We start from the raw sequence: 115343 nt of genomic DNA, 5'->3' as shown, positions 1-115343 counted from the left end.
AAATCGCCAACAAGGGCGATGTGCATACCATCAATGTTTTGATCAAAGCGGTGAAGTTCACGTTCAATAGTCAGTAAATCAAGTAGTGCTTGTGTCGGGTGCTCGTTTGGGCCATCGCCGCCGTTTATGACAGGCACTGAGCAACCTGTTGCAAATTCAGCAACTGAGCCTGAATCAGGGTGGCGCATGGCGACTGCATCGGCATAAGCTGAAATAACACGAGCGGTGTCATAGAGCGACTCGCCTTTGGCAAGAGCTGAACTTTGCATACCGGTTGTTTCGCGAACCAAACCGCCTAATAAATTAAAAGCAGTACCAAAACTTACGCGAGTACGCGTACTTGGCTCAAAGAATAAGTTTGCTAATATTGCCCCTTCAAGCACGTTTGTGCGTTTTTGCTTTTTAGCATATGGCTCCATTTTCTTTGCAACTGCAAAGATACGTTCAATACAGTCACGATCAAGCTGATTGACCGAAAGAATATTTTCACCTTGGAAACTTAACATGGGGTTATTCCTATCACATTGAAAAGGGGCGCGATCTAACCATCAAAGATGGGCACGCAATCGCGCGGTACTATAGCAAATTTTTTATAAACTTGGTTTAGTTATGGCTAAAAATACGATGACTAATAGCGCTAACACGGGCAACTCATTAAAAATACGATAAAAGCGATCACTGCGTGTATTACGGTCATGTTTAAAATCAGCGAGTAATTTAAAGCAATACGCATGGTATATATACAGTGCGATGACGAGTACTAATTTGTAATGCAACCACATGCTGTATTTAAACCATTCCCGGCCATATTCAACAATGAGTAGTACACCAAATACGGCTGTTAATATGGCAAAAGGGGTTACAAAATAGAGCAAGCGACGCTCCATCACTTTAAGCATAGAATTACAGGCTCGTTCTTCACTCATGGCGTGATAAACAAAAAGGCGTGGTAAGTAAAATATGCCGGCAAACCAGGCAATCATAAAAAATACATGTAAGGCTTTATAAACCAGTAGCGCGCTCATAGTGTTCTCTTATTTTTTGTTACAGTAAGCTATTACGTATAGTAAGGATATGGCGGATCTGATCCCAGCGCATAATTCCCATAATTTGTTGGTTATCGAGTAAGTTATAAATATACACAGCACCGCTGCGCTTATCTTTTAGTAAGTCAAATACATCAGCAAGTGTTGATTGGCTACTAACGCCTTGTAAGTTAATGTAATTTATTGATATATTTTGTTCTGACATTAAACTTAAATCGTATTCAGCTAAACGGTAGCCATTTTCAGTATCGTAAACAATCAAGGGAGTTTGACTACTCACAGCATCAAGGCTGGTTTTAATTTGTTCTTTATCCGCGGAGTAGAGCAATTTAAAGTTTTCATCCATTTCATCCATCACCCCCACTTTTTGTAATGCCTCAGTGGCAGGGGATACATGATACGACAAACCTTGAAAATCTAATTGCTGCAAGAAAATAGAACGATTACCAAAAATTTGTAATGCAGTGACGTAGGCTGTCGAAATAACCAGCATAGCAGGGACAATAATCTCAGGGCTTGAGGTCAGTTCCATAACGGTTGTTAAAGCGGCAAGCGGGGCATGCAGTGTGGCAGCGAGTAAGCCTGCCATGCCTAATACGCTATAAGTGCCGGCTATATCAGCACCGGGGCTAATAAATTGTGCAAAAAATGCCATGAGAGTGCCCATTAATACACCCAGTCCAATAACTGGGCCTATAATTCCACCGGGGATACCCAATCCAATCGCAAATAAGGTGGCAAGCAACTTAGCAATTAAAATGGTTGTTAACAGTTGTACATCATCAGGAGATTCAATTGCAATAGTAATAGCGCTCATACCAGAGCCCATCGCTTGTGGGACCATATAAGCTATACCGCCTGCAATTACGCCGGCCAATAGTAAACGCGGGAACATACTTAGGGGTTTAAACGTGCGAATTATCATCATCAGGTTTTGGTTAAACGCAAAAGCAACCGCGCCTAAAGCCATCCCAAAAATGATTAAGAATGGGTAATGCCAACCGCTTAAGGGGTTAACAACAATAAGAGCAAGCTCAGAGACATCACCAAATACAAATTGAGTGGCAAGGGCCCCCGTTACGGCGGCAAGCATAATGGGGACGAATATGTGGATTTTATACTCTCTGAGCACCACTTCCATCACAAAAATGACGGCTGCTAGTGGTGTATTAAACGAAGCGGCAATACCCGCAGCCACACCACAACCGCTTAGCGTGCGCATAGCATTGTGAGGTAAGTGCAGTTTATCAGCAAGCAAGCTTGCGCCCGTTGCACCCATATGTACTGAAGGCCCTTCACGCCCAACAGAAAAACCACTAATTAACGCCAGAGCACCACCGACAAATTGATTAACTGTGTTATATAACGGCATTTGTCCGTAGTGACGCTTTATGCGGTGAATAACAAAGGGAATGCCTAAGCGATAATGTTTAAAACCTGTTAGGGCTGCAAATAAGGCAATCAAAAAGGCCGCGCCAATGGGCATTAATACCCGTTCAAGGGTTGGAAGTGTTGTAAAGTCATCAGGTGTTTCAAGAAATAAACCTTGAAAGAATAAAATTGTTAAACGAAATAAGATGATAAAAAACGCAGCAATTAAACCAGCACATACACCTAGTAAGCACAGTTGCACCGATGTTTTTGGCTTAGCCAAGCGACGCCTAAGCGTTTCAAGCCACATGCATTTTTCCTCGCCACCCATTTAGGCGGGCAGTTTATCAAATGTACGGCAGTAAGTCCTTTTGATTTTTGAATTATCTACGGATAACCTCTGATTTTATCAGGCTCATTTCAAGGGCATAAGTACGGGGGGATGGGGTGATTTATTAGTGGCAAATAGACGGCTTAGTGCGCCGTATTATTAATACAGTTTCAATATGCAGAAGGTGAGCTTGCAGGTATATTTATGCCCAAACCACCTCAAAATGCAGAATTCAGCGTTTCACAGGTGTTTAATATCAAGGCGTTATTTGCAGTAATGGCAGTCCCTTTTAAGAAGTTACAACGATGAAAGTAAGCGTCTGTGAAATGCCCAAAGGGTTGGTTTAAAAGCGATTTATACTGCGCTATTGATTTTAACAAGGGGGCAACCATTATTTACAATCAATGCCTTGTCTAAATCGCTTTTAATTCCAACTGACACTTACATCTTGAGGTGACTTGGGCATATACCAGCAAGTTTAATTACACAATAAATTTTTTCAGTAAATCTTGCTGAGCATTTACGTTTTCAGCTAGATTTGTATTGGTTTCAAATTGCTCTTTAGCAAATTCATCCACTTGCACACTAATATCTTTAATATTAATTGTATTTTTATTAATTTCTTCAATAACCGTGCTTTGCTCTTCAATCGCGGCAGCTATTTGAAAGTTCCTATCCATAATGTCTTTAACTGACATAGAAATAGTGTTTAAAGATTGATTGGCAACCTCAGTTTGCTCAACACACTGCGATGCCTTTTGCTTACTTTGCTCCATAGCTTGCTGTACTTTTGATGAAAACAGTTGAATCTGCTCAATCATTGCTTTTATTTCTGTTGTTGAGCTTTGCGTTCTTGAGGCTAAGGTTCTTACTTCATCGGCCACAACCGCAAACCCGCGCCCTTGCTCCCCAGCTCTTGCTGCTTCAATTGCTGCATTTAGTGCAAGCAAATTGGTTTGCTCTGCTACGTTATTTATTACAGAAAGTATTTGCTCAATACTATTACTGTGTTCCGCTAATTGATTACTCAGTTCTTGGGAGTTAGAAATTGAATCCGATAGATTAGTAATATCTGATGTGGTTTTTTCAAACAAGGTTTTACTTGAACTCGTTGAATCATTTACCAAGGTTACTGATGTTGCAGCTTCTTGTGCGCTGGAGGCAATTTCAGATGAGGTGGTACTCATTTCATGCATCGCAGTGGCTAGACTATCAATTAATTGGTATTGTTCGTTCAGGGAGCGGCTTGATTCGGTTGATAATGATTTTGCTGCTGCACTTTGCGCTTCAACACTATTCGCTTTATCAATAACGCCCGTCACTAATATCTGTAATGACGATAAAAAGCGATTAAAACTTTTAGCTACCACGCCACACTCATCTTCTGTAGTTACTGTTAATCGTTGAGTTAGATCTCCGCCACCAGAGGCAATTTCACTGATTGCATGCTCTAGTTCATCTAGCGGTCTTAATAGTATTGTTGCCAATGTTCTGATGACCAACACACAAAAAGCAATACTTAAAATAGCAATGAAAAAGGTACGTGTTGTAAAGACAGTTAGGGATTCATACACTTTATCTTTATCAAGTAGCATGGCTAAAGACCAATCAACGCCAGCGTTATCACTTAAGGGATAAAAGTAGAGTAACTTTGTTTGCCCTTCGTGCTCAATCTCTAAAATTTGCTTACTTTCAGTTGGGGATTTTTGGTAAATATTTTGAGTTTGTTTATTGCTGAGGCTGGTGGTCGGGTGAGTAATAATCTTACCTGTGCCATCGACAACAAATGCTAAACCATTGCCGTTAAAGTTAATGGTATTTACGCTATCAGCAATGGCATTTAAGCTCAAGTCACCACCAATAACACCTTGAAAACCACTAGAAGTGTTAATTGCAGTGACAACTGATAATAATAGTTCGTTTGTAGCAGCATCAACATAAGGTGCGGTAAATGAGATCGCATCGTTGTTTTGCACTAACTTGTACCATGGTCTTTCTTTAAAATCGATACCAGGTGGATTAACCCTCTGTTTATCATTAGAGCGAAGCCCTTTTTCATCGCTTAGCGTACCAAACATTAATGAAAAATCATCTGAAAAGGCTGGGTTTTCTAACCCAGCTTGAAAATTATCTTTAGAGAAGTCTGATTCAATCTGCTTTTTTAAAACATTAACTTGTGCTGATTTACTAACCAGCCAATTGCTAATGCTTTGTGATAACAGTGATGCATTATCCTGCACATACGCGTCGGTGGACTTTTTTAGCGTTTGTTGTACAAGTAAGTATGTTGTTGTTGCAAGTAGTGAAATAACGATAAATACCACTATGCCTGAAGCGATGGAGAATTTAGTTCTGATTTTCATAATATTTCACTTTTTGACTGAATAAGAACGAGTGTTTTTTGTTATGTATATATAAACATAGTCTACACTTAGGAAAAGTTTAAATGGTAAGGCGCATTCATGCAAATAAAGCTCATCTGCTTTTTGTTAACTACATCTTGCTCGTTTTCAGTATACGCTCAAGATGAACAACAAGAACTAAAAAATTTAAAATTACAGCTAAATAAAATCAGCGCGCAATTAGCCGCTTTAGAGTCATTAACACTACAGTTTGAGAGTATCAGTAAAAGAATTGAGGTGCTTGAAAATAAAAAACAGGGTTCTTCTGTTGCGTCAAATGTCGCAATAATCCCCCCAATTACTGATTTGCAATTACCTGTATCATCACCTGAGGCTATTAAAAAAGATGTTAAAATTTACGCAACAATAAGACCAACACTCGGATATATTGATGAAGACAACGAATCTCAATGGGATGTAAGAGACGCACTTTCTCATGTTGGTATTAAATCAACGGTAGAATTTAACGACCAATGGCAAGGGATTCTCCATGGTGAGTGGGGCGTTGATTTATCAAATAATGGTGATTTTGGTAAAGCTAGGCAAGTCTATGTTGCTTTGGATAGCCCTTATGGGAAGGTCGGTATAGGCAAACAGCGCCCAGCTCAGTACCTGTTTATTGCTGAGTACGTCGATATTTTTAACCACGGTAATAGCCCTTTTGCATATGATCCTGAAAGTCTCTTTTTTGTAAATAACCTGCTTACTTATCAGATAACGCAAGGTGATTTTACGTGGATGCTGGTTAGCCAATTTAATGGCGCACAAGGCGATAATAAAAGTGACCTTATCAATGGTGGGGTAAGTTATGATAAAAATAATTTACATGTTGCTTTGACGTATACAAATAAAGGTATCTATGAAAATGAACAAGCGTTGGGAGATAATAATATTGTTGCTGGATCAGTAGCTTACTCTTTTGATAGTGGTTTGTATTTTGCGCTGGGATATCAAGCAAAAGAATACAATAGAGACTTAAGCCTGGATAGAGACGGGCATACACTTGATGTATCAATGGCTTATCCGCTTAGCAAAAATTATAAAGTAAAAATGGGTTATTTTGATTTTGATGATGGACACCAAGCCGATCAAACGCAAAACTATAATGGCGCAAATTTAACGCTTGAATGGTTGCCTGCAGAAAACTTACGTTTACATGTTGAATACCTTTACCGAGACTTTGATTATTTAGCTGACTTTAGTTCATTATCAGTAGGGTTTCGCTATGATTACTCACAAAAGTGGAGTTACTAATAGTAAAAACATGCATATTTTAAAAAAGCGTTTAATACTGATTACGGGCTTACTCATGCTGATGTGTGCATTTACAAGTCATAGCAACGTAGATGTTACTATTTTAGCTGACGATGATTATCCGCCGTATAGCTATTTAGAAAATGGTGAAGTAAAAGGGATTTATATTGATTTATTGAGACGTGCTAGTACTCAATTAAAGCTAGATTATCACGTTAAAATAATTCCAACACCATGGAAAAGAGCATTACTTACCGTTAAAAAAGGCGATGTTATTGGCGTGGTTCCTCCGTATTTACATTATGATTCAAGGCCTTTTATTTCGTCATATTCGGTGGCGTTAGGGACCGAATTTGTGGTGACTTATTGTCGTGAAAATGTTGATTTAAAAGCTGCATTAAATTTAGATTTACCGGTTAATAAACCTGTTCATTTAGGAATGAATGCTGGTTATTTACTGCTGGATGAACGTTATAAACAAGCAATTGCACGAGGGCGAATCCAGTTATGGGAAAATAAAAGCACCGCAGCGAATGTAATCAAATTACTTACCAATAAAATAGATTGTTACGTCAACGATAGAAAAGCCACACAATATGAACTAAACAGCATAAATAAAACTTACCCGCAATATAATACGGTTACAGTTATAGAAAAAGATGAGCTTAGTCATAGAACCGCGCACATAGGATTTAGCCGTGAGTTTAGCTATCCATATAAAGACGATTTTATAAAAAGAATGAATAGAGCGTTGCTTGATGTGATGAATGAAACAGGGAAAGTTAAAGAGTGAGTGTTTTGATAGTTATGCGGTTTTTGTACATTGATTAGATTAAATGCATCGTTTATTATTTCGGGACTAGTTTTATAAAAAATAACAAAGCCTACATTTTGTTACAAACGCAGCATCTTGATACGTTTTTTTGATTATCAAAGAATATAATGAATGGGTGATTAATCAATAAGGAAGTCGGCGCGTAATGTGTTTATCTGTCAAACATCTCCTATCTGCAGTTGTTTTATCTTTTTTGTGTTCATCTTTTAGTTATGCCGCAGATTTAACCAGAGAAATAAGTCTAAATATTGATCAAGGTAGTGCCCCTGAGAACTTCTTTGAAGTTGGTTTAAGCTTGAGCACGTTTAATCGTTCAACGATTAATCCTCATGACGACGATCTCGACCTCGGTACCACACTCATTGGCAGTTATAATTGGCACAACTTCTTTATCGACTTTGCTAACCAAGCACCTGACTCACTTGTCTTTGGCTACACAGCTTACGCTGAAAATAATTGGTCATTTGATATTGTTTTTACCGGGCCGGGAACAGGTTTAAGAAAAAAAGAGAATCAAGTTAATTTTGAAGGTATTGACGATCGAGATGTCAACACCATGCTCGGTGGTAGAGTAACGGGTTATATTGGTGAGAATGTTGTGCAATTCACTCTTAAGCAGGGTTTAACGAGTGAAAATAGCGGTACTATTGCCTCGGCTCTTATTGGGCGTAATTGGCAAGTGAGGAACTTGAATTTTCATGGCTTATTTGGATTGTCGTTTAGAGACGCTAAGCTCAATGATTATTATTATGGTGTGTCAGAAGATGAAGCCGCCCGAACTAACTTCAAACCATTTACAGGTAAATCAACACTTAATTTTGATTCGTCACTAGGAGTAACCTATCCACTTTCAGAAAGTTGGTTATTCCGCTCTGAAATATTTGTAGGGTCAGAGTTTGGGTACAACGAAAGCCCATTATTTAATAAGCAAAAAGACATTTATACTGGCATCAGTTCAAGCATTAGTTATGTATTTTAAGTGAGTAAATCATGATACTAACTAATCAAAAAAATCCACAGAGTAAAGTGTTTATATACTTAAGCTTATTGTTACTATGTCAACTGATTACGAATAACGCGTATGCTGCTAACCATACGTTACCTAATGAAAACAAATTGCTTGTGACGCCTAAGCGTTGTGTTGCACTGCGAAAAGGGCAGACGTGTTACCAGCAGGTCACGTTTAAATGGCATCAAGTAGAACTTGGGGATTATTGCTTAGTAGAGTTATCGACATTGCATAAATTAAAGTGCTGGACGAAAATAAATAATGGTGAATTTAGTTTTGATTTTCAATCAGATAAAACACGTCATTACGCCCTGCGAAAAAGCAAGCAAGACAGCAATCTCGCTACCGCGATTATCACTGTGTCATGGGTATTCGAATCCTCTAAACGGCCCAAATCAAGTTGGAAGTTATTTTGATTGAAGAAATACCCCGCCAGCACATCATGCTAGTTGAAGATGATATGTCATTGGCTGAATGGTTTAGTGATTATTTAACAGAGCATGGTTACTTAGTAACTTTGGTTAATCGAGGGGATGTAGCGGTTGAATTGATTAAGGCCGATATGCCAGAGCTTGTTGTGCTAGATATTATGTTGCCTGTAAAAGATGGTTTTGATGTGTGCAAAGAGGCTCGTAACTTTTATCAAGGACCCATTTTAATGATGACAGCCCGTGATGATGAAATGGACGAAATATTAGGGCTCGAATTAGGCGCTGATGATTATGTAACCAAACCGGTGAAACCGCGGGTATTATTATCTCGAATTAAAGCTTTACTACGGCGCGTAAAAACCAATGCTAACACAGCAAATGTAAGCGAAAACCAAATACAGCTTGGCCAGCTTAGTATTAATGCTAACTCTCGGGCAACTAAACTACACGGACAGTCTGTCGCTATTTCATCTAACGAATTTGATTTACTTTGGTATTTAGCGCAATCAGCGGGGCAAGTGGTTAATCGCACGGAATTGTTTCACCAGTTAAATGGTATTGACTATGATGGATTTGACCGCCGTGTTGATATTGTTATATCTAGATTACGTAAAAAGCTTGGTGATGACGCCAATAATCCATACAGGATCAAAACCGTGTGGGGTAAAGGTTATTTGCTTGTAGCCGACGCTTGGTCTTAATGTGAAGAAATTAACATTCTCATTGGTTATCGCAATATTTACCGCCATCATCTTTTTAGGTTGGGGCTTAGATAGTTTTTTTAATGAATACCAAGATAAAAAGCACACGGATGAATTTAGCACTTATAAGCAAATAATTACCTCATTGGCGAATACACTTGAAAAAACCGACAACGTTGTACAATTTGTAGCAATGTGGCAACAGCAAAACCAACTGCAACTGACGTTAACGCCTTTAACTGAGTTTCCTTTACCAATTAGCTTAAGAGAAAGTTTTAATCAGGGGGATCCACTGGTTCTTGAATCAGCTGAGTTGATCACCGTGAATAAGCTATTACAGTCTCAGCAGCAAGTATTGACACTGGGTATCCCACAACAAGCCAAACAACAAGATAATCTTGCTCTACAAATAATTTTAACAACCGTATTTTATGCAGGGATTCTACTGTGTGCCTTCATTTGGCTCTACCCTTTAGTTAAGCGGTTACAGTTACTTAGAAGCACGGCAAAACGCTTTGGTGAAGGGGATTTCTCTGCTCGTATTAGGGTTTCAAACTCATCTTACATAGTTGATATTGAAAATGAGTTTAACTTTATGGCTGAACAGATAAACACGTTGATTAAAGATAATAAATTATTAAGTAATGCGGTGTCACATGATTTACGAACCCCGCTAGCGCGATTGCGTTTTGGTATTGAAGCCTTGGGTGAAACAAACAATCCAAAAAATAAAGAAAAGTATGTCCGTCATTTGAGTCGAGATATTCAAGAGATGGAAAACCTCGTTGCCGTTTTACTTAATTACGCCAGCTTAGAGCAAAAAATGATTAAAGTTAAACGTTTACCGCTTAATTTAAATACCTTGATAAAATCAGTTGTGTGCAGTCTCACTTCAAGCGATGTTTGCTCGGTTGCAATGGATATAACCGAATTAGCCAAGGAAAAAATAGTCATCGATGGTGATGAAAATTACTTATCTATGCTAATTAATAATCTACTGTCAAATGCACAGCAATATGCTACTAAGCAAGTAAAGATAACAACGCAGCAAACACGCAATAATGTGGTTATGTGTATTGCAGATGATGGCCCTGGTATTTCAAAAGAAATGCGCGAACAAGTATTTAAGCCCTTTACTCGAGGAGAAAGTAACGCTATACAGCAAGGTTATGGTATGGGGTTGGCAATCGTTGTGAGAGTTGCTGCGTGGCATGGTGGTAAAGTATCTATTAGCCAGTCAGAGCTATTAGGGGGAGCTAAGTTTACGGTGGTATTTAACCGAACACCAGCCTAATTAGACGAAAAACTCATCGTTATAAAGTACTTAACCTAAGTTTAGGGTGCTTACTCAGATACTGTATATCCAATACTCCCTTTAACAAGTTTAGCGGTTTAAATAGCTTTTTAGAGCATTGAATATAAACAAGTTGTTATCAAGTTAAATCCCTCAATAAAAGAGCTGAACACAACAAATTCCTACATAAAGCTACATTTTATAAATTTTTAATGTGTACCTGTACACATTACAACATCTTCATACAGCACTCATTTTTTCATCACGCTAAGCTATTTTCCTACAATGGAATTGGCTATAAAAATCATGCAAAAAAAAACATTTACTTATTTATTATCAAAATTTTACTTATTAAATGAACGGCTCGAAGAGGTTAAAAAACGACTTGTTATTTCCCCTTTTATTTTATTGCTTGTCAGCTGTGTATTTATCGTTTTAATGGCGAATACGGTGTTCTTTGACAAGCTTGATGCTTTATATCCTTGGCAAGGAAATCTAAGTTTTATTATCTCGTTAAGCTTGCTGCTTTTTAGTCTGATTATTTTCGTTATGTTTGTTCTTAATATTTTGCTACCAGTCAAAATAGTGGTGTTGGTGATGCTATTGATTGCTGCAATGGTTGATTATTATGGCGTTGTGTTAGGGGTGCTGATAGATAAAACGATGATCCAAAATATTGTTGAAACGAATTTCGCTGAAGCACAAGAAATAGTTAATTTAGGGTTGTTCAGTAGAATCATTTTTATGGCGATTTTACCCGCAGCTCTATTGTTGTTAATTCAAGTGAAAAGAACTACTTGGCAACAGCGGTTACGTCAGCAAGTTTTGAGTATTACGGCGATTATGATGTTGATCCCCATACTTATCGCGCCTTTTAGTGCTCAATATACTAGCTTTTTTCGCCTACATAAGGAGCTGCGTTATTATACTAATCCTTTATATCCAATTTATTCAGCACTAGATTATTTAGCCGAACAAATCGTATCGGTAAACACCAAAGAGTTTAGAACTCTCACGACGAAAATAAGCAAAAGTAGCAGTACATTAAAGCCTAAATTAATGATTTTAGTGGTCGGTGAGGCGGTCCGAGCTGATCACCTTACTTTAAATGGCTATCCTCGTGACACAACGCCAAATATGTCAAAGCAAGTGGGGCTAATTAATTTTAGCCAAGTGAGCTCTTGCGGTACATCAACCGCTGTGTCTGTGCCTTGTATGTTTTCATTCTTCGGTCGCGATGATTTTACTGTGAGTGAGGCTAAGAGCACTCAAAATATCCTTGATGTACTCGCTGCAAGCTCAGTACGAGTAAGTTGGCGCGACAATAATTCTAGCTCAAAGGGGGTTGCTGATAGGTTGGCGTATCAAAGCTATCGTCGTTCAGAGGTTAATACACTATGTGATGTGGAATGCCGCGATGTTGGCATGTTGGTCAATTTACAGCAATATATTGACCAACAAACCCAAGACACACTGATTGTTTTACATCAAATGGGTAATCACGGACCTGCTTATTTTAAGCGTTATCCAGCTGATTTTGAATTTTTCACACCTGCTTGCGAATCTGCAGAGCTATCAGAGTGTAGCAAACACGAAATAGTTAATGCATATGACAATGCCATTCGTTATACGGACCATTTTTTGGCAGAAGTAATCAAACTTTTGCAAGCCAATGCTGCGCAATATAATACCGTGATGTTGTATGTCAGTGATCATGGCGAGTCTCTTGGTGAAAATGGGCTTTATTTGCATGGTATGCCTTATGCATTTGCACCTGATGCACAAACCCATGTGCCAATAATTTCTTGGTCTTCTGCGCCTTATATTGATATTGAAAAAACAAAAGTGCACCAAGATCACGCTCATTCACATGATGCAATTGCCAATACACTCCTCTCGCTGTTTGAAGTAAAGGTCAATATAGCTGACGAGTTTAAAGTTACCCCGCCTCTTTTTTATCTAAAGCCAGAAGGGGGCAATAAATGAAAACTATAAGCTTGTTTTTGCGGCTACAGGTCTGTGTATTTTATTTAGGGGGCGAGCTGAATAATTGTTTAAAAAAACTAACTAAGAAAAGCATTAAACTAAGCTTTATTGTGTTGTTTATTAATAGTATTACGGTAAGTAGTCAGGAGGTTGAGTGTACTGCACTTGCCGCTAGTGAAGAGCCATTTACGCTTGATAAGCTTACTTTTGTTAGTCACCCTTTGTTTGATGAAACACAATCCAATAGCTTTTATATACATAGCTTAGCGAATTGGTTACATATTAATACCCAGCAGCACGTTGTGAAAAAACTACTTCCTTTTGTACAAGCTGAAGTCATTTCTCGCGCGCAGTTTGTTGAGGCTGAACGTATTCTAAACCAATATTCATTCTTACGTAAAAGCCGAGTCAGCTTAGTCGCAGGTTGTGAGGACTCGCTAGAAAATGAACTTAAAGTTGAAACATGGGATACCTGGTCACTCGTACCGTATATCAGTTTTGGCCGACGAGCAGGCAATAATAAATATGCCTTTGGTTTTAAAGAAGATAACTTTCTCGGTCTAGGTATTCATGCTGGCGTACAATATAAAAAAGACCATTTGCGTTCAGGCTATCAAGTTACTTTCAGCATGCCGCTTAACTTTCCTAAGCAATCAACTCTAGAATTTGAGTTTGCTGATAACGATGATGGACAAAAGACCTATTTAGCTTATTCAAAGCCTTTTTATCAGCAATCATCAAAGCAGCAACATTCTGCATCGATATTCAAGGAGAATCGCCGCGACAGCATTTATCAAAACGGGACTTTAGCATGGCAATTTTCTCATGATGTTGACCAGTTTGCTCTGGCATATGGGCATTTAATTACCCAGCATAAATTAAGCGCCGTACGTATGCATTTTGGAATGAATAAAGAGCGACATCATTTTGAAAATTTAAACAGCACAATACTCACTGAGCTACCATCAGATAGAGGCTTTACCTTTCCTTGGATAGGCATGGAGTATAGCCAAGCAGACTATCAGACATTTTCTAATATTCGTTTTATTGATCATCGCGAAGATATTAATTTGGGCTGGCAATTGATGAGCAAAATAGGAGTGGATATTAGCTCATTAAATTCAGACGACAGCAAAGGTATTCACGTTGAAAATATTCTGTCAAAAGGTGTGCAATGGCAAAATACGCTCATCCTGCTCTCTACTAGTAATAAAGTTTATTGGCGCAAAGATCAACCCAATCATCAGGCGTTAGCTACTGAATTAGAGGTGTATCAATATCTAACCCCTCGTTGGGCTGGTTATTTTAAAGCGCAGTGGCGAGCAGAAAAAAATCAATATTACGATGAACCGCTTACTTTAGGTGGAGACACTGGAGTTCGTGGATATGCACAGCAATATCAACATGGTGACAATCTATGGTCAGCAACCGCAGAGCTACGTTACAACCCTCATTGGGAGTTGTATCAATTAGTCAATGTTGCTTGGGCGGCATTTGCTGATAGCGGTAAAGCATGGGGTGAATCATTTGCGACTAACAGTACGGATGAAACACTGCAGAGCATTGGCATTGGTGCAAGATTATTTTCATCACATTCAAGTGAAGGCAACGTGATCCATATGGATATTATAAAACCACTTACAACAGGTCGTAATGTGGATAGTTGGCAATGGCGCGTGCAAGTAAAGCAGAGCCTTTAAATTTATTTCAGTTAACAGAAGGAAAAGTGATGAAAAACGTCAATACGATACATAGTGTGAACAAACCAAACGGCAAAGGGTTTATTCGAATCATCAAAGCGACACATTGCTCATATAAAGGCGTGATAGCCGCATGGCAGCACGAATCAGCATTTAGACAGGAGCTTATTATGAGTATAATATTGCTGCCTTTTGCTGTTGTGTTGTCATCATCTATTAGCCATTTATTTTTATTGATCAGTAGTTTGGTATTTATTTTATTTGCCGAAATAATTAACTCAGCTCTTGAGGCGCTGGCTGATGCAGTAACATTAGATCACAATATATTGATTGGTCGAGCCAAAGACATGGGATCAGCTGCTGTTTTTATCGCGTTAGGTTTATTCTCAGCGGTGTGGGGATATGCCATTTACAGTTATTCATTTTAATAATGAGCAGTGTTTAAAGAGTAAACCACAAGCAGTGCTATTTTTGACTTAAAACGATGGGCGGTTACTTTAGGGCGTGTTAACCTTTCGTGATTTATTTTACAGCAGTGTGTTTGGAAATTTCAATCCACAAAGGTTAACACGCCCTAATCATTTATAGGTATTCGCGCTTAGTAAATAAACGCTATACTTGATTAAAACACTCGGGTATTAGATAATCCGATCAATGTAGGAATTGAGGGTCTTGGTATGTCAGAAGAATTACCGATTAAGTTTAGCGATGCAGCTGCGGTTCGTGTTAAACAGTTAATTGATGAAGAAGAAAACCCTGAACTAAAACTGCGTGTTTATGTAACCGGCGGTGGTTGTTCTGGTTTCCAGTATGGTTTTACTTTTGATGAAAAAGCAAACCCAGGCGATTTAGAGATCGTAAAAAATGGCGTCACCTTAGTGGTTGATCCAATGAGTATACAGTATTTGGTTGATGGTGTAGTTGATTACACTGAAGGACTTGAAGGCGCACGCTTTTTTGTTTCTAACCCAAATGCAACAACCACCTGCGGGTGTGGCGCTAGTTTCAGCGTTTAAATCGTTATTTGTATACGAAAGCCGCTTAATAGCGGCTTTTTTATTGCTTAAAATCTATAAAAAGTGGTAAACGCAAAGGTTATTATCGTAAAGCCTTAGATTTTTTATTACACCTAAAAGGAAGCGCTGGGCTGAAAATATTTACTCAGTAGCAAGACTCACAGGCAAAAGTAAATAGTCTGCGTAGGCTGATAAAGTTGTAAATTATAAAGCTTAGTGGCTCAAAATATAAAAACACTGTTATTTTACGGCAAATCAGAACTCGATAAATTGTGCAGCAGCATTTTGAATGATTGAGGTGATTACACTAGCGAAGATTGTTGTGAATAACAATATGATACTAATAGTCACTTATAATGTCTTACGCAGGCGAGGTTTAGACATTAAATAGGCTACTTTACGAATAGAGGTGCAGGGTCTATGCCCTATATTTCTAACGGGAATTACAACTATTTTAGGTTTAATGCTAGGACGTGTTGACCTTTCGTGATTGATTTTGAAGCAGTATAAATGCCAAACATGCGCTGCCCAAAGGATTCTTCCTAAGGGCGATTGACTCTTTGTTACCTACATGAATGTAGGTAAGCGGCGTGAGCAGGCGCGGAAGCTTTGCTCGATTTTTACTTATTCTCACATGGATGTGAGCCAGTAGAATAACGCAGGAGCAGTTATCGAGCCCGCTAGGTTATAAACCTCGCGCCGCGATTAAATCGCCCCTAGATTGAGTGAATTTCAATCTACAAAGGTCAGCACGCTCTAAAGGTATTACAGATCAATATTGATTTATTTAATAGAACAATCGATTTTGGCACTCCTTCAACATAATAGTCAATACAACGAGCCACTGCAGTGGCTGTGCAGGATTTAACCTTTGCCACCGTTTTAACCCTTATTTTACTCATTGCTTTTTAATGTTACGCGAGTGTAGTTAAGTGGAAATTGACTAAGTCACTCACTATTTATGGTGAGTGATTTGTATCATTAAAATAAAGAAACTTAATACAAGGGTCGAAAATACTAATATGTATATAAACCCTTTTTTTCCCTGCTTGATTGGGACACCATTTTTGTTAAGAAAAAAGTACCAAATAACGCATAGGATAATAGGTAATAAAAACAGTAAACGAAACATTTCTTGTTCTCCGAGTTAAATATGTATTTTTGTTTGATTTTAAGTTGTTGATTTTTATTGTTTAAATTTATTATCCTAAAAATAGTTTCATTATATAAATAATTTGTTACATTAAAGAGGAACGAATCATTAAATAGGTCTATTGTTGCTCATTTTGCAACTCATGTATTTCTTGTAATAACTCGTTCCTGTAAAAGGTTCTTTTTTGAAATTAGTTATTTCACATGAGTCTGAATAGTATATAATGTATCCAAGAGTGAGACGGGCAAAATTTCACTTTTAGACTAAATTAATTTTAAATCATCTAGTAGGAGATGTTTTTTATGATGGGTAAAACAGTTTCTTCAGAAGAAAACTCAAGATTGACTAAGTGGCTAAAAAGCAAACGCCATGAGAAAGGTCACACTATGCGTAGCCTGGCACAAGTACTAGGTACTCCGCATTCATTTATTGGTAAAATCGAAAATCAAGAGCGTCGCTTAGATGTAATTGAATTCTTGCGCTATTGTGATGCGTTAGAAGTTGACCCATATGAAGGGTTAGGTTTACTAAAAGAAGATCAGTTATAAAAGCTTAGCGCGTTGTTAAGCTGTTTATAATAGAAGTGCAAGGATGCACAGTATTTGTTTAATCCTTGCCCCATGTTATTTTAATTATCACCAGATCTAAATTTTCGTTCCGCTTTTACTATGATAACTGTTTTCTAATTGATAGAGCTTATGTCTTATTAGGTATAAGAATATTAATGATGGTAGTACCATCAACGCCGTTAGAATAAAGAATAACGACCAATTTCCACCTAACCAATCATCAATCACTACACCACTGTAACTTGAAAGTAAGGTGCGCCCTAAATTCCCCAATGATGCTAATAATGCATAGTGAGTGGCACTAAATGCACGATCGCATAGCATAGATATAAACGCCACCATAGCGACTAGCGACCATGCTTGAGTGAAGCCATCAACAATAATAGCCATCGCATATAAGTGCTCTTGTGGGCCTGCTAGTGCGATCCATGAGAACATGAGGTTAGACGCTGCCATTGCAACACCACTAATAAATAAGCCTTTTACGATCCCGTATTTATGGTTAAAAATACTGCCTAAAAACGCAAAAACAATTGTAATTAAGCCTGTTCCTAATTTTGAGTAGTTTGCTATTTGTGTATTAGAAAAACCAACTTCTTTATAAAACACGATCGACATACGCGCTAAAAATGCTTCACCAATTTTAAATAAGAAGATAAAAGCAAGTAAGGCGAGCGCTGTTTTTACGCCATTGCGTGCAAAGAAGGTTTTAAATGGGTCGATCACAGTGACAGCCAACCATGCAAATATTTTTGACATATGGTTGTCGTGAGTGGATGCCAGTTTTGCTTGATAAATGCGTTCAAGCTCAGCGTGTACTGCTTCGCGGTTCGATTTCGGCTCTTTAGCCCAAAAAACACAACTCATAAGTAGCAACATTAACCCTGCTAAAAAGTAATAGACTTGTGGCCAGCCAATATTTGGCATATCAGCCATATAAAATGGAATTGCACCGAGTAGTGCATAACCACTCCACCATCCTGAGGTTGCCATAGCCGCAGCCGCAGTTGCTTTATGGCTTTCGTTTTCATCGAGGGTATCTATACGAAAAGCATCAATAGCGATATCTTGAGTGGCAGAAGCAATGGCAATGAGTAAACATAAAGCTGCAGCGATACCTAAATGCGCCGTAATATCGAGTCCCGCGAGCAAGATGACGCCAAGTAAAATAAAACACTGGCAAAATAAGATCCAACTGCGTCGTTGACCGAGCCAGTTATAAAGTAGAGGAAGTTTGACTCTATCGACCAAAGGGGACCATAAAAAGTTAATACTGTATGCGCCAAACACTATACCAAATAGACCGATCATACTTCTGCTAAGGCCCTCATCTTTGAGCCATGCTGACATAACAGAGCCGATGAGAACCCATGGAAAGCCGCTACTCATACCAAAAATGAATACGTTGATCAGACGTTTGTCTTTAAAGTAAGAAAAATATTCAGAAATAGATAAGTTGCTTTTCATAACGCCTTCATTGGCAAAGTTGTAGGGGCTGTGAGCCCCATGATTAAGTATTACAGAGGAGTGGGCTCTAATACGGCAATATTTAAAATAATAATGGGTTCTTTAGGCACAAAATCATAACCAATTTTTTCATTAAAACCGGTTTCAACTTGCATAATTTTATCGAGTGTTTCGTATCCATCCATCACCATGCCAAATACTGAAAAACCCCATTCTCTACCAGGATTTAAATGATCATTATCATCCATATTGAAAAAGAACTGACGAGTCCCTGAGTGTGGCTGACGATCTTGATAAGCCATAGCAATGCTGTACATATCGTTTTTTGAACCGTTACCGCTTTCGTTAAAAATTGGCTCACCTTCATAAACGCCATCGTACTCTTTATCGTAGCCACCGCCTTGTATTACAAAGTCACGTTCGTTTTCAACGTCACGTTCTACTCGGTGGAATACAGTGCCTTTATAGCTGCCGTCCATTACATAGGTGAGAAAGTTATTAACTGTAATTGGCGCTTTTGAGCGATCCATTTCAATAATTACTTTTCCCATTGTGGTCGTGATTTCCACGCGTGGAAACATATTATCTTTTTGCACAAAACGTCCCTCAGTCGCAGCAATGGGGTTTTGACTAAACACTAATAATGCACATAATAAAAATAGACGTTTCATACTTAACCTTCTAAAAATGCGAGTAATTCAGGATCTGATACCATGCGAGTTATTAACTGCACAGTCAACTTATTGAGCTGACCTTCAACTTTAGCTCTGTCGTGACTTAGTGGGCCATCAAAATTGGCTGTACCGCGGTAAACTTTACTAAAATTACTATCGCTACGAATAACTCGCACGCCTAATTCAACTTTTGCATTGCTAGTGTGAGAAACCATTTTTTCGCTCACAACGGCTTGCAGGGTATGAATATCCACTTCAAAACGCGTGGTTGCAAGGTTCGAAATGCTGGCACCATTACGACTTAATGCGCTATCCAAGGCACTTTTTAATGATGCAGTCAGCCCTGGGCTGGCAATAGTTTGAGTTTTGTCTGATTTGATTAACTTTAAGGTGGCTGGATCGCCACGTAAATCAATCACACTGGTGCTCACGCTATTATTTATTGAGCTTAATTTCCCCCCTTGATAGACCGGGTTTAAGATCATCTGGTTAGGTTGACTACTACAGGCCGACAGTGCTAATAAAGCACAGCAAGGCAAAATGTATTTCATCACTTTTATAACATTCCATCATTTTTGGTTGCACTTAATACGACAAACTTTTTATTTGAACCGAGCAACTGACAATTACCAAACATGCGATTTAGTTTATCGTGATAGTCTAAATGGCGATTACCAATAATGCGTAATTCACCGCCATTTTTTAACGTATCCTTGGCTTGTTTAAACATTTGCCATGCGATGTGATCGGTAACCGCTTGCGCTTGATGAAAAGGCGGATTACATAGCACGATATCAACACTTTCACGTTCAAAACCAGTTAAGCAATCGTTTTCGATGAATGCACATTGTTCAAACTTATTTTCCATATTTAGCTCAACGGTTAAACGTGCTGATTCAACAGCCATATATGACTCATCAACAAACGTGACTTCTGCATTAGGGCAGCGTGATAAAGTCATTAAACCAACAACACCGTTACCACAGCCCAAATCAATAATACGTTTAGCTTTATTGGTTTGCGGTAAGTAATCAAAAAAGAATCTTGCACCAATATCCAGCGAGTCACGAGAGAACACATTCGCATGATTACTAATGGTAAAATCAGTTCCCTCAAGAGGCCAGCTCACAGGGAAGTCTGCAGGCTTATAACCGCCTTGTGCTTGGCTAATTACCAAACGTGATTTTTTCACAGCTAAACTGGTTTTTGTTTCACCAATAAATTGTTCAAATGCTTTAATGGTCGAGTTATGTACGTCTTTCGTTTTAGCTGCACCAATAACCGGTGTTCCTGGTGCAAGCACTTCACTGAGTTCTGATAGCTGGTATTGTAAAAAAGCTAATGTGCGCGGCACTTTTAAAATAACTAAGTCAACTTGTTCAGGCAAAGCAGATAAACTATCTAGTTGGCTAAATGTTGTGCTTGGAATTTTATTTTCTGCTAAATTATATGCCGCTGCTTGGTGACTAATATAAGAGTCGTTTACTGAACAAACTGTTAACTGTTGTTTGCTAAAATAACAAGATAACGCGCCAAAGCTATCATTTAGGATCAGCAAAGATCGACAATCAGGATAATGCTCCGTAACATAGTCAATTAGGTACTCGTCAGCAGAATCCCAAGCTTGTAAGCTGCGATTTTTTTGATCGAGAGGAAAACGTTCAAGAGTAAATTTTTTATCGCCGAACTGTGCTTGCGTGGTCATAATAGTTAGTGATCAGTAATCAAATGATAGGTAAATTCTAACATGCAACGGCCAAACGCCAACCCCCAACAGTTACCAAATGGCTTTTCTTATCAAAGAATGACGCTGAGTGCGCAAAAAAGTCTCAATTTATTCTATCATTTACAGCAAAATTTACCTTGGCAACAACCTAGTACAACAGTATATGGACGAACAGGCCCAATACCGCGCTTACAATGCTTTATCAGTGATAATGAGATTGAATATGGGTACTCACACAGTAAATTAATTATCGAGCCTTGGCCTGTTATTTTATTAGCTATGCGAGAACGTTTAGAGTGTCATTTAAAGCAGCCTTTAAATTCATTACTTGTTAATTATTACCGCGATGGTTGCGATACGATGGGCTGGCACAGTGATGACGAAATTGAACTAGGCCCAAAGCCAACAATCGTTTGTGTTTCACTTGGCGCCGAGCGGGTGCTAAAGCTTAAGCATAAAGCGACAAATAAAGTAACTGACTTAAAGTTACACAGCGGCAGTACTTTAATAATGCATGGCGATAGTCAGCGTGATTACCAACACGCCATACCAAAACAAACAACCTTAGCTCACCCCCGTATAAGTTTGACTTTTAGATACATTTTACCAACGCCTAGCTAGCCAATTTATAGGCTTACTTGTTATAGTGAACCTATAAACATGTTTTTAAGTGACTAATTATGTCAATGCAACAGCAAATTGAAACCAAACTAGCAGATGCGATTGCTTGCAAGCATCTAAATGTAGTGAACGAAAGCCACATGCATAGTCGTGGTACTGACTCTCATTTTAAAGTTATAGTAGTCAGTGAAGAGTTTAGCGGTAAGCGTTTGCTGCAACGTCATCGTCAAATTAATGAGATTTTAAAAGATGAGTTGGCTAATCATATTCACGCATTGGCAATTCATACATTTACACCGACAGAATTTAGTGAACATAACGGCCAAGTTGCTGACTCGCCAAATTGTTTAGGTGGATCAAAATTAGATTAACGGCCAGGTCTGAGAGTAACTATTACTGATCAGACCTGTATTTTTACAATTAGCCTTTAAACTAGCGCTAATTTTTATTGAGATAGATATAGGATGATCAATGGTCATTAAGCCTAAAATTCGCGGTTTCATCTGTACTAACGCCCACCCAGTAGGTTGTGCAGAGCACGTACAAGAACAAATTAACTATGTAAAACAGCAAGGCGCATTAAAAAATGCACCTAAAAATGTGTTAGTTATCGGTGCGTCAACAGGCTATGGCCTTGCATCTCGTATTACTGCTGCATTTGGTGGCGGTGCTAAAACATTAGGTATCTTCTTCGAAAAAGAAGGCACAGAGCGTAAAACAGGTTCAGCTGGTTGGTATAACACCGCTGCATTTCAAGCCGCAGCTGACGCTGAAGGCTTATGGTCTAAAAATATTAATGGCGATGCGTTTTCAAACGAAATCAAACAAAAAGCGATTGATACAATTAAAGCTGATTTAGGTAAAGTTGATCTAATCATCTATAGTCTTGCATCTCCTCGTCGCACAGATCCAAATACAGGTGAAGTATATTCTTCAACACTTAAGCCAATTGGGAATGCAGTTACGACCAAAAACTTAAATACATCAAAACGTGAAATTGACGACATTACAGTCGAGGCCGCAAATCAAGATGATATCGACAACACGATTAAAGTGATGGGTGGTGAAGATTGGGAAATGTGGATAGAAGCACTTAAAGAAGCTGACGTTTTAGCTGATAACTTTAAAACCAGTGCTTATACATACATCGGTAAAGAATTAACGTGGCCAATATATGGTCATGCGACAATTGGTAAAGCGAAAGAAGATCTAGATCGCGCAACAGTTGCTATTAAAGAGTCAACCAAAGCATTAAATGGCGAAGCATACGTATCATCATTAAATGCGGTAGTAACGCAAGCAAGTTCTGCTATTCCTATTATGCCGCTTTATATCTCTGCTTTATTTAAAGTAATGAAAGCGGATGGAACATATGAAGGCACGATTGAACAAATTCACGCATTGTTCACTGAAAATTTATATGGCGAGTCACCACGTTTTGATGACGGTGGTCATTTATTCCAAAACTACAAAGAGTTGGAAGATGATGTTCAAGCCCGAATTCAAACAGTATGGGATTGCGTAACAACAGAAACAATTGACGAATTAACTGATTACGTGGGGTACCACAATGAATTTTTACGTTTATTCGGTTTTGGTATCGACACAGTTGATTACGAACAAGATGTAGATTCAGTAGCACCAATCGCAAACATGATAGATTGATCAATAATCATGAATAGAAAAGTCGCTTAGGCGACTTTTTTTGTCTTTAAGTTTTAATTTTTGATTAATTGCTGTTTAATTTTCATCCTACCTCGCAAGCAATAGCACTTTGGTCTATATTGAATTTTATTCAAATGCATCTATTGAGCTAAATAAGCGCTCCTGTCGTATAAATTTCATATTTAGACTCGCATAGTGACCCTGATTGATGTTAAAATTCGGGCAATATATGTGAGAAGTTTTTTACTGCGTTGCTTGTCTTGTAATTTGACAGGTGGTTCTTTGTTATCTTGAATTTAGCTTGAGATTACTAAAAGAAGCGACGTGGTTGGTTCGATTTTTCAGTTTCTTTCCGTTAATGTAGTGCAAGTGCGTATGATCAACATAAAAAAAGGTCTGGACTTACCCATAGAGGGCGCACCTCAGCAAGTTATTCATGATGGTTCTACCGTCAAACGTGTAGCTGTGCTAGGTGAAGAGTTTATTGGTATGCGTCCAACCATGCATGTTCGTGTGGATGACCAAGTTAAAAAAGGCCAGGTACTTTTTGAAGATAAAAAGAACCCAGGTGTATTATTTACTGCCCCAGCTTCTGGTACAGTAAAAGAAATTAATCGTGGTGCAAAACGTGTGCTGCAATCTGTCGTTATCGAAGTAAACGCCAGTGAGCAAATCACCTTTGACTCTTTTTCGGCTGAGCAGCTTTCGAGCCTCGATCGTGAAAAAGCCAAAGAAGTACTTATCCAGTCTGGTCAATGGACAGCACTACGTGCTCGCCCATTCAGCAAAGTTGCCGCTGTGGATGCAAATCCTAGCTCTATCTTTGTTACTGCAATAGACACTAACCCTTTAGCTGCAGATCCTGCGGTTATTATTGCTGAGCATGTGCAAGCATTCGAAGCAGGTTTAGCTGTTGTATCGCGTTTGACCGATGGTAAAGTATTTGTTTGTAAACAAGCAGGTAGCCAAGTACCTAGTTCATCAATTCCTCAAGTAGAAGTACATGAGTTTGGTGGCGTACATCCGGCTGGCCTTGTTGGCACACATATCCATCACTTAGACGCTGTTTCTGCTAGCAAACAAGTTTGGCATATTGGTTACCAAGACGTTATCGCCTTTGGTAATTTATTCCTTACTGGTGAAATCTTCACAGATCGTGTTGTTTCGCTTGCTGGTCCGCGTGTTAAAAACCCACGTTTAGTGAAAACTCAATTGGGTGCAGCATTAGATGATTTAGTTGCTGGCGAATTAGAAGATGGTGATAACCGTGTTATTTCTGGTTCGGTATTAGCGGGTGCTACTTCTGCTGGTCCGCAAGCATTCTTAGGTCGCTACCATGTTCAAGTATCTGTATTACTTGAAGGTCGTGAGAAAGAGTTGTTTGGCTGGATCCGTCCAGGTAGTGATAAATTCTCTGTGACACGTACTTTCTTATCACACCTTACGCCGAGTCGTTTGTTCAAAATGACAACGTCAACAGGTGGTTCAAAGCGCGCCATGGTTCCACTTGGTAACTATGAGCGAGTTATGCCTTTAGATATTCTACCTACGCTATTATTACGTGATTTAATTGCACGTGATTTAGATGGTGCAATTTCTTTGGGTGCGCTTGAACTTGATGAAGAAGATTTAGCGTTATGTACCTTCGTTTGTCCAGGCAAATACGAGTATGGTTCAATCCTACGCGATTGCTTGACTACGATCGAGAAGGAAGGCTAAGAGATGGGTTTAAAGAAATTTCTAGAAGATATCGAGCCGCATTTTGAAGCCGGTGGTAAACATGAAAAATTCTATGCGCTGTATGAAGCAGCTGCAACTATTTTTTATACCCCGGGTTACGTAAATAAAGGCGCGACACACGTTCGTGACAACATCGACCTAAAACGCATGATGATTTTAGTGTGGATGGCGACGTTCCCTGCAATGTTTTTTGGTATGTTCAATATCGGTCATCAGGCCGCAGGTGCATTAGCACAAGGTTTTGAGCTAGCAAATACTTGGCAAGTTGGCCTGTTCCAGATGTTTGGTGGTGAATTAACCGCTGCTTCCGGCTGGGGCGCTAAAATGTTTTACGGAGCCTGTTTCTTCCTACCTATTTACGCAGTAACATTTGCTGTAGGTGGTTTTTGGGAAGTTATATTTGCTTCAGTGCGTAAGCATGAAGTTAACGAAGGTTTCTTCGTAACCTCTGTTTTATTTGCACTTATCTTGCCTGCAACCATTCCTTTGTGGCAAGTTGCACTAGGTATTACATTCGGTGTAGTAATCGCTAAAGAAATTTTTGGTGGTACTGGTCGTAACTTCTTAAATCCTGCATTAGCTGGCCGTGCGTTTTTATTCTTCGCATACCCTGCACAAATCTCAGGTGACACAGTATGGACAGCAGTAGACTCGTTCTCTGGTGCAACTATGCTAGGTCAAGCGTTTGTTGGTTCTCTTGATTACAGCAACATAGCTCTTTGGTGGGATGCGTTCTACGGTTTCATTCAAGGTTCAGTCGGTGAAACATCTACCCTTGCAGTGATGATTGGTGGCTTGTTCTTAATCTACGTTCGAATTGCTTCTTGGCGCATTGTGCTAGGTGTATTCTTGGGTATGGTTGCAACAGCATTCTTATTAAATGCAGTTGGATCTGACACTAACCCTGTATTTGCAATGCCTTGGCATTGGCACTTTGTACTTGGTGGTTTTGCTTTTGGTATGTTCTTTATGGCGACAGACCCAGTGTCAGCGGCATTTACAGATAAAGCAAAATTTGCGTATGGTGCACTAATTGGCGTAATGGTTGTAATGATCCGTGTAATTAACCCTGCATTCCCAGAGGGTATGATGCTAGCAATCTTATTTGCTAACTTATTTGCACCATTATTCGATCACTTCGTAGTGCAGGCTAATATCAAGCGGAGGTTGGCACGTAATGTCTAGTAATAACGAATCAATCGGCAAAACGCTATCTGTTGTTGTAGCACTATGTTTAGTGTGTGCAATCATCGTATCGTTTGCTTCAGTTCAGCTTCGCCCATTGCAGCAAGCTAACAAAACGCAGGATATTCAAAAGAATATCTTAGCAGCAGCGGGTATCGATGCTGTTGAAAATATCTCTGATACTTTCAATGCAAAAATCGAAGCGCGTGTTGTTAATATGAAAACTGGTGAGTTTGTTGACACTGACCCAAATACTTTTGATTTCGAGAAAAGTAAATTTGACCAAAAAATTAGTTTTGCACTAAAAGCAAACGGTATCAAAGATATCGCAGGCATTCAGCGTATGACTACAGAGTCACCAGTTTACATTTCTAAAAAAGCTGACGGTTCAACTGATGCAATCATTTTACCTATCCAAGGCTATGGTCTTTGGGGTGTTATGTATGGCTTTGTTGCACTTGAAAGCGATGGCGAAACAGTTAAAGATATTAACTTTTATAAGCATAATGAAACACCTGGCCTGGGTGGGGAAATTCAAAACCCACAATGGACTGCTTCATTTCAAGGTAAAGCATTACCCGTTGATATAGTAAAAAGCGGTGCTAAAAATGAACATCAAATTGATGGTCTATCAGGTGCAACTTTAACCTCAAACGGTGTTGATCATGCAATTGACTTCTGGACTGGTGAAAACGGCTTTGGCCCTTTCCTAGCGAGAGTACGTGAAGGAGCATTGAAATAATGGCTGATACAAAAGAAATGAAATCGGTTCTGTTTGGTCCGGTCTTTGCTAATAACCCGATTGCGCTCCAAGTTCTCGGTGTTTGTTCTGCGCTTGCGGTAACATCTAGCTTAAAAAATGCATTAATCATGTCAATTGCATTGACCTTGGTAACGGCTTTTTCAAGTTTATTTATCTCAATGATCCGTAACCAGATCCCGTCATCTGTACGTATCATCGTGCAAATGACTATTATTGCGTCATTGGTAATTGTTGTTGACCAAGTACTACAAGCGTTCTCTTATGCTACGGCAAAAGAGCTATCTGTATTCGTTGGCCTAATCATTACTAACTGTATCGTAATGGGTCGTGCTGAAGCATACGCGATGAAGTCGCCGCCACTTATGTCGTTCCTTGATGGTATCGGTAATGGTTTAGGCTACTCAGTTGTGCTACTGACAGTTGGCTTTATTCGTGAGCTATTTGGTAAAGGTACATTGTTTGGTGCTGAAATCATCCCTCTTGTACAAGATGGTGGTTGGTATCAACCTATGGGTCTATTGATTTTACCGCCTAGTGCATTCTTCATCATTGGTTTATTCATTTGGGTACTTCGTACTTATAAGAAAGACCAAGTAGAAGCGAAAGGGTAAGGGGCAGACTGTGGAACATTATATAAGTTTATTCGTAAAAGCAGTTTTCATTGAAAACTTAGCTTTAGCCTTCTTCCTAGGTATGTGTACTTTCCTTGCAGTATCAAAGAAAGTAACAACGTCTATCGGCCTAGGTGTAGCAGTTATCGTGGTACTGGGTATCTCAGTACCAGTTAACAACTTGGTTTATCATGCAGTTCTGGCACCTGGTGCACTTGAGTGGCTTGGTTACCCAGAAGCGGATCTTAGCTTCTTACGTTTCTTGACATTCATCGGTGTTATTGCAGCACTTGTACAAATTCTTGAAATGGCATTAGATAAGTTCTTCCCAGCACTTTATAACGCGTTAGGTATCTTCCTACCATTGATCACAGTTAACTGTGCAATCTTTGGTGCAGTATCTTTCATGGTTGAACGTAACTATAACTTCACTGAATCAGTGGTTTATGGTATCGGTTCTGGTGTGGGTTGGGCGCTGGCAATTACTTTACTTGCTGGTATCCGTGAGAAAATGAAGTATTCAGACGTGCCAGACGGCCTACGTGGTTTAGGTATTACCTTTATCACTGTTGGTTTAATGGGTCTTGGCTTTATGTCATTCTCTGGTATTTCACTTTAATAGGTAGCGAGGATAAATCATGAGTTATGAGATTTTCTTAGGCGTTGGTGTTTTCATCGCTATCGTTGTACTGCTAGTTTTAGTCATCATTGGTGCTAAATCTAAGTTAGTTGCAAGCGGTGACATCATCATCGGCGTAAATGGCGATCCAGAGAAAGCCATTACAACATCAGCAGGTAGTAAGCTATTAGGTGCACTATCTGAGTCAGGTATTTTCGTATCATCTGCATGTGGTGGCGGTGGCTCTTGTGGTCAGTGTCGTGTACACATTCACTCTGGTGGCGGCGATATCTTACCAACTGAACTTGATCACATCTCTAAAGGTGAAGCCCGTGAAGGCTGTCGTTTAGCGTGTCAGGTAAATGTTAAAAACGACATGGAAATTGAACTTGAAGAGTCAATTTTCGGTGTTAAAAAATGGGATTGTGAAGTTATCTCTAACGATAACAAAGCAACGTTCATTAAAGAGCTTAAACTACAAATACCTGATGGCGAGTCAGTACCGTTTCGTGCCGGTGGTTATATTCAAATTGAAGCCCCTGCACATCACGTTAAATATGCTGATTTCGATGTACCTGAAGAGTACCGTGGCGATTGGAACCATTTTGGTTTCTTCAAGCTGGAGTCTAAAGTAGACGAAGAAACAATTCGTGCTTACTCAATGGCTAACTACCCAGAAGAAGAAGGCATCATCATGCTTAACGTGCGTATCGCTGCGCCGCCTCCAAGAGACTTAAGCTTACCTTGTGGTAAAATGTCATCGTACATTTGGTCACTTAAAGAAGGTGATAAAGTAACTATCTCTGGCCCATTTGGTGAGTTCTTTGCAAAAGATACTGACGCTGAAATGGTCTTTGTTGGTGGTGGTGCTGGTATGGCGCCTATGCGTTCACATATCTTTGACCAACTTAAACGTTTGAACTCTAAGCGTAAGATGAGTTTCTGGTATGGTGCACGTTCTAGACGTGAAATGTTCTACGTTGAAGATTTTGACGGCTTAGCCGCTGAAAACCCTAACTTTGTATGGCATACAGCGCTTTCAGATCCACAACCAGAAGATAACTGGGAAGGCTATACTGGCTTTATCCATAACGTGTTATTTGAGAACTATCTTAAAGAACATGAAGCGCCGGAAGATTGTGAGTTCTACATGTGTGGTCCTCCAATGATGAACGCTGCTGTTATCACTATGTTGAAAGACTTAGGTGTTGAAGACGAAAATATCTTATTAGATGATTTCGGTGGCTAACACCCATATCAAAACAATTTAGTTTTGGTTAGAATATCAGCCTCGTAGTAACTAATGCTACGGGGCTTTTTTATATTTAAAATTTAACCTGAGTAGGCTGCTATGAATAGAGTTTTTCACCCGCAGGCATTAATTGCCATATTTTTTCTTGCTCTCACTTTACTCATATCTGGTTGTGGTAAAAATGAGCCGCAAGAGTTATACCTTGAAGGTAAAACGATGGGCACAACTTATCACATTAAAGTATTTGCCGAGCAAGAAAAACTAGCCTCGCTTAACTTGTTGCCTGAAGTAACACAGTTATTGAAAGACATTAATTTATCCATGTCTACGTACATTAAAGACTCTGAAATAAATCAATTTAACCGTTTACCAGCAGGCGAAGTAATGCCTATCAGTAGTGACTTTAGAGCTGTAGTCAGTGAATCAATTCGCTTAGGGAAATCAACTAAAACCCTTGATGTGACTATGGGACCATTAATTGATTTATGGGGTTTTGGCCCTGATAAAAAGCCCACTAAGCGACCAACTAATGAAGCACTGTTAGCAATGATTGCTAAAATTGGTGTTGATAAGTTGATATTAACAGATCAAGGTTTAGCTAAATCAATCGATGGCTTAGCGCTATCATTTTCTGCCACGGCAAAAGGCTATGGTATTGATAAGGTAGCAGAGTTACTAGAGAGCCATGGCTTAACGAACTACATGGTTGAAATTGGCGGTGAGCTTAGAGTTTCAGGTAAAAAGCCTAATGATCTAGATTGGCGTATCGCTATTGAGCAGCCTGATACCGAACTCGGTGTTCGCAAAGTACATAAGGTTTTGGCTCCAGGTAATAATGGTATTGCTACCTCGGGTGACTATCGTATTTTTTACGAAATGGAGGGAGTGACTTACAGCCATTTAATCGATCCAGTAACGGGTATGCCAAGTCGTCATGATCTTGTTTCTGTGACCGTGTTACACCCATCAGCAATGACCGCAGATGGCCTTGCAACAGCATTGACTGTAATGGGGATGGAAAAAGCAAAAGCTTATGCACAGGAGCATGATTTACCCGTTTATCTGATTGCTAAATCAGAAGATGGCTTAGTCACTTATTCTAGCCCTGCATTTAAACCCTATTTGTAGCGCGGTTTAAATCAGTTTATAATACAGTCAGCCCAGCAACTTGTTGGGTATTATTTTATTGCTGATCAATAGGGGCTAAGCAATGTCACTTTTTCTTCTTACTTTTGGTTTACTACTTTTAATCGTCGCTGCGATGGCTGTGGGTATGGTAGTACAAAAGAAATCTATGGCCAGTAGTTGTGGCGGTCTTGGCTCTGTAGGCATTGATAAAGCCTGTGATTGCGATGATCCATGCGACAAGCGCAAAAAGCGGATGGCCAAAGAGCAAGTTTGGAAAGAAAACCAAATATTATAAGCTGTGGTAGATAAAACTACAGATTTAAAAACGCCTTTAAAAGGCGTTTTTTGTTTTACTTGCACATTTAACGATCATACCTCAATCAATATCTAAATCACTTTTAAGTCCAATGACACTCGCACCTTCAGGTAACTTGGGTATCTACGAGTACATCAACTTACCGTTTTAAAACCTGATTAAAGCGAGTATCAATATGTTTTTATCAAATTAGCAATACTTACTTTATTGATTAATATTAGGTTATTTTTTATTTCTTCTCTAATTATCGTAGCCTTATTTTGACTTAGCTTAAAATTACCTTTCCAGCTTGTCGGTTCAAACTCAAGAAAACTAAGTTCTTGATACATAATATTACGGTGTTGTTGTGGTACATCATTAAGCTGCCACATCGGGTTTTCATTCGGTGTAAATTCTTGCTCAAAGTGAGTAGTAAGCCGTTCCATTATTGACTCCTTTTGACTAAACTTCTGAATGATATGTACATTGGCTGTGACTAAAACAGAGGAATATAACCAGCTTGGTAATGTTTTATTCTTTGAATAGGAGGGGGATAAATAGCAGTCATCACCCCTAAACAGTAAATTTACTGATTGACCATCAAGCAGTGAAAGAGGGTTATATTTAGCAACATGACCAATAAATATATCGCGTTGAGCATCAAATAATAATGGTATGTGGCAAATATCATTCAGGCTACATTGCTTATTAGGCATTAAAACGCTGGCTAACGGGTAAGTATTAACAAGAGCATGTAACTGTTCGATATTAGGTTCTTGAAAGTGAGGAGCAGGGTACATATTATAACTTACCTTCTAGTTGTAATTTTATAGCGGCCCATTGCTCATCAATGATGCTGAACTTGGCGGTGTTTCGGTATGAGCCATCAGTAAGTCGCCTATCTTTATAGCTAATGCCTTCAAAGCGGGCACCTAGTCGAGCAATTGCGTTACGGGATGTGATGTTTTTTTCATGGGTATTAAACGCAACACGTACCAACCCTAAAGTTTCAAATGCGTAACGCAATAGCAAATATTTGGCGTGGGTGTTTATGTAACTACGTTGAAAATTTTTACTAATAAATGTGTGGCCAATTTCAGCACTGTCATTTTGACTATCTAATCTGAATATGCGTGTAGTGCCTACAACGTGCTTTGAAGCTTTATCAATAATGGCAAAGACTACTTGTTCTGTAGGGTTAAACTGTGCGGTATTGATAAACCAATTATATAGAGTTTCTGTCGTTCGAGTGTAATTCATTAATACCCAGCGCCATACTTGTGGATCTTGCCCTGCAAGGCTTAAACCTTTTAAATGAATGTCGCGTAGCGGTTCCAAAATAACTTTATTAGTTTGATGTGTTTGCTGAGTAAGCATAAAGCGCCTTATTATTGGTTATTGCAGACTATTTAAAACAAATAATGTACGCTTATTTGGTCATGTTAAAACAACCAGTTTTTAGTTTTTTGATAGACCAGTTTTAGCGTGAAAGGATTATGTGAACAGTTATGCGGAAGGAATAAAGTATGCAGCCACTTGATATTAAATTGGATTTTCCAGGCAAAGCTAAGTATCTGCAATTAGCACAGGGATTGCGAACAGCAATTATTAACGGGGATGTTGCACCTGCAAGTAAGCTTAGCTCCGTCCGAAAAATGGCGGATATATACCAGTTAAATCGTCATACGATTATGAATGCACTTCAATTATTAGTTGCTGAGGGGTGGCTAATATCAAATGAGCGCTCAGGGTATCGGGTGACAGATAGTTTACCTATTCAAAGCAGCATTGGCGTAAAAACTGCACCCGCCTTGCAGCCTACACCTTATCAATTCGCTAACACACTTGAAGTGCCTAGCGTTGGTATGGATTTAAATGCTTATAAATATAATTTTGCAGGGGGGCTACCTGACTTAGCAAGTTTCCCTCAAAAAGAGTTTAAACGTGCAATTAGCCATGTGTGTGATCATATCGACATTAGTAAATTACACTATGGAGAAGTAAGTGGTTGCGCTGAACTAAAAGTACAGATTAAAGAATATTTACATAAAACACGTAACTTAGATACGGACGATATTCTGATCTGTAATGGCTCACAAGAGGCATTATTTTTAATCGCTAAAGCATTTATAGCAAAGGGCGATAATATTGCTGTTGAAACGCTAGGATACCCACCAGCAAGAAAGGCATTTGCTGCATGTGGCGCGCAATTGGTCGATATAAAGCAAGACGATGAAGGCTTATGTGTCGATGATTTAAAAGCCCAGCTTATGCGATTCCCAATAAAGATGCTGTACTTAACACCGTTGCATCAGTACCCGACCACAGTGACTTTATCGCCAACACGGCGCTTACAGATTTATCAGTTGTGTTATTCCCATAATGTGATGATCATTGAAGATGATTACGACCATGAATTTCACTATCGCTGTCAGCCATTACAACCTATGGCTGCGGATGACCCTGCCGGCATTATTATTTACGTATCGACGTTTTCAAAAATTATGTTCTCAGCAGCGCGTATTGGCTATATCTGCGCAGCCCCTGAAGTGATAGCGCAATTAACCGCCTGGAAGCAGCTGATGAATCATAAGAACGATGTAATTATGCAATTAGCAGTAGCAAATTGGATGAAAGAGGGCGGCTTTGAGCGCCATTTAAAGCGCATGACTAAACTGTATAAGCAACGGTATGAAGCGATGGATAGCTACTTAATGCAGCTTCAAGCACAAGGTTATCCTATTGAGTACATAAAACCAGACGGTGGTATGGCTATTTGGGTTAATTTTAATAAAAATACACGCGATTTAAAAACTGAATTAGCAAAGCAATGCGTATATATACAAACCGAAAGGGAATTTTATTTTACCAACTCAGTACGTAGCTTAAAGCCTGCAAACCTTAGCTATATTCGACTTGGCTTTGCTGGGCAATCGAATGAAAGTATGCAGCTAGGCCTATCACTTATTATACAACAGACCTATAAGCGCTAAGATGTTTTAACAGTCCCGGCAGTAGTCAATGCTCTACATTAAGGCAACAGCAGCTCTTTGATTACAACTAAGGTTGCATAACAGCTGTCATTTTTTGTTGCTATGATAATTTAAAATCATGCGTTATTTTTTGCAATTGTTTGCTGAGTTGATCCAGCTCTATACTCGCAGCGGATACTTGATCAGCTCCTACCGCGTTATCAATAGCAGCTTGTTTTATCGAGTCAATGTTATGGGTTATCTCTTCAGACATACTGCTTTGCTCATGCGCTGCTGTTGCAATGATTTCAGCTCGACGAGCTATATAGTCTATTTGTTCAACACTCTGTTTTAATAACTCAGCACTGTGATTTGCTGTTGTAATCGTTGATTCTGTGGCATCTATAGATTTATGTATTTCAACAACGGCTTGTTGTGTACCTGCTTGCAGTAATTCAATCATGTTTTCTATATCGGCTGTTGAATTCTGTGTTTTTTTAGCTAGTTGTCTAACTTCATCAGCAACAACGGCAAAACCTCGACCATGCTCTCCTGCTCTAGCTGCTTCAATGGCTGCATTAAGTGCTAAAAGGTTTGTTTGGTCTGCGACAGAACGGATAACCTCAAGTACTTTATTAATCGTTTGTGCGTTATCCTCGACGCGTTTGATCACTACTTCCGTATTATTTATTGTATGCTCAAGTGAACTCATTTTTACAATTGTTTGTTGTAAATGAACATCTGCAGAGTATGTTGTTTCTTTAGCTTTAATACTTAAATCAGCCACAGCGCGAGCATTTTCAGATACTTCTTCAATAGATGCGTTTGTTTGTGAAATAGCATTGGCAACATGTTCAATGCTTGCATGTTGTTCTTGTAAGCTTGCATTTGATTGAGTACTTGCAGTACTCGTTTGCGCTGCGGTGGATGCAAGTCTGTCAGTTGCTTGGGATATTGTGCTTATTGTTTGGTGCAAATAGGTATTCATTTTCGCCATAGCACCGTATACACCAATCTTAGGAGTATCTAAATCAAACACCTGACTTAGATCACCGCTTGCGATGCGTTTACTGATTATCTGCATTTGTGCAGGCTCACCACCGAGGGGTTTAATAATAGAGCGAGTAATACTCAGTGCGGCAATAATTACGACAGCAAAGGAAAGTAGGGCAATGATGCTTATTATCCAATATAAAGAATAAATAGGAGCGAATGCTTCAGCTTCATCTATTTCGGCAAGTAGAACCCAATTTAATCGCTCAAATTTAAAGGGTTTAAAAGCGGACAGAACAGGGTTACCGTTATAATCCATAATCATTTGCGTGTTTGTATGGCCTTGAAGGGCATTATGAACTGCAACGGTATCTACGCCATTATTTTTTACGTTACCGGCAAAGCTAGCAACAACAGAGTGGCCTATTGGATCTAGGTAAGAGTCCGAACGCATTAATAAATCGTCACCGACTAAGTATGACTCGCCTGTTTGCCCCATTCCATCACGTGTTTGCATAATATTATTAATTGCGTCAATGGATAGTTGCAGTGCAATAACAGCAACGACTTCGCCATTAATTATAACCGGTTGACCAATAAATGCCGCAGGCTCATCGTTACTCGGTGCATATTTTGAAAAATCAATTATTTCAAATGAGCGAGTTCTTAAAGTTTTGTTGAAAAGTGTTGCTAGGCCTGAAGTTTTATATGGCCCAGTTGTAAGACTAGTTAAATAATCAGCCTCCTTTGTTACTGTGTAATCTATAAAGCCCGTAGGGCTAATTAAAAATAAATCATAATAACCTTTATCAGTTATAAACCCATCGAACCACGGATGATTTAATGCAGCAAGCTCTGATAGTGATAAGTTGGAATTATGCTTGGATAGGCTTTCAAAATTAGTTGTTAATAAATTCAGATCTGATTTTGTGGTTTTAAAATAATCTTGAAGTTGATTGCTTTTGATATGACTTATAGATGAAAGTTGGTTATACGTTTGTTTTTCTAATGCTTGGGCAGACAGATATAAAGATAATATCGATACAATGCCTGCTGGGAGCAAACCTAAAAGCAAAAAGGAAAATAATAATTTAGTTTTAATAGCCATTGTTGTACCGATTATCGATGAGCATCGCGTGAATTTACACGACTGTCCCTCTTTTTATAACAATCTGTACATTATTATTGTAAATGAACGTTAATGGTTTTTTTAAGTGTTTGATTTGTATGTTTATAGTCTTAATTTCAGAGGCTTTTAAAGTCGTATAATTACTTTAAAAGCTTTTGCTTATATTTTACTTAAAAAGTGATTAAGCTATTGAAAATCTTCACTATCAAAATACAACGGCTTTAAAGTGCCGCAGTTAACAAATTTATATGTGAGTTCACTTTCTTTCGGTACACGTTTAGATGTGCGGAACTTTTGCATGCAGGCATTGGTTAAGTCGGCAAAAATGAGGTGATTAAAACTCGGGGCTTGGGTAATTTTGTGGATGTAAATTCGTTCACTATTTTTAAGAGTGATCATATCGTATTCTTGCCATTGAGAGGATTCTGCCAAGTCTGTGAGTTCGCGTGCGTAAAGTTGTTTACTCATAACGATTGCTCTATCTGAATAAACTAAATTGCCACCACGCTTGTAATGACCTTCATAAACATCAGCTGTAATTGTTATCTCTTCACCACGCATTAAATGTTGAATATTAAATGGTTTTGGTTTGATGGTGATGAGATCAGCGTCACGCACTAGGCTTAAAAAAGCAACATCAGGATTATCAATTTGATATACCACTTGAACATCATGAGGCAGTTTATACGTCGGTAGGCTAATAGCAAAAATACGTGAGCCATGATTCACAAGAACCATAGCATGCTCTGCACTGTAAGCGGGGTTCATTGGTGGGAGTTCTTCTTTTACAACTTCTTCTTCGGCGGTAGTAAAAGTACTCATAAAGGCAAATAATAAAATAAGCGGCAGTCGCATAGTAGTCTCAATCAATATATTAATTTAAATTGTAGTAAAAAATCGCTGTAAAAGCTGCTTTTAGTCACGTGTTTTGTAAGTCTTGAATGTTTATTTAAAAACGCGCAGCCTGCTCTACAACAATAGCATGGCGTTTTGCAAGGCGCAGGTGATCTCTGTCATAACCGCCGCCAATGACAGTAGCCACCGGCGTATTATGTTCTATACAGCGTTTTAGTACTAAATTGTCGCGTTTTTCTATGCCTTGCCAACTAATATCAAGTTTACCTAAACCATCTTGCTGCCACACATCCACACCTGCGTCATAAAGTACTAAATCAGGGTTAAGCTCTTTTAGTAAAAAGCGCAACGTATCATCAACAATACCTAAGTATTCGTTGTCTTGCATATTATTAGCTAAACCAATATCTAGGTCGCTCGCTGATTTACGAAACGGGAAATTCTTTTCACAATGAATAGAGCACGTATAAGCATAAGGTTGATGCTGCAACATCGCGGCAGTACCATCACCTTGATGTACATCAAGATCAAAAATAAGCACGTTGGTAATTTCACCAGATTGTATAAGCGTTTGCGCGGTAAATGCTAAATCATTCACCATACAATAGCCTGAACCAAAGTCAGTATGCGCATGATGCGTGCCCCCAGCTAAATGACAAGCAATACCGTGTTGCAAAGCAAGACGTGCGGTTTTTAAAGTGCCTTGCGGGGCGGTGAATGTGCGCGCCATTAACTCATGTGACCAAGGCAGCCCAATACGGCGCATGGCTTTTTCATCCAATCGGTTATACCAAAGATCATTTATATAGTTATGACAATGGATCAGCTCAAGTGCCTCTGGCGTGCCTAATTCAGGTTTAACTAAATTATTAGTCACTAAGCCGAGTTGTTTAACATAGTCGTGTAAATGCGCAAATTTACTCATCGCAAAGCGATGTTTAGGATCAAAGTTAAATGAGTAGTTTGAATGGTATACCAAAGGTAAATCTGGGTTTAAAGTCATAACGGCGCTATGTAATCAGTTTACGCTATGGTAATCAACAAATCTTTAACAGTCTATTCTTGTTCGTGAATAAGCATCGCGAGTTCACGGTGGAGTAAGGCGTCATCTGCGAGGTTTAACTCAATTAAACGTTTTAGATGAGTAATACTGTCAATATCAATATGCGTACATTTTAAGCCAATATGATGCTGCTCTATATGACAAATAGTGACAGCCATTTTAATTTCAATATCGCTTTGCGGTAAAGTAAAGCATAAATGACCTGTAGCGTTTTTATTTGCAGTGAACGCATCACATCGAGTAATAAGCGCACCGTGCAACGAAATATCTAATAATTTGCACGGGTATTGATTATCGGCTAAATCTAATTGGGCAGCAGTTGAAAATAAAACACGAGAAAATTGGCGGCGGTTCTTCATAATTCAACATACCTTTATTTGTGGCTAAAATGATGTTCGCTCATAACTTAAGCATAGTCGCTAAAGTTATGATAGGCCAGAGTTAGTCTTAGGGTTTAACTAGCTTTGCTGCTGTTTTATAAAGAATAGGATCTTGGGGATCTGATGTTGTGGTAGCAAGTACAACCTTGCCTAATTTATTGATAAAAAGCGTAGTGGGTGTACCACGAACTCCTAATAATTCTGCACTGTCATCTGCATTTATTGCGGTTTGAAAATGATGACCACGCGAAAATAATGATTGAGCGGGGTTAGCGTCTTCATCTTCACGAAAACTCACAGCAATTACTTGCAGGCCCTGAGATTGATATTTTAGATGAATTTTATCCAGTCCAGGCTGCAATTTTTTACAATACGGACACCATGTTGCCCAAAAATGTAAAATAAACGGTTTGCCTAATAGGTCTTGGGTTTTAATTTGGCTACCATCTGCCATATTAAAGGTCAGCATCGGTAATTTGGGGGATTGCTCAGTCTCGGCGGCGAAGCTTAATAAGCTCATGCTTACTAAAATCAGTGCAAATAAGTATTTCATGGTGATTATTTTATAAAGTGAAGATACTTAACTAGAAAGGCGCAAGCGTTTATTTCTTTCAAAAATAAAAAGCCCCGCGTAAATGCAGGGCTTAAAATATGTTTAGAACCTAGAACCTAGAACTTAACCAATCTTTTTATACTTAATACGCTTAGGTTGTGTAGCTGCCGACCCTAACGTCTTTTTAAGCCATTCTTCATACTCAGTGTAATTACCATCAAAGAAGTTTATTTGGCCTTCATCACGGTAATCAAGAATGTGTGTTGCAATGCGGTCTAAAAACCAACGGTCATGCGATATACACATAACACAACCTGGGAATTCTAAAATCGCATTTTCAAGAGCACGTAATGTTTCAACGTCCAAGTCATTGGTTGGCTCATCCAGTAGGATTACGTTGCCGCCCGCTTTTAAAAGCTTAGCTAGGTGTAAGCGGTTGCGCTCACCACCAGATAAGTCTTTAACAAACTTTTGCTGATCGTTGCCTTTGAAGTTAAAGCGGCTAACATACGCGCGGCTTGGAAATTCAAAATTACCAATCTTTAACACGTCTTGACCATCAGCAATTTCTTGGAAAACTGTATTGCTGTCATCCATATTGCCACGGAACTGATCAACGGTTGCCAGTTCAACTGTTTCACCTAAGCTGATCTCGCCGCTGTCTTGTTGCTCTTCACCACTAAGCATTTTGAATAAAGTTGATTTACCCGCGCCATTAGCACCGATAATGCCGACAATGGCACCTTTTGGCATAGTGAAACTTAAATCATCAATCAGTACGCGATCACCAAAGCTCTTCTTCAAGTTTTTAACTTCAATTACTTGATCGCCTAAACGTGGTCCAGGTGGAATAAACAGCTCGTTAGTTTCATTACGTTTTTGGTAATCAGATTGCTGCATTTCAGTAAACTGTGCCATACGTGCTTTAGACTTAGCTTGACGACCTTTTTGATTTGAACGTACCCACTCAAGCTCTTGTGCAATTGATTTTTGACGTGCTTTTTCAGACTTCTGCTCTTGTTGTAAGCGGGCATCTTTTTGCTCAAGCCACGATGAGTAGTTACCTTCCCATGGAATACCTTCACCACGGTCAAGCTCTAAAATCCAACCTGCTACATTATCAAGGAAGTAACGGTCATGCGTTACCGCCACAACTGTGCCTTCGTAATCATGTAAGAAGCGCTCAAGCCACGCGACAGATTCTGCATCCAAGTGGTTAGTTGGTTCATCGAGGATAAGCATATCTGGTTTTTCAAGTAATAGGCGACAAATAGCAACACGACGACGCTCACCACCAGATAGGAACTCAATTTTAGCATCCCATTCAGGTAAACGTAGCGCATCAGCAGCACGCTCTAATACGTTATCAATGTTATGACCATCGTGAGTTTGAATGATTGCTTCAAGCTCACCTTGCTCTTTAGCTAGTGCATCAAAGTCAGCACCTTCCATTGCATATTCGTTATATACTTCATCAAGGCGGTTTAGCGCGTTTTTAACTTCGCTTACTGCTTCTTCAACAATTTCACGTACTGTTTTGCTTTCATCTAAAATAGGCTCTTGCGGTAGGTAACCAATTTTAGTGCCCGGTTGAGGGTATGCTTCACCTTCAAATTCTTGGTCAAGGCCTGCCATAATACGTAGTAACGTTGATTTACCAGAACCGTTTAAACCAAGTACGCCAATTTTTGCGCCAGGGAAAAAATGCAAAGAAATATCTTTTAAAATAGTGCGCTTAGGCGGCACAACTTTAGATACTCGACTCATCGAGAATATAAATTTATCAGGTAAAACCATGGAAGGAGCCTTCAAATAAGAATAAAATTTTTAATGCTCTATTGTAGAGTCTCAATGGCTAAACAGTCAACGCATCAGCACGTTAATTAGCAAGCAATACACCTACGCCAATAAGCGCAAGTAGGCCGCCAAGTAGCATTTTATTGGTAACAGGCTCACGCTTAAAAAAACCAATACTCATTACAATCAATGGTGCGGTAGCAAAAATGGTCTGTGCTATCGCAGGATCGGTGTATTTTACGGCGCCGAGTTGCAGCCACAAACCTAAAAAAGTACCTAAAAATACAGCAACAAAAAACCAGTGTTTACCGCTAATCCCTTTTAATGTGAGTGCTTGTTTAAAATCACTGCTTTTAAACATTGCAACCACTAATGCAACAGTAAGTGTCCCCGATGCAAGCCTAATTAATGCAGCCCATAAGCTGCTCATCTCTTCGTTATTAAGCGCTCCTTTTGACATTACCATTCCAAGGGCTTGGCATATTGCGGCAGCAAGTGCGCACAAAACACCAACGTGATAATGTTTATTATCAACACTTGGCAGTCCTTTTGCGGGCTTAATCGCAATTACAACACCCACACTGGTTAATGCAATACCAAACCAAGCAAAGGCTGATAAGTAATGGCTTAACAGAATAATATTAAAAATACCAACCAAGGCCGGGGCTAATGACTCAATAACTAATGTACGCGCTGGGCCTATATTACGTAGAGCTGCAAAATAAGCGCTGTCACCAATAGCAATACCAATAACTCCGCCCGCAATGAGCCACAGCCAGCTGGTAATTTGGGTTGGTATAGCAAAATCTTGAGTAATGACAAGTGTAACTAGCATCAATGCACTCGCGAGCACACCTTTACTAATATTTAATTGCATTGGGGTTAAGTGATGACTAAAACCTTTATATAAAATAGTTGATAGCGCCCACACCAGTGCCGCAAGTATTGCTAATAACTCACCTAAACCAAGCCAATCAAACACAATTTCACCTTGTAGTTAAATTAAGAAGGGCATTATGGCGAGCTTGTTTAAGAATGCAAAAAATTGTTTAATTAAACTCATTTGGACATCTAAACATCTAGAGGTTGAAATTTCCAGCTATCCGTTCATAATTAGCCATTGGTTAAAAATACCTTGGAGATGAGTATGCCTATTACCGTTAAAGATGAATTGCCCGCAATTGCGAAGTTACGCCAAGAGAACGTATTCGTAATGCCAAAAAGTCGTGCGAAAACACAAGAAATTCGCCCTATGCGCTTGGCTATTTTAAACTTAATGCCTAATAAGGTTGAAACCGAGGTACAATTTATTCGTTTACTTGCCAATTCGCCTTTGCAAGTTAATGTAGAGCTATTACGCTTAGATACCCATCGTAGTAAAAATACCTCAGAGCAGCATTTAGATACTTTTTATCGTTATTTCTCTGAAGTGAAAGACAGTAACTACGATGCATTATTAATTACTGGTGCGCCATTAGCGCATTTAGAATACGACGACGTAGCCTACTGGGATGAACTAAAAGTGATTTTAGACTGGGCAGAGCAGCATGTAACGTCAACGTTATTTTCGTGTTGGGCGGCCCATGCGGGTTTATTCCATCATCATAATTTAAAGCGTGAACTTAAAGAAAATAAGCTGTGTGGCGTGTTTACTCATAAATGCTTTTTTGAACATGGCGCACTTACGCGCGGTTTTGATGACACCTTTGTAGTGCCACATTCTCGTTATGGCCACATCGACATTGAAAAAATAAATGCGTGTGAAGATTTAGTCGTGCTGGCAGGTTCAGAGCAAGTAGGCGCTTACTTAATAAAAAATAAATCAGGTAGCCAAGTTTACCTAACAGGCCACCCTGAATATGATGCACATACATTAAAGGGCGAATATCAACGTGATTTAGCAAAAAGCCCTGATGCGCCGATGCCAGAAAATTATTTTCCAGATAACAACCCAGATAACGAACCGTCGAAAACCTGGCAAAGTCATGCTTTTTTGCTTTTTTCGAACTGGTTAAATTATTATGTGTATCAAACCACACCCTATGATATTAATTTAGTTAGCCAAGACGTAAGGACTAACAACTATGCCGAATAATTTAGAAAACAAAAGTGCCGAGTTAATTGACGCGCTAAAGCAGCGTATTTTAATTCTTGATGGTGCAATGGGCACCATGATCCAAGAACATAAACTCGAAGAAGAAGACTACCGTGGTGAGCGCTTTAAAGACTGGCATGTATTAATTAAAGGCAATAATGACTTATTAAGCCTTACGCAGCCAAAAATTATTGGCGATATTCACCGTGGCTTTTTAAGTGCGGGCGCCGATATTATCGAAACCAACACCTTTAACTCGACCACTATCTCGATGGAAGATTACGACATGGCCAGCATCAGCCGTGAAGTAAATTTAGAGTCTGCAAAATTGGCACGCAGTATTTGTGATGAATTTACAGCTAAAAACCCAGCAAAACCACGCTATGTTGCGGGTGTGCTTGGGCCAACATCTAAAACCTGCTCGATTTCACCTGATGTAAACGATCCCGGTTACCGTAATGTAACCTTTGACAAGCTGGTCACTGCATATGTTGAATCAACCCTTGCGTTAATGGAAGGCGGTGCAGATCTTATTCTAATCGAAACCATTTTTGATACACTGAATGCAAAAGCCGCCTCGTTCGCAGTAGAGGAAGCGTTTGAACAAGCGGGGCGTAAATTGCCAGTAATGATCTCAGGGACTATTACCGATGCATCGGGGCGTACCTTATCAGGGCAAACAACCGAAGCGTTCTATAATTCGATTCGCCACATTAAGCCAATTTCAATTGGCCTAAATTGCGCACTTGGCCCAGACCTATTACGCCAATACGTAGAAGAGCTATCGCGCGTATGCGAAACCTTTACCTCGGTTCACCCTAATGCTGGCCTGCCAAATGAGTTTGGTGAATACGATTTAGAAGCGCCAGAAATGGCCGCTGAGATTATCGATTGGGGTAAGTCTGGCTTCATCAATATAGTGGGCGGTTGCTGTGGTACTACACCTGCACACATAAGAGCCTTTGCCAAAGGGCTTGAAGGTGTTAAACCGCGTCCGTTACCAGAGCTTGAAGTGCGTATGCGTTTATCTGGCCTTGAAGCCTGTAATTTAAATTAGGATATCTGACATGAGTCAAAAAATAGCTGTATTTACAAACGTCGGCGAACGTACCAATGTTACAGGTTCTGCCATGTTTAAGCGTTTGATCATGGAAGAAGATTTTGAAGCTGCACTCACCGTTGCCCGTGAACAAGTAGAAAATGGCGCTCAGGTAATTGATATCAACATGGACGAAGCCATGTTGGACTCAAAAGCGGCAATGGTTAAGTTTTTAAACTTAATCGCCTCAGAGCCTGACATATCACGCGTACCAATCATGGTCGACTCCTCAAAATGGGAAGTCATCGAAGCAGGCTTAAAATGTATTCAAGGCAAGGCGATAGTAAACTCTATCTCTTTAAAAGAGGGTGAAGAGCCGTTTATTCGCCAAGCAAAAATAATTAAGCGCTTTGGCGCGGCTGCCGTGGTAATGGCGTTTGATACGCAAGGTCAAGCAGAGACTGCCGATAGAAAATTCGAGATATGTGCGCGCAGTTATAAAATATTAGTAGACGATATTGGCTTTGCTCCCGAAGATATTATTTTCGACCCGAATATATTTGCCGTAGCCACAGGTATTGAAGAACACGACAATTACGCTGTTGAGTTTATTGAAGGTACACGTCGTATCAAAGAGGGATTACCGCATTGTAAAGTGTCAGGCGGTGTATCAAATGTATCGTTCTCATTTCGTGGTAATAACCCAGTCCGCGAAGCCATTCACTCAGTATTTTTATACCATGCAATTCAAGCAGGTATGGATATGGGCATCGTCAATGCAGGGCAGTTAGCCGTGTACGATGATATACCAGCAGAACTTCGCAAAGCGGTTGAAGACGTAGTACTCAATACCGACCCAGGCGCAGGTGAACGTTTAGTTGAGTTGGCACCAAAATACTCTGGCATGGCGCAAGCAGAACGCGTTGAAAATTTAGAGTGGCGCACATGGCCAGTTGAAAAACGCTTAGAACACGCCCTTGTTAAAGGCATTACAGAATATATAGATGTAGATACAGAAGAGTGCCGTGCGGCTGCCGACAAACCTATTCACGTAATTGAAGGGCCGTTAATGGACGGCATGAACGTGGTGGGCGATTTGTTCGGTGCTGGTAAAATGTTTTTACCGCAAGTAGTTAAATCAGCTCGTGTAATGAAACGCGCGGTAGCCTACCTAGATCCATACATTGAGCTTGAAAAAGAAGAAGGCTCTACCAATGGTAAAATAGTGATGGCAACGGTAAAAGGCGATGTACACGACATTGGTAAAAACATCGTTGGTGTTGTTCTACAATGTAATAACTACGAAGTTATCGACTTAGGCGTAATGGTACCTGCAGATAAAATACTGCAAACCGCCATTGATGAAAAGGCTGATATAATCGGTTTATCAGGCCTGATCACGCCATCACTTGACGAAATGGTACACGTAGCCAAAGAAATGAAACGTCGAGGTTTTGAACTGCCGTTACTCATTGGTGGCGCGACGACCTCAAAAGCGCATACAGCAGTTAAAATAGAGCCGCAGTATGATAAAGGCGTAGTCTACGTTAATAACGCCAGCCGCGCAGTTGGTGTTGTATCCAACTTATTATCAAAAGAAATAAAGCCCGGCTTTTTAGAAAAAGTCAGCGCTGAATATGTCAAAGTACGCGAGCAACAAGCCCGTAAAAAGCCACGTTCAAAACCGGTAACTATTCAACGTGCCCGCGATAACGCCGCGCAACTCGACTGGGATAATTACACGCCACCGGTGCCTAAAAAACTCGGTGTTACTGAGTTTAAAAATGTATCAATCGCAACATTGCGCAAATACATTGACTGGACGCCGTACTTTATGACGTGGTCAATTGCTGGTAAATACCCACGCATAATGACCGATGAAGTCGTCGGTGAGCAAGCGCAAAGCTTATTTAAAGACGCCAACGACATGTTAGACGACCTTGAAAAAGCAGGGACGTTGCAACCATTAGGTGTATTTGGTTTATTTCCAGCTAACCGAGTGGGCGATGACATTGAAATCTATACTGACGAGACCCGCAAAGAAATACTCACAACATCTTGCCACTTACGTCAGCAAACTGAAAAAACCGACTTTGCAAACTACTGCCTAGCTGATTACATTGCACCAAAAGGGACACCTGATTACTTTGGTGCGTTTGCAGTGACTGGCGGTTTAGAAGAAGATGCATTAGCGGATGCGTTTGATGCTCAGCAAGATGATTATAATAAAATTATGATCAAAGCCGTGGCTGATCGCTTAGCCGAAGCCTTTGCTGAATACCTCCATGAGCAAGTACGTAAAGAATATTGGGGCTTTGCACCAGATGAAAATCTTGCCAATGACGAACTAATACGCGAAAACTACCAAGGTATTCGCCCAGCTCCAGGTTACCCAGCATGCCCTGAGCACACCGAGAAAAAGAAAATCTGGCAATTACTCGACACAGAAAAACGCATTGGCATGCAGCTAACTAGCTCCTACGCCATGTGGCCAGGTGCGGCAGTATCAGGTTGGTATTTCTCTCATCCTGAGGCTAAATACTACGCAGTAGCGGCGGTACAACGCGATCAGGTTGAAGATTACGCCAAGCGGACCAACATGACGCTGGAAGAAGCTGAAAGGTGGTTATCGCCTAACTTAGGGTATGAGCCGGACTAAGGTCGTTGTAAACGTTAAGCAGTGAATTATAAGTAAAAAAGCGAGTCAAGTTAGGCTCGTTTTTTTATAAAGTAATTGCGAGAGTACAAAGTTTTCTGGTTTTTCCCTCATATCATTATTGCTGGCCTTTTTGGACTAAATAACAAAGGGGATTTTATTGCCAAGAAAAACAATTATTTACAATAGGGTTGTTTAGTGGAATTATTAAACGATGGAGTGGAGGTCATTTGGGGTGTCTAAAATATCAACGTGGTATTTGAGAAGCTCTTAGGCCAAATTAATAAGGAATATTGTGGCTATAAAAACTAATCAATCAAGTGCAATTAAAGATGAATTTAACTTTTCGACTCTGGGTATCTGGATAAAACTTTATTTGGTTGCACTTTGTGCTTTTTCATTAATACTTTCTATTGTAATGGTGAGTATAGTTATTAAAAAGGGAGGCGTACACCCAGCAGCACTAGTTGCCGCAGTAAGTGGTCTTTGTGGCTATGCTTATTGGCATTTATGGGCTGTATCTAGAAGAAAGGTTAAGCATATAACTACTTTAGCCGTGCTTAACTTAATAATAGGTGGAAATATTCTTGGCTGTTTAATGATGTTTTTTATTCGCCAATCCGCGGTTAAAGAAATCTCCAGCAATAAGTAATTAATGATAAATCCGCGAATTTATATTTGCCTAATAGCTCCATGAGCTAGCCCGTGAAAACTACTAGAGCTAGCTTACTCCATGTGGGCAGATACTGCAGTTTCGGGCTACACCCAGAAGAAAAATACAACGCAATAGTAGCGGTGCAACGTGATTCAGGTCGAAAGGAAAAACAAAATAGGAATATAGAGTCACCCGTCTGAGTCAAATTATTTAGGTATTTTTTAATTTTTTACGGTACATTTTTATTTTTACGCACTCCTTAAAGTAGTTAAAATTTATATGCGTCATGTTTAATTAGCTTGTTACGTATTCTTCACTAATCAAATTAAAAACTCACTGTACGGTATTAAGTTGTAAATAAAGTAATAGCTCTAGTTGTTTTTCGCTACAAAATACAACACTTGTTAACATTTTATTGGTTGTTACTGTATAATTAAGCTGCATTGGATATTTACCTTTGCGGTTTTTTTATCTCTAGGGTTTTGTTTATGAAGTGCTTTCTATTTTTATTTCTGCTGTTCAGTAGCCAGTTAAAGGCGCAGCAACCACTTATAATCGATATTATCAGCAGTGAAAACTTTAGTGAGCGTTATACGGCTTTTTTAAATGGTCGTGATGTAATGGATGTTACAGATTTTAATCCGAGTACAGATGGTTCACATCTTGAGATTGTTGAAATGATATTGCTCCAGCAAGCGCTGTATTTGGGAGGGGAAACTAAAAAAGTGGTATTTCGCCCGCAAACTTGGGTAAATTCGACGGAGTTTGATTCTTTAATTGACGGCAGTAGTTTAATGCTCGCACGTACCATCTGGCACGAAGACTTACTGGATTATCGAGGCTCTCTTTATGTAAGTGATGCCGTTATAGAGTTTGGCCAATATGAAGCTGGTTTATATGTATCAGTAGATAATAAACGCGCGCAGGAATTAAAGCCTTCAGAGTTAAATCAATTGACGGTTGTAGTCAACCCACGTTGGCATGTCGATTGGCGAGCGTTGGTAAATACCCCGATAAGCGTAATTAGCTATATTGGTCCTTGGGAAGATATGTTAGCCATGGTTGAAACACAGGTTGTAGATGCAATGATGATCAACTTTAGCGTCAGCGATCATTTAGATCTTAATTTTGAAGGCAAGCTATTCACACCACTAAAAAAATTAAAAGTAATTTTACCTGATACACGGCATTTTGCTGTGAGTAAAGCTCACCCTCAAGGCAAGCAGGTTGCCCAGGCATTAAAGCGCGGTTTGAAAGTATTGACTAAGCGAGGAGTGATCAAAAAAGCCTTGCAGCAATCGGGCTTTATTAACCAACAAACAATTGATTGGCAAGTGATAAATCAACAAATGATAGTGCCTAGATTATGATAAGAAAAACGTGTTTATTTTGTTTATGCTTTATTTTTATTATTCATACAGGCGTATTGTTTGGATCGACAGATGCCGAAGATAAGGAACAATTAGATTTTTATTATGCCAAGCTCAAAGCGGATGTGAGCATTGATAACACGTTGCATGTTATGACCTATTTAGCGCGGCTACGTCAACTTTCTATTAGCCAAAATGCCAAAGAGATTGAAATAGAAAGCTACTTTTTAGAAGCGATGATTAAGCGTCGTTATGGTGCTTACGGAGACGGTGTAAAATTAAACCATTACGCTCTTAAATTGGCTAAATCGGCTGGCAATGAGGAGTATACAGCGTGGGCGTATTTGCATTTAGCACATTTAGAGCTTGAATTAGAACGTTTCACGTTAGCGCTCGATTATATTCAATATCCAATTGATTTTTATAAAAATAACAATGCAAACTATGCTGCTTTGATGTTTCTTTGGCAAAGTAAAATATATTTAAGAATGGGAAGTTATTACCAAGCATTACAAGCGAATAGTGAAGCCTTGAAGGTCGTAACAAGCTCTATGAATATTTATTCTGAATTAGCTATTAATCAGGCTGAAATTCTACTTAAACTGGGTAATATCGAGGCCGCAAAATTAGCATTGAGTTTGGTTGACTTAAAAAAATTAGGTGGCTCAAAAGCGCGTATCAAATTGCATTATTATTTAGCATTAGCCAATAGTCATTTACAGACTGGTGGCTTAAACCAAGCAATTGAAATTGCATTGGCTCAATTGGAAAACCCTATTAACCTTCGCTTTTTAGAAGAACAAGCACGGTTACAATATTTAATTGCTATCGCGTATCGCCAGCAGAGTGATTATAAATTAGCGTATAAATATTTAAAACGTTACGCATTAAGCAAAGATGCGCTTAGTTTACAACGTCGTAACAATAAAGTACTCCAACTTGAATCTCATTATAAATTTGATTTACAAAATCAGGAGCTTAAGTTACTTGGTAAAGATAATATTTTAAAGGAACAGCGTTTAGATCAGCAGCAACAAGCGTTTACTAATCATAGATTGCAACAACAGCGATGGGTGCTAGGTGCCGTACTATTGTTTAGTATAGTTGGCTTTGTTTATTGGCGATGGCAGAACCAACGCTATCTAGTGGTATTAAAACAACGGGTAGCCGAACGAACGCAAGAGTTGGCCAAAAGTAATGAGCGTTTAAAGGCAATGAGCTTTACTGATAGTTTGACGGACTTACATAATCGCCATTATTTTTTTAGTGTTATTAATGAGTTACTAGTAGATTTTAATTCATTGCCTGATAATACTGAGCTTCAACGTTTAGTGTTCGCATTAATTGATATTGATAAATTTAAAAACATTAATGATAGCTTTGGGCACAGTGTTGGGGATCAAGTTTTGGAACAATTTTCTCACTTATTAAAGCAACAAGTACGAAGCGATGATTTACTCATACGATGGGGTGGTGAGGAGTTTTTACTTGTAATGAAAAACACCAGTTATGATGAAGCTGCGCATACTGTTGAGAAAATACGCGCCGAGATTGCTGATCACTTGTTTACGTTAAATAACGGTGAAAGTTTGCATGCAACATGCTCTATTGGTTTTGCTAGTTATCCATTACTAGACACTAAGCCTCAATTATTTAGTTGGGAGCAAATAATTGAACTTGCAGATGGCGGTTTATATTTAGCTAAAGAAAACCAGCGTAATGCATGGGTTGGCATTAAAGCAAGTGACTCAACTTCGCATCAGCAAAGCGAAGATGTCGTTAAAAATTACCGCGTGTATTTAGAACAGCGCACGCTCCATGTTACTACTAACATTGAAAGAACATTAAAATATTAGTCTAAATGGAATTAACCTAAGGCGTTTATGGGTATACTGCTGGGAATTAAAAAGTTATAAAACGGTCTCTTTGTGCTACCTGTTGAAGAAGTTTACCCACAATTAGTTACTACGTTACACGATAACCCTATCGCATTATTACAAGCACCACCGGGTGCAGGTAAGTCAACGTGGCTGCCATTACAATTAATGCGCGACGGGCACTTTAAGCGCATTGTAATGCTAGAGCCACGACGCTTAGCAGCGCGAAATATTGCTAATTACTTAGCGCAATGCCAAAACGAAAATGTGGGTCAAAGTATTGGCTTACGTATTAGGCAAGAAACCAAAGTCAGTGCTAATACATGCCTTGAAATTGTCACTGAGGGTATGCTTACCCGCATGCTACAAAACGACCCAGAGCTCAGTGATGTTGATTTATTGATCTTTGATGAGTTCCATGAGCGCTCGATAGCCGCAGATACTGCATTAGCATTTGCACTCGAATCGCAAGCTGCGCTTCGTGATGATTTAACTATTTTACTGATGTCGGCAACCCTTGATAGTGAACGCTATCAGCATTTTTTTGATTGCCCAATTATTCGCTCTAGCGGACGTAGTTTCCCCATTGACGAAGCCTATATACCGGTTAAAGATGAAAGCCGCTGGCTTGATGCTATTCCTGCTGTTATCAAACACGCATTAGATGAACAAGCGGGGAGTGCATTAGTGTTTTTACCCGGTCAGCGAGAAATAAACCGCGTACAGCAAGCGCTCGCTGATTTGCCCGCTGATTGCCATGTATTTACTTTATTTGGTGAGCAAGATAAAAGCGCGCAACAAGCTGCGATTGCTCCTGCACAAAAAGGCACGCGTAAAATCGTCCTGACAACCAATGTCGCTGAAACCAGCTTAACCATTGAAGGTATTCGAATAGTGGTTGATAGCGGCAAACGTCGCGTTGCCAGTTTTAATTTAAAAACGGGTGTGACAGAGCTCACCACACAAAGTATTTCACGTTCATCGGCAGTGCAACGGGCAGGGCGTGCTGGGCGAATTAAGCCCGGAATTGTCTACCGGTTAGGATCAAAACAAACTTTTGAGCGGCGTAATAGCCACGACGCACCTGAAATTTTAAGTGCTGATATCAGCCAGTTACTATTAGAGGCTAAATGTTGGGGAGCTGAGCTAAGTGATTTAAGCTTGTTAGATAGACCGACAGAGCAGCAAGTTCAGCAAGCGACTAAGTTATTGCAAATGTTAGAAGCGCTCGATAGCAATAACAAGTTGACCTCAATTGGCACCCAAATGCTGGGTTTTGGTGCGGATATTCGCTTAGCGCACATGCTAATTAAAGCAAAGCAGCTAGAGTCGAAAATGCCGGGTATTTATACCTTAGCGGCGTATTTAGTTGCCCTGCTAGAAAGCCGTGTTAATCACGTTGCAGATTTAAGTTTAGCGCTGCACAGTCAACATGCGCGGCCACACCCAATATTTAAACAGCAACTTAAGTTTTGGTTAAAACGTTTAAAGCTAAATGAAACACGCGAACTAAAAACCAATTATTTAGCTTTGCTGGTGGCATTAGCCTTCCCTGATCGCCTGGCTAAAAAGCGCGGCAATGGTTATTTACTTGCCAATGGCGCAGGTGCTGAGTTAAATACAGAGTACTGGCATAACGATGATTACCTTGCCATTGCTAATATGGGGGGCTATAAAGGCGGCCGCATTTTTTCCGGCATTGTGTTTACTCCCACAGAGATAGAGAATGATCTAGGGCACTTATTTAGTGAACAAACCCGCTGTGAATTTGATGAAAAAGCAGGACGTTTTATTCATCAAGATGAAGTGAAGCTAGGAGCAATAACTGTGTCGAGTCAGCCAAGTAAACACCGACTTGATAAAAGTGAGCGTGCAAAAGCGTGGTTAGCGTTATTTCACAAACAGGGTTTTGAATTATTTAATGAGCAAAATGACAGCGACCAGTTACTCACACGTATGTGTTTAGCCAGTCGTCTAATGCCTGAGCAGTTTCCTGAATTAACTAAGCAAGACTTAATCGATAACGCACAAGCATGGTTAAGTGTTTATCTTGAAGATATAAAAACGTTAGAGCAACTCAAAAAGTTTAATTACTTTAGCGCGTTGCAAAGTTGTTTTAATTGGCAGCAGCAAAGTGCATTAAATGATTTATTACCATTGAGAGTCACAGTGCCTAGTGGCTCAAATGTGCGGATTGAATATCAGCTTGATGGCCCCGCTAAACTCAGTGTACGTATGCAAGAGGTGTACGGTATGCTTAGCACACCGTTATTAGCACAAGGTAAGTTACCATTATTGATGGAGCTACTATCACCAGCAAGACGACCATTACAACTGACACAAGATCTCGCCAACTTTTGGCAAGGTAGCTATCGCGACGTGCAAAAAGAAATGAAAGGTCGTTATCCAAAGCATTTTTGGCCTGATGATCCAGCAACCAGTATTGCGACCAGTAAAGTAAAAAGTAAGATGTGAAGTCGTTGGTAGTTTACTTAAGATTAAACTAAATATTGGTCGAAAAGTCACCTTAGTTTAAGCTGAGGTGCTTTATCTCAGTGCTTGATAGCTAATCGCTATTTTTAACCTTCAAACAGCTGATTTATAATTAGCTCTCTAACTTTTGCTTTCTCTAGTGGTAGTGAAATAGAGGTAATTGAAAAGCCCTCAATAAAAGGGATAAGCAATGATACTAACTCTTTGCTTCTTTGCTCGTGAAAACCGAGAGAGATTAGAAGTGTAACGAGTTCATTACTGCATTGCTGATAGTAATTATCAAGACTAGTTTGTATTTTTTCTGAGCGACATGCAATAGCCCAAATTTCTCGAAACACTTCGCACCAACCTTGAACATCGTCAAAAGAAAGCAAGTTAATCATATAGCTCTTTATAGCGTCAGGGTTATTTTCCACATTACTATCTTGGACTGAGCTGCGAATATGGCTGAGGCAAATTTCGAGATATGAGTCAATAACACTACTAATTAAGCCGTCTCTATCACCAAAGTGGTACTGTACATTACTTAAAGTAACGCCACTTTGTTCAGCTACTTTCCTCAACGTTACACCGTGATTGCCACTTTGAGCGAGTATTTTTGTTGCGGTCTTTATAATTATTTCTTTATTTGATTTAATTTTCATCACTGCCCTTCTCTTAGTTGATTTCCATATCTTTTATTGTTTGCCCAGTTGCCATTCGACAAATCATAGCATAGCGCATCAAGTAGGTTTATCACCAAGCAATGTATTATTTAGATCGAGTAAGTAGAAAATCACCAGTGTTAAATTTTTGTTTCATATTTATCATTTCATTGACACAGTAGGTCGTTTGACCTACTGTGTGCTTGCTTTTTTTGTATCTCTATAAGGAAAATTACAGTGAAAATTACGTATGATGTTGTTATTGATGTTATTGCAGAGGTTTTAGAGCTCGATAAAGAGGAGGTAACTGTATCTAGCTCCGTAGTAGATGATTTAGGCGCTGATTCTTTAGATTTAGTTGATATTTCATTTTCATTAGGTAAGAAACTTAAAATTAAAATGCCTACAAAAACGACCTTAATCATCGCCAATGAGCTTTGCTCAGATGAAAAGATATTTACCGAACACGGTAAGTTGACGGCTTCAGGCGTGGATTTATTGATCAACAGTCCTAGTCATTATTCTCGCGATGAGATTGGCGTAAATTTGGCTATAACCAACTTACTAAGTTTAACAACAGTAAAGCACTGGTTCTCGCTTGCAAGCGAAGTTTACGATCACCCTGATCAAAACGGTGATCAATTACTACAAGAGTATATTGAGCAGTTTTGCGCCTCCAATAATATTGAACTGATTAACGTTCCAGCATAAGTTTGTTAAGGAAAAACAATGCATAAGGTTGTTATTACAGGGATTGGCATGACTGTTTCTGAACATCGAAATCCACATACCCTTTTTGCCACTTTAAAATCAGGCCAGTCACTGATCAAGGAAGATCAAGCTCTAGCTGCTATGGGTATTCATGGCGTAGCCAGTAGCCGTATCAGTGAGCAGGAAGTGACTTATTTGCAGCAACAATACGCATTTTTACAGCAGAGTAAAATTGCGCCTTCGGGCTTTATTGGTTTTGATGCATTGAGCCAATCTATAGTAGATGCAGGCCTAGATAAAGGTCAAATCAGGCAGGCTGGTTTGTATTTTGGTACTAATAAAACACTACCGACAACAGCACTGTTACATCAATTAGCTGGGCCGAATAGAGCCACTAGTCAATTAAATGAAAGTACAGCTTACTACAATCCGCAAACTGTGTTCGCAGATATGGTTAAACATTTTGGTATTGCTGGTCCACATGCTTCCTGTGCTGATGCCTGTGCAGCTGGCGCATCCAGTGTCATCTCAGGCTATCGAGAAATTGCCAGTGGTGCGTTAGATATAGCCATGTGCGGTGCTGCTGACTTTGGTACGCAACCGGTAATGCAGTTGCTATTTAAAAAAATAGGCGCACTTAATCAAGGCCATAGTTTTACTGACTCGAGTGCAGTATCACGACCATTTGATCGTGATCGCGCTGGGGTTGTTCTGGCTGATGGCGCTGCGTTTGTTGTAATTGAAAGCGAAACGTCGGCATTGAGAAGAGGCGCAAAAATTTATGCTTACATCAGCGGGGCTTATCGTTGCACTGAGTCCTACAAAATGACCTCAACAGAACCCAGTGGTAAATACTATGCGGAGTGTATGGAAACAGCACTTGCCAAAAGCGGTGTTGCAGCTGGTGATATTGATCATATTAGTGCGCACGGAACTTCCACAAAAAGTAACGATAGTGCTGAAAGCTTGGCCATAGCAAAGGTGTTTGGCAGTACAACAGCAGTCACTTCCACAAAGTCTGCATTGGGGCACTCTTTGGCGGGCAGTGGGGCTATTGAGGTTGTGTTATCTACTTTAAGTCTAAAGAACCAAGTAATGTTACCTACTTTAAACTTTTCAGCCCTTAGTAATGATGATGGTGAGATCAATGTTGTAACTAAGGCAACGGCAAAAAAAATGAATTATATACTCAGTAATTCATTTGGCTTTGGTGGAGTAAATACCAGTATTGTATTAGCGAGGGAAAGCAGATGTTAAAACCTGTTTATTTGTTTCAGGGCGAGACGCTGTTACCCCAGCAAGCTTCTTTAGAATCACTTCTCTACCATAAAGAAACATTAAAAAGCGCACCCTGCAAAAGCGCTGAATTACTAAATCAATCTGTTTTCACTTCAGCATTAGCTGATGAGCCTCTTAAGGATATCGGTGCTGAACGAATGGTGCGTAAAACCAGTGAGCGGCAAGCTCGATGGCTAATTGCCGCTGGAGTTAGAAGTTGGCGTCGATATATGAGTGAGCCACAGAACAGCAAGGCTGGGTTATTTATTGGTTTAGGCACAGTTGATTGTGATGAGGAGGATAACCCAGAGCTGGTCGAAGAGCCAACCGCTGAATGTTTATCGGCAGCTATGCTTGAAGAACGTCGACCTTTAATTTGTTTAGCGTTACTCAATTCAAGTGCGACGAGCCACATTGCACAATTGGCAGGGATCACAGGTGAAAATATGAGTTTTTCACCGCTGCAAAGTGCCGGTTTTAATGCTCTTTGTGAAGGCTATTTTGCAATTGCTGAAGGGCGGATAAAACATGCTTTATGCGGTGGTGGTAGTCAAAAAGTTACACCTTGGTCATTGCTCGCATACGAATCAATTTGGGCTAAGCAGGATAACTTTTGGTTAACTGAGGCTGCAGCGTTTATTGTTGCTAGTGATGAGGCGCGTTTGAATGAGCGAGTCGCTAGTGGTGTTTTACGTCATATCCAGCGTGCCAGCTTACAAAATAATAATGAATCACTCCCCCAGCAAATTAATCACCTCATGGAATCTTCATGTATAGGTACGCGTTCAATTGTCAAAATTATACTCGTTGGTGCATCGCCTGAGCAGTGCGAAATCACTTTAGGTGTGTTAGGTGACGATCTTTCAGCTCAGGCCGTCATTTTGGATCGCTATGTCGGTGCAACTATGGCTGCAGCAGCCGCTATCGCTTGTAATAGTGCATTATGTTATTTGCAAGCGCATAAGGAAGGAGTGGTCATTGTGATTACATTTGGCGATTACGCGGAGTTTGGTACTTTTATTATAGAGGCAAATAATGACTAATCGAGTAGTGGTCACAGGTTTGGGAGTGCTCAGTCCATTTGGTGTAGGAGTAGATACTTTTTGGTCCTCAGTTAAAGCGGGGGAAAATGCTGTTGATGTTTGGCACCCATCTGGGGTTGAAAACTTTCCAGTAAAGCACGCAGCTACCATTAAGTCAGATACGCAATCACTTGTTGATAACGAGCTGGCTGAATTTAATTTACCGAAACACATTGAAAGGCGTGCAATTTATGCACTGATTGCAGCAAAAGAAGCAATTGCTGATGCGCAGCTTTCAGAACAGTTAGCACAGGCTGCAATAGCTGTATGTAGTGGGGTGCCAGAGCTTGATGATACCTCCCTAGTAGCACTTGCAAAGCAACCTAAAGAAAATATTATGAATCATGCACTTGAGGAGAGGGAACGAGCAATAGAGCGCTTTTCAGGCATCCGTTGTAGTAATGATGTGCTGGCCACGACACTAGCTCAGCAGCTTAATACTTCGGGTTTTATATGTAATGTTAGTGGGGCGTGTGCAGGGGCTACTCAGGCCATTGGTCTTGCATATCGAGCAATTAAACGCGGTGAAGCTGCTGTGGTTTTGTGCGGAGGGGCGGATTCAGTACTAAGTATCCGCACTATGTCAGCGCTACACCTGTTAGGGGCTACAGCTGAAACACAGCGTTTTTCAAATCAACTTTGCCGACCTTTTGACCAAGACCGATCAGGGTTGGTTGCCGGTGAAGGGGGAGCAATGCTTGTGCTCGAAAGTGAGCAACACGCGCGCGAACGCGGCGCTAGAATTTATGCCGAAGTAACTGGTTTTGGCAGTTCTTTGGATGCTTACAAAGTGACGGCACCTCATCCGCAAGGCGAAGGTGCAATAAGCGCTATGAATGGCGCATTGCAAAGTGCAGGTTGTAATGTAAGTGATGTTCAATACATTAACGCTCATGGTACGTCGACGCCATTAAATGATGTGATCGAGACAAAGGCAATTAAAGCTGTTTTTGGTAGCCATGCAAATTCTATTGGTGTGTCGTCTACTAAATCGATGATTGGACATTGGATTGCAGCTGCGGGTGCACCGGAAGCAATAGCAACCATATTGGCAATTCGTGATCAATTTATGCCAGCAACAATTAATTTAAAACAACCTCAAGCAGAGCTTGATTTGGATTATGTAATGGGTCATGGAAGAAGCGCAAGGATTGACTGTGCTTTATCAAATTCGTTTGGTTTTGGTGGAATTAATGCCTCATTGGCTATTGCGAGGTATTATGGATAATAACTCTCATTCAATAGCTTTGGTTGGTTACGCTAGCAGTTATGCTGAAAATGAGTTCGCGTTATTGTTAGATAATCAACCGGAACACATCAAAGTGCCGCGAAAGTTAAAGCGTTACATGGCGCCATTTACAATCAATTCACTGACGGCCACAACTACTGCACTTGCTGACTTAACACTTACTGAGCGAGCTAAAGATGTGGGTATTTATACATCTCAAACAGGGTATAGCAATCCATTTTACGCCGAGTTTTCAGCAGCATTGCCATCGAATACTGAGTCAGCAGAGGAAACCTTTAAGGCACTTTGGTTAAGTGAGCGGGTGAATCCGTTTTTAATTACTAATGCACTTAATAATAATTTACTCGGAGTGTCAGGATTAAATTGGCAACTAAATGGAGATGCCTGTGCATTTATACGCGACCAGTTTGGTGCATTTGGTGCATTACAAGAAGCGATGACCGCGATTGCAGTAGGTGAGTGCCAGCTCGCGATTGTTGCAGTTGGAGGGAGCAGTAAAGACCCGCTTTCACAATGGTTTGATGGAACTGAAAGCGATATTACGACTGCTAATTTACAAGGCGCAACGAGCTTGGTGTTAGCGAGTGATGACTGGCTTTTAAATCACGGAAAACAAGCTTTGGCACGGTTGACTCTTGTTGCTAGTGGTTATGATCTAAACACCGAGCAATTAACATCTTTGATGACTCATTATGTAAAGCCAAGCCAGTTTTTAAGTTTTTATATTGACTCAGGTAAAGATAAAAATCGATCTTTAATGCAAGGTTTAATGAGTTTAGATATGCCTATTCAACCCCTCAATAGTTTTACGGGTTCGGACATCTGCCCGAGCATTATTACTTCTATCGCCTGCAACTTATTCGCACTTCGCAAACAAAAACACGGTCAAGGTATCAGTGTAAATTGCGATCAGGCTGGTTTTTACTCATTTGTTAGGATTGAAAATGAATCGTTATAGTCAATATTGTAAGCCTTCGCTGAATCACGGCATTTATGCAATGGGTTTGGATAGGGTTTTTCACCGTGCTGAAAAAGGCACTATGTTTTACTTTGATGAACAAGGCAATGAGTGCGAAGTCATAGATTTTCTCGGAGGTTATGGCGCTGCATTAATTGGGCATAATAACCCGAAAATGATCCAAGCTGCGACAGCAAACTTTCAACAACAAATTGCCTTTCATAATCAGTTTTCAGTGCGAGATGCTGCTAGTGAGTTAGCAGAGCGATTAAATGTAATATTAAAAACAGAAAACCAGCTGCATGATGATTTTTATTTTTCATTTACCAGCACAGGAGCGGAATCTATAGAGGTTGCAATTAAGCATGCTGAAATGGCACGACGCAATGAAACTCAATATTTTGTGGAAGAAATGCAATTTTCCATTTCGCAGCTACACCGCGCAACTAAGGTTGTTGAGCCGGTACTTAGCGATGAACAGCAACAATTACTCGGGTTGAGCACAGCTGTTAATATCGATGAATTTATTGCCGCGGTTCGTAGCTATAATGAGCAGCAATTATGTTTACAACCTTACTTTGTTGTGCTTAAAAATGCCTTTCACGGCAAATTAATGACCTCTATTCAGCTTACTCATGGTGAAATGTACCGCGCGCCTTTTGCTCACCTAGGTGTGCAATCTGAGTTTATCGCTGTGAATGAGCTGAATACCGTTTTATCAGCACTTAATAAAAAGCACTTTGCAACTTTACTAATGCCTAAATTAAAGGGCAACACTGTCAAACTAATTACGCAACCACTGCGCCTAGCAACAGCCATCCTTGTTGAACCTGTACAAGGCGAAGGGGGGATTCATTGCTTGACAGTTGAACATAGCCAACATTTAAAAAAACTTAGCCAAGCTCTTGATTGTCCAATTATTAGTGATGAAATTCAATCAGGTTCAGGTCGTTGTGGAGCACTTACAGCGGGCAGTGAAATTGGTTTAAAAGCAGATTATTTTGTCTTATCAAAAGCCCTTGCAGGTGGTATCGCTAAACTTGGTTTGGTTGCTATAAGAAAAAGTAAGTATCAAGCGGGCTTTGATATCATTCAAAGCTCAACTTTTGGTGAAGATGATCACAGTGCCAGAATTGCGTTAGCATTTTTAGATGAATTGTATGATCCACAACAAAATTTATTAGCGCGCATAAAAGATCAAGGCGAGCATATCAAAGTGCGATTGATTGAGTTACAAGCGAGCTACCCAGAGCTTATTAAAGAAGTACGTGGTAAAGGCTTACTAATTGGTATTGAGTTTAATGCGGATATGGCACTTGATTCAATTTGGTTAAAATCAATTCTTTACCAAGGCTTTTTAGGCTACATGATCACGGGGTATTTATTTAATAATTACCATATTCGTGTGGCTCCTTCATCAAGTGCTCCTAATGTTGTGCGTTTAGAGCCAACCATTCATGTAACTGAGCTTGAAATTGATCAATTGATTACAGGATTAGAAGATGTTTGTAAGGTATTGCAATATCAAGATAGCTATCACTTTTTAAAACACCTAACGAAGGAGGCTAAAACACGTTCTACACGTGCTGAGTTGGCTGATTTTAGAGCGTTTTATTCAGGCCTTCAACAGAGCGATAATGAAGCTGACGTTAAAGTTGCCTTTGTTAATCACTTGATTTCTGCTGACTGGATTTGGCAGGTAGATCCAGCAATGGAAGGAGTGCCCGAGGTTGAAGCTAAACTACTTATTGAGCGCTTGGGATTTGATTGGCGAGTCGCTCCTTTGCCACCGATGCGCATTACCTCGACAGCAGGTAAAACGGTTGACTTTATTTTATATCCTTTATCTGTTACTTCTGAGCAGATCAGTGTGATGCTGCAAAACAATGAATTAGACGCCATTAGGCGTGCTGTTTCAGAGCGGGCGCAAACCGCGCAGAGAGATGGTTGCTCTGTTGCTGGTTTTGGTATGTTTACCTCCGTGGTTAGTAATAATTGCAAATCGATTAGAGCTACCGATATCGCATTAACGTCAGGCAATGCGTTAACTGTTGGTATGACTAAGCTGGCGGTACTTGAGCAAATTAAAGCGCGTAATGTGCACGTTGACAAGGTCGCAGTCATAGGGTCAGCAGGGAATATTGGTTCAGTATATGCCACTGTAATGGCTGAACATTGTCAGCAATTAGTGCTAGTGGGCAGTGCTCGTATGGGCTCGAAAAAACGCTTACTCAAAGCTGCGTATAAAATTTACAGTGATATTTGGGATAGTGTGAAGACACAAAGCTCACTCACTGGGCTGATCAAAAAAGTAGCGGAACATCCACAGTGTCAACATTGGCTAGCAGATGAAGCTCGATGCCCAAGTGATATAGCATCGGCACTGTTTGAGCTATTTAGTCAAGATATGAACGGTCTTGTCGTTATTGCAGATGAGTTAAGCGAAGCTTATGACTGCTCAGTAATAGTGTGTGCAACCAATGCCTCTGAAGCTATTTTAGATGTTAGTAAACTGATGAGTAATGCGCTGATCTGTGATGTATCTATTCCTCATAACCTCAGCAATGAGGATCTTGCTCTTCGACCTGATGTGAGCTGTATTCGGGGCGGCATAGTTGGCACTCCAAACGGCGAGTCACTCGATGCTAGAGCTAGAGCATATTTAGACCCAGGACAAATATACGCATGTATGGCCGAGTCAGTGATCCTTGGTTTAGAAGGCGTCCAACAGCATTACTCTTATGGCGATCTCAGTAAGCCTCAAGTTGATGAAATTTTAGTTATGGCACAAAGGCAGGGATTTTTCTTAGCGGGTAGTAAAGATAAGGGGTCGATGTAATGAGTACTCGAAGTAATCTTGATGCCAGACCTATCGCGTGTATCACTGGCGCAACGCGTGGCATTGGCCGTGAAACAGTGTTGCATTTAGCAGCGCAAGGATATGACATTGCCTTTGGTTATCGCGATGAAGTACAAGCAAACAACTTGCGTGAAGAGCTTATTACTCTAGGAGCCCAAGTATTCTGCCAGCCACTTGACTTGCTAGACAGCGACAGTATCAGCGGTTTTTTTGAGGCGATGAGTAATCAGAACTTAAGTTTAGATTTACTCGTAAACAATGCCGGCATAACCAAAGACAATCTACTTGCGATGATGACTCATGAAGAGTTAGCGCAGGTAATCACGGTTAATTTAACCGCGCCAATCTTATGTGCTCAGGCTGCGTTAAAAATAATGTTACCGCAAAAGCGTGGCTGCATTATCAATATGTCTTCTGTTTCGGCAATCAAACCAAATCCAGGTCAAACTAATTACGCTGCTTCTAAAGCGGGGATTGAAGGTTTTACTCGTGCTTTGGCGGTTGAAGTAGCACGCAAAAATATAAGAGTAAATTGTATTGCACCAGGAATTATTGAAACCGAGATGGTAGCTGATGTACTGCGTGGAAATGAGCTCGCTGCAAAGTCAAAATTACTGTGTAAACGAATTGGCAGTCCTCGTGATATCAGCGCTTTGGTCGTTTATTTAGCTAGTAGAGAGGCCGAGTTTATTACAGGCGAAATATTTGCTGTTAATGGTGGCATGTTGTTGAGGTAAAAATGGAAAAAGCAATTAATTCAGTTTTAATAAGTGGCGCAGCAAACGGTATTGGCGCGGCTTGTGTTGAAAAATTTATTGAACAAGGGTGCCGCTACATTATTGCACTTGATCGAGATGAAGCGAGCTTAAAAGCAATGCAATTGCGTTATGCCGATGGCGATATCATTTTTATTGCTATTGCAGCAGATTTGACTGGCCAAGTGTATTTCTCGAAATTAGCCAGTGCACTAGAACCTTTAACACAATTAGAGGCTTTAGTGCTTAGTCATGGCGTAGCGGATGAAAATGAGATTAATGAGCGAGATACCTTCATGCGAGTGATGGACGTAAATGTAAATAGCTGCCAATCAATTATAGCGCAATGTGAGGCTAAGCTTGATAAAGGCAGTGCTGTACTGTTTATGTCCTCAATTTTGGGCAAAATGGGTAATCATCGTAACACAGCATATTGCAGCTCAAAGCATGCACAGTTGGGTATGATGAAAGGGCTTGCAATGGATTGGGCGCGCCATGGTATTCGAGTTAATGCTATTTTACCGTGTTACGTTGATACGCCTTTACTTCGTAAAGAGTTGCAAAAGCAAGCTGATATGGTTGGTTCAACGCTCGATCAAGTAATGCGAAAAGCAAAAAAACGCATCCCAATGCGCTCTTATGTGCAAAGTAGTGATGTTGCTGATAGTGCGTATTTTTTATGTTCACAACAAGCTCGAATGATCACTGCGCAATCATTAATTATTGACGGTGGCAGCTCATGCGGAGGTTAGTATTGATTGCTGTATGCAGCGTAAGTAGCAGTAGCTACGCCAATTTGTATGTTCAACCTAATCTAACAAGTAGCTTTGGTTACAACATTGCAGAAAATTATGCTACAGAGCAAAGAATTGCGGTTGGGACAAAACTTGAATACAGCACTGAGCAGTTGAGTTTTACCTTTGATGGCAGGTTAGAGCATGACTTTGTCTACAGTGATAATGAGCGTTTTAGCATTGCAGCCGAAGATCAATATGGATCGCGAGCAATTATCGAAGAGGCGTATGTTTCAGGGGAATTAGGCCTGAGCTTTTGGTCATTTGGTTATCAAAAGGTAGTGTGGGGCGAAGCCGACGATTTACGTATTGTTGATGTTATTAATCCATTGGATTTTAAAAGCTTTATTTTGTTTGATATCGACGATTATCGCGTGGCTGTGCCAATGTTAAAAGTGGACTATGAGTACGATAACGGCGATACGTTAAACTTTATTACCACTATTGAACAACGTAGTAATGAATACCCAGCCTCGGGTGCAGAGTTTGGCAATAACTATTACCCAAATAGTGAAAGCAGTGAGTGGGGGAAGTACGAACTAGGTTTGCGTTATAACATGTTTGTTCATGACACAGATATCAGCTTGTACGCATTTCACGGTTACCAAGATGATCCCGTATTGAATGCAACGGCTAGTGAACTGCCTGACTATTCCTATGAAAAGTTTTCAATGCTAGGAACTAGTTTGAGCAAGCCAATAGATGCCTTCGTGCTTCGGACTGAGCTTGCCTACTTTGATAATTACACAGTTAATGATAGTGCGTTACAGCACAAAGACGTCAACAAGTTGGAAGCATTAGTGGGCTTGGATTATCGCTACAAAGATTGGACTACAACAGTTCAGTATACCAATCAATTGCTCAATGGTTGGCAACCCACGTATGTGATCCCAGAATCTGCACCAATTTACACAGCCTCAGCAGAGCGGGGTTTCTTTGCTAATCAAGTTTACTTACGCGCGGCATTAAGTTACGTCGATAACCAAGGTGGTGGGCTTTTATCCCAGCTAAAACTAACTTACAAGCCCAATCAATATTGGCTACTAAAGCTAAACCTCGATCTCATCGATGGTGAGCAAGCGAATTATTTAGGTGCACAGCAGCAGCGTGATCGCATTTGGCTTGCTGCAACATATTATTTTTAAGGAGAAAAAATGAAACTAACACATATTTTGGCCTCAGCTGGCATTTTGTTAAGTGTATTTGCAGATGCTTCGGCTAATGACGCAAATAACATTTTACAACAGGTGCGTGATCGCAATGACGGTAAAGATTACATGTCCACGGTGACTTTGAAAACGCTAAGCGATGATAGTCTGCTTAATCAGCGACAGTTTTATATGTTGCAAAAAGATATAGATCAAGACGAAGTAATGGTTTTGGCTATCAAAGCCCCCGCAGATGTGCGCGATATTAGTTTTTTGATGCGCAGCTTTGATGAAGGTACGGCGCAGGAAGACGAGCAGTGGATGTACCTTCCGGCATTTAGAAAAGTAAGACGTATTTCTGCGACGGATAAACGTGGCGCTTTTATGGGCAGCGAATATTCGTATTACGATTTAGATAAATTGCGCGTCACTGATTTTGACTCAAAAATTGTAAAAAGCGAAAGCGTAAATGACGTTGAGACACATGTCATTGAGCGTACTCCAAAATCACAAGATGTTATAAATAAGTCGGGATACTACAAGTTGGTAACTTGGGTTGATAAAGACAGAAAGTTAATTTTGAAACAGCAATACTTTGATGCAAAAGGTATTTTATTCAAACAATTGGATGTTGATAAAGTTGATAAAATTCAAGGTTTTTGGACGATTACGGCATCAACTATGACAAATTTTATTGAAAATAAAAAAAGCACTTTTTTGTTTCATGAGACGCTTTATAACCAAGGTATTGAAGATGCCATTTTCAGAAAGTCGAAACTTAAACGAGGCATAAAAGACAGCGATGTTGCAGGGTTAATTAAAATCTCTGAATTAGAATAAGGAATTGACATGTTAGAAAAATATCTAGATTTTGTGTTTAAGTACCCAAAATCAATATTAGCCTTGCTAGTACTTATTACAGCTTACTTTCTGGTTGCTTCTGCTAATTTGAGTGAAGATAACAACCCCTATTTTTTACCGCAGGATCACCCTGCTCGCAGTACAATTTTTGACTTAAGAGAGGAGTTTACGGGCACATACGACTCTGTAATGATCGCTCTGCACAATGATAATACAGTTTTCAATCAAGCTTCGATTAACGCTATTTTTGATCTATCACGCGCAGCTGAAAGAATGAACTACGTTGATCAAAGCGATGCGCAAATGCTTAAAGAGCTGCAATCTGCCTACCCAGAAAACCGTCAACTAATAACCAGTATTGATGTGATTTTGGCGGATGGCATGACCCCAAATGACGGTTTACTCGCGCGTGAACTTGTCAGTCAATCAGCTACTTGGCAATTGACAGACAAGCAGCAACGCAATTTACGAGTTTTTGCTGAACGCCTTGACCCCGTTAGAGAAATGGCGGGTTTGTCATCAACTGAAAATGTCTTTTTAGATGAACATGGTACTATGTTTGCGCAAGAAACAGTGAATCAACGCAATCAAGATATCGAGTTTGTTAAAAATGCAGTCCAAGATAACGAGCTCATTGAGTATGGTCCAATTTCACCGGATGGAAAAGTTGCACTTATTGTTGTTGAGTTAAGTATTTTAGAAGATGATGCCATTGGCCAAGTGCGTGCATATGAGGCGTTTAAACAACTTGTTAGTGATTACCAAGAGGCTCACCCTGAACTTAAAGATGATATTTATATCAGTGGAGTTCCGGTATTTTTTGCTGCACAAAAGCAAGTGATAGATCACGACTTTGCGACTTTACTGCCGATCGTTATTTTATTAATTACGGTAATTTTAGCGGTATTCTTTAAGACCATTTTAGGTGTTGTTATCCCCTTAATAAACGTTGTCATGTGTACAGTGTGGACAATGGGCATGATGGCCATTGTAAATGCGCCATTAGATGTGATCACCGCCATCCTGCCGGTATTTTTATTAACCATCTGCTTATCTGATGCGATACACGTTATGGCTGAGTATTACCATCAGAAGAAAATCAATAAATCTCGCTTAGTGGCTATTCGCAAAGCGATGATCTTAATGGTGTCCCCAGTTGTATTAACCACAATAACAACTTGCTTGACCTTTACAATGTCAACGTCATCCAGTATTGAAAGCTTGCGCAACTTTGGCTTGTTTATATCGTTTGGTATGTTTGTTGCGCTGATTATTTCTTTATTATTGATCCCAGCTTTACTCTCTCTTTTCCCGAACAAAGACATCATAGCGACACCACAAACAACACAAAGTAGTGATGATGTGAGTGAAAAATATTTTATTAGTCGCTTACTTGTGCGCACGTTAACACCTGTTATGGCTAATCGAAAAGTGTTCTCAGTGGTTTTTCTTGGGCTTTTTGCTGGCTCTTGCTTTTTGGCTTCGCAAGTGCGTGTTGATGATATGGGATCGGGTTACTTTCCAGAACAAAGTGATTTTAGGATCTCCGACGATTTTATAAATAATCACATTGCGGGTACCAGCCCTGGTTGGATCGAAGTGGATACAGGTATAAAAGGTGGTGCATTGACTCTTGAAGTTGCACATTTTATTGACCAATTAGAGCAACACATTCATCAGCACAGTACAGTGAATTACAGCTACTCTTTGGCGCGCTATGTAAGGCGTATTAATTACACATTGAATGACTTTGATCCTCAGTACAATCGTCTACCCAATGAAGTTGAGCGCTTTACTGAAATTGATGAAGATACAAAGCAAACTTATGAAGTTGAAATTGCCGGCAGTGATATCATCAGGCAGTCTATTTTAATGTTTGAAAATAGTGGCGGTTCTGATGTCACAAATGTACTAAACGAAGACTTTTCTAAAACCGTGTTGCTTTACACACTAGGAACAACGGTGGCAAATGACTATCAATCTTTCTTAGATCACACTTTACCATGGATTGAAAAAAACAAACCGGAAGGAGTGAAAATTACACACGCAGGTTCGCCAATCATATGGACTGCTGTGTTAGATGCGTTAGTGAAAAGTCAAACTGTGAGCGCTTCTATTGCATTAATAACAGTGTTGCTTGTCATGATCATTTGGTTTAAATCGATTCGCTTAGGTTTAGCAGGCACTTTGCCTTTATTGTCTACAGTGATGATTTATTTTGCATTGATGACGGTATTAAACATTGAGCTGAACATCGGGACGGCCATTATTTCATTTTTAGTACTTGGCATTGTTGATTACTCAGTGCATTACATCTTGAGGATCCAACATGAAATACAAAATGGTCACAGTATTAACCACGCCTTATTAAATGCAATGAGGGTAAGTGGTAGGGCGATTATTGCTAATGTCTTGGTGTTCAGTATTGGATTTATTGCTTTGTTGTTTTCTCAGCACAAAGCACTGATTGATCTTGGTACATTAGTGGGGTTATCACTGCTAATTAGCGGTATGGTTACGTTATTTGTCATTACTTTATTCGCACCTTGGTTTTTCAAGGGGGAGCTTAAAGCCAGTGAATCACAAAGCGCAGTCGGGATATTGACTCCTGAAAGTTAAAATATAAAGGACTATATGCTAGCCTAGATAAAATAATAAAGCCGTATCGGGTGATGCGGCTTTAGATTAAAGTGAGGAGAGGTAAAATACACTCTACTAAAGGTAAAATCCTGCATTTTGAGGTGGCTTAGGTATAACACCATCTCGTTTTCCTTATATACTCATACATTTTCTTTGATAGCTCTATAATAAAATTAACTATAATGCAGTGCTTTATGATAAAAAAGATAAGTTAAATTAAATACTTATTTTTCATAAACAAGGAGTTATTTAATGCCACATTTTATTATCGATTGCTCGCAGAGTATCTTGGCCTATCATGATGAAGATACTATTAATGAGCAAATTTACCATACTGTAAACGCCTCGGGGTTGTTTGCTGAGCATGAAATTAAAGTCAGGGTAAACCCGTATAATCGTTATTTAGTGGGCAATAAACAGCACGAATTTATCCATGTTTTGGCCATATAATGGAAGGTCTAACAACGGCTCAAAAAGCTGAATTATCAAAAGTGATAGTGACCAAACTTACTCAGATGTTCCCGCATATCGATAACATTGCGATGAATGTGAGTGACTTTGAAAAGGCCACTTATTGTAATAAAAATCAACTCGAAAGTAAGGGAGTATAATACGTGATCAAGCTCAGGTCATTTCAACCAAACGATGTCTTATTGCTTGTTAAGTATCTTAATAATTTACAAGTTACTCACTTTTTATCATCGAAAATACCTAGCCCATATACTGAAGAGGATGCGCGCTGGTGGATTGAAAAAGGCTGCATATTAAGTAACGCATGGGCGATTGAACTCGATGGGCAATGTGTTGGTTGCATAGGAGCAATGAAAGGAGAGTTTGAATATAGTAAATCAGCCGAAATAGGCTACTGGCTGGCTCAAGAATATTGGGGGCAAGGAGTTGTTACAACAGCTTTAGCGTTATTAATTGCACAACTACAAGCAACTGAGGTTGTGCGTTTGCATGCCGTTGTCTTTGAAAATAACTTACGTTCAGCAAAGGTGCTTGAAAAAAATGGTTTTTTGAAAGAGGGCTGCTTACATAAAGCTATATATAAAAATGATCGTTTTTATAATGCACTAATTTACGGCAAAGTTGTTTAATTATTTGTTTTTATTTATTGTAATAAGAAGATTGATTAAGATTAAAAGGAATTTTAAATGAAAGTTATTTTCGCCATACTGTGTTTATTAACAACACCTTTTGCGCTCGCAAAGACAACTGAGATTGTGGATGTATCCAAAGAAATATCGGCTGCCACATCATGGTTAGAAATTGTTGATAGCGCAAACTATGCTAAAAGTTGGCATCAAGCGGATCCGTATTTTCAAGCCAATGTAACAACACAGTTATGGGTATCTAAACTTACTGAAGTTCGCAGGTCACTTGGCGCTGTTAAATCTCGTGAGGGTGTAAATCGCCAAACATTTACCTCACTCCCAGAACTACCTAGTGGGGAGTATGTTATGTTGCAATTTCAAACTGATTTTGAAAATAGAAAAGAGTCATTAGAGAGCATAACAATGAAAAAATCTGCGGAGCAATGGCAGGTGATTGGTTATTTTATTCAGTAAATTAAAATTGTTTGGTAGCTTTTATTTTTAAATCTGTCTTTTATTTAGTTATTTCATTTTGTTTTCTACTATCTTTCTTATAGTTATAACAAGTATATAAGGCCTTTTAAAATGTTATTTTATATCGGAGTATTTTATTCTTAGTTTATTTATTATCCCTTTTAATTAAATAAAATTAATTTTAGGTAATTACTTATTTATAATATAACTATTATTTTAGTTGATTTTATATTAATTTTGTTGATAATTAACGCGCTTAATTGCGTTGAAATGGACTTATAAAAAATTATTAAGGATTGACATGAAAAAAATATTTTTAACTATTGTGATGGCATTTGTTTTAACTGCGTGTAACAGCACGTCTCAAGGTCGCGACTTTGATATGGAAGTTGTAAAAGGCTTTAAAAAAGGTGAAACAACACAAGAGCAAGTTAGAGAAGCAATTGGCGACCCTATGGGCGTTAACGATGTAGGTAATGATGAAGTAGTATGGACTTACAACTACAGCGAAGGCCAAGGTGCTAGCACTGGTTATGTGCCTTACGCAGGTTATGTAGGCGGTTCACAGAATGAATCAAAAAATGTGACTATTCGCTTTAATGCGAAAGGCATTGTATCAGGTTTATCATTCAACGAAACAGCTGGCAGCTCTACACGCCTATAACCCCAAATTACCTATTTCAACGCATCATTATTACGGTCGTTTAACGGCCGTAATACCCCAGGCATAATCCCTCAAATACTATTAATGCTTTAAAAATAAATCATTCAATTTGAACTCTGATAAGATGCTTACTAACGTATACATTTATTAATACATCAATTACCCCCAACTCTCCTGTCGGAGATTTTTATGCGTTTGAAGTCTTGCCTATTGTAGTGAGTTCAACGCACATATCATTGAAGTAGCCATTGTAGATCGGTTTATTATTGACGGTTTTGTGGTTAGTAAAAACAAAGAGTATAAAATATATAGTTTTCGGTAGTGTTATGGCACTAGTCAGCAGTTTTCGATTTAAGCAAATTATTTTGGATTTACTGTAGTTAATAAAGCTATACGTATATTGGAGGCTTAAGTGAAGAAGTAAGGTGTTCCCCAAGTATGCGGTACTCGGTATTAGTCCTGAAACCAGAAGGTCTCAGGGCGGGAATCTGCGGTTTGCCGTAGGCTTCTCGGTACATGCCGAGCTTGCACAATAGCAGACGAACAGAAACCCTAACATAAAATTTATCGGCTCAGGGACTTAACTAAGTACCAACACCCTAGGGAACAAATTGAGTATATAAGACATAAGCCAATCCTTACACCCCAAATTCAAAATAATTGTACTGTTCGAAGGTTTTTTCAGCATTGGTAACTGACTATTTACTTTTCGGATTGCTTTTTGACCTCAATCATACAATTAATTGGAGTTGCTATTTATCGAGTGGTAGCATTAACTTAATTAGCCAAGTGAAGATGCCAGCATGAACGAATTACCAGATTACCAGCAAGCCCAATTACTATTGGAAAAAAACGAAATTTTTGTCACTCCTTCAGAAGCGCATGGCGTGATCAGTGGGTTATTAGCCTGTGGTTTGAGTATTGAAGCCAAAGAGTACCTAGGCTTATTAAGCGATGTGTTTAATGATGGTCAATCATTTAGCCATGATCTGAAAGAATTTTTTGCTGTTATTTATAAGCAAGTCGTAGAGAGCTTTAACGATGAAGAATTTCAATTTGATTTATTTTTACCAAGCGATGACGAAACTTTAGTCGATCAAGCCAATGGTTTAGTGTCTTGGGTTGCAGGATTTATGCTTGGTTTTGGCTTAAAGCAAAAAGACTATGGCAAATTATCAGCTGACGTAAAAGAAGTGATCAGTGATTTTAGCGAAATTACCCGCTTAGATACCATGTTTGACGAAACTGAAGAGGACAGCCAAGCATTGCACGAAGTGATTGAGTATGTGCGTGTATCTGCACTTTTATGCTTTGCAGAACTTGGCCAAGAGCCAGCGCCAAAAAGCACTAAAAAAACACTTCATTAAGTGACGATGTACCTTAACGTTAAAAAACACTAAAAGCAGGGTTTACAATGCCAACAGTTAGTATAGAAAAAGCAGAGTTTAAAGCACGCAGAGAGCGTTTACTGGCCATGATGGAGCCAAATAGCGTAGCAATTATTCCAGCGGCAAACGAAGTAACTCGAAGCAGAGATACTGAGTATGCGTTTCGCCAAGATAGTGACTTTTTCTATTTAACTGGTTTTAATGAACCCGATGCTGTGTTGGTACTGAGTCCAAGCAGTGAAACACCAAGTACGTTATTTTGTTTGAACAAAGATAAGTTGGCAGAAATTTGGCACGGCCGACGAATCGGTTTTGAAAAAGCCAAAAAAGATTATTTATTCGACCAAACATGTGCACTGAGTGAGCTAACTGAACAATTATTGAATTTGGTGAACGGCCAGCAGATTTTATTTTATGCACAAGGCACTTACCCGCAATTTGACGATAAAGTATGGGAATTATTAAATACCCTACGTGGCGCACCTAAAAAAGGTTACAAAGCACCGCACACTATTAAAGATATTCGTGGTTTAGTGCACGAAATGCGATTATTTAAATCGCCAGCTGAAGTGCGCATTATGCGTGAGTCTTGTGAAGTAAGTACGCAAGGTCATATGCGTGCTATGCAATTTGCAAAGCCCGGTGTTACTGAGTATCAATTAGAAGCGGAGCTTCATCATCATTACGCAATGCATGGTGCACGCCATCCTGCGTACGGCACTATTGTAGGTGGTGGCGATAACGCTAACATATTGCATTACACCGCAAACAGCGATGTGCTAACCAATGGTGATCTAGTGCTGATTGATTCTGGTGCAGAACTACACGGTTACGCGGCGGATATTACTCGTACTTTCCCAATCAATGGCAAATTTAGTGAACCACAAGCCGCGCTTTATACTATTGTACTTGCTGCGCAAGAAGCGGCATTTACTGAAGTAAGACCCGGTGGTACGCTTTCAAAAGCAAATAAACTGGCTATGAAAGTACTTACGCAAGGTTTACTTGATTTAGGTATTCTGCAAGGCGATTTACAAGAGCTGTTAGACAATCAAGCATGCAAAGCATTTTATATGCATGGTCTAGGTCATTGGCTTGGTTTAGATGTTCATGATGTAGGTGATTACAAAAAAGACGAAAAAGAACGCCCGTTTGAGCCTGGTATGGTGTTGACTATAGAACCTGGGCTTTATATTAGTTTAGATGCTAAAGCACCTGAGCAATATAAAGGCATTGGCATTCGTATTGAAGATAATCTGTTAGTGACTGAGCAAGGTCATGAAAATCTGACAGCGAGTGCGCCCAAAAGTATCAGCGAAATTGAAGCCTTAATGAAAAAACAAGCAACTAATCGCTAGGAGCAGCGCGTGGCAGAGCAGTTTGATGTAGTTATTGTTGGTGGCGGTTTAGCGGGTGCCAGTTGTGCGTTAAGCTTGGCTAAACATGCGCCAAACCTCAGCATTGCCGTAGTTGAGGCTAATCAAATAAATGCTGACTATCACCCTAGTTTTGATGATCGTAGCATTGCGCTAGCCCAGCAATCTGTAAAGTTTTTAAAGGGGTTGCAGGTGTTTGACCCCGATATTGGTTTTGCTACTGCGATTAAAAAAGTATCCGTATCGGATCGTGGGCATTTTGGAAAAACTCATATTAATTGTGATGAGTTTGCTCAACCTGCACTGGGTTATGTGGTTGAAGTTAATCCATTTGGCCGCTCACTTCATAATCAGCTCACCAATTCACACATTAAACTGTTTTGTCCTGACAGTATCGCGAGCTTAAACTACACAAGTGACAATGCACAGGCCACCTTACAATCAGGCAATAGTTTAAATGCCAAGTTAGTGGTTGTTGCCGATGGAGCGCAGTCGCCAACGCGCGAATTAGCGAAGATAGACTTTGCAACCCAGCCATATTCGCAAGGGGCAATTATTGCCAATATCGAAGTGGCAGATGGCCACCATAATCATGCCTTTGAACGCTTTACTGAGCATGGGCCAATGGCATTATTACCCATGAGTAATAACCGTTATTCGCTAGTATGGTGTATGGATAAAACGGATATTGACGATCACCTAAAGCTAAGTGAAGATGCTTTTATTAATGCTCTACAAAGTGCGTTTGGCTATCGTGGCGGGCTATTTAGTAAAGTGGGTATGCGTGCAAGTTACCCGTTAGTGTATGGCCGTGCAGAGTCTTTTAGTAGTCATCGAACAGTACTTATTGGCAATGCTGGGCATGCAATTCATCCTATTGCAGGACAAGGATTTAATTTAGGTTTGCGTGATGTACAGCTGTTATGTGAGCTAATAACAAGTGAATTAGTAAAAAGTGAATCAGCAATCGGCAGCTACGCATTTACACGTGAATATGCCAAGCAACGTAATCAAGATATTAATACCGTAATGACGCTAACGGATTCTTTAGTGCGGTTATTTTCAAACTCATCACGGGTACTGGCATTTGGCCGCAGCTGCGGTTTATTCTCCATGGATTTATGTTCCTCATTAAAAACCCCATTGGCAAAGCAATTAATGGGGCAAGTAAAACAAGGTAAACGACTATGAAGCAAGCACAAGTATGTGTTGTGGGCGGTGGCTGTGTAGGCTTAACGCTCGCATTAGGGTTAGCCAAAGCGAATATCAGCGTGGTCGTAATAGATGCTGCGTCAAAGCAGGTATTGCCTGGCGATGAATATGGTTTACGAGTAAGTGCATTAAGCCTTGCTAGCCAAGCGTTATTTGAATCCCTCAATGTATGGCCAGAAATTATAGCAAAGCGGGCGCGCGCTTATACCCATATGGATGTACGCGACCAAGACAGTTTTGGTAAAATTGCCTTTAACAGCGATGAGCTAGATTTACCTCATTTAGGCCATATAGTCGAAAACGATGTTATTCGTTATGCATTGATCAAAGAGCTAGAAAATCATAGCCAAGCAACTTTATTATTTGATACTCGTTACCAACAAATTCATCAAAGTGACAATGACGTATTTGTTACTTTAGATTCAGGGGAGCCGGTGATAGCCAAATTACTGGTGGCGGCTGATGGTGCAAATTCAGCAATTCGCAAACAGTTTAACTTGCCAATTACCTTTAAAGATTACGACCATAACGCTATTGTCGCGACGGTTAAAACCGCTGAGCCACATAACAATATGGCACGCCAAGTATTTTTACCAACAGGGCCATTAGCATTTTTACCATTGCCAGATGCCAACACTCATTCAATTGTATGGTCAACAAGTCCTGAGCACTGCCAAACGTTATTAGCAATGGATAACAACGATTTTAATAAAGCGATAATGGCCGCTTTAGATAGCCAATGTGGGTTATGTGAAGTGCAAAGTGAGCGTGCTGCGTTTCCATTAACAATGCGTTATGCGCAAACGTGGGTAGAAGGTAAAGTAGTGTTAATAGGCGATGCTGCCCACACCATTCACCCGTTAGCTGGGCTTGGTATGAATTTAGGCCTCAAAGATGCCGCTTACTTAATTGAGCTGCTAAGCCAACAACATAAAGAGTTTGCAAGTTCACGTACTCTGCGTGATTACGAACGTACCCGTAAACTCGACGCGCAAAAGCACATAGCCATGATGCAAGGCTTAAAAGAGCTTTTTGAAGGCGCTAACCCGCTTAAAAAACTAGTGCGTGGAGTGGGTTTAAGCTTAGTTGATAACCTAGGCCCTATTAAGCACCTATTTGCAAAACAAGCGATAGGGAAGTAAGGGTAGTTTGCGAGAGTAAGGCTTTTGAGGGCAAGGTTAGTGGCTTTATACGAGTGACTTTTGCCTTAGGCGTTTTCTGTATTCACTCGGTGTTGCGCCTTTTAACATTAAAAAACGCCGATTAAAGTTTGAAATATTTTTAAATCCACATTGGTCGCTAATGGCGGTGATTGACCTGTTAGTGTTAATTAATTCTTTACACGCATGACCAATTCTCAATTGGTTAATAAACTCTGTTAATGTGCGTTCCATGCGTTTTTTAAAAAAACGATGAAAGTGGTTGGTGCTCATATGCGCCATAATAGCCAACTGCTCGGCGCACAATGTTTCAGTATAATGTCGGTAAATATAATCTATTACTTTATCAAATTTATCGTGCGCTTGATGGGTGTGCGTTGACACGCTAAAGGTTGAACTCGATAACATTCTTGCGCTGTGCTCTTTGCTCATTTCCCTTAATAATGCAAGCAACCCTAAATATTGTTCAAAAGGTTCGCTGGCTTCAATTTTTTCAAAGTATTGCTTGGCAATGACCGCTGTTTGCCTTGAAAATTTAAGCCCTCGTTGTGATGCAATCAATAGCGCTTCTAAAACAGCTAATTCAGGGTGGTTACTGACATGTTGGCTAAGCCATTTTTTTGGTATTTGTGCTACATGTACAATTTGCACACTGTTATCTGAGTTGGGGGATGATTGCCAAGTATGCGGTAAATCAGGGCCTAAAATGACTAAATCAAGATCATCATATGGTGCAATATAATCACCAATATGGCAAACGCCTTGGCTATTGAGCGTTAAACAGATCTCAAATTCAGGATGGTAGTGCCAGTTAAAAGGGATGTAATCTAAGCTGTACTTACAATATCGCCATGATGAGTTGTTGCTTGGGATGACCTTTTCACACATTGCCCGCATGACTTAATTCCTAGGGTTATTATTCTCGCTTCTATTTGAACAATTTATACTCTTAGGTGTGATACTTATCTATTCATAATTAGTATTAACCTATCGTTATGTTGTGTGATTTATGGTTTTTTAGCTCGATTTTTCAACATTCCTACAAATTATCCGATCGAAAAGTATCATAACTGGTGAGAATTGTACCTCTTAGTACGTGTTGTGCACGGTAGTCTAGTTTCGCTATCAAAAACAATAAATAGAGGGACTAGGAATGAAAAGCACAAACAACAAGGCACCATTAAAATTGTCAACATTGGCGATATGTATCTCAGCGTTATATATCACCCCGATGACATTTGCAGCAAATGAAACACAAGCAGAAAGTGACATTGAAACCATTGAAGTGCGTGGCATTCGCCGCTCACTTGAAGCATCAATGAACACTAAACGTTTTGCCGATGGTGTAGTTGATGCGATCACCGCAGAGGATATCGGTAAATTTCCGGATAAAAACATTGGTGATGCGCTGCAACGTATCTCGGGTGTCACGGTTGACCGCCAATACGGTGAAGTAAATGGTGTGACTATTCGAGGTACTGCACCAGAGCAATCAAGAGTACTGTTAAATGGGCAAACTGTTGCAAGTACCTCATGGTACGACTTAGGCCCAGCCACTCGTACTTTTAATATGGAGCTGCTATCAGCCGAGCAAGTATCGGGTGTTGCAGTGTATAAAACCCCTGAAGCAAACATCGAAGAAGGCGCTCTCGGTGGTACGGTTAATTTAACGACACGTAAGCCGCTTGATTTAGATTCTAATACGCTAATGGTATCAGCTGAGCTGGCACAAAGTTCATTGTATGATGAAACAGATCCTGGCGCATCAGTTCTGGCTAGCTGGAAAAATGATGACGAAAAATTTGGTATTTTAGCGGCGTATTCTTATGAGCAATTAACTTCTGGGCGTCATGTACTTGAGTCAATTGGTGGATATTACGAGTACTTTGCAGCAGATCAAGCAACAGGGCAAGATTCAACCGTTGGTGCATGGAGCTTAGGGTCGCAGGCATTTAAATCAGAGCGTGAACGTACCAGCGCACAATTAACAGCACAGTTTGCGCCAACTGATAACCTGGAGTTTGTACTTGATTATTTTCGCTTTGAATTTGATAACCCGCATGTAAACCATAATTTTTTAACAGTTGGCGCGCGTGGTGCGGGCTCTACCAACGTAACTAATAATGGATTAGGCGGTACTGAACGAGCAACTATTACACCTGCGTATGCCTCTATTATTTATAACCCAGTAGTACGCAATGCGGTTAATATGAAAGCGGATGTACTTAATTTATCGGGTAAGTATCAAGGTGACGGTTTTGAAGTAAGTGGTGTGATTGGTAAATCTACATCAGACGGCGGCACGCAATTTGGCGCATCATCTTGGTGGATCCCAGCTTCAGATGAAGGCGGTAAAATAGGCGATCCGGCATTTCCAAATGGCCAAAACAGCACAGATGGCGGTTTTACTTATGATGCTACTGGCCCATATCAAGTATGGTTAACATCCCTTGATGCTACAGATGCAAGCAAGTTTAAGCATGCACAAGAGGCTAATTTTGACACCACAGTACAAGAGCATAATGTAAGTTACGCACAGGCTGACCTTAAATTTGAACTCGATGGTGACACCTTTACCGCAATTAAAGCGGGTATCAAATTTAATAGCAGCGAATTTTCACGTGTAGCTTTTAATCGTAACCCAGATGAAGTGCTCGGTTTTGTTCCTGATGGTAATCTAGCAAATTGGAGTGATGGTGTATTATCTGGGCTACATTCTCAAAGTGCTGGACATACATTAAATGCGTATGCGTCACTTGATACAAATAAGTGGTGGGACTTTATTAGTGGTAAATACGCGGCAGGCGAGTTAACAGAAGTTGCCAACCTAGGGAATACGTTCTCGGTAGATGAAGATATTATCGCTATTTACGCTAAAGCCGATTTTAGCGGCGAAAACTATCGGGGTAATGTTGGCCTGCGTTATGTAGAAACAGAGCAAACCTCCAGAGGTTATGCAGGTGGTGCCGTTTATAACAAGACCGTTGATTATAGTAACCTGCTACCAAGTGTAAATTTTGCCTATGACTTATCGGATGAGATTATTTTACGTGCTGCTGCATCGCAAGTTATGTCGCGAGCAAACTACAGTGATTTAAAACCAGGCTTAGCAATTAACGCCAACTTTGGTAGTGCGACTGGCGGTAACCCAGATCTAAAACCATACGAAGCAAACCAAGCTGATATCGGGATTGAATATTACTTTACTGAAGCATCAATGGCCTCCGCTGGGTTTTTTACCAAACAAATTGACAACGTTGTCTTTTCAACTGAAGGCGTTGAGTTTGTTGATGGGTGTGGTGCAAGTGCGGATCTGTACGATAAATGCCGCGTTACTCGCCCACGTAGTAATGGCGAAGGCTCTATAAATGGTCTTGAGTTACAACTACAGCATAGTTTTGATAATGGTTTTGGTGTAGTCACCAACTACACCTATGTAGACAGCGAAACAACTACACCAAGTGGCTCTAAAGAAATGGTGCCTGGGGTGTCTGAAAATAGCTTTAATGCATCACTTTTCTTTGAGAACGACATAATAAGTACCCGTTTAGCTTATAACTGGCGTAGTGAATGGATTGGTGTTGGTGCAGCGCAAGCGGTTAAGAATGATGATTATCAGCAACTTGATGCTTCTATTATTTGGCATGCGATGGAAAACTTAGATGTTAGTCTGGAAGGCGTAAACTTAACTAACGAAGTAGTGCAATCATACGATACTAACTTTGCTTTAACGCAAAATACCATCGAGTTTGGTTCACGTTATTACCTTGGCGTAAGTTATAAATTTTAATAAGGATAGGCCGCCGTTTGGCGGCCTTTAATATTTAACTTATGGCAATCATAAATAAATTAGTTATCTTAGGTGGTGGTAGCGCAGGATGGATGTGCGCTGCGTATTTATCTAAACAGCATCCAAAGCTGGATATTACGGTTGTTGAATCAAGTAAAATTGGCAGTATCGGTGTTGGTGAAGGTTCAACACCACACTTAAAAACGTTTATGGATACATTGGGGATTAGTGAACAGCAATGGATGCCTCAGTGTGATGCAAGCTACAAAGCCGGAATTTATTTTAACAATTGGAATGGTGATGAACGCCGCTATTTTCACCCGTTTTATAGCCAAATGGATGAAAAAACGGCCGAGGTATATTGTGTAAATGCCAATGCCAGAAGGCGCGGCAATGGTGATTGGCAAGCACCCGATGATTACTTTTTAACAGGCCACATAGCAAAACACAATTTAAGCCCAAAAGTGCATACGCCAATGCTTAAAGAGCAAACCTATGGCTATCATTTTGATGCCACTAAACTTGCTGCTGTATTAAAAGCCTATGCGCAAGAAAAGGCCGTTAAACATATTGATGGTGAATTTAGCCAAGCTCAGTTAAGTGAGTGCGGCAATATTGTCGGTATTACGCTTATTGATGGTCGACAGGTTAACGGTGACTTTTTTATTGATGCTAGCGGCTTTAATGCATTATTAATTGAGCAAACCCTAAAAACCCCTTTTAACTCATTTGCGAATGAACTACTTAACGATAGCGCAGTCGCTGTAGCGACTCCTGTAACTACGGATGGCGTTATTTCATGTGCCACCCAATCAACAGCGTTAAGTGCTGGATGGTCTTGGCAAATTCCCCTCACCAGTCGCACTGGTAACGGCTATGTGTATAGCTCAAAACACATCACTGGCGAACAAGCCCAGTCTGAACTTACAGATCAATTAAATATAGATGCACAAAATAGCGCTTTTCGGCATTTAAAAATGAAAGTGGGGTGTATGCAGTCAGCTTGGCAAAAAAATGTCATGGCGATTGGTTTGGCGCACAGTTTTATTGAGCCTATTGAAGCGACGTCTTTGATGGTGACTCAGCACAGTATTAAATTATTTAGCCAAGCATTAGTAAAGCTGCAAAACAACGAGCAACCATTAGCATTGACCGAGCACGTTAATCAGCAATTACATCAATTAGTGTACGGGATTAAAGATTATGTGGTGGCGCATTATGCAACCAGTCAGCGCACCAACAGCAGCTATTGGCTAGCTGCAACGCAATTAACGCATAGTTCCAACGCATTAAAATCATTATTAATCGCATGGCTTAATGGCGATGATTTTGACGTTTACTTATCAAAGCATGCTCAACAACAGGTTTATTTTAGGCCAAGTTGGTATTGCTTGCTCGGTGGTATGGATTTTAAAAGTGAGCGTTGTCAGCAGGTATTTGATCCCGCATCCACTGCAATAAATAATGCGGCAAAAGCATATTTAAATGAGTTGTGTGATCAGCACTGCGAACCACATGCAAAGCAACTGCATACGATGAAAAATCAATATAGCACATCGGCTAAAGTGGGTTGAAAAGTACCAATAAGCCGTAGAGCAGTGCCGCATGGTTTATTTTAAAGTGGCAGACTTAACCAATTAAGAGTGGTGATTAACTATTCCCTTGAATCATTTTGTTTGTATGCCCACGAACAGATTGTAATCACCACTCTTTTTATTTTATTTGTAGACTTTCAGGTAGCACAATTATGAAAAAAAATTATTTGATAGTATTAATGGTACTCAGTACTTTTTTTGTTATTTCATTTATAACGAACTTACTTGCGCCGATATTCCCGGCTTTGATCCAAAGTTACGATATTGGTTTAACCCTAGCTGGCTTTTTCTCGTTTGCATTTTTTATTGCCTATGGTGTTATGTCGATCCCAGCAGGTTTATTAGTGCAAAGCTTAGGTGAGAAAAAGGTGATGCTGATTGCATTCTCATTGGCACTATTTGGTAGTGTGCTATTTGTTAGCATGCCTGTTTTTGCAGTGGCAATGTTAGCGTTATTTTTAATTGGCACCGCCATGGCGCTGTTGCAGGTGGCCATTAACCCGCTACTAAGGGCAAGTGGTGGATCTAAACATTTCGCTGTGTTTTCGGTGGCGGCGCAGTTGATGTTTGGTGGCGCGGCAACGTTATCACCGCTGGTGTATAGCGCACTTGTTAAAGCTGATGCACACGCACAGGGTCAAAACTGGTTGTTGCAATTAGTGCCCGCAGATATGACGTGGCTAAGTATGTACGTATTATTTGCACTGTTATGCGTGGTGATGCTGGTGGTTATCAGTGTTGTTCCTATGAAAAAAAAGGCGCAAGCACAGAGTTTGCAACAAAACAGTATTAGACAAAGCCTGCAATTATTTAAAGATCCAACCGTAATTAAATTCTTCTTCGCTATTGTGGCTTATGTCGCACTTGAGCAAGGCGTGGCTAATTCAATTTCAGTATTTTTACAAACCTACCACCAACTTGATCCAAATACACAAGGAGCCCAAGTGGTGAGCCAATTTTGGTTATCACTGACATTAGGGTGTTTATTGGGAATTATATTGTTAAAACTCTTTGATGCTAAACATGTCTTACTGGCTTTTAGTGTTGGTGCAGTGATAAGTCTACTAACGGCATTATTTGCAGGGACTGCGTTGGTTTTATGGGCGTTTCCTGCGGTTGGATTTTTCTTATCAATTATGTGGTCAGTGATATTTTCGTTGGCATTAAACTCGGTTGCAAAAGGGCATGGCACGGTATCAGGAATTTTATGCACGGGGATTGTGGGTGGTGCGTTTGCATCGCCTATAGTCGGAGCGATGAGTGAGCTGACAGGTAGCTTGCAACTATCATTATTACTGTTACTTATACCACTTGGTTATATTTTAAGTGTGGGTATCTGGGCTAAGCCTCTTATTGCTAATCACACGTTTAAACGTAATTCACAAACAGCAACACTTGCTGAAAGTAACTAATTTAACTTGATGACAAAAGAGGCTGTAATGTCACAAACTTTATTATGTGTTGACCTAGGTGGCACTAAAGCACTAGTAGCAAAAGTAACCGCTAATGGTGTAATTGAAAAACGTTATTTTGACGTGGATGGCGCTGCAAGTAAGCAGCAAACAAACGATTTTTTATGCAGTATTATCAGTCAAGTTATTGATCAAACATGCATGGGTATAGTGATTGGCGTACCCAGTATGGTCGTGATGAAAACAGGCGAAGTAATTGAAACGGTTAATATCCCTAATTGGAAAAACGTACACCTAAAGCAATTGTTAAACACGCACTTTAAATTACCTGTGCTTGTTCATAACGATGCCAATTGTTTTGCTATGGGAGAATTTACCCAAGGTGACTTTAAATCAGATACGAATCTAATTGGAATTTGCTTAGGCACGGGCCTTGGCGCAGGGTTGGTGTTAAATGGTCAGCTATACACTGGCAAGCATTCCGCCGCTGGCGAGTTTGGTAGTTTTACTTATCAGCAAGGTATTATTGAGCACTTTACCTCAGGGCAGTTTTTTATTAATCAAGGTACAACGGGCAAACAAACTTACCAAGATGCCCTTGATGGTGATGCACATGCGCTGCAGTTATTCGATGAGTTTGGCATGCACTTAGCCAATGCAATAAGCCACGTAGTTCTGGCGTTTGACCCTGATGTTATTGTACTTGGTGGCTCAGTTGCTCAATCATCGGCTTTCTTTTTACCGAGTTTACATACCCAGCTAGCCAAGCTTGTTAATCCGGTTATTTTACAGTCGTTAGATATTCGTATCAGTGAACTGGGGGATGATGCGCCATTACTGGGCAGCCACGCCTTGTTCATGCACGAAGTTACCAGCGATCAGCCCCTAGGAGCCAACTATGCGTAAATTTTTATTATTTATGGCTGGGGCATGCTCGGCCACAGTAATGGCTAAAGCACCAACACAAATTGAGCTAGATACGTTAGCGCAGCAGTTATCGGTAAGCTATGAGCTACTATCGGCAAAGCCTGATGTGTGCCCAGCACCGCATCAAGCGCAGTGCTACTTATCACGGTTAACATTGAGCGCTCCTTACGACGTAAAAAGTAATAGCTGGTCTGTTTATTTTAGTCAGTTAATGCCAATTTACAGCACTGACTCAGCGCAATTTAGCATTACTCATATTAATGGTGACTTACACCAAATTAAGCCCACAGCAGCGTTTACTGGCTTTAAAGCAAATACGCCAATCAGTATTGAGTTTTATACTCAAGAGTCGCAAATTACCCGCTCAGAGTTTATGCCTAACTACATGTTGGCAAGTAGCGGTTTAAAAAGTCGGGTTATTGATAGCACTAAGACCACCTTAGACCCTGATACAAAGCTTGAGTTGCAACCTTATTTAGCCCCATTTTTAACACTTGAACAATTACAAACGAGTAAAGATGATGCCACGGTGTGGATGGGGGCTGAGTATTTGTATCAAAATGAAACAAAGCCTACGTTAAGTAAAGCGCCGCTTAGTTTGATACCAAAACCGGCTGATTTAACTGTATTAACAGGGGAAGTGGTCGATTTGAGTCAAGGTCTAAACTTACAATTAGATGATACCAATCAAGCGCAGTTAAGCGCGGCGCTCACGCGACTAACAAGCTTTGGTATCAAGCAACACAGCCAAGGTATAGCTACCACAATTAATTTTGATCTACCGGGTAATGTGCCCGAAGCCTATACCCTTAGTATGCAACATGATCAAATAGCGATCAGTGCAAGCAGCCTATCAGGCGTGTTTTATGCTCTACAGAGTATTGCTGGATTAGTGAGCCTTGAGAATTTAACCATACCCGCGCTCAAAATTACTGATGCACCACGCTACCCGTTTAGGGGCATGCATATTGATGTTGCACGTAATTTTCGCTCAAAAGCATTTATTTTAAACACCATAGAGCAAATGGCTGCTTATAAGCTAAATAAACTGCACTTACATTTAGCTGATGATGAAGGGTGGCGATTAGCGATTAAAGACTTGCCAGAGTTAACTGAAGTAGGCGCAACACGCTGTTTAGATTTAACCGAGCAAGCGTGTTTATTACCGCAACTAGGCGCGGGACTTAATAAGGGGGCTGCGGTGAATGGCTATTACAACCAAGCTGATTACATTGAAATATTAAAACATGCTCAAGCGCATTTTATTGAAGTGATCCCATCCCTTGATATGCCAGGGCATTCACGCGCTGCAATTATCGCGATGGAAGCGCGTTTTAATAGTTTAACAGCACAAGGAAAAAGCGCACAGGCACTCAAGTATCGTTTGGTGGAGCCTGCTGATAAAACTAACTACAACTCTATTCAGCACTATAACGATAACACGCTCAATGTGTGTTTAGACTCAACCTATCAATTTATAGATAAAGTACTTGATGAAGTAAACGCGCTGCATGTGCAAGCGGGGGTACCTTTTAAAACCTACCATATAGGTGCTGATGAAACCGCGGGTGCATGGGTTGATTCGCCAAGCTGTAAAGCACTTAAGCAACAACAACCAGAGTTACATTCATTTAATGGCTACTTTATTGAAAAAGTGAGTAGCCTAGTGGCTGGTAAAGGCTTAAAAGTAGCTGGTTGGAGTGACGGTATGAGTGATGTTGCACTTAAGAACATGCCCAAAACCGTGCAATCAAATGCATGGGCAACGCTCAGTGAAGAGGGTCATCAAGTTGCACACCGTCATGCTAACCAAGGTTGGGATGTGGTGCTATCAAGCCCAGACGTGACCTATTTTGATTTTCCTTACCAGTCACATCCGCAGGAGCCGGGCAATCACTGGGCAAGCCGTGCTATTGATAGCAAAAAAGTATTTGGGTTTATGCCTGATAATTTACCTGCACATGCTGAAATTTGGCAGTCAGTAAAATCACAGAGCTACAGTGCTGATGACCGCCAGAGTATTCGCACTAAAGAATTTCATGGCCTACAAGGGCATTTGTGGTCAGAGTTATTGCGCAGTGACCGTCAGGCGGAATATATGCTTTATCCTCGACTGCTGGCGTTAGCTGAACGTGCTTGGCATAAAGCACCATGGGAACTTGAATATAAGACGCAGGGAGTTAAGTACGATCAAAATACAGGGCACTTTAAAACAGCATTAAAGCAGCAAAAAGAGGCTGATTGGCAACGTTTTGCAGCGTTAGTTGGCTTTAAAGAATTAGCTAAGTTGGAACAAGCAGGGCGCTTTTATCGTATTCCAAGTGTTGCTGCACGCGCCATTGATAATAACGTTGATGCATTTATTCCTTATCCAGGGCTTACAATTGAGTACCAAAACAGTGATGGGCAGTGGCTTAAGTATAAAGCCGATAGCAAGCCAGTATCAGCACAGCAGGTACGTGCAATATCAGTTAATGGTTTGCGTAAAGGACGAGCATTAGAGCTATAATTAACATGTTTGATGAGTGAATAAAAAGCCGTGCGAGTCTTAATCGTGCGGCTTTTTAGTTTTTTGGTTGGTCTAAAATGATAGCGCTGTCATTTTTGTTGGTGTATGATTAATTTTATGTAATAAAAATGGTTTTAGTATTGTATGCCTTGTTTTTTAAAGCTTTTACAGTGTAATACTAAAATAATTAATTAAAATAAACAGTTGAGATAAAATTATGGAAGCAACCGTCGAGTGTGACGCAAACACAAAGCATAGTATTTGGCTGCCAATGACATTGGCCGGGTCAATGTTCTTTATTCTAGGGTGTATAACCTGGTTGAATGGCGCAATAACCCCGTTTTTACAACAAATGCTAGTGTTATCACCATTGCAAGCATCGTTCATTATTTCATCGTTTTATATTGCTGTAACAGTCGCAGGTATCCCATCTGCAATGCTTATAAAGCGTGTTGGCTATAAAAATGGTATGGCGATAGGGTGTGCGATAATGGCTGCTTCGGCGCTAATGTATATACCTGCCGCTAAAATGCAAATGATCGAAATATTCTTATTTGCACAGCTAATGATAGGTGTTGGCCAAACTATTTTACAAACCGCGATCAACCCGTATGTGGTTAAAATGGGCTCTGAGAAATCTGCTGCAGTACGTGTATGTATTATGGGCTTATTAAATAAGTTTGCTGGTGTAATTGTACCGGTACTTTTTGCAGCCGTAGTCGTAAGCGGCGTAGTTGCTGACGGTGAACAGTTATCACAAGCACAAAAAGATGCGATGGCGAATAGCTTGATCCTACCTTATATCGGTATTGCTGGTTTAATCTTTCTATTTGCATTATTTGCTAAGTTTGCACCATTACCAGATTTAGTATTCGAAGAATCTGAAGGTAACGGCAAAGGTGAAGTAAAAGAAGCGTTAAGCCACCCACACCTAGCGTTAGGCGTTATTGGTATTGCCTTATATGTAGCCGTTGAAGTTATCGCAGCAGATACTATTGGTTCATATGCACTACACTTAGGAATTGCTGATTACTCTGTTATGACTTCGTATACTATGGCGTGTATGTTAATTGGTTATGCTATTGGTATTGCACTTATTCCACGTTTTATGTCGCAGCAAAATGCACTTGTTATGTCAGGTATTGCCGGTATTGTGACTGTGCTTGCCGTAGTTATGGGCAGCAACGATTCGTTTATTATTGCTAACTTATTACTTGTACCATTTGGTGGCCCTGAGTTACCTGATCCATTGTTATGTATCGCATTACTAGGTTTTGCTAATGCAATGGTTTGGCCTGCAATTTGGCCGTTGGCACTTGCAGGGCTTGGCCGTTTAACGGGTACTGCGTCTGGTTTATTAATCATGGGTATTGCGGGTGGTGCATTAGGTCCATTACTTATAGGCTTAGGTAACGTAGCCGGTCTTGGTTCTCAAGGTGCTTATATCGTGATGATCCCAAGCTATATCTTCATTTTATTTTATGCCCTAAAAGGCCATAAAATGAGAAGTTGGAAATAGTTAAGTTATCTAGCTGCAGGCTTGAATAAAGCTAGCGAGTTTGGTGATAAAGAGCGTGGTTTTATACCGCGCTTTTTTATGCCTTGAATTTGAGGTAATGATCAAAATTGGCTAGATGCTTACGTGTAGTCTTGATGTAGGTTGGGCTTTAGCCTAAAAGGCGCTGAGGTTTGAAGTTACTAATAGGTTTAATCTACACGCTGTTTTTGCGATAAATCACGACCTACAAGTGGATCTGTGTTTAGTTGTTGGAGCGATGTAGGTTGGGCTTTAGCCCAAAGGCACCGAGTCTTGAGGTTACTAATAGGCTTAATCTACGCGCTGTTTTTGCGATAAATCACGACCTACAAGTGGATCTGTGTTTAGTTGTTGGAGCGATGTAGGTTGGGCTTTAGCCCAAAGGCACCGAGGCTTGAGGTTACTAATAGGCTTAATCTACGCGCTGTTTTCGCGATAAATCAAGCCCTATAATTGGACCTGTGTTTAGTTGTTGGAGCGATGTAGGTTGGGCTTTAGCCCAAAATGCACCTAGGTTTGAAGTTACTAATAGGTTTAATCTACGCGCTGTTTTCGCGATAAATCACGACCTACAAGTGGATCTGTGTTTAGTTGTTGGAGCGATGTAGGTTGGGCTTTAGCCCAAAGGCACCGAGGCTTGAGGTTACTAATAGGCTTAATCTACGCGCTGTTTTCGCGATAAATCAAGCCCTATAATTGGACCTGTGTTTAGTTGTTGGAGCGATGTAGGTTGGGCTTTAGCCCAAAATGCACCTAGGTTTGAAGTTACTAATAGGTTTAATCTACGCGCTGTTTTCGCGATAAATCACGACCTACAAGTGGATCTGTGTTTAGTTGTTGGAGCGATGTAGGTTGGGCTTTAGCCCAAAGGCACCGAGTCTTGAGGTTACTAATAGGCTTAATCTACGCGCTGTTTTCGCGATAAATCAAGCCCTACAAGTGGACCTGTGTTTAGTTGTTGGGGCTATGTAGGTTGGGCTTTAGCCCAAAATGCACTGAGGTTTGAAGTTACTAATAGGTTTAATCTACGCACCTTTTCATGTTCGTGATAAATTACGCCCTACGATTGGTTCGTCATTATCGTAATAAATAATAGTAACAAAAAAGCCGTGTTTGATTTATCAAACACGGCTTTTAATATTTTTAGCTGTTACGCTTAAAACGCGTAGCTATAACCCATTTGGATTGTACGTGGCTTACCAGGTTGGATGCCGCCGTTTGCGCGGTTAGCGATGTAAGTGTTATCAAACAAGTTATCAACCGTTAGGTATACTTTTTGATTGTCATCAATTAAGTATTTAGCGGCTAAATCCCACACTACACGGCTGTCGATTGCATTTAGGCCGTCAGCACTTAAATCAGCGTGCGCGTCAGATACATAACGTACTTGCGTATCAAATACGAAGCTTGAAAGCGCTGCGCCGAATGAAAGAGCAAGTTGATTTTCTGGAACGTAAGGCATTGCATCGCCTTTATTTACTTGACCCCAGATATCTGATGCAAAGTCATTTTTAAACTGTGAGTCAGTGTAAGTGTAAGTTAAACGTACTGGGAATGTTGCGCTGTCAGTTTCGAAAATACGACCTGCTGAGAACTCAAAACCAGATACTTCTACTTCACCGTAGTTATATTGGTCACCAATGTTCTCATCACTACAACCGATAGATGCAGTACAGTTACCGTGCATATTGCTGTAATCAGAGAAGAACGCAATGATTTCACCATCAAAACCAGCTACGTTATAACGGCCACCAAACTCGATGTTTAAGCTTTCTTCTTCTTCTTGGTCAGCATTACCAGGTGAAGCTGGTGCATAACCTTGCTGAATACCAGCAAGTAACGTTAGGCTATCGCTCACAGTATAAGTTGCACCAAGTGAAGGTACTAAGATCTGTGTATCGTTAGAGATATTTTTAGTTAAACCATTTTCACGTTTAGGGTCAGATTTAGACCACTCTTCACGAGTAATAGTGATGTCTTCATAACGAAGGCCTGCATTAATAACTAACGCATCGATTGTCCATTCATCTTGAATGAATAATGTCGTTGCTTCAGCGCTATCAAAGCGGTTGCTGTTTGAACCAGGCGCACCAGCACTTGTTAGTGTCATTGAAAGGTCTTGGTTAAGCGTGTATTTGTCTTCCCACTGGAAACGGTCCATTTCATCTTGATGATGACGTAAGCCTACAGTGATGTAGTGATCGCCTGCTGGAATGTGTAGTTCAGTTTGAATACCTTTTGCTTGGTAGTCACGGTTATTCGCTTTAACGCCAATACCTTCAATGCCTTCAGCTGTTGGTGCAGCTTCAAATTCACTGTACTGTGCTAAGTAGCTTTCGCTTACTTTGCTTGCTTTATACCAGTTACGATGAAAATCATTTAAATAAGCTGTTGCTAAAAATTCATAGCCAGCACCAAAACGGTATGCATAGTTTAATTGGTATGCATTATGTTGCGTGTTCATTTGGTCTTTTTGCGACGCAGCATAACGACGATTTGGCGACGCTTGATAATCAGCCTCAGTTAAACCCATGTAAGTTTCGTCAGATTGCTCATCAGAGTACTTAATTTTCATTTCTAGGTTATGTGCGTCGTTTTCGCCAAATTTGTAACCAAATTTAAGTAATACGTCGTTCTTTTCAAAACCAGTGTTGTCGCTACCTACTGGTAATTCTTTAAAGCCATCAGCGCCATAGCTGAAAACTTCAATTAGGGCAGCGGCATTATTTTTTTCTTTACCGAAGTACGCATGGCCTTTATAAAAACCATCAGTACCAAGTTCTGCATTAACTAAACCAGTAGAACCTTCTGTTGGTAAGCTACGTGATACTAAGTTTAAAACACCGCCCGTAGTACGAGGGCCATATTTAACAGATGCTGCGCCTTTTAATACTTCAACTGATTGCATACGACCCATAGTAGGGAAATAGTAAGCTGATGGAGCAGAATAAGGAGCTGGAGCGGCTAGTACGCCATCTTCCATTACAGAAATTTTATCGTTACGGCCAGTACCTGTACCACGCATACCAATGTTAGGGCGCAGACCGTAGCCGTCTTCTTCTTGAACATATACACCAGGTACTGAGCTCAATACGCGTGAGATATCAGTGTACTCAAATTTTTGTAGCTCTTCATCACTGATAAAAGTAGCTGAACCTGGAATGTCGTTAATAGCTGCTTGTGAGCCAATTACGGTGATTTGTTCAAATGCTTGCTCTTTTTCAGTTACATCTTTAGCAATAGCACCTGCACTTAGTGATAAGGTAATTGCTGCAGCAAGAGTAGAAACAATAAACTGAGATTTCATTGAATATCCTGTATGTTTAATGGAAACAAAAATAATTTACTAATTTAAACACGGTAACAAATACGAATCAATGTCATTGCATATTATATTATGTCATTTTTTCGAATATAGGTGTTTAGTATTAATGTTTGAGGTCAATCAACACTTCAAAGTTGGCACTAAAGTACTACTCGTGATTTTTCTTTGTTCAAACTACATGTTTAACGATTAAGTAGTTTTGTTTAAGTAAGCTTACTTAAGTAAAACAGTAAACCATCAGTTTTATATCACGCCTTTATCAATCAAATAACCTGCTAATAGATAAGATGAAAACTCTATTCAAAGGAGTTTATATGAAAATTATTTTAGCTATTTTTTTATGCCAGTTATGTAACATTACATATGCAAGTACCATTCAGTCGGGTTTAAAAGTACTGAGTATCAAATCAGCTCATTTATCTAAGCCAATCGAAGTTGAGATTTATATCCCCAATGGTTACGATGAAAAGAGAGTGACGCCTTATCCATTACTAGCAACTAGCGCTGGTGATAGCCGTATCGCTATGTTACAAAGCCAAATTGATTGGTTGAGCCATGTTGATTTTGGGCCTATGCCCAAGGTAATTATGGTGCGTATTCCTAATATTGAACGCTCAGATAAAGCGAATTACAGCGATGATGAGCTACTAGCGACAATTTTGCACACCGAAGTTTACCCTTATATACGCGTAAACTTTAATGTTGCACCTTTTACATTAATAGAAGGGTTTTCTACGGCTGCAAATAAGGCATTAGCATTATTTGCTAATTACCCGCAGCATTATCAAGGGGCGATAATCATAAGCCCCGCACTTGAGCTTGCTGATACAGCGTGGCACGACAAAATTAATCAATCCTTAAAGCAAAATTTGGCGAATAGGGCGTTGTATTTGTCATTGGGTAATTTTGCAGGCAATCGTCTTTATTTTACTGCTTTGCAAAAATATGTCAGTAGTGCAAGTAATCACAGTGTATTTGAAGATTTTAGTCAAAAAAATTATTTAAGCACCGCAGTACTTGGGTTTAACAATGCAGTAGAGCACTTATTTGCAGATTTACAGATTGTAAATTTTGAGTTGTTTGCACAATCAGGCATTAAAGGTGTGCTAGGTTATCATGAGCAGTTGCTTAAAAAATACGGCTACCCACACTCTCCCAATAACAATTTGGAAGGGCTTGCCGATCACTACTTTACCCATAATCAAGTAGATAAAGGTTCACAAGTCTTTACCTACTTGATTAAAAGCAATCCAGAGAATGCAATTTATCGTTTGCGCCATGGGCAAGCATTACTTAAAGCAAGTAAGCTAAGCGATGCTAAATCTGTTTTAAATAAAGCCTTATCAATGGCTAAAAAGCAGCAAAATCAAGAGCTGATAAACTACATCAGTGAGTTACTTAACTCACAGTAACGAAAGTGGCTGTTGTAGGTTTATTTTGATTTTAACGAGGTTAGCTTTCTTTGCCATTGGCGTTGTTGCTAACAGCGCAAATGGCGCTAACTTAAAATCACTGGCTAGTAAGGTTTTTTCGTCATACGTGCCCAGTACCGTGATGGCTTTTTGCGTGGGATCGTATGCGTAAATATGTTGATTTTTATCTGCGACTATTAGTTTATTATCACGGTAATAAAAGCGCCAATGCAGGTGTATATTTTGTAAGGCGCTAACCTGTTCTAACGCGTTATTTTGTAATTGCTGAATAATAGGGTGCTCAGTGGTTGCAGCAAATAGTTGGCCAGTATTGGTTATTTGCGCCCAATGTATAGACCCTCTAAATAAAACGGATGTTGTCATACTATTTAGATCCAATTTTATTAGTTGCTTTGTGTTGCGTGTGCGAGCTAACAAAAATGGCGTATTTAGTTGTGCGCTATGTTGAAATAGTAGATCAATCGAGGTTTGCAGCGTAAATGTACTTACAACACCGCTCAAATCAACACGGTTTAAACCGTCATTACTTAAAAACCACAGCGCTTGACCATCAGCTTGCCATGTAAAATGCTCAATTGGATGCATAAAGGTTAATTGTTTTGCCCCTTTAGAATTTACAAACCATAGCTGACGTTTGCCTGTGCGCTCTGATAAAAAAGCAATGCCTTGTTCAAGCTGCATACTACGAGGCTGATATTGAGCGCTTTGTTCTAAAAATTCGCTATCGGCAATGTAAGTATCGTAAAAGCTCTCCGGTGTTGAAAAGCGTCGCTCTACAATGGCTTGATCTTGGTATGACTGCGTGGCTAATAGTGTGTGCGTATCAATTACATCAGTAAGTGTCACATTGTTATTACCCAAAAACGGAGTTTGTGTAGCAAGCTGGCCATTTTTATATACATATAATGTATTGTTATGAGTTTGCAGTTGCGTGTTTTTGCTTAATGGCTGCATTGGTGAAGCGCCAAGCTGTGAGTAAGTTAAAGCTTCAGTACTCATTGTGGTTAGTTGGTTGTTTTTAAGGCTCATAAACCACACCATAGGTATATTACTATCAGTTAAGCCTCCGAGTAATAAAACGGGCTGATCTGAGTTGGTTTTATCAATATTAACCCAGCCGATAGTGTTTAAGTTATGTGGCAAGCCAGTTATGTGTGTGTGCTGATCTGAATTGACAGTCAAGCGTGTTAATTGTGTGTCGGATACTAGTAATGCAGTGCCAGCATTAAGCCACAAAGCTTGCTTAATATCAGGCGTGTTACACTGACCAATCAGCTGAGTAACAAAAGGAGGCGATAATTGAATTGTTGTTAATTGGCTGCATTTTACTTTATTAGGCTGATTTATTTGTTGGCTGATAAGTACTGTATCGCCCTGATCATTAAACGCAGGAGTGGTGTAAAAACCTGCCGATTCTAAAAGTGTGCTCGTGCGCCCAGTTAGCGTATCCAACAACATTAATTTATCAGTATATTTAGACTGTGGTGTGTCAGCTTGTTCAATATACGTGTATAAATGCTGGTGGTTTTGACCCTCAAGTTCAGCTGCTTGATTATAAGTTACAGGTGAAATATCAGTGACGGCTAATATGCTCTTTGCTGTAAAAAAATTGCGCACAGGGGATGCGTATAAAAAAATGATTACCGTTGCTACCGCCATTAATGCAAAAACACTGGGTAAAACAACACGCTTATTAGTGTTAAGTAAAGCTTGCTGAGGCGCAGATTGAGTCTCTTTTAATGAAAGCCGATAACCGCGTTTAGAAAATGTTTGAATTAATGTTTTGTCGTCATCGTCCAAATGCTTTCGTAATTGCGTAATGCAGCGTTGTAACGCGTTAGGAGCAACAACACTCCCAGCCCAAATAGTATCAAGCAAGTATTGCTGCGATACTAACTCACCCTTAGCTTGGTATAGGCTATTAAATACAGCTAATACTTTGGGTTCTAGCTGCGTTATTTTACCCTGCGAATGTAGCTCGCCAGTCGTTGGGTTGAGCTGCTTAGCGTTTATATTTATCATTTAAACAGTGTCTTATTATTTTTGTTGTTTAATCTGGAGTTTAGCTTAAGCGTAATGTTATAAACTCAGCGAGTTTGTCTACGGCGTGTTCAGGCTCATCGGCACGTTTTATTAAGCTAATACCTATTTGGCCAAGTTCTGGCAGTTGCTTGGTTTGTAATTGATAACTTAGCTCATTCGGCACGGTACTTTTTGCCAGCACTGTGATCCCCAAACCTTCTTTTAATGCGGCGGTTAAGCCGGTTAAATCAGCGTTGCTGTAAATAATACGGTATTTAATGCCCGCTAATTGTAAGGCTTCAATAGCGCGACGGCGATATATACAACCCTCCGGCGCAGTTACTAGCGTGACGACCTCATTTTGTGCAAGCGTTAAGTCGCCAACCCACACCAGCTGGTCTTGCATAAATACAGGGAATTTTTCAGAGTTTAAATCTTCATTAAGCGCAAGCACCAAATCAAATTGATCTTGGCGTGCAACGGAGAGTAAATGTTTACTTAATCGTGATTTAACCTCTAACGATACATCAGGGTAGAGCGCCACAAAATCGCCTATAATGGCAGGCAGTATGCGGGCTGCAAATTCACTGGGAATACCCAAACGTATTTTTCCTGTCACATTTTCGTTAGTGAACAGCTGAAGAATCGCATCATTTTGCTGTAACATCTGCTTGGCAAGTGGCAGTAGAAGCTCACCGTACTGATTAAGTACTTGGCGTTGACCTTGTTTTTTGAACAATTTACGACCAAGCACATCTTCTAAGCGTTTAATTTGCAAGCTTACCGCAGGTTGCGATAAACCCAGTAATTCACCCGCTTTGGCAAAGCCGCCCACTTCAATTACGGTTACTAAGGTGCGTAGGCTGTCTGTTGAAATATTCTTCATATAAAAAAATTCAATTTATAGGGTTAAATACATAAGCATTATTTATCAATTGATAAATAATTACAATTTGTTGTTGCCAGCCACCCGCAATATACTTTTGAGACTAATGATTGATAGGTGTCGATAATGACTTTTACTCCAATAATGTTTGCTCGCCATAGCCAAGTTGACGTGCCAGATAGCAACCTGCTTGAGGCTAATACCAACAACATGGTGATAGATTTTAGCGGCACTGAAGCAATCCCATTTTTAACCACTATATTAGGGTTAGATATTAACAAGCTAACCGCCAGTGGGTTAGGTATTAAAGGTACGTTAGACGGTGACTTAAATAGCACGTATAGCTTTGCTTTATATTATTTTAGTGAAACTGCCTTTAGATTTGTGTTGCATAGCGACGGCGCAACACAATTACAAGCGCTGATCAGCGAGCAGCAGCTTCGCTACGATATTGAATTTGTAATACGCAAAGAATTAGCTACTTTATTATTATGCGGCGAACATGCTTTTGATGCCTTAATCGAGGCGTTTAAGCTTACACCAGGCTTACGTTTATCAGATGTTAATAGCTGCTATGGTGCGCAAAGTGGTGATGTATTTATTACCGCCATTGAAAAGCAATCACAGCAGTATTTTCAGCTGGTGGCAAAAGCGCCAGAGCTTGCTAAATGGCAAGCGCATTTACAGCAGCGCGGGTTTGATATGTCACTCCCTGAAGTTGCCTAAACATTAATTAATAAACTGGCTTGCGTATTATTCACTTGCCAGTTTTTTGTAGTTTATTTGAAAGAACAAATCGCAATTTGGGTGTCAGTGCAGTACAACTTATGTATAATCGCCGCCCATGTTATTCCCCCTCATTAAATTGAGGCCACGCCCAAAATTGGGTTTATTATAAAGTGAAGGAATATTATGACTTCTAAAACTGTTTTACATGCAAAGCACCTTGAATCAAACGCAAAAATGGTTGATTTTCACGGCTGGGAAATGCCTATCAACTATGGTTCACAAATCGAAGAGCACAACGCAGTGCGTACCGATGCAGGCATGTTTGACGTTTCACACATGACGATTGTTGATGTCAAAGGCGAACAAGCACAAGCATTTTTACGTAAACTAGTTGCCAACGATGTTGCTAAGTTAACAGTCCCAGGTAAGGCACTTTACACCGGTATGCTTAACGAGCAAGGTGGCGTAATTGACGATCTAATCATTTATTTCTTCTCAGACACAGATTACCGCCTAGTTGTTAACTCAGCGACTCGCGAAAAAGATTTAGCGCACATGGCTAAAGTTTCAGCAGATTTTGCCGTTGAAGTGACAGAGCGTCCAGAATTCGCAATGATTGCAGTACAAGGACCAAATGCTAAAGCAAAAACAGCCACACTTTTAACCACGGAGCAACAAGCTGCCGTTGAAGGGATGAAGCCATTTTTTGGTGTGCAAGTAGGTGATTTATTTATTGCCACAACAGGCTATACTGGCGAAGATGGTTACGAAATTGTAGTACCGAACGAACAAGCGGCTGATCTATGGCAACAACTGCTAGATGCAGGTGTTAGACCGGCAGGTCTTGGCGCACGTGACACACTACGTTTAGAAGCCGGTATGAACCTTTACGGCTTAGATATGGACGAAAGCGTTTCGCCACTTGCGGCAAACATGGCGTGGACCATTGCGTGGGAACCTGAAGATCGTGATTTTATCGGTCGTGATGTACTCGTTCAGCAACGCGCAGACAAAAGCACTGACAAACTTGTTGGTTTAGTGTTTGAAGATAAAGGCGTATTGCGTAGCGGTTCTAAAGTAATTGTTGATGGTGGCGAAGGGGTTATTACCTCAGGTACTTTCTCACCAACACTTGGTTTTAGTGTTGCCCTTGCACGTGTTCCACGTTCAACTGGCGAGACAGCCCTAGTAGAAATGCGTAAAAAATTAGTTAACGTAAAAGTAGTTAAACCAAGCTTTGTACGTAACGGTAAGTCAGTACTTTAAGTATAAATTAAAATTTGGTGTTATCACCCAATAATACCAATCATGTTGAGTTATTAACCACTTATAGCGACAGATAAATAGAGTGATAACAAGGCATTAATTTTGATATGTAGTTGTTCTACCTGATAAATTAATAACGCAGTTAGCGCTTTATTTAGACAGCTAGAATGGTTAAATATTTAAGTTGATTGGTATCAAAACCAAAGGATGAATAAAATGAGCAATATCCCTAGCGAGTTAAAGTATGCCTCTTCACACGAGTGGGTTCGCAACGAAGGCGACGGTACTTTCACTGTAGGTATTTCTGAGCATGCACAAGAACTTCTTGGCGACATGGTATTTGTTGAACTACCAGAAGTGGGCGATGCAGTAGACGCTGGCGAAGATTGTGCAGTAGCAGAATCAGTAAAAGCAGCTTCAGACATCTATGCACCAATCAGTGGCGAAATCGTTGCAATCAACGAAGACCTAGAAGATGCACCTGAAACTGTAAACAGTGATGCTTACGGCGACGGTTGGTTATTCCGCATTAAAGCATCTGACGAGTCTGAGCTAGAAAACCTGCTTGACGCAGAAGGCTACGCACACTCGATCGACGAAGACTAATAATTAGTTTTATTCGATATTAAAAGCCCCGTTATACCAAATGCTAGCGGGGCTTTTATGATTTTACTGCTTACCTTCCATACAGTGTAAGTTATTAAATCAAAAGCTTTTAAGTTATTACTGGTCACCCATTAGTAGTAACCATTTATTTTTTGGATCATAGGAATCTGGACAAATGTCAAACGCCACATCTCTTGAACAATTAGAGCAAACGCAAGATTTTATTCGCCGTCATATTGGGCCAAGCCCAGCACAAGTAAGCGATATGCTAAGTGCTCTTGGAGTATCGAGTGTTGAAGAGCTGATCGATCAAACTGTACCTGCAAGTATTCGTTTAGAGCAGGGCCTTACAGTGGGCGAAAGCCGCACTGAAGTTGAAACACTAAGCTACTTAAAGTCTGTAGCAAGCAAAAATAAAGTGTTCAAATCTTACATTGGTCAAGGTTACCACCCAACTCATGTACCACACGTAATTTTACGTAACGTACTTGAGAACCCAGGTTGGTACACAGCGTACACTCCATATCAACCAGAGATTGCTCAAGGGCGTTTAGAGTCATTATTAAACTTCCAAACTATGACCCTAGACCTAACGGGTCTTGATTTAGCAAGTGCATCGTTGCTTGATGAATCAACGGCAGCCGCAGAGGCCATGGGCCTTGCAAAGCGTGTTTCTAAAGCTAAAAAAGCAAACGCATTTTTCATCGCAGATGACGTACACACACAAACAATCGACGTTGTTACTACACGTGCAGAGCAGTTTGGTTTTGAGATCATCGTAGGTAAAGCAGCCGACGCTGTGAATCACGAGATTTTTGGCGCGTTATTCCAGTATCCGTCAACGTCAGGTGAAATTGTTGATATCACAGATTTAATCGCTGGCGTACAAAGCAAAAAAGCGATTGCCTGTGTTGCAGCCGACATCATGAGCTTATTACTATTAAAAGCACCGGGTAAACTAGGCGCAGACGTAGTACTTGGTTCAGCGCAGCGCTTTGGTGTACCAATGGGTTACGGCGGTCCTCACGCTGCATTCTTTGCAACACGTGATTCGTACAAACGTTCATTACCAGGTCGTATTATTGGTGTATCAAAAGACCGTTTAGGTAACGATGCGCTACGTATGGCAATGCAAACGCGCGAGCAACACATTCGCCGCGATAAAGCCAACTCAAACATTTGTACAGCGCAAGTATTACTTGCCAACATGGCAGCGTTTTACGCGGTGTACCACGGCCCACAAGGCTTAAAAACTATCGCACAGCGTATTCATCGCTTTGCCGATATTTTAGCTGCAGGCCTACAAGCTAAAGGCGTAGCACTTAAGCACAGCACATGGTTTGATACCCTAACGGTTGTTAGTGATAACAAAGACGACGTAACAGCGCGCGCTGTAGCAAACGGCGTTAACTTTGCAACTAACCACGCTGGCGAGTACTCAATTGCAGTATCAGAAACCACAACCCGTGCAGATGTTGCTGAGCTTTTCGACATCATCCTAGGCGAAGGCCATGGTTTAAGTGTTGACGCAATTGCAGCCGACATCGAAGCGAATGGCAGCGAGTCAATCCCTGCAAGCTTAGTACGCGATGACGAAATTTTAACGCACCCTAACTTCAATTCGTACCACAGCGAAACTGAAATGATGCGTTATATTAAGCGTCTTGAAAGCAAAGATTTATCATTAAACCATTCAATGATCTCGTTAGGTTCATGCACCATGAAACTAAACGCGACTGCTGAGATGATCCCAGTTACATGGCCTGAGTTTGCTAACCTTCACCCATTCTGCCCGCTAGACCAAGCAGCAGGTTACCAAATCATGATCAACGAATTACATGATTGGTTGGTTAACATTACAGGTTACGATGCGGTATCACTGCAGCCAAACTCTGGTGCACAAGGTGAATACGCAGGTTTAATCGCGATTCGTAAATACCACGAGTCACGTGGCGATGCGCACCGTAACATTTGTTTGATCCCAAGTTCAGCGCACGGTACTAACCCTGCATCTGCACAAATGGCGAGCATGAAAATCGTGGTTGTTGATTGTGACAAAAACGGTAACGTTGATATGGCTGATCTTAAAGCGAAAGCTGAAGAAGTATCAGAAAACCTATCATGCATCATGATCACATACCCGTCTACGCACGGTGTATACGAAGAAACAATCCGTGAAATTTGCGACATCGTGCATGAGCACGGCGGCCAAGTTTACATGGATGGCGCAAACATGAACGCCCAAGTAGGTGTTACAAGCCCAGGCTTTATCGGCTCTGACGTATCGCACTTAAACCTACATAAAACGTTCTGTATTCCGCACGGCGGCGGCGGTCCAGGTGTTGGCCCAATTGGTGTTAAATCACACCTAGCTGAATTTATGCCTAACCACAGCGTAATTAACGTACCAGGTACTAAAATTGGTAACGGCGCGGTATCGGCAGCGCCATACGGCTCAGCGGCAATCTTACCTATTTCATGGGCTTATATCACCATGATGGGTAGCGAAGGCCTTAAACAAGCCACTGAAATGGCCATTGTGAATGCTAACTACTTAACGCACGAGTTAAGCGCGCACTTCCCAATTTTATACCGTGGTCGCAACAACCGTGTTGCTCACGAATGTATTGTTGACTTACGCCCACTTAAAGAGCTTTCAGGCATCACTGAAATGGACGTAGCTAAGCGCTTACAAGATTACGGTTTCCATTCACCAACTATGTCGTTCCCAGTAGCGGGCACATTGATGATTGAGCCAACTGAGTCTGAGTCTAAAGTTGAGATCGACCGTTTCATTGAAGCAATGGTATCAATCAAAGGCGAAATCGATAAAGTAATCTCTGGCGAATGGTCTATCGAAAACAACCCGCTTGTGTTCGCACCGCATACACAAGGCGACGTACTTGGTAACGAGTGGGATAGAGCATATGACCGCTTCTACGCCGCATTCCCAGTACCAGCAGTGGCTAAAAACAAATTCTGGCCTACAGTAACGCGTATCGATGACGTATACGGCGACCGTAACCTAGTGTGTTCATGCCCAGCGGTAGAGACATACAGAGACTAAATTTTAAAAAATTCCAATTAAAGCTTGGGAATTGATAAAATATTAAAAGCCGTTGCAGCAATGCAACGGCTTTTTTGTGCATGGTGATAAGTCATAAATTATATGAACGTAGGTTGGGTTGAGTGAAACGAAACCCAACGATTCTTCAATATCATTACCAGCTCTCAAACACGTAAATATGTATTGTTTGTAGGTCGTCCTTTAGGGCGAAAAAAGCGAGAAAAAGAATTTCACCACAGAGAACTCAGAGGCGCTTCGCGCTGCACAGAGGTTAAATGTTGTTGTAGGAGTCGGCTTCAGCCACGTGTGATTTGTAGGTTGGGTAGAGTGAAACGAAACCCAACGATTTTCCGATATCATTACCATCTCCCAAGCACGTAAATATGTATGGTTTGTAGGTCGCTCTTTAGGGCGAAAAAAGCGAGGAAATGAATTCACCACAGAGATCACAGAGGTACTTCGCTGCACCGAGGCTTATATTTATTGTAGGAGATGGCTTTAGCCACGTGTGATTTGTAGGTTGGGTAGAGTGCAACGAAACCCAACGATTTTCCGATATCATTACCATCTCCCAAGCACGTAAATATGTATTGTTTGTAGGTCGCTCTTTAGGGCGAAAAAAGCGAGAAAATGAATTCACCACAGAGATCACAGAGGCGCTTCGCTGCACCGAGGCTTATATTTATTGTATGAGATGGCTTTAGCCACGAATGGTTTACACCAATGTTAGAGTTAACCAGCGTAGGTGCTAAGCTTGCTGGCGCGTGTGTAATCTTTGTTCATTGCGCGCTAGCTGAGGCTTTCTAATTTTCTAACTTTACATATATATTGTCGGGATAAATCCGCGACCTACATTGAAACCTTATTCAAGGTTTTGTCGCGCTGGCGACCGCAGCCAAAGAGGGGCTGCCGCTGACCCCTCTCTGGACTCTCCCAGCGCACCCGAGCATCACGCTAAATCCTTCAAAACACAATTGATGTGAACGTAAGCGAAGTGTAATCGCCATCCATGGCGAAGTCACGGCTCTTATTTCATCCATGAAATGAATTACTCATCAGTTGCTTATTTTCAGGGCGTGATGACGGGGGAGGGTGTTAAACGTGAGATTGGTGTTTAGTCTTGGCAAGATGCAAGATGCAAGACCTGACCCTCTGCATTTGACCTCTTGGTTTTTGAATAAAAAGATCAAGAAAACACAGCTGCCTGCTTGACCGGAACTTTCTAATGGGTGACCCCTTCAGTTTTTCCGAAAATCACAAAAACCAAATGGGGTCGAACCACATACAGATCCAATGAGGTCAAATCTTTGTGCTACTAATGCAGTAGTGTAATATATTTCTCTATTAAATAGAGTTAGGGAAAATGAATCATGTCAGATACAGGAAATGCTCTTACTAAAGTACTTGAGTCAGAAACTGGGAAGTTTATTTCGGGTAAGCTTTTTGGTCGTCTTGAGAAAGCATTACTTAATAACACTCGTGAGAATGAAGCGAAACAAGCTCTCGATACTATTAGTTCAATTCGCCCAGATGAGAGAGAGAAAATATTTGATAAGGTAACAGATCGATACCTCAAATTCCGTACGCTTTTATCACGAGATAGGGATGTTTTTATTGATAAAATATATCACCCACTTAGGCTAAGAAACCTATCTACAAAATCGAAAGAAGTAGTTACGTTAAATGAGCAGTTTGTACTGGAACTCCCAAAAGTCACATGTATTATTGGAAAGGCAGGTCAGGGTAAAACTACTATTCTTCGAAAAGTGTTTATAAACTATTTATCTTCAGATTGCGGTAAGTTCCCTTTAATCATTACGTTACGCAAGATTGATTGGGAAGACAAAAGTTTAACGCCTCCAAAAGTTGTATCGCAAGAATTCCATAGTTTGGGTATCTCAGTGTCAGAAGAAGCTTGCAGTTTTTTACTTCAGCTAGGAAGGTTACGTATCCTTTATGATGGCTTTGATGAAGTTGAAATAAAGAGCAGACAAGCTGCCCTCGGTTTAATAACCGAGACTCATACTACTTTCGGTTCAAACTGTATAGTTACGACAAGACCTGGAACAGACATAACATACTATGGTGGATATGTTACAAACTACGAGCTTATGGATTTAGAGTTTGATGATGTACTACATATAATTACCAATAATGACTTGATTAGTAAACAAGATAAAACTCAGTTGGTAGAAGTAATTAAAAGTAAGAAGGATATAACATCAATCTTGCTAACGCCTATTATTGTAGATATTTTCATTAGTACATATCACATGCTGGAGGCCGAGCCTGATAACGTAATAGATGTATATCAACAGCTTTTTCAAGCCTTAGCATCAACACATGACAAATTAAAAGTCCAGTTTGAACGTGGGGGTAAGTCGGGTCTCAAGAATACTGAACTGCAAAAGGTATTTCAAACAGCCTCATACTCTTTGTTGTTAAAACAAAAAAGCGAAATTACTTTTAAAAATATCGAATTAATTGAGGCTTTTGATCATGCATCGAACGTACTAGGGTTTGAAAAGCTTCATACCTATCAAGATGTAATAGATAAAACATCTTTAATTAAGCAGGAAGGTAACGATTACTCTTACCTTCACAAGTCTATACTGGAGTTCTTTGCGGCTAAGCATATAAAAGGACTTTCTGATGATACTCGTAAAGAATATTACGAGTACATTCTGAAAAACTATAGTAGTAAGCATGAAAATGTTCTTAGATTTCTTCGAGTTATAGATGATGAGTTATTTCATATTACTTTTGTTAAAAAACTTATTAATTTACTTAAGGAAACATCAGCTTCTCTTTTTGAAAAGGGTGGCTATAAAATAAACAATGACGTTCTCAATATATGTTTACGCACAGATTGTTGTATTGTTGTAAAAGACATCATTGGAGGGCTTACAAGGGTTATAGTTGAGGATGATAAACAGCAGATAAATGTACGGAATATGTATCGTGATATCCTTGAATCCGTTTTAGATATCTCTACAGGGGCTATAGCAAAAGACCCTTTAACTATAGCTCTTAATGAACTTCACATAGCTGGGAAGGATGTTACTTTAGGTACAGAGCCTTCAACTAAAGAGGTCAACACTCAGGGCGATTTGACTAAGCAGACACATAAAGTAAAAATTATGGATCTTATAGACTTTGAAGAAAAAAGCTCAAGTGAATTTGTTAACCGTGATGAACTTGTAAAACTTTATGGTGGGGTTTACTTCCTCAATGAAGAGGTAGAGAGAAAGCAGCGAATCTATGATGAAAAGAATATTTTATCGACTTTTTATTAGTCCCAAGACTTAGGTTTTGGTTTATTTCCTATCATTCGAAATCGCAACCAAGAGGTCACCCATTAGAAAATTCCGGTCAAGCAGGCAGCTGTGTTTTCTTGATCTTTTTATTCTAAAAACCAAGTGTTGTCACTTTTTAAACTCAATTTAAATATGACTATGCATCCAGTAATGACGTTGATTGGTGCAACCAAAGGGGTCACCCATTAGATCTCAGACTCTATAGATCTCAAATGACCACAATGATGTTGCTCTTGGGGTTGTTTAATTGAGTGAGCCCTCATGTTTGAAGGGCCGGTTTATTACTAACCGGCCTTCATTGTATGTGCTTAAAAGTTTAACGTAATCCCGATTGAAGGCAGCGGCATATCAGGAAATTGATAGTCTTTTTCAAAATCACTGTAATCTAAACCAAAGGGGTCAAATCTTGACTTCGGACATTGGTGGGCTAAATTTATAATTTACTACTTATTGAATTGATTACTATGTCTAGGCCGCTGCGAATAGAGTATGAGAATGCGTTTTATCATGTAATGAATCGTGGAAGAGGCCGTGAAAATACCTTTTTAAACGATGACGACTTTAAGTATTTTTTATATTGCATTGAGCAAGCAAGCCTTCGCTTTAATATTGAAGTACATTCATATTGTTTAATGACCAATCATTACCACCTGCTCATAAAAACCCCTGATGCTAATTTAGGTCGAGCCATGAAGCATATTAATGGCCTTTATACTCAATACTTTAATCGAACTCATAACACAGACGGTGCGCTGTTTAGAGGGCGATATAAAGCGGTTTTGGTGGATGCTGATAACTACTTGTTGCATGTTAGTCGGTATATTCATCGTAATCCAATTGAAACGAGCACCCAGCTGGTAGATGACCTTGCTAAGTATCAATGGTCTAGCTATTCCGCTTTCATTAAAAGGGTCGCGGTGCCTAAATGGCTCGTTCGAGATTTTATATTTTCGCTCCAAGGCAAAAAGCGTAAATATGCAGCTTATAAGCAGTTTGTGGAGTTTGAAAACAGTGAAAAAATAAGCGCTTTTTATAATGCTAAAAAGTTATTGTCGGTTCTGGGCTGTGAGGACTTTATTGAAAATATAAAAGACCATATCGCATCACCAAATAGTGAAAGTAAGCTTGTTGTTAAAAAGTACTCAGCAGATGATGTAATTGCTTACCTAGCTCAATACTTTAGTGTTGAAGTAGATGATATAGTAATGGTTAAAAAGGGGCGAAAAGAGAAAAACTTACCCCGTTGGTTTGCCATTAAATTGTGCCAAGATTTAACGGGATTAAATTTGCAGGCATTAGCAGGTATCTTTAATGTTCAGCATTATTCAGCTATATCCAAAACTGTCGGCAGGTTGAATGCATTAATGCTTGAAGATAAGAAGGTTAAATTACAATACGAAAAACTTCGAGATTGTTTGATGTGTGAAGTCAAGATTTGACCCTTTTCTTTTCAAATCCTCTCTGAAGGAGATTATAGAATTTCAGTTGGTGAACATAAAGTCGATTTTATAGATACTCAGGCTAAAGTTCTTTTCGACGAGGCGGTTGACTATTTCCAGCAAGCTAATTTAGCTGAAATTTGTGTTGTACAGCATGGTAAAACCACATGCATTTTTACTTGGATGGGCGACAAAGTAATTAATACTTTGGTGGCGCTGTTGAACAAAAATGGTTTTGAAGTAGGGGCATTTGGCGGAGTGATTGAAGTTGAAAAGTCTAATGCGGAAGAGGTAAAACAATTTTTGTCCATGTTAAATGCTAAGCCATTACCTAGTGAGTCTGATTTAGCAGCTTCAGTTGTAGAAAAAAATATCGAAAAGTTTGATGAGTTTTTACCAAATGACTTATTGAACATTGGCTATGGTAGTAGAGCATTTGATATAGCTGATACGAAAAGTTGGTTGACTAATCAATGTTGAAGACTATCGAAGAAGTAAATAATGCTAAGTGATTTCTAGGCCCAATGTGACAGTAGCTTCTTAGCGAATGGAACTACAGGAAGTAGAAGATAAATATATTATTTAAGTGGATTCTAAAATTACTTAGAACAGGGAAAAAATGAACTATTTATACAGAGGTACAAGCCATTTTTTTGAAGATGGTATTTATCAAAATGAAAATTTAAAAAGACCTAGAATGCCCAAAACTACACCTCGCAATATTCATGAGGCCGCAGATGCTTGGTTTAAAGAAAGGTTTGGAATAAGTGCAAGAAGCCAGACCGTTTTTTGTACTCCTTGCAAAGAACATGCTTCAAATCATTTCGAGTCAGGTGGTTCGCTTCTGGAAATAAGCTTGGTGGGTGAAAACAACTCATTAATATACTGTCTTGAAGTAAATGATTTTTTGGATCTTATCCCAACAGATGCATTTACTAGGAGCTGCGACTCCAATTTTGATATTGCGGAAAAGCTTAATGGATTCGATTATCGAGTGGCTAAAAATATCGAAGAGATACCTTCTGGCTTTGCTGGAGAAGTTATGTTGTTTTGCGAAAAGTATAAGGTTAAGAATGTTGGCTGATATTAACTATGAACTTTTGTCGTCTTTAGGATTACTAAAAATAGACGGTTATGAATTTTTAGAATCTTTAGGGGGAGGCTCTGCGTTAAGCAGTGTTTATGTAAAAGGTAATAATAAAATAGTCGTTAAGTTTTTAATTTCTCCAAGAAATAAAATTGAGTTAGAGCGCTTTAAACTTGAGTATTCAGTACTCAAGGATAATAAATTGAATATGGACTTTGGTGATAACCCCTTAAGAGATCCAAAGTACTTCATAGGGCCAGTAAGCAGCTACCCTCTGCCTAAGATAGCACTTAATTTAAAAGAGTATCATTCAGGTATGGTTCTTTGTTTTGGTTATAAATATGAAGAAGGCTCATTATTGTCACATATTTCAACAAAAGATTATTCAATTGAAGAAAAATATGAGTTTCTTCACCGAATTGCATCTGGTTTAAGTTACTTCAGTCAAACAGGTTATGTACATAGAGACCTTCACCCAAGTAATATCTTACTATTAGATGACTTTGAGATGCCTAAGTATGACCGAGACAGAACCGAAAATGATCCAAGAGTTAAATTTTTAGATTTAGGTAATTGTCAATCCGAAGACCTTGAAATGGCATATATTTACGGCATTGAACGTGCTGCCGATGAACAGTTAGTTTTTCAAGATAACAATAAGCGCTTATTGACTTCATTCTTATCTATGCCTCCAGATTTTTTGGAACATGGTTCAGCGACAAAAAATTATGACACTTGGGCATTTGGCATTTTTGCTTATAACGTGTTTTTTGGAGAAATGCCTTTCGAGTTAAACGATATAAAAGATGTAACTGAATTAAGACAGCAGCAGGGGTTACCTGCCAACGTAAAAAGTAGACTAAATGAACTTGATGATGGTCCGCGGTTGATAATGCAGCATCTACTATCGTGGAGAGGTGAAGATCGGCCGGAAATCCACAGTATTGTTAGGTTATTCAGTTGGCTGGTATATAGAAGTGAAGAGTTTACTGATATTAGTTTTATAAAGAGGGTAATTCACGAACATGGTTATGATCCAAATCATGACCCTTTGGACGATATATATTAGCAAAACTACTCACAAACTTTATTAAAGTTGGAGAGGGTAAAATCAATTGAGTTATTGACACGTTCACAAACTCTATTCGATTTTCGGCCTAAAAAAATCCTTAAAAATTAGACCCCCTAATCACAAACTTTATTCGTGTGCGACAACGGTAACAACGCAGGTGTGAAATAGATGTGAAGAACAATAACTTTTTTTGCAAAAGAGACTTTAATTTTAAAATCACACTCGCTGGTTTTAAATAAGCTTGTGTATAGCCATTTTGTTCACCTCAAACGCACACACTTTTATGAGTGAGCATAAAAAAGGGCAGGTACATATTTTGTCAGTAAATTTATCCTTATTATTTGCACACTGTTAATTACAGGACTTGGAATTGTGCAGCTTGGAAGGGGTTTTAGGCAAAAAAGCTAAACTAGGCGGGCACTTTGTTTAATAATATGTTTTTTAATAATTTAATGAAGGCACAACTGTTCAGCCTGCGCCTTTGTACCGTTTCATATTGTTGACAAAAAATTTGAGTCGGGTAGCCTACATTTCACTTTAATATGCACACTACAAGGATTGTAATGTTTTGTAATACCGAACTCGATTGTCTTCATGATTCAATCAACATTGCTTATTATTTATCTGAGCCTCTTTTTTATATTTGTTTTTTAGCTATTAGCCTGTCTTTAAAAAATATACCAGGGCGCTATTGGTTGGTGAGCTTTCTCGTTTGCTGTTTAGTCTCATCAGCTTTTTATAACATGTATCCCCTTGCGGGAAGCTTTCTTCCTTTCTCCATTGAATATTATCAAGCATATCTACTAACCGCTCGTTTAATATACAACTTTAGTGTTTTTATATTACTGCCTGCATTTTTATTTAATTTATGGAGTAGCAAAGTGCTTAATACTTCTGCTGCGAGCATTCTTTTATCATGGCGAGGTCGAGTAACGCGAAGTATTTATTGGTTTGTTGCTGTGTCTAATACTGTTTTGTTTATATCAATTATTCATGGACTATCTAATATGGGGGATTACCCTATGGAAGAAACGTGGTTCTCTACAGGGCTTATGTACTTAACCTTGTTTGTAGCATTAGGCTGCTTGATTTGGATAAATCTTATGGTGACAATTAAGCGTTGGCATGACCTTAATATATCTGGCTGGATGACGTTATGCTTTTTAATTCCTTTTATCGGTTCGATTAGCTGTATTATACCCAAACCACCTCAAGATGCAGACTTCAGCGTTTCACAGGTGTTTAATATCAAGGCGTTACTTTGCAATAATGGCAGTCCCTTTTAAGAAGTAACAACGATGAGAGTAAGCGCCTGTGAAACGCCCAACGGGTTGGTTTAAAAGCGATTCATACTGCGTTATTGATTTTAACAAGGGAACAACCATTATTTGCAATCAATGCCTTGCCTGAATCGCTTTTAACTCCAACTGAAACTGCATCTTGAGGTGGCTTGGGTATATTTACTTAGGTTTTGCGAAAGGTAAGCAGAAGGCAAATCGTTTTGGTGATGCGCTCACTCAATAAAGTACAACAGCTAAGCTAAGTCGTGAGTATTTAGCTCAATACGAGGGTGAAAATTACGAAGGTTAAACCTGACTTCATTTATATAAATAAAGTCAGGGTTGTTAATCCAATTAGCAGCGTTATATTTTTCACTCATCGAATTACCATCTACTAACCAACTATCGCCGGATACCATTCGGCTAGCACAATTCCAAATAAACCCACCAAGAATATAATGGATATCAACACCATTAAGCTTGCTGTGGCGATTGTAATAATTTTATTAGTTGTAGTTTCGGCATGCCTTACCAGCTCAGCAATTAGTAAAGGGATCACATAAGAGCAAATACTTACAGCTAGCACGGTTGGACCGGTAAATGTTGTGGTATCAACTCCTAAAGTACCAAATAGTAAGAACCAAGCAAAAATCATCAAACGAAAAAACAGTACACCATTAGCTGCGAGGTATAAGCGTATTGCCCATATTTTATGAAGGCTAATATTACGTTTCTTGGCGGCTCTAACAGCTAATATGCTTGATAAAATAACCACGCAACCACCAAATATAGTTAGTCCTTGCATTAAGGTGTTGCCGACGGTTCCTCTGGCTATCATAAGGTACATACCTGCTACAGAGATGGTACAGGCTAACAATACGAACACGCGGCCATTATAGCGATGAAACTTAGTATACTTTGCTCTTATTGCGGGTATGAGCTGTAAGCTACCGCCAATTATCATCACGGTGGCGAGTAATACATGTACCGCATACATTGAATTACCGATGGGGTCGCTGGCAACATAGGCGGTGCTATTTAGACGACTCCAGCCAGATATTCCCGTAGTGATCCCCGTGAGCCCGTACCCTAAGGCGAGGTAAGTAACAAAGCAGATTTGTGCCATCAATAGGCACGTGAACCATATTTTTTTACTGTTATTGAGCAGTGTATTTGGTGTTATTTTAATTTTAGGCATTGGTGTTTTCTTTTTATCAATGATACAGATGACACCAATATAAAGGGCTTGTAGGGCGGTTTCTTATCAAATTCGGAATTTGAGCAACGATATATTGATAAATTTTTGCAATTAGCGAGGGCGGTATAGACATATTCACTAACAAAGTTTTTTTGCCAATATGTATGTTAATTTGTACTATGTAATTCAGCCCACGTTGTTTGTTAAAACGTCATTTTAAGAGCACGCTATTATGCAAAATTATTCCCCTTATTATCTTCTTCTTTTTGTTTGTATGGGGTTAATGTTTTTAAATGCGTTGAAAAAAGATAAGCAGCTGGTTCATTATTTATTTGTGGTATTTTGTGGCTCCCTTTGTATGGTGGGGGCTCAAAAAATTAGTGCACCAAGCTTGGGGGAATATCAGTATTTTATTGGCTTATTTACTTGTGCAACATGTAATGCATCATGGTTAATATCACGGGCTTTATTCCGTGAGCATAACCCTATTTCACGCAGACATGTGGCAGTTGCTGTAACCATCGCGCTGTTGATCATGTTTAATCAAACATGGCACTATTTAGTTAGCCTTGATCCGCAAGCACTTTCTAGCAGTCATGTAATGTGGCGGTTAAAACAAGGCATGAATGAAATAACAGGTTTACTTTCATCGTGCATTTTAGTGCTTTCTTTTTGGGAGTCGATGAGAGGCTTTAATAGCAAAACGCACGCTCAAAAAGTGCAATCAGTGATTTTTGCTAGTGCGTACTTTTTAGCTGTTTTTAATGCCAGTATATTACCTGTATTTATATTTAGCCCAGCGGAAATTGAGCTTTATAACCCCATAATTATTACTTCATCTGCGCTGTTAATTGTATTAGCGATGCAAGCAGTCATGGCACTTCAAGCAAGTATCTCCAACAAGCAAACATCACCTCAAAATTATGAGAGTGAGGTTGGTTTTGATAGCGATGAAGTAAAGCATCTTAGCAATAGCACTCATCATCAAGAGCAAGTACCGACTGAGTTGATAGCTGGTATTTCTGAACTCATAAACAAAAAAAAGCTATTTTTACAAACGAATCTTAAAATTTCAGATTTTGCGCAAGCGCTGATGGTGCCTGAATATAAAATTAGCCGGGCGATTCGCTTTCACTATAAAGTAGCTAACTTTAACCTGTTTATTAACCAATACCGTGTAAATTATGCGAAAGCGTTATTAACAAGTGAGCAAGCTAAAGAGTGGAGTATTTTGAGTATTGCACTTGAGAGCGGCTTTTCGTCTCTGGCGACCTTTAATCGGGTGTTTAAAGCTATCGTAGGGAGTATTCCTAATGAATATCGAAAACAAAATAGTGACTATCAAAGTCCGATCCTTGCAGGGCTGGTTGAGTAGATACTTATTGATTCTTAGTAATATGCATTAGGTTGTATTAACTATCGTAGGACTGTTTTGAATTATTTAGCCCACCTTTATTTAGCAAAACCTACTGCCGACTCACATTTTGGGAATTTACTGGGAGATTTTGGTGGCCAACGGCAGTTAACACAGATACCCACCACGGTTAAAAATGCACTAGATAATCATTATTTAGTCGATAAATTCACAGATTCACACCCTTTTGTAAAAGAAGCGAAGCAGTATTTTTCTCCTAAGCGTAGGCGCTTCGCAGGGGTTGCGATTGATGTGTTGTTTGATCATTTTCTTATTCAGCATTGGCATACTTTTAATCAACAACCACTAAATGACTTTAAGCAAACCAGTTATGGGCTTTTGGGTAAACGTATACCCGTTATGCCAGCGCGAATGCAGCGCGTAGTAACCAGCATGACAGAAAACGATTGGTTTAAAGAGTACGAAACTGTCGATGGGGTGGGGCTGGCGCTTGATAATATTGCTGCGCGGATTCGTTTTACTAACACCTTTACTGGCGCTGCTGAAGATATTACCCGTTATTACACTGAATTAGATGCTATTTTTTTAGCATTCTTCCCTGAGTTGATTAAGCATGTGAATCAATGCGCTCTTGAGGGAGCTTAAGATGGTAACGTAAATGGTTTTTAATGTAGGTCAGGCTTTAGCCTGAAAGTTATGTGAGATAGAGGTATCGCTTGGCGGAATTAATTTTGACCTAAATAAAAAATAATTCCGCTAAAATCGTCTTGATTGATGGCTAAACCTGGCTTACTCATCAGGCCCTTTTAACGTGAAAACTAAATGCCTACGCATGTCTTTTAAAATAACGCCTTTTTTTAACATCGCGCCACTTAAGCGTTTTTGCCATTTTAATAGATCGGGTTCTGCCGCTTCTAACGATTGCTGATCTTCAAACTGGAAGCACAGTAGCAAAGAACTTGGAAATAAGTGATATTGCACATCAAACCAGCATTGTAACATGCCAGGGATTTCAGTACGGGCTTGTTCTTCAAGTGTATCAGCAGTTTTTATTACCACTGCTTGTTGTTTTATTTGCACTGCAGAAAGTTTTTTCATCGTTTTAATCCAATTAGAGGCTAAAAATGCAGCCAGATAGGTGGATTATAACCGAGCTTGCAGAGTGCCAACAACTTTAAGCAAGAGTTAAGCTAAATCTTATCCAAAAGCTAAGTCATATGGGCTATTTGTTGTAGGTGCAGAACTTGCGAATTGGTGGCTAATTTACTGTGATTTATTATGAAAAAAGGTGTATGAAATAAATCTATTTGCAACTTAAAATCTCGTGCTTTTGGGTTGAAGCCGAACTTGCGGTTTAACACGAGCCTATTGCAGTTCGATATTTATCACGACAAATTAGCTCCACAATGCAGAGGAAGTGATAATACCAATCGGCATAAATATTTGAACAATTTAACTAATTAAATCAATGGTATAACGTCGTTAAGTTTTTATTTAAACCAACCCTTTGGGCGTTTCACAGGCACTTACTCTCAGCGTTGTTACTTCTTAAAAGGGATAGCCATTGTTGCAAAGTAACGCCTTGATATTAAACCCCTGTGAAACGCTGAATTCTGCATATTGAGGTGGCTTGGGCATATAAAACAGCTACAACGCAAATATAAACACTATGATCCTAGTGGTTGTTTTGATAAAACCAGACCTTTTGCCCTAAGTGATAAATCGCACCAGCTTATCATCACAGTAAACAGCAATAAGTAGCAGTACAAGGGCAAGTAATGGTACATAAATAAACGAGGCTACTACGTCACCTCGCATAACGACGTTGAGTATCAACGGCATCAGGATAATCACAGTGGCGATGATGCGATAACAGATCAGTAAGGCTTTATTGAGCATGGGCTATTCATTGTGTTTGCTAATATATGGGCTATTTTAGAAACAAATGGTTAGCGGCACAAAAGGATAATATTCACTCGATGGGTGAGCAGCATTCATCTATTTTGTAGCAGTAGGTCTGACTTTTTTAGCCAATTGATAAAACATTGAATATCGTGGCGTTCAGCATCTTCTTGTCGATAAACTGCATACAGTGATTTTGGGTAGGGTATAAATTCATTAAATGGTGCGACAATCATCCCATGACTCAGTGACGTGTTTTCAATAGGAAACATGGCAAGCGTCATACCTAATCCTTGTGTGGCTGCATTCATTGCAGACTCGTAATCATTAAATGTAAGTGAGCGTTTGCTACTGTTGAGTGTTACCCCCATGGCTTTTGCCCATTGCTGCCATGCGTCGTCAATATAGGTAAAGTCAATTAACGGTAATTGACTAATATCTGTTAATAATTGAGGTTGGTGTTGTTTGGCAAAGGTGGGTGAGCATACTGCTGCCACTTGAATATCAACGAGTTTTTGCGTCATAGTATTAGGCCAATTACCATCACCTAGCCTAATCGCTAAGTCGATATCATCGTAGCGCAAGTCCGACAGCTTATTCCCTATTTCTATTTTGATTTCTATATCTGGATGGGCAGCTTGAAATGCACCAAGTTGTGGGATAATAATGTTACTGGCTAAGGAAGTGAAACAAGATATTTTAAGGGCAGGGGACGAAAAGTGGTGCTGCAACTTTTTAGTACCATCTTCAAACTGGTTTAGCCCTCGCTGCACATATTTTAAATACATTTCGCCTGCTGCATTGAGTGCTACACCACGGCTTTTTCGTTGAAACAAAGCAAACCCTAAATGCCCTTCAAGCGCTTTTATTTGGTGGCTAACAGCTGATGGAGTAATGAATAATTCTTCACTGGCGGCTTTAAAGTTTTCTAGACGTCCAGCGGCTTCAAAAATACTTAACAGGTGAAGGGGAGGGTATTTATGTTTCATTTATAATGATGCCTAGCTGCAATTTACTCAAGCATAAATTAAAAACAGCAATAGGTGAATATAATTCAATATAAAGTGAGTACTGGCTTGCCTTTACTGCGCTTTATTATTGGTGTTATTTAGCTTTATTGAATTTATCAGTGGCAAAAAGATCTGGTTTGATTGGGGTGAATATAAGTGTTTATTGCTAGTTATTAGTTTTGCATATGAGATTATAATACCAGTAATGATCGTCTGTAACTTTAGTTGATAATGATAAAAATGTGCCCCAACCTCAAGTCATCGCTTATAACTGCTTTTTTACTTTCCTTTTTGAGCGGATGTGGGGGGAGTGATGAGCATAAGTCTCCTATTATTGATCCGCCAATCACAGAAGTAATAAATCAAACGCCAATTTTATTGTCAGCGCCTTTGGATGCGCATGAAGGGCTGATGTATCGTTATTCATTAACTTTTAAAGATCCTGAAAACGACCTAGTTACTGTTACACCTAGTTTGCAGCCAGACTGGTTAGTATTTGATGCTACGACGCAAACATTCTCAGGAATACCTGCTTATAAAGATGTGGGTGAGCACATTATTACGTTTCAGTTTAGTGATAGTGAAAACCAGCAAACAAAACAGCAAGTTTTTAAAGTACAAGAACGAGCAAATACACCACCAATTTTAATAACGACAAAGGCTGCCGCCAGAGCGGGTGAAGCATTTTCATTAACTCTGCAAGTAAGTGATGTAAACTCAGATCCAGTTAGTGTATCTATTGCTGAACTGCCTAATTGGCTGTCTTTTAATAGCCGTTCTTTTGAGCTAACTGGGATAGCAACAGACGCTGATGTTGCTGAGTTAACGTTAAATGTGTCTTTATCAGATGCTCGTGTGACAACAGTTAAACAATTAATTATCACCATTTCACCTAGTTATGTTGAAACGGCTTTGGTTTCTGGTAATGCGTTAGATGTACCAAACAGTGAGCTATTATTAGACGCAGCGTTAGCTGAAGTTGATGCACATAGTTTGCGCTTTCAAACCATCAAACAAGCATTGTTTCAATATGATTCACAGAGCCCATTAACGGCACTAAGTTGGAACCCAACATGGGATGCAACCTTATTAAAAGCAAAGTATCCGTTTAATCAAACTGTGCTCTATACAAACAATAGTTGGCAACAAGGGTATGAAAGTAAAGAGCAGCCTTTAGCTATTGCAGGCAATAATAAAGATAACAGCGGACGTTATTTAGTTTTTGGTAGTAACCCATTTCGCACTGAAATTAACCAACAAATGCAGACATTTTTGGGTAATGGCTCTACATGGTTAGCAGGGCGCAACATTAATTTGGCTGAGCCGCTTAAATTAGTTATGGCGCAACTTGATGAGAGTTATTACTTTAAAGATCAAAGTCAAACACGTTTATGGTTCGATACCCACTTTGCCGACAAAGTGAGTTATAACGAAGCT

At 39.8% G+C, this 115343-nt stretch carries 96 protein-coding genes and 1 other RNA gene (2 of these 97 cut by a window edge); 70 read left to right on the top strand and 27 right to left on the bottom strand.

All coding sequences use genetic code 11. The features are described 5' to 3' along the window. The 4 genes from HJP15_RS03280 to HJP15_RS03265 form a co-directional block, all read right to left on the bottom strand. Nucleotides 1-506, bottom strand: the beginning of a protein-coding gene (locus HJP15_RS03280) for an aspartate carbamoyltransferase (RefSeq protein ID WP_054205533.1). The gene continues 511 nt to the left of window position 1, outside the view; 506 of the gene's 1017 nt are visible here — the first part of the coding sequence; its start codon is at nucleotides 504-506; the stop codon falls past the left edge of the window. Nucleotides 507-590: 84 nt separating this feature from the next. Then, a complete protein-coding gene (locus HJP15_RS03275; protein WP_054205534.1) occupies nucleotides 591-1025 on the bottom strand; it encodes a CopD family protein in 435 nt (144 codons plus the stop codon). Nucleotides 1026-1044: 19 nt separating this feature from the next. Then, complete coding sequence (locus HJP15_RS03270; RefSeq protein ID WP_054453667.1) at nucleotides 1045-2727, bottom strand: chloride channel protein; 1683 nt, start codon at nucleotides 2725-2727, stop codon at nucleotides 1045-1047. 503 nt (nucleotides 2728-3230) lie between these two features. Next, complete coding sequence (locus tag HJP15_RS03265; protein ID WP_054205536.1) at nucleotides 3231-5111, bottom strand: methyl-accepting chemotaxis protein; 1881 nt, start codon at nucleotides 5109-5111, stop codon at nucleotides 3231-3233. Nucleotides 5112-5210: 99 nt separating this feature from the next. Between HJP15_RS03265 and HJP15_RS03260 the strand changes: the two genes are divergently transcribed. The 11 genes from HJP15_RS03260 to HJP15_RS03210 all read left to right on the top strand — a co-directional run bounded on the left by HJP15_RS03260 (nucleotide 5211) and on the right by HJP15_RS03210 (nucleotide 17077). After that, on the top strand, nucleotides 5211-6404 hold the full coding sequence (locus tag HJP15_RS03260) for a porin (protein ID WP_054205537.1): 1194 nt from the start codon (nucleotides 5211-5213) through the stop codon (nucleotides 6402-6404). Next, nucleotides 6376-7197: a substrate-binding periplasmic protein gene (locus HJP15_RS03255; protein WP_054205538.1), complete on the top strand. Its 822-nt coding sequence runs from the start codon at nucleotides 6376-6378 to the stop codon at nucleotides 7195-7197. The genes HJP15_RS03260 and HJP15_RS03255 overlap by 29 nt, the downstream gene beginning before the upstream one ends. Before the next feature lie 187 nt (nucleotides 7198-7384). Further along, complete coding sequence (locus HJP15_RS03250; protein ID WP_170173074.1) at nucleotides 7385-8218, top strand: MipA/OmpV family protein; 834 nt, start codon at nucleotides 7385-7387, stop codon at nucleotides 8216-8218. Between the two features lie 11 nt (nucleotides 8219-8229). Next, the gene (locus HJP15_RS03245; RefSeq protein WP_082355625.1) at nucleotides 8230-8664 is read left to right on the top strand and encodes a DUF3019 domain-containing protein; all 435 of its coding nucleotides are present in this window, start codon (nucleotides 8230-8232) and stop codon (nucleotides 8662-8664) included. Further along, nucleotides 8661-9380 (top strand): winged helix-turn-helix domain-containing protein, encoded by a 720-nt coding sequence (locus HJP15_RS03240; RefSeq protein ID WP_054205540.1) that lies wholly within the window; start codon nucleotides 8661-8663, stop codon nucleotides 9378-9380. The genes HJP15_RS03245 and HJP15_RS03240 overlap by 4 nt, the downstream gene beginning before the upstream one ends. A gap of 1 nt (nucleotide 9381) precedes the next feature. Then, nucleotides 9382-10674: an ATP-binding protein gene (locus tag HJP15_RS03235; protein WP_170173073.1), complete on the top strand. Its 1293-nt coding sequence runs from the start codon at nucleotides 9382-9384 to the stop codon at nucleotides 10672-10674. Between the two features lie 306 nt (nucleotides 10675-10980). Continuing rightward, nucleotides 10981-12660 carry a phosphoethanolamine transferase gene (locus tag HJP15_RS03230; protein ID WP_170173072.1) on the top strand — a complete coding sequence of 560 codons (1680 nt, stop codon included), beginning with the start codon at nucleotides 10981-10983 and terminating at the stop codon, nucleotides 12658-12660. Further along, nucleotides 12657-14360, top strand: a complete 1704-nt coding sequence (locus HJP15_RS03225) for a ShlB/FhaC/HecB family hemolysin secretion/activation protein (RefSeq protein WP_170173071.1) — start codon at nucleotides 12657-12659, stop codon at nucleotides 14358-14360. Before HJP15_RS03230 ends, HJP15_RS03225 begins: the two co-directional genes overlap by 4 nt. Before the next feature lie 29 nt (nucleotides 14361-14389). Continuing rightward, nucleotides 14390-14788: a diacylglycerol kinase gene (locus HJP15_RS03220; protein ID WP_170173070.1), complete on the top strand. Its 399-nt coding sequence runs from the start codon at nucleotides 14390-14392 to the stop codon at nucleotides 14786-14788. A 249-nt stretch (nucleotides 14789-15037) separates the two neighbouring features. After that, on the top strand, nucleotides 15038-15376 hold the full coding sequence (erpA, locus tag HJP15_RS03215) for an iron-sulfur cluster insertion protein ErpA (protein WP_054205543.1): 339 nt from the start codon (nucleotides 15038-15040) through the stop codon (nucleotides 15374-15376). Between the two features lie 1455 nt (nucleotides 15377-16831). Next, on the top strand, nucleotides 16832-17077 hold the full coding sequence (locus HJP15_RS03210) for a helix-turn-helix domain-containing protein (protein WP_054205544.1): 246 nt from the start codon (nucleotides 16832-16834) through the stop codon (nucleotides 17075-17077). 96 nt (nucleotides 17078-17173) lie between these two features. Here the strand turns inward: HJP15_RS03210 and HJP15_RS03205 are convergent, their stop codons facing one another. From HJP15_RS03205 to HJP15_RS03190, 4 genes are read right to left on the bottom strand one after another with little or no spacing between them, the layout of a single operon-like run. Continuing rightward, nucleotides 17174-18565 carry an AmpG family muropeptide MFS transporter gene (locus HJP15_RS03205; RefSeq protein ID WP_169326471.1) on the bottom strand — a complete coding sequence of 464 codons (1392 nt, stop codon included), beginning with the start codon at nucleotides 18563-18565 and terminating at the stop codon, nucleotides 17174-17176. 50 nt (nucleotides 18566-18615) lie between these two features. Continuing rightward, a complete protein-coding gene (locus HJP15_RS03200; protein ID WP_054205546.1) occupies nucleotides 18616-19236 on the bottom strand; it encodes a peptidylprolyl isomerase in 621 nt (206 codons plus the stop codon). 2 nt (nucleotides 19237-19238) lie between these two features. Further along, nucleotides 19239-19790: a YajG family lipoprotein gene (locus tag HJP15_RS03195; RefSeq protein ID WP_212760619.1), complete on the bottom strand. Its 552-nt coding sequence runs from the start codon at nucleotides 19788-19790 to the stop codon at nucleotides 19239-19241. Between the two features lie 5 nt (nucleotides 19791-19795). Then, nucleotides 19796-20944 carry a methyltransferase gene (locus tag HJP15_RS03190; RefSeq protein WP_054205548.1) on the bottom strand — a complete coding sequence of 383 codons (1149 nt, stop codon included), beginning with the start codon at nucleotides 20942-20944 and terminating at the stop codon, nucleotides 19796-19798. A gap of 42 nt (nucleotides 20945-20986) precedes the next feature. Between HJP15_RS03190 and HJP15_RS03185 the strand changes: the two genes are divergently transcribed. The 11 genes from HJP15_RS03185 to nqrM all read left to right on the top strand — a co-directional run bounded on the left by HJP15_RS03185 (nucleotide 20987) and on the right by nqrM (nucleotide 30844). Next, nucleotides 20987-21586: an alpha-ketoglutarate-dependent dioxygenase AlkB family protein gene (locus HJP15_RS03185; protein WP_170173069.1), complete on the top strand. Its 600-nt coding sequence runs from the start codon at nucleotides 20987-20989 to the stop codon at nucleotides 21584-21586. A 59-nt stretch (nucleotides 21587-21645) separates the two neighbouring features. Then, entirely contained in the window at nucleotides 21646-21957 is a 312-nt protein-coding gene (locus HJP15_RS03180; RefSeq protein WP_054205550.1) for a BolA family protein, read from the top strand. A 100-nt stretch (nucleotides 21958-22057) separates the two neighbouring features. Next, a complete protein-coding gene (gene fabV / locus HJP15_RS03175; RefSeq protein ID WP_054205551.1) occupies nucleotides 22058-23251 on the top strand; it encodes an enoyl-ACP reductase FabV in 1194 nt (397 codons plus the stop codon). 375 nt (nucleotides 23252-23626) lie between these two features. Continuing rightward, on the top strand, nucleotides 23627-24970 hold the full coding sequence (locus tag HJP15_RS03170; RefSeq protein ID WP_054453923.1) for a Na(+)-translocating NADH-quinone reductase subunit A: 1344 nt from the start codon (nucleotides 23627-23629) through the stop codon (nucleotides 24968-24970). Between the two features lie 3 nt (nucleotides 24971-24973). After that, entirely contained in the window at nucleotides 24974-26176 is a 1203-nt protein-coding gene (locus HJP15_RS03165) for an NADH:ubiquinone reductase (Na(+)-transporting) subunit B (RefSeq protein ID WP_054205552.1), read from the top strand. Next, a complete protein-coding gene (locus HJP15_RS03160; RefSeq protein ID WP_054205553.1) occupies nucleotides 26169-26918 on the top strand; it encodes a Na(+)-translocating NADH-quinone reductase subunit C in 750 nt (249 codons plus the stop codon). The genes HJP15_RS03165 and HJP15_RS03160 overlap by 8 nt, the downstream gene beginning before the upstream one ends. After that, nucleotides 26918-27550 carry an NADH:ubiquinone reductase (Na(+)-transporting) subunit D gene (locus HJP15_RS03155; RefSeq protein ID WP_054205554.1) on the top strand — a complete coding sequence of 211 codons (633 nt, stop codon included), beginning with the start codon at nucleotides 26918-26920 and terminating at the stop codon, nucleotides 27548-27550. Before HJP15_RS03160 ends, HJP15_RS03155 begins: the two co-directional genes overlap by 1 nt. 10 nt (nucleotides 27551-27560) lie before the next feature. Then, nucleotides 27561-28169 carry an NADH:ubiquinone reductase (Na(+)-transporting) subunit E gene (gene nqrE / locus HJP15_RS03150; protein WP_054205555.1) on the top strand — a complete coding sequence of 203 codons (609 nt, stop codon included), beginning with the start codon at nucleotides 27561-27563 and terminating at the stop codon, nucleotides 28167-28169. 19 nt (nucleotides 28170-28188) lie between these two features. Next, on the top strand, nucleotides 28189-29418 hold the full coding sequence (gene nqrF / locus HJP15_RS03145; RefSeq protein WP_054205556.1) for an NADH:ubiquinone reductase (Na(+)-transporting) subunit F: 1230 nt from the start codon (nucleotides 28189-28191) through the stop codon (nucleotides 29416-29418). Between the two features lie 102 nt (nucleotides 29419-29520). Next, entirely contained in the window at nucleotides 29521-30549 is a 1029-nt protein-coding gene (locus HJP15_RS03140) for an FAD:protein FMN transferase (RefSeq protein ID WP_170173068.1), read from the top strand. 82 nt (nucleotides 30550-30631) lie between these two features. Then, nucleotides 30632-30844, top strand: a complete 213-nt coding sequence (gene nqrM, locus HJP15_RS03135; protein ID WP_054205558.1) for a (Na+)-NQR maturation NqrM — start codon at nucleotides 30632-30634, stop codon at nucleotides 30842-30844. 191 nt (nucleotides 30845-31035) lie between these two features. Here the strand turns inward: nqrM and HJP15_RS03130 are convergent, their stop codons facing one another. Then, nucleotides 31036-31644: an FMN-binding negative transcriptional regulator gene (locus HJP15_RS03130; RefSeq protein ID WP_170173067.1), complete on the bottom strand. Its 609-nt coding sequence runs from the start codon at nucleotides 31642-31644 to the stop codon at nucleotides 31036-31038. Between the two features lies 1 nt (nucleotide 31645). Beyond that, entirely contained in the window at nucleotides 31646-32221 is a 576-nt protein-coding gene (locus HJP15_RS03125; protein ID WP_170173066.1) for a GNAT family N-acetyltransferase, read from the bottom strand. A gap of 149 nt (nucleotides 32222-32370) precedes the next feature. Here HJP15_RS03125 and pdxR point away from each other — a divergent pair, with 149 nt between their 5' ends. Continuing rightward, on the top strand, nucleotides 32371-33837 hold the full coding sequence (gene pdxR, locus HJP15_RS03120; RefSeq protein WP_170173065.1) for a MocR-like pyridoxine biosynthesis transcription factor PdxR: 1467 nt from the start codon (nucleotides 32371-32373) through the stop codon (nucleotides 33835-33837). Nucleotides 33838-33937: 100 nt separating this feature from the next. On the opposite strand, the gene HJP15_RS03115 is transcribed toward pdxR, so the two are convergent. The 7 genes from HJP15_RS03115 to HJP15_RS22265 form a co-directional block, all read right to left on the bottom strand. Next, nucleotides 33938-35917 carry a methyl-accepting chemotaxis protein gene (locus tag HJP15_RS03115; protein WP_054205562.1) on the bottom strand — a complete coding sequence of 660 codons (1980 nt, stop codon included), beginning with the start codon at nucleotides 35915-35917 and terminating at the stop codon, nucleotides 33938-33940. 207 nt (nucleotides 35918-36124) lie between these two features. Next, nucleotides 36125-36793, bottom strand: a complete 669-nt coding sequence (locus tag HJP15_RS03110) for a hypothetical protein (protein ID WP_170173064.1) — start codon at nucleotides 36791-36793, stop codon at nucleotides 36125-36127. Between the two features lie 94 nt (nucleotides 36794-36887). Continuing rightward, nucleotides 36888-37796 carry a histone deacetylase family protein gene (locus HJP15_RS03105; RefSeq protein WP_054205564.1) on the bottom strand — a complete coding sequence of 303 codons (909 nt, stop codon included), beginning with the start codon at nucleotides 37794-37796 and terminating at the stop codon, nucleotides 36888-36890. Nucleotides 37797-37849: 53 nt separating this feature from the next. After that, nucleotides 37850-38215 (bottom strand): PilZ domain-containing protein, encoded by a 366-nt coding sequence (locus tag HJP15_RS03100; RefSeq protein WP_054205565.1) that lies wholly within the window; start codon nucleotides 38213-38215, stop codon nucleotides 37850-37852. An 88-nt stretch (nucleotides 38216-38303) separates the two neighbouring features. Further along, the gene (locus HJP15_RS03095; protein ID WP_170173063.1) at nucleotides 38304-38789 is read right to left on the bottom strand and encodes a TlpA disulfide reductase family protein; all 486 of its coding nucleotides are present in this window, start codon (nucleotides 38787-38789) and stop codon (nucleotides 38304-38306) included. A 123-nt stretch (nucleotides 38790-38912) separates the two neighbouring features. After that, on the bottom strand, nucleotides 38913-40586 hold the full coding sequence (gene ettA / locus HJP15_RS03090; RefSeq protein ID WP_054205567.1) for an energy-dependent translational throttle protein EttA: 1674 nt from the start codon (nucleotides 40584-40586) through the stop codon (nucleotides 38913-38915). Between the two features lie 82 nt (nucleotides 40587-40668). After that, a complete protein-coding gene (locus HJP15_RS22265; protein WP_170173062.1) occupies nucleotides 40669-41568 on the bottom strand; it encodes an EamA family transporter in 900 nt (299 codons plus the stop codon). 165 nt (nucleotides 41569-41733) lie between these two features. Between HJP15_RS22265 and metA the strand changes: the two genes are divergently transcribed. The 7 genes from metA (at nucleotide 41734) to hrpB (ending at nucleotide 52753) form a co-directional block, all read left to right on the top strand. Further along, nucleotides 41734-42681 (top strand): homoserine O-acetyltransferase MetA, encoded by a 948-nt coding sequence (gene metA, locus HJP15_RS03080; RefSeq protein WP_054205569.1) that lies wholly within the window; start codon nucleotides 41734-41736, stop codon nucleotides 42679-42681. Continuing rightward, entirely contained in the window at nucleotides 42671-43738 is a 1068-nt protein-coding gene (locus HJP15_RS03075; protein WP_054205570.1) for a homocysteine S-methyltransferase family protein, read from the top strand. The genes metA and HJP15_RS03075 overlap by 11 nt, the downstream gene beginning before the upstream one ends. A 10-nt stretch (nucleotides 43739-43748) precedes the next feature. Continuing rightward, entirely contained in the window at nucleotides 43749-46379 is a 2631-nt protein-coding gene (gene metH, locus HJP15_RS03070; protein WP_170173061.1) for a methionine synthase, read from the top strand. 292 nt (nucleotides 46380-46671) lie between these two features. After that, the gene (locus HJP15_RS03065; RefSeq protein WP_170173060.1) at nucleotides 46672-47028 is read left to right on the top strand and encodes a hypothetical protein; all 357 of its coding nucleotides are present in this window, start codon (nucleotides 46672-46674) and stop codon (nucleotides 47026-47028) included. A gap of 491 nt (nucleotides 47029-47519) precedes the next feature. Further along, nucleotides 47520-48401, top strand: a complete 882-nt coding sequence (locus tag HJP15_RS03060; RefSeq protein ID WP_054453695.1) for a transporter substrate-binding domain-containing protein — start codon at nucleotides 47520-47522, stop codon at nucleotides 48399-48401. Further along, entirely contained in the window at nucleotides 48398-50257 is a 1860-nt protein-coding gene (locus HJP15_RS03055) for a tetratricopeptide repeat-containing diguanylate cyclase (RefSeq protein ID WP_170173059.1), read from the top strand. Before HJP15_RS03060 ends, HJP15_RS03055 begins: the two co-directional genes overlap by 4 nt. Before the next feature lie 72 nt (nucleotides 50258-50329). After that, nucleotides 50330-52753 (top strand): ATP-dependent helicase HrpB, encoded by a 2424-nt coding sequence (hrpB, locus tag HJP15_RS03050; protein ID WP_170173058.1) that lies wholly within the window; start codon nucleotides 50330-50332, stop codon nucleotides 52751-52753. Between the two features lie 104 nt (nucleotides 52754-52857). Here hrpB and HJP15_RS03045 read toward each other — a convergent pair whose 3' ends face one another. Then, nucleotides 52858-53415 carry a TetR/AcrR family transcriptional regulator gene (locus HJP15_RS03045; RefSeq protein ID WP_170173057.1) on the bottom strand — a complete coding sequence of 186 codons (558 nt, stop codon included), beginning with the start codon at nucleotides 53413-53415 and terminating at the stop codon, nucleotides 52858-52860. 237 nt (nucleotides 53416-53652) lie between these two features. On the opposite strand from HJP15_RS03045, the gene HJP15_RS03040 reads away from it, so the two are divergent. The 16 genes from HJP15_RS03040 (at nucleotide 53653) to bamE (ending at nucleotide 69986) form a co-directional block, all read left to right on the top strand. After that, nucleotides 53653-54126 carry a phosphopantetheine-binding protein gene (locus HJP15_RS03040; protein WP_169326460.1) on the top strand — a complete coding sequence of 158 codons (474 nt, stop codon included), beginning with the start codon at nucleotides 53653-53655 and terminating at the stop codon, nucleotides 54124-54126. Between the two features lie 18 nt (nucleotides 54127-54144). Next, nucleotides 54145-55383 carry a beta-ketoacyl-[acyl-carrier-protein] synthase family protein gene (locus HJP15_RS03035; RefSeq protein ID WP_170173056.1) on the top strand — a complete coding sequence of 413 codons (1239 nt, stop codon included), beginning with the start codon at nucleotides 54145-54147 and terminating at the stop codon, nucleotides 55381-55383. Beyond that, nucleotides 55377-56447 carry a beta-ketoacyl synthase N-terminal-like domain-containing protein gene (locus HJP15_RS03030; RefSeq protein WP_169326458.1) on the top strand — a complete coding sequence of 357 codons (1071 nt, stop codon included), beginning with the start codon at nucleotides 55377-55379 and terminating at the stop codon, nucleotides 56445-56447. The genes HJP15_RS03035 and HJP15_RS03030 overlap by 7 nt, the downstream gene beginning before the upstream one ends. Further along, a complete protein-coding gene (locus HJP15_RS03025; protein WP_170173055.1) occupies nucleotides 56440-57714 on the top strand; it encodes a beta-ketoacyl-[acyl-carrier-protein] synthase family protein in 1275 nt (424 codons plus the stop codon). Before HJP15_RS03030 ends, HJP15_RS03025 begins: the two co-directional genes overlap by 8 nt. Continuing rightward, entirely contained in the window at nucleotides 57707-58693 is a 987-nt protein-coding gene (locus tag HJP15_RS03020; protein ID WP_170173054.1) for a hypothetical protein, read from the top strand. The genes HJP15_RS03025 and HJP15_RS03020 overlap by 8 nt, the downstream gene beginning before the upstream one ends. After that, nucleotides 58680-61532, top strand: a complete 2853-nt coding sequence (locus HJP15_RS03015; protein WP_170173053.1) for an aminotransferase class III-fold pyridoxal phosphate-dependent enzyme — start codon at nucleotides 58680-58682, stop codon at nucleotides 61530-61532. The genes HJP15_RS03020 and HJP15_RS03015 overlap by 14 nt, the downstream gene beginning before the upstream one ends. Next, the gene (locus tag HJP15_RS03010) at nucleotides 61532-62290 is read left to right on the top strand and encodes an SDR family NAD(P)-dependent oxidoreductase (protein ID WP_170173052.1); all 759 of its coding nucleotides are present in this window, start codon (nucleotides 61532-61534) and stop codon (nucleotides 62288-62290) included. Before HJP15_RS03015 ends, HJP15_RS03010 begins: the two co-directional genes overlap by 1 nt. 2 nt (nucleotides 62291-62292) lie before the next feature. Continuing rightward, nucleotides 62293-63060 (top strand): SDR family NAD(P)-dependent oxidoreductase, encoded by a 768-nt coding sequence (locus tag HJP15_RS03005; RefSeq protein WP_170173051.1) that lies wholly within the window; start codon nucleotides 62293-62295, stop codon nucleotides 63058-63060. Next, a complete protein-coding gene (locus tag HJP15_RS03000; RefSeq protein ID WP_170173050.1) occupies nucleotides 63048-64247 on the top strand; it encodes a DUF1302 domain-containing protein in 1200 nt (399 codons plus the stop codon). The genes HJP15_RS03005 and HJP15_RS03000 overlap by 13 nt, the downstream gene beginning before the upstream one ends. A gap of 9 nt (nucleotides 64248-64256) precedes the next feature. Continuing rightward, nucleotides 64257-65090, top strand: coding sequence for an outer membrane lipoprotein-sorting protein (locus tag HJP15_RS02995; RefSeq protein ID WP_170173049.1), 834 nt, complete (start codon nucleotides 64257-64259; stop codon nucleotides 65088-65090). Nucleotides 65091-65099: 9 nt separating this feature from the next. Next, nucleotides 65100-67730, top strand: a complete 2631-nt coding sequence (locus HJP15_RS02990) for an efflux RND transporter permease subunit (protein WP_170173048.1) — start codon at nucleotides 65100-65102, stop codon at nucleotides 67728-67730. Between the two features lie 273 nt (nucleotides 67731-68003). Next, nucleotides 68004-68201 (top strand): tautomerase family protein, encoded by a 198-nt coding sequence (locus tag HJP15_RS21820; RefSeq protein WP_249365783.1) that lies wholly within the window; start codon nucleotides 68004-68006, stop codon nucleotides 68199-68201. After that, nucleotides 68201-68362, top strand: a complete 162-nt coding sequence (locus HJP15_RS21815) for a tautomerase family protein (protein ID WP_249365782.1) — start codon at nucleotides 68201-68203, stop codon at nucleotides 68360-68362. The genes HJP15_RS21820 and HJP15_RS21815 overlap by 1 nt, the downstream gene beginning before the upstream one ends. Nucleotides 68363-68365: 3 nt before the next feature. Then, the gene (locus HJP15_RS02980; RefSeq protein ID WP_170173047.1) at nucleotides 68366-68851 is read left to right on the top strand and encodes a GNAT family N-acetyltransferase; all 486 of its coding nucleotides are present in this window, start codon (nucleotides 68366-68368) and stop codon (nucleotides 68849-68851) included. Nucleotides 68852-68908: 57 nt separating this feature from the next. Further along, nucleotides 68909-69322, top strand: a complete 414-nt coding sequence (locus tag HJP15_RS02975; protein WP_170173046.1) for a DUF4019 domain-containing protein — start codon at nucleotides 68909-68911, stop codon at nucleotides 69320-69322. Nucleotides 69323-69623: 301 nt separating this feature from the next. Beyond that, nucleotides 69624-69986 (top strand): outer membrane protein assembly factor BamE domain-containing protein, encoded by a 363-nt coding sequence (gene bamE / locus HJP15_RS02970; protein ID WP_170173137.1) that lies wholly within the window; start codon nucleotides 69624-69626, stop codon nucleotides 69984-69986. A 425-nt stretch (nucleotides 69987-70411) separates the two neighbouring features. On the opposite strand, the gene ssrS is transcribed toward bamE, so the two are convergent. Next, nucleotides 70412-70595: non-coding RNA, 6S RNA (ssrS, locus tag HJP15_RS02965), on the bottom strand. A 194-nt stretch (nucleotides 70596-70789) separates the two neighbouring features. On the opposite strand from ssrS, the gene HJP15_RS02960 reads away from it, so the two are divergent. The 4 genes from HJP15_RS02960 to HJP15_RS02945 are packed head-to-tail and all read left to right on the top strand — an operon-like array spanning nucleotide 70790 to nucleotide 75104. Next, nucleotides 70790-71353: a UPF0149 family protein gene (locus tag HJP15_RS02960; RefSeq protein ID WP_054205584.1), complete on the top strand. Its 564-nt coding sequence runs from the start codon at nucleotides 70790-70792 to the stop codon at nucleotides 71351-71353. A gap of 47 nt (nucleotides 71354-71400) precedes the next feature. After that, complete coding sequence (gene pepP / locus HJP15_RS02955; RefSeq protein ID WP_170173045.1) at nucleotides 71401-72732, top strand: Xaa-Pro aminopeptidase; 1332 nt, start codon at nucleotides 71401-71403, stop codon at nucleotides 72730-72732. A gap of 9 nt (nucleotides 72733-72741) precedes the next feature. Next, nucleotides 72742-73941, top strand: a complete 1200-nt coding sequence (ubiH, locus tag HJP15_RS02950; RefSeq protein ID WP_170173044.1) for a 2-octaprenyl-6-methoxyphenyl hydroxylase — start codon at nucleotides 72742-72744, stop codon at nucleotides 73939-73941. Continuing rightward, nucleotides 73938-75104 carry an FAD-dependent monooxygenase gene (locus HJP15_RS02945; RefSeq protein WP_054453709.1) on the top strand — a complete coding sequence of 389 codons (1167 nt, stop codon included), beginning with the start codon at nucleotides 73938-73940 and terminating at the stop codon, nucleotides 75102-75104. Before ubiH ends, HJP15_RS02945 begins: the two co-directional genes overlap by 4 nt. A gap of 45 nt (nucleotides 75105-75149) precedes the next feature. Here the strand turns inward: HJP15_RS02945 and HJP15_RS02940 are convergent, their stop codons facing one another. Then, complete coding sequence (locus HJP15_RS02940; protein WP_054205588.1) at nucleotides 75150-76019, bottom strand: helix-turn-helix domain-containing protein; 870 nt, start codon at nucleotides 76017-76019, stop codon at nucleotides 75150-75152. Between the two features lie 256 nt (nucleotides 76020-76275). Here HJP15_RS02940 and HJP15_RS02935 point away from each other — a divergent pair, with 256 nt between their 5' ends. The 6 genes from HJP15_RS02935 to nagP all read left to right on the top strand — a co-directional run bounded on the left by HJP15_RS02935 (nucleotide 76276) and on the right by nagP (nucleotide 86874). Further along, entirely contained in the window at nucleotides 76276-78912 is a 2637-nt protein-coding gene (locus tag HJP15_RS02935) for a TonB-dependent receptor (RefSeq protein ID WP_170173043.1), read from the top strand. Between the two features lie 41 nt (nucleotides 78913-78953). Further along, the gene (locus HJP15_RS02930) at nucleotides 78954-80486 is read left to right on the top strand and encodes a tryptophan halogenase family protein (RefSeq protein WP_170173042.1); all 1533 of its coding nucleotides are present in this window, start codon (nucleotides 78954-78956) and stop codon (nucleotides 80484-80486) included. A 173-nt stretch (nucleotides 80487-80659) separates the two neighbouring features. Next, nucleotides 80660-81919 (top strand): MFS transporter, encoded by a 1260-nt coding sequence (locus HJP15_RS02925; RefSeq protein WP_170173041.1) that lies wholly within the window; start codon nucleotides 80660-80662, stop codon nucleotides 81917-81919. A gap of 27 nt (nucleotides 81920-81946) precedes the next feature. Beyond that, complete coding sequence (locus tag HJP15_RS02920) at nucleotides 81947-82825, top strand: ROK family protein (RefSeq protein ID WP_170173040.1); 879 nt, start codon at nucleotides 81947-81949, stop codon at nucleotides 82823-82825. Then, nucleotides 82818-85355, top strand: a complete 2538-nt coding sequence (locus tag HJP15_RS02915) for a family 20 glycosylhydrolase (RefSeq protein ID WP_170173039.1) — start codon at nucleotides 82818-82820, stop codon at nucleotides 85353-85355. Before HJP15_RS02920 ends, HJP15_RS02915 begins: the two co-directional genes overlap by 8 nt. 217 nt (nucleotides 85356-85572) lie before the next feature. Continuing rightward, a complete protein-coding gene (gene nagP, locus HJP15_RS02910; protein ID WP_054205594.1) occupies nucleotides 85573-86874 on the top strand; it encodes an N-acetylglucosamine MFS transporter NagP in 1302 nt (433 codons plus the stop codon). Between the two features lie 1174 nt (nucleotides 86875-88048). On the opposite strand, the gene HJP15_RS02905 is transcribed toward nagP, so the two are convergent. After that, on the bottom strand, nucleotides 88049-90199 hold the full coding sequence (locus HJP15_RS02905; RefSeq protein ID WP_169327352.1) for a TonB-dependent receptor family protein: 2151 nt from the start codon (nucleotides 90197-90199) through the stop codon (nucleotides 88049-88051). Between the two features lie 332 nt (nucleotides 90200-90531). Between HJP15_RS02905 and HJP15_RS02900 the strand changes: the two genes are divergently transcribed. Then, nucleotides 90532-91629 (top strand): alpha/beta hydrolase-fold protein, encoded by a 1098-nt coding sequence (locus HJP15_RS02900; protein WP_170173038.1) that lies wholly within the window; start codon nucleotides 90532-90534, stop codon nucleotides 91627-91629. On the opposite strand, the gene HJP15_RS02895 is transcribed toward HJP15_RS02900, so the two are convergent. Both HJP15_RS02895 and HJP15_RS02890 read right to left on the bottom strand, forming a co-directional pair. Further along, nucleotides 91621-93672 carry a winged helix-turn-helix domain-containing protein gene (locus tag HJP15_RS02895; protein WP_170173037.1) on the bottom strand — a complete coding sequence of 684 codons (2052 nt, stop codon included), beginning with the start codon at nucleotides 93670-93672 and terminating at the stop codon, nucleotides 91621-91623. The genes HJP15_RS02900 and HJP15_RS02895 overlap by 9 nt on opposite strands. Nucleotides 93673-93712: 40 nt before the next feature. Further along, complete coding sequence (locus tag HJP15_RS02890; RefSeq protein WP_054205598.1) at nucleotides 93713-94558, bottom strand: LysR family transcriptional regulator; 846 nt, start codon at nucleotides 94556-94558, stop codon at nucleotides 93713-93715. Nucleotides 94559-94684: 126 nt separating this feature from the next. Between HJP15_RS02890 and HJP15_RS02885 the strand changes: the two genes are divergently transcribed. The 10 genes from HJP15_RS02885 to HJP15_RS02840 all read left to right on the top strand — a co-directional run bounded on the left by HJP15_RS02885 (nucleotide 94685) and on the right by HJP15_RS02840 (nucleotide 108427). After that, nucleotides 94685-95284 carry a hypothetical protein gene (locus HJP15_RS02885; RefSeq protein ID WP_170173036.1) on the top strand — a complete coding sequence of 200 codons (600 nt, stop codon included), beginning with the start codon at nucleotides 94685-94687 and terminating at the stop codon, nucleotides 95282-95284. Between the two features lie 186 nt (nucleotides 95285-95470). Further along, nucleotides 95471-96553 carry a glycine cleavage system aminomethyltransferase GcvT gene (gcvT, locus tag HJP15_RS02880; protein ID WP_170173035.1) on the top strand — a complete coding sequence of 361 codons (1083 nt, stop codon included), beginning with the start codon at nucleotides 95471-95473 and terminating at the stop codon, nucleotides 96551-96553. Nucleotides 96554-96769: 216 nt separating this feature from the next. After that, nucleotides 96770-97159, top strand: a complete 390-nt coding sequence (gene gcvH / locus HJP15_RS02875) for a glycine cleavage system protein GcvH (protein WP_054205601.1) — start codon at nucleotides 96770-96772, stop codon at nucleotides 97157-97159. 175 nt (nucleotides 97160-97334) lie between these two features. Then, on the top strand, nucleotides 97335-100226 hold the full coding sequence (gene gcvP, locus HJP15_RS02870; protein WP_054453726.1) for an aminomethyl-transferring glycine dehydrogenase: 2892 nt from the start codon (nucleotides 97335-97337) through the stop codon (nucleotides 100224-100226). Nucleotides 100227-101596: 1370 nt separating this feature from the next. Next, nucleotides 101597-103522 (top strand): NACHT domain-containing protein, encoded by a 1926-nt coding sequence (locus HJP15_RS02865; protein WP_170173034.1) that lies wholly within the window; start codon nucleotides 101597-101599, stop codon nucleotides 103520-103522. 485 nt (nucleotides 103523-104007) lie between these two features. Next, entirely contained in the window at nucleotides 104008-104982 is a 975-nt protein-coding gene (locus HJP15_RS02860) for a transposase (protein WP_170173033.1), read from the top strand. A 183-nt stretch (nucleotides 104983-105165) separates the two neighbouring features. Continuing rightward, on the top strand, nucleotides 105166-105462 hold the full coding sequence (locus HJP15_RS02855; protein WP_170173032.1) for a hypothetical protein: 297 nt from the start codon (nucleotides 105166-105168) through the stop codon (nucleotides 105460-105462). 139 nt (nucleotides 105463-105601) lie between these two features. Beyond that, nucleotides 105602-106066 (top strand): hypothetical protein, encoded by a 465-nt coding sequence (locus tag HJP15_RS02850; protein WP_170173031.1) that lies wholly within the window; start codon nucleotides 105602-105604, stop codon nucleotides 106064-106066. Beyond that, complete coding sequence (locus HJP15_RS02845; RefSeq protein ID WP_170173030.1) at nucleotides 106056-107138, top strand: protein kinase; 1083 nt, start codon at nucleotides 106056-106058, stop codon at nucleotides 107136-107138. Before HJP15_RS02850 ends, HJP15_RS02845 begins: the two co-directional genes overlap by 11 nt. 566 nt (nucleotides 107139-107704) lie before the next feature. Beyond that, nucleotides 107705-108427 carry a DUF805 domain-containing protein gene (locus HJP15_RS02840; RefSeq protein ID WP_170173029.1) on the top strand — a complete coding sequence of 241 codons (723 nt, stop codon included), beginning with the start codon at nucleotides 107705-107707 and terminating at the stop codon, nucleotides 108425-108427. A 388-nt stretch (nucleotides 108428-108815) separates the two neighbouring features. Here HJP15_RS02840 and HJP15_RS02835 read toward each other — a convergent pair whose 3' ends face one another. Beyond that, nucleotides 108816-109619: a DUF2306 domain-containing protein gene (locus HJP15_RS02835; RefSeq protein WP_170173028.1), complete on the bottom strand. Its 804-nt coding sequence runs from the start codon at nucleotides 109617-109619 to the stop codon at nucleotides 108816-108818. A gap of 232 nt (nucleotides 109620-109851) precedes the next feature. Here HJP15_RS02835 and HJP15_RS02830 point away from each other — a divergent pair, with 232 nt between their 5' ends. Both HJP15_RS02830 and HJP15_RS02825 read left to right on the top strand, forming a co-directional pair. Beyond that, entirely contained in the window at nucleotides 109852-110994 is a 1143-nt protein-coding gene (locus HJP15_RS02830) for a helix-turn-helix domain-containing protein (protein ID WP_249365781.1), read from the top strand. 57 nt (nucleotides 110995-111051) lie between these two features. Further along, nucleotides 111052-111639: an acyl carrier protein phosphodiesterase gene (locus HJP15_RS02825; RefSeq protein WP_064435294.1), complete on the top strand. Its 588-nt coding sequence runs from the start codon at nucleotides 111052-111054 to the stop codon at nucleotides 111637-111639. Between the two features lie 144 nt (nucleotides 111640-111783). On the opposite strand, the gene HJP15_RS02820 is transcribed toward HJP15_RS02825, so the two are convergent. From HJP15_RS02820 to HJP15_RS02810, 3 genes are all read right to left on the bottom strand, one after another. Further along, nucleotides 111784-112092: a hypothetical protein gene (locus HJP15_RS02820; RefSeq protein ID WP_054203467.1), complete on the bottom strand. Its 309-nt coding sequence runs from the start codon at nucleotides 112090-112092 to the stop codon at nucleotides 111784-111786. Nucleotides 112093-112704: 612 nt separating this feature from the next. After that, entirely contained in the window at nucleotides 112705-112893 is a 189-nt protein-coding gene (locus HJP15_RS02815; protein WP_054203466.1) for a hypothetical protein, read from the bottom strand. A 95-nt stretch (nucleotides 112894-112988) separates the two neighbouring features. Then, nucleotides 112989-113885 (bottom strand): LysR substrate-binding domain-containing protein, encoded by an 897-nt coding sequence (locus HJP15_RS02810; RefSeq protein ID WP_170173027.1) that lies wholly within the window; start codon nucleotides 113883-113885, stop codon nucleotides 112989-112991. Between the two features lie 261 nt (nucleotides 113886-114146). Here HJP15_RS02810 and HJP15_RS02805 point away from each other — a divergent pair, with 261 nt between their 5' ends. Continuing rightward, nucleotides 114147-115343: the beginning of an ImpA family metalloprotease gene (locus HJP15_RS02805; RefSeq protein ID WP_170173026.1), read on the top strand. Its footprint extends 2082 nt past the window's final position; the window shows 1197 of its 3279 coding nt (coding positions 1-1197); the start codon lies at nucleotides 114147-114149; the stop codon falls past the right edge of the window.

It is taken from the genome of Pseudoalteromonas sp. NEC-BIFX-2020_002 (assembly GCF_013002825.1).
In the GTDB taxonomy this organism is placed as follows: domain Bacteria; phylum Pseudomonadota; class Gammaproteobacteria; order Enterobacterales; family Alteromonadaceae; genus Pseudoalteromonas; species Pseudoalteromonas neustonica.
The sequence above is the reverse complement of the archived record's forward strand: the minus strand, read 5'-3'. Positions and strand labels throughout refer to the sequence as shown.

Coding starts and splice junctions, on each gene's coding strand:
- HJP15_RS03275 (WP_054205534.1), bottom strand. CDS start 1,025: ATGAGCGCGCTACTGGTTTATAAAGCCTTACATGTATTTTTTATGATT.
- HJP15_RS03270 (WP_054453667.1), bottom strand. CDS start 2,727: ATGTGGCTTGAAACGCTTAGGCGTCGCTTGGCTAAGCCAAAAACATCG.
- HJP15_RS03265 (WP_054205536.1), bottom strand. CDS start 5,111: ATGAAAATCAGAACTAAATTCTCCATCGCTTCAGGCATAGTGGTATTT.
- HJP15_RS03260 (WP_054205537.1), top strand. CDS start 5,211: ATGCAAATAAAGCTCATCTGCTTTTTGTTAACTACATCTTGCTCGTTT.
- HJP15_RS03255 (WP_054205538.1), top strand. CDS start 6,376: ATGATTACTCACAAAAGTGGAGTTACTAATAGTAAAAACATGCATATT.
- HJP15_RS03250 (WP_170173074.1), top strand. CDS start 7,385: ATGTGTTTATCTGTCAAACATCTCCTATCTGCAGTTGTTTTATCTTTT.
- HJP15_RS03245 (WP_082355625.1), top strand. CDS start 8,230: ATGATACTAACTAATCAAAAAAATCCACAGAGTAAAGTGTTTATATAC.
- HJP15_RS03230 (WP_170173072.1), top strand. CDS start 10,981: ATGCAAAAAAAAACATTTACTTATTTATTATCAAAATTTTACTTATTA.
- HJP15_RS03225 (WP_170173071.1), top strand. CDS start 12,657: ATGAAAACTATAAGCTTGTTTTTGCGGCTACAGGTCTGTGTATTTTAT.
- HJP15_RS03220 (WP_170173070.1), top strand. CDS start 14,390: ATGAAAAACGTCAATACGATACATAGTGTGAACAAACCAAACGGCAAA.
- erpA (WP_054205543.1), top strand. CDS start 15,038: ATGTCAGAAGAATTACCGATTAAGTTTAGCGATGCAGCTGCGGTTCGT.
- HJP15_RS03210 (WP_054205544.1), top strand. CDS start 16,832: ATGATGGGTAAAACAGTTTCTTCAGAAGAAAACTCAAGATTGACTAAG.
- HJP15_RS03205 (WP_169326471.1), bottom strand. CDS start 18,565: ATGAAAAGCAACTTATCTATTTCTGAATATTTTTCTTACTTTAAAGAC.
- HJP15_RS03200 (WP_054205546.1), bottom strand. CDS start 19,236: ATGAAACGTCTATTTTTATTATGTGCATTATTAGTGTTTAGTCAAAAC.
- HJP15_RS03195 (WP_212760619.1), bottom strand. CDS start 19,790: ATGAAATACATTTTGCCTTGCTGTGCTTTATTAGCACTGTCGGCCTGT.
- HJP15_RS03190 (WP_054205548.1), bottom strand. CDS start 20,944: ATGACCACGCAAGCACAGTTCGGCGATAAAAAATTTACTCTTGAACGT.
- HJP15_RS03185 (WP_170173069.1), top strand. CDS start 20,987: ATGCAACGGCCAAACGCCAACCCCCAACAGTTACCAAATGGCTTTTCT.
- HJP15_RS03180 (WP_054205550.1), top strand. CDS start 21,646: ATGTCAATGCAACAGCAAATTGAAACCAAACTAGCAGATGCGATTGCT.
- fabV (WP_054205551.1), top strand. CDS start 22,058: ATGGTCATTAAGCCTAAAATTCGCGGTTTCATCTGTACTAACGCCCAC.
- HJP15_RS03170 (WP_054453923.1), top strand. CDS start 23,627: ATGATCAACATAAAAAAAGGTCTGGACTTACCCATAGAGGGCGCACCT.
- HJP15_RS03165 (WP_054205552.1), top strand. CDS start 24,974: ATGGGTTTAAAGAAATTTCTAGAAGATATCGAGCCGCATTTTGAAGCC.
- HJP15_RS03160 (WP_054205553.1), top strand. CDS start 26,169: ATGTCTAGTAATAACGAATCAATCGGCAAAACGCTATCTGTTGTTGTA.
- HJP15_RS03155 (WP_054205554.1), top strand. CDS start 26,918: ATGGCTGATACAAAAGAAATGAAATCGGTTCTGTTTGGTCCGGTCTTT.
- nqrF (WP_054205556.1), top strand. CDS start 28,189: ATGAGTTATGAGATTTTCTTAGGCGTTGGTGTTTTCATCGCTATCGTT.
- HJP15_RS03140 (WP_170173068.1), top strand. CDS start 29,521: ATGAATAGAGTTTTTCACCCGCAGGCATTAATTGCCATATTTTTTCTT.
- nqrM (WP_054205558.1), top strand. CDS start 30,632: ATGTCACTTTTTCTTCTTACTTTTGGTTTACTACTTTTAATCGTCGCT.
- HJP15_RS03130 (WP_170173067.1), bottom strand. CDS start 31,644: ATGTACCCTGCTCCTCACTTTCAAGAACCTAATATCGAACAGTTACAT.
- HJP15_RS03125 (WP_170173066.1), bottom strand. CDS start 32,221: ATGCTTACTCAGCAAACACATCAAACTAATAAAGTTATTTTGGAACCG.
- pdxR (WP_170173065.1), top strand. CDS start 32,371: ATGCAGCCACTTGATATTAAATTGGATTTTCCAGGCAAAGCTAAGTAT.
- HJP15_RS03115 (WP_054205562.1), bottom strand. CDS start 35,917: ATGGCTATTAAAACTAAATTATTATTTTCCTTTTTGCTTTTAGGTTTG.
- HJP15_RS03110 (WP_170173064.1), bottom strand. CDS start 36,793: ATGCGACTGCCGCTTATTTTATTATTTGCCTTTATGAGTACTTTTACT.
- HJP15_RS03105 (WP_054205564.1), bottom strand. CDS start 37,796: ATGACTTTAAACCCAGATTTACCTTTGGTATACCATTCAAACTACTCA.
- HJP15_RS03100 (WP_054205565.1), bottom strand. CDS start 38,215: ATGAAGAACCGCCGCCAATTTTCTCGTGTTTTATTTTCAACTGCTGCC.
- HJP15_RS03095 (WP_170173063.1), bottom strand. CDS start 38,789: ATGAAATACTTATTTGCACTGATTTTAGTAAGCATGAGCTTATTAAGC.
- ettA (WP_054205567.1), bottom strand. CDS start 40,586: ATGGTTTTACCTGATAAATTTATATTCTCGATGAGTCGAGTATCTAAA.
- metA (WP_054205569.1), top strand. CDS start 41,734: ATGCCTATTACCGTTAAAGATGAATTGCCCGCAATTGCGAAGTTACGC.
- HJP15_RS03075 (WP_054205570.1), top strand. CDS start 42,671: ATGCCGAATAATTTAGAAAACAAAAGTGCCGAGTTAATTGACGCGCTA.
- metH (WP_170173061.1), top strand. CDS start 43,749: ATGAGTCAAAAAATAGCTGTATTTACAAACGTCGGCGAACGTACCAAT.
- HJP15_RS03060 (WP_054453695.1), top strand. CDS start 47,520: ATGAAGTGCTTTCTATTTTTATTTCTGCTGTTCAGTAGCCAGTTAAAG.
- HJP15_RS03055 (WP_170173059.1), top strand. CDS start 48,398: ATGATAAGAAAAACGTGTTTATTTTGTTTATGCTTTATTTTTATTATT.
- HJP15_RS03045 (WP_170173057.1), bottom strand. CDS start 53,415: ATGAAAATTAAATCAAATAAAGAAATAATTATAAAGACCGCAACAAAA.
- HJP15_RS03035 (WP_170173056.1), top strand. CDS start 54,145: ATGCATAAGGTTGTTATTACAGGGATTGGCATGACTGTTTCTGAACAT.
- HJP15_RS03030 (WP_169326458.1), top strand. CDS start 55,377: ATGTTAAAACCTGTTTATTTGTTTCAGGGCGAGACGCTGTTACCCCAG.
- HJP15_RS03025 (WP_170173055.1), top strand. CDS start 56,440: ATGACTAATCGAGTAGTGGTCACAGGTTTGGGAGTGCTCAGTCCATTT.
- HJP15_RS03020 (WP_170173054.1), top strand. CDS start 57,707: ATGGATAATAACTCTCATTCAATAGCTTTGGTTGGTTACGCTAGCAGT.
- HJP15_RS03015 (WP_170173053.1), top strand. CDS start 58,680: ATGAATCGTTATAGTCAATATTGTAAGCCTTCGCTGAATCACGGCATT.
- HJP15_RS03010 (WP_170173052.1), top strand. CDS start 61,532: ATGAGTACTCGAAGTAATCTTGATGCCAGACCTATCGCGTGTATCACT.
- HJP15_RS03005 (WP_170173051.1), top strand. CDS start 62,293: ATGGAAAAAGCAATTAATTCAGTTTTAATAAGTGGCGCAGCAAACGGT.
- HJP15_RS03000 (WP_170173050.1), top strand. CDS start 63,048: ATGCGGAGGTTAGTATTGATTGCTGTATGCAGCGTAAGTAGCAGTAGC.
- HJP15_RS02995 (WP_170173049.1), top strand. CDS start 64,257: ATGAAACTAACACATATTTTGGCCTCAGCTGGCATTTTGTTAAGTGTA.
- HJP15_RS02990 (WP_170173048.1), top strand. CDS start 65,100: ATGTTAGAAAAATATCTAGATTTTGTGTTTAAGTACCCAAAATCAATA.
- HJP15_RS21820 (WP_249365783.1), top strand. CDS start 68,004: ATGCCACATTTTATTATCGATTGCTCGCAGAGTATCTTGGCCTATCAT.
- HJP15_RS21815 (WP_249365782.1), top strand. CDS start 68,201: ATGGAAGGTCTAACAACGGCTCAAAAAGCTGAATTATCAAAAGTGATA.
- HJP15_RS02975 (WP_170173046.1), top strand. CDS start 68,909: ATGAAAGTTATTTTCGCCATACTGTGTTTATTAACAACACCTTTTGCG.
- bamE (WP_170173137.1), top strand. CDS start 69,624: ATGAAAAAAATATTTTTAACTATTGTGATGGCATTTGTTTTAACTGCG.
- HJP15_RS02960 (WP_054205584.1), top strand. CDS start 70,790: ATGAACGAATTACCAGATTACCAGCAAGCCCAATTACTATTGGAAAAA.
- pepP (WP_170173045.1), top strand. CDS start 71,401: ATGCCAACAGTTAGTATAGAAAAAGCAGAGTTTAAAGCACGCAGAGAG.
- HJP15_RS02945 (WP_054453709.1), top strand. CDS start 73,938: ATGAAGCAAGCACAAGTATGTGTTGTGGGCGGTGGCTGTGTAGGCTTA.
- HJP15_RS02940 (WP_054205588.1), bottom strand. CDS start 76,019: ATGCGGGCAATGTGTGAAAAGGTCATCCCAAGCAACAACTCATCATGG.
- HJP15_RS02935 (WP_170173043.1), top strand. CDS start 76,276: ATGAAAAGCACAAACAACAAGGCACCATTAAAATTGTCAACATTGGCG.
- HJP15_RS02930 (WP_170173042.1), top strand. CDS start 78,954: ATGGCAATCATAAATAAATTAGTTATCTTAGGTGGTGGTAGCGCAGGA.
- HJP15_RS02925 (WP_170173041.1), top strand. CDS start 80,660: ATGAAAAAAAATTATTTGATAGTATTAATGGTACTCAGTACTTTTTTT.
- HJP15_RS02920 (WP_170173040.1), top strand. CDS start 81,947: ATGTCACAAACTTTATTATGTGTTGACCTAGGTGGCACTAAAGCACTA.
- HJP15_RS02915 (WP_170173039.1), top strand. CDS start 82,818: ATGCGTAAATTTTTATTATTTATGGCTGGGGCATGCTCGGCCACAGTA.
- nagP (WP_054205594.1), top strand. CDS start 85,573: ATGGAAGCAACCGTCGAGTGTGACGCAAACACAAAGCATAGTATTTGG.
- HJP15_RS02905 (WP_169327352.1), bottom strand. CDS start 90,199: ATGAAATCTCAGTTTATTGTTTCTACTCTTGCTGCAGCAATTACCTTA.
- HJP15_RS02900 (WP_170173038.1), top strand. CDS start 90,532: ATGAAAATTATTTTAGCTATTTTTTTATGCCAGTTATGTAACATTACA.
- HJP15_RS02895 (WP_170173037.1), bottom strand. CDS start 93,672: ATGATAAATATAAACGCTAAGCAGCTCAACCCAACGACTGGCGAGCTA.
- HJP15_RS02890 (WP_054205598.1), bottom strand. CDS start 94,558: ATGAAGAATATTTCAACAGACAGCCTACGCACCTTAGTAACCGTAATT.
- HJP15_RS02885 (WP_170173036.1), top strand. CDS start 94,685: ATGACTTTTACTCCAATAATGTTTGCTCGCCATAGCCAAGTTGACGTG.
- gcvT (WP_170173035.1), top strand. CDS start 95,471: ATGACTTCTAAAACTGTTTTACATGCAAAGCACCTTGAATCAAACGCA.
- gcvH (WP_054205601.1), top strand. CDS start 96,770: ATGAGCAATATCCCTAGCGAGTTAAAGTATGCCTCTTCACACGAGTGG.
- gcvP (WP_054453726.1), top strand. CDS start 97,335: ATGTCAAACGCCACATCTCTTGAACAATTAGAGCAAACGCAAGATTTT.
- HJP15_RS02865 (WP_170173034.1), top strand. CDS start 101,597: ATGTCAGATACAGGAAATGCTCTTACTAAAGTACTTGAGTCAGAAACT.
- HJP15_RS02860 (WP_170173033.1), top strand. CDS start 104,008: ATGTCTAGGCCGCTGCGAATAGAGTATGAGAATGCGTTTTATCATGTA.
- HJP15_RS02855 (WP_170173032.1), top strand. CDS start 105,166: ATGGGCGACAAAGTAATTAATACTTTGGTGGCGCTGTTGAACAAAAAT.
- HJP15_RS02850 (WP_170173031.1), top strand. CDS start 105,602: ATGAACTATTTATACAGAGGTACAAGCCATTTTTTTGAAGATGGTATT.
- HJP15_RS02845 (WP_170173030.1), top strand. CDS start 106,056: ATGTTGGCTGATATTAACTATGAACTTTTGTCGTCTTTAGGATTACTA.
- HJP15_RS02840 (WP_170173029.1), top strand. CDS start 107,705: ATGTTTTGTAATACCGAACTCGATTGTCTTCATGATTCAATCAACATT.
- HJP15_RS02835 (WP_170173028.1), bottom strand. CDS start 109,619: ATGCCTAAAATTAAAATAACACCAAATACACTGCTCAATAACAGTAAA.
- HJP15_RS02830 (WP_249365781.1), top strand. CDS start 109,852: ATGCAAAATTATTCCCCTTATTATCTTCTTCTTTTTGTTTGTATGGGG.
- HJP15_RS02820 (WP_054203467.1), bottom strand. CDS start 112,092: ATGAAAAAACTTTCTGCAGTGCAAATAAAACAACAAGCAGTGGTAATA.
- HJP15_RS02815 (WP_054203466.1), bottom strand. CDS start 112,893: ATGCTCAATAAAGCCTTACTGATCTGTTATCGCATCATCGCCACTGTG.
- HJP15_RS02810 (WP_170173027.1), bottom strand. CDS start 113,885: ATGAAACATAAATACCCTCCCCTTCACCTGTTAAGTATTTTTGAAGCC.